Genomic DNA, 109,450 nt, shown 5'->3' on the forward strand with positions numbered 1-109,450 from the left:
TCCTTCTATTCCCAGCCCGCCGACATCGCCTCGCATCGCGACGGCGACATCCTCGCGGTGTGCCCGCGGACCACTCCGCCCGGATTCTTCGACGTGCGGACCTACCAGCTGAAGTTCCGCTCGTCCGACAGCCAGGGCAAGCCGATCGCGGCGGTCACCACCCTACTGGTCCCGATCCACAAGCAGGCCAACGGACCACTGTTGTCGTTTCAGCACATCATCAACGCGGTGGGACTCGAGTGCGCGCCGTCGCAGGCCCTGTGGACCACCGACCCGAACCTCACCATCCGGGAGGCGCCGGGCCTCAACGGTGCGCTTCAACGCGGGTGGACGGTCTCGATCCCCGATCACCTGGGCCCGCGTAGTGCCTACGGGGCGGCCCGACTGGGCGGTCAGATCGCCCTCGACGCCACCCGCGCCGTGCAACGGTTCGGACCCGCCCAGGTCGCCAAGAGCAAGGTGGCGATGGCGGGCTACTCCGGCGGCGGCATGGCAACCGCCTGGGCCGCTGCGCTGGCACCGACCTATGCACCGGAGCTGAACATCGTCGGCGCAGCGTACGGCGGCGTCCCGATGGATCTGATCAAGATGGCCGAGGGCCTGGGGTACAGCAATCCGCATCCCGCCTTCGGCCTGGCCTTCGCCGCGGCGATCGGTCTCTCCCGCGAGTATCCGCAGCAGATCCCGATGATGAAATTCTTGTCACCGCTCGGGAAGCAGATGTATTCCGAGATGCGCAATGCCTGCACCAACGACATCCTGCGCCTCGGCGCGGGTCACTCGGCCAAGCAGGTGTCGGTGGGCGGTGAGCAGATCTTCGAGGACCCGACAGCACGCCGCGTCGTCCAGGACAACAGCCTCGCGTTCTATCCGCGTGTGGCCAAGACCCCGATCTTCGAGTGGCACAGCCCGACCGACGTGTTGATCCCGGTGGCCTCGATCGATCAGACGATGCGGCGCTACTGCCGGGCCGGAACCCGTGTGCAGCAGTTCTCCACGCCGTCACCCGATCACATGTCGGCGGCGGTCATCGGACTGCTGCCCGCTTTCGACTATCTCGGTGACCGGTTCGCCGGATTGCCGGCTCCCAGCACCTGTTGAGGTCGCACAAGGTGGGGACACGCGCCGGTTGATGTGACCGCAATCACAGCCGACGTTTCCGGCGCCCTCACCTCCGGTTTCCAGATGCCGCATCGCAACTACACGACGGTGACGTCGCTCGATCGCCCAATGCCCTTTGGCCCCATGGCAACAGTTGTGTAACGATGGTGCCTGCGCCCCGGGGGAGCGCCCGGATGTCCCACAAGCAAAGGTTTCCACTTCCGTGCTGAACACCACCAACTCACCTCGCCGTCGTCGCGGCACGAGCCGCCTCGTGGCCATCGTCCTCGGCGTGATCGCCATGGCCCTTGCGCTGCCGGGCATGGCGCAGGCCGCCCCCGTCACGGTCATCCCCGGGCTCCCGCCGGTCGAGATCCCGTCGATCCCGGGTCTGCCGACCCCGCCGGCCGCACCGCCGTCGACGACCACCCCGCCTCCGACGACCACCACCCCGGAAACCCCCGGAGTGCCCGCGGAGCCCAAGGTCTCGACCCCGACCGGTTGGGTTGCCCTCGCCGAGGATTCGACGCACACCATCTACTGGTGGAAGGACGGCACCTTCGTCAAGTCGATGCCGATCTCGATGGGCTCCGATGCCCACCCGACTCCGAACGGCGTCTACCACACCAAGGAGAAGTACCGTGACATGTACATGGACTCCTCCACCTACGGCGTGCCCGTCGATTCGCCCGGTGGTTACCGCACCTATGTCGAGTACGCGACCCGCATGTCCTGGGACGGCATCTTCATCCACGCCGCTCCGTGGTCGCTCGAGCAGCAGGGCCACAGCAACGTCAGCCATGGCTGCATCAACGTGAGCACCGAGAACGGCAAGTGGGTCTACGACACCATCGGTCGCGGCACCCCGATCGTGGTCCGTGGCACCGTCGGCGGTCAGTACACCGGCGACTGATCACCCACCCGTCTTGGTACCGATGAAGGGCCGGCCTACCTGGGCCGGCCCTTCATCGTTCGTCGGGCCTCATGACCGAGGTCAGGCCACCGGCGCCGACACATCGAGATCGAGGGAACGGCCCTCCGCGCGCACCCGTGCGATCGCACGCATCTTGTTCGACGCGTCGAGTGCGGCCACCTTGTAGCCCTCGGCGAGCGTCGGATAGTTGAACACCGCGTCGACGAGGTAGTCGACGGTGCCGCCGAGACCCATCACGGTCTGGCCGATGTGGACCAGTTCGGCGGCGTTCGACCCGAAGGCGTGGACGCCGAGCAGCGTGCGGTCCTCGGCGTGCACGAGAAGCTTGAGCAAGCCGTAGGAGTCACCCATGATCGCCCCGCGTGCGAGCTCGCGGTACCGGGCCACTCCCACCTCGAACGGGATGTTGTCGGTGGTCAGTTGATCCTCGGTCCGGCCGACGAAGCTGATCTCGGGGATCGCGTAGATCCCGATGGGTTGCAGGTCGGTCGGGGTGTGCCCGACCGGCTCGCCGAAGGCGTGATACGCCGCGCGGCGTCCCTGCTCCATCGAGGTGGCCGCCAGCGCCGGGAATCCGATGATGTCGCCGACGGCATAGATGTGCCCGACCTCGGTGCGGAAATGCTCGTCGACCTTCAGCCGCCCACGGTTGTCGGCGGTGAGGCCCGCGGCCTCGACGGCGAGCTCATCGGAAACACCTTGACGCCCTGCGGAATACAAGACGGTATCGGCCGGGATCTGCTTTCCCGATTCCAGGATGGTCAGGGTTCCGGAGGGGTGGGTCTCGACGGTGCGGACATGCTCGCCGAAACGGAAGGTGACGCCACGTTCCCGGAGCTGATACTGCAGGGCCTCGACGATCTCCCGGTCACAGAAGTCGAGCATGGCCGGCCGCTGCTCGATCACGGTGACCTTGGTGCCCAGTGCCGCGAACATCGACGCGTATTCGATGCCGATCACCCCGGCGCCGACCACCACCATCGATCCCGGGACGCGGTCGAGTTCGAGGATCTGATCGGAGTCGACGACGGTCTCCCCGTCGAAGTCGACCGACGACGGCCGCGCCGGGCGGGTGCCGACCGCGACGACGAAGTGGTCGGCGGATACGTGTTTGAGGTCTCCGGTGGCATCCTCGATCGCGATCTCGTGCGGGCCGGTGAAGGTCGCGCTGCCGATGAGCGTGGCGACGCCGTTGCGGGCCAGCTGACTCTGGATGACGTCGATCTCCTTGCCGACGACGTGCATCGTCCGCGCGGTGAGGTCGGCCACGGTGATGTCGGACTTGAGTCGATAGGACTGCCCGTAGAGCTCACGCTGATTCAGGCCGGTCAGGTAGAGCACGGCCTCTCGGAGGGTTTTCGACGGGATGGTGCCGGTGTTGATGCACACGCCGCCCATCATGTGTTTGCGTTCGACGATCGCGGCGCGCTTGCCGAGTTTGGCCGCCGCGATGGCTGCTTTCTGACCTGCCGGTCCTGACCCGATGACGACGATGTCGTAATGATCCACCGTGGATCCTTCGCTCGATGTGTCCGTGGCTCGGCGGTGTAGCGATCACCGCAGGTGACCGGTACCGCCCGGACAAGTGTCACCCAGGTCGCCAGATCCCACGACTCGAGCGGCGGACCTCAGGCCGCCAGCTCGGCCGGGCCCAGGGTGAAGGTGGCCTGCACCTGCATCCATTGGGCCAGCGCCTGACAACCGGTGGTCAGCGGATCGGTCACCGAGTCCCGCCGGTAGGGCTCATCGTGGTAGGCGGTGTGTCTGCCGCCGGCCCGATTGCGAATGACCATGCCGCGCCAGGCGATGACACCGGGAAGGTAGCCGCGGACCTCGCGCCATGCCGAACCCAGCCGTTCGACGTCGCGCAGCCATTGCGCCGGACGCACCGAGGTCGCCCGGGCGTTCTGGAAGGAGTTGGAACGCACCACCTTCCATGTCTGCGACAGCCAGCGCCGAGGCGCGGCGAAGGTGAGGGTGTCGGTGAGATCGGCGATGTCGCGGACGAACGAATCCCGCGATGCGTTGCAGATCATGTCCTCGGGGACGCCGACCCACCAGACCGGGATGCGCTGGGGGATCGCCGTGCCCGGTCCGGCCACTCCCCACCCGTCGCAACCCGCGACCACACCGGGCGGCTGATGGGGGTCGGCGACGAATCCGACCGCCACGACACGGTTCAGCGCACGTGTGTCGGCACATGCGTCGAGGTCGGCCAGCAGTCGACGGATCACCACCGCGCCCTGCGAGTATCCGATGATCATCACCGGCCCGGCAACGGCATGGAGCGCCGCGGCCAGTGCGCGCTGCCCGGCGGCAACGCTGTCGGCGTAGCTGATCCCCGAAAGATGCGGTGCCGGACCATAACTCGCGGGATAGCCCACCCATCGCGCGCCGAACCGGTCGTCGAGGGCGTCGGTGACACCCGCCAGCAACCCGGTGACCTCGGTGCGCGTGTCACCGTCGTGGGACTCTCCGGTTCCGCCGACCACCAGGACCGTCACCGCGCGCACCGGATCAGCATGGGCTGTCATCACTCCATCCTCGCGACTGTCGATGAGAGGTGCCGGACAGTCGGCTGAGGGTCGGATGAGAGTCGGAACAATACGGTGTGATGCCTGGTCACCGACGTGCCGAGCGTGCCCAGGATCACCCGGGGTTCGGTTGCGTAACACAGATGTAACGCGAACAATGGACGAGGTCGAACACGGTCGTGAACCGTCGACGATCATCATCCCCGAGAAGTACGAAAGAAGCGGTACCCATGTCGTTCGCACGTCTGCGTGAACGTTTTCTCCCCTCCGGCCACAACCACCGTCGACTCTACGAGCGCATCGTCCTGATGTCGACCGGAGCCCAGCGCGACGAGTTGCTCGTCATGGCCCAGCGCCACGAAACTCGCTGACCTTCACTCACTTTCACCACCCCGACGCAGTAGGCGCGATCGTCAGCGCTGACAGTTGGGACACCAGTACAGGTTTCGTCCCACGAGTTCGGTGGTCGCGATCGGGGTCCGGCAGATCCGGCAGGGTTCACCGGTGCGCCGATAGACGTAGGTGCGTGGCCGATCCGGGGCGTATGACCCCGGTCCGTGGTCGTCCTCCGGCCGAATCACGTGAATTCGCCCGCGCCGCACGCCGATTCGCATGAGGCCGACGAGATCGGCCCACAGGTCGTCGAAGGTCTCCCGATCGACGGCGCGCCCGGCCCGCATTGGGTCGAGTCGTGCACGGAACAGGACCTCGGCGCGATAGACGTTACCGACGCCGGCCATCACCTTCTGATCCATCAGCAGCGCGGCGATCGGGCGTGACGAACGGTGGATCGCCTGCCATGCGCGCTCCGGGTCGGCGTCGGACCGAAGTGGGTCCGGGCCGAGCCGCGCGACGAGGTCCTCGAGGTCGGCCGGCGTATACAACTCGCAGGCGGTCGGCCCGCGCAGGTCGGTGCCCACCTCGTCTCCGACGATCCGCATCCGGACCTGTCCGACGGGCTCCCCCATCGGCACCGCGAGTTCGGTGAAGGAACCGTAGAGCCCGAGGTGGACGTGCAACAGTTGGGTCCGCTTGCCGTCGCGGTAGCGCTGGATCAGGTGTTTGCCCCACGCCTGCGCGCGATGGAACTCCATGCCGTCGACCACCGCGGCACCCTCGGCGAAACGCCCCTGCGGGCTCGACACCCGCACCCGCTGACCACCGAAGAGCTTCTGTTGACGCCGGGCAAGGCGGTGCAGGGTATGCCCCTCAGGCATCGACCATCACCGGCGACGTCACCGATCTCGCCGACGTCGCCGCCATCACCGGGAGCTCAGGACTCGGGGACGGCCGGTGCCACACCGGTCTTCTCGAACTCCGAGAGGATGTCGATCCGACGCTGGTGGCGCGGTTCGTCCGACCACTTGGCCGCCAGGAAGGCGTCGACGATCTCGAGCGCTTCCTCGGTGGTGTGCATCCGTCCGCCGATCCCCATCAGCTGCGCGTTGTTGTGCTGGCGAGCGAGCTGGGCGGTCTCGACGCTCCACGCCAGGGCACACCGCGCACCGGGTACCTTGTTCGCGGCGATCTGTTCGCCGTTTCCGCTGCCGCCGAGCACGATTCCGAGGCTGCCCGGATCGGCCACCACCTTCTCCGCTGCGGCAATGCAGAATGCCGGGTAATCGTCGGCGGCGTCGTAGACGTGTGCTCCGCAGTCGATCACCTCATGACCGTTGGACCGCAGATGTTCGGCGATGGCCGCCTTGAGTTCGAAGCCGGCATGATCTCCACCCACGTATACGCGCATGAGCCTCACTATAGATCCCGCCCACCCGCGATTCCGGTGCCGGGTGACGACCCGACAGTGGTCGTCACATGGGTCACCCCCGAACGACTCCGCCCCGGCGACCGGGGGCGGTCGTCGGGGCGGGGTGCACTCCAGGGCGGTCAGTCGAACTCGGGGTCCTCGTTGCGAGAGCGCTTGAGCTCGAAGAAGTGTGGATAGGACGACAGTGCCACCGCACCGTCCCACACCGTGCCCGCGGTTTCACCGCGCGGGATGCGCGAGAGCACGGGACCGAAGAAGGCCACATCATTGATGTGGATGGTCGGCGTGCCGACGTCGTCGCCGACCTTGTCCATCCCGCGGTGATGGCTCTCGCGGATCGCCTCGTCGAACTCGGTGGAGTCGGCGGCCTCGGCCAGTGTCGGATCGAGATCGAGTTCGGCGAGCGACTCGGCGATCACCACGTCGAAATCCTTGTTCTGTCCGTTGTGGATACGGGTACCCATCGCGGTGTAGAGGGGCGCGAGGATCGACTCATCCTTCGCCGCGGCCGCGGCGGCGATCACACGGACCGGCTTCCATGCCTGTTTGAGGCCCTCGCGATAGCTGTCGGGGATGTCGCGCCCCTCGTTGAGCACCGCCAGGCTCATGATGTGGAAATTCACCTCGATGTCGCGCACCTTCTCGACCTCGAGGATCCACCGCGAGGTGATCCAACACCACGGGCACAGCGGGTCGAACCAGAAATCCACACGATCCTTCGACATACGTCTTCCCTTCTTCTCGACGATTCCCGGGCACCGATCTGCTGTCACCGGGTGCGCGGCGAACTCGGCCCACTCAACCCGTCCGCGGCCGTGACCATTCCATTCGATCCTGCGCTCCCGGCGTCGCGTCGGCACCCCCGATCGCCGCCGAGCACTAAGCTGGCCGCTGTGACTGCCCCGAATCTCACCCGTGATCAGGCCCGCGAGCGCGCCGCCACCGTCGACGTGTCCCACTACGCCATCGAGCTCGATCTCACCGACGGCAACGGCGCTCCGGGCGCCACCACCTTCGCCTCCACGACGACGGTGACCTTCACCGCCACGCAGGGCGCATCGACCGTCATCGACCTCGTTGCGCCGACCCTGCGCTCGGCGACGCTCAACGGCACCGAGCTCGACGTCACCGGCTTCGACGAGTCCGTCGGCATCGAATTGACCGGTCTGGCCGCCGAGAACACCCTGACCGTGGTGGCCGACTGCGCCTACTCGAACACCGGCGAGGGCCTCCACCGTTTCGTCGACCCCACCGACGACTCGGTCTACCTGTACTCGCAGTTCGAAACCGCCGATGCCAAGCGGATGTTCGCGTGTTTCGATCAGCCCGACCTCAAGGCCACCTACACGCTGACGGTCACCGCGCCCACCGATTGGAAGGTGATCTCCAACGCGCCCGTGGCCAACACTGTGGCCGCCGAACCCGGCGTGCACCGCTTCCGCGAGACGCCGACGATGAGCACCTACCTCGTGGCCCTGATCGCCGGTCCCTACGCCGAATGGACCGACTCCTACACCGACGAGCACGGCACCATCCCCCTGGGGATCTACTGCCGGGCCTCGCTGGCTGAGTTCATGGACGCCGACCGGTTGTTCACCGAAACCAAGCAGGGATTCGCGTTTTACCACAAGAACTTCGGCATCCCCTACGCCTTCGGCAAGTACGATCAGCTCTTCGTTCCGGAGTTCAACGCGGGCGCCATGGAGAACGCCGGGGCGGTGACCTTCCTGGAGGACTACGTCTTCCGGTCCCGCGTCACCAACTATCTCTATGAGCGCCGGGCCGAGACCGTCCTGCACGAGATGGCCCACATGTGGTTCGGCGATCTCGTCACCATGAAGTGGTGGGATGACCTGTGGCTCAACGAATCCTTCGCCACCTTCGCCTCGGTGCTGTGCCAGGCGGAGGCAACCGAGTACACCAGCGCCTGGACCACCTTCGCCAACGTCGAGAAGTCGTGGGCCTACCGGCAGGATCAGCTGCCCTCGACACATCCGGTGGCCGCCGACATCCCCGACATCGCCGCGGTCGAGGTGAACTTCGACGGCATCACCTACGCCAAGGGCGCGTCGGTGCTCAAACAACTCGTCGCCTACGTCGGCCTCGAGGACTTCCTCGCCGGTCTCCGCGATTACTTCTCCGCGCACCGCTTCGGTAACGCGACCTTCTCCGATCTTCTTGCCGCACTGGAGAAGTCCTCGGGCCGCGACTTGTCCGACTGGGGTGGGCAGTGGCTCAAAACCACCGGCATCAACGTGTTGCGCCCGGACTTCGAGCTCGACGACTCGGGCGCATTCACCCGGTTCACCATCGTGCAGGACGGTGCGGTCCCGGGTGCCGGTGGCGCCGACAACTCGTCAAAGGTGGGCGGGACGAGGGTGCACCGGCTGCGGGTCGGCATCTATGACGACGGCGACTCGGGCGCGTTGACCCGTACGCACAGCGTCGAACTCGACGTCGAGGGCGAACGCACCGACGTCGCCGATCTGCTCGGCGTCCACCGCGGCAAGCTGATCCTGATCAACGACGACGACCTCACCTACGCCTCGGTGCGGCTCGACCCCGACTCGTTGTCGACTGCGACCACCCGGATCGGCGACATCAGCGATTCCATGCCGCGCACCCTGGTGTGGTCGGCGGCGTGGGAGATGACCCGTCAGGCCGAGATGGCCGCCCGCGACTTCGTCGAGTTGGTCGAGCGCGGGATCGTCGCGGAAACCGAGATCGGGGTGGTCCAGCGAGTTCTGTTGCAGGCCACCACCGCCATCGAGTCCTACGCCGACCCGACGTGGGCCGAGCAGACCGGGCGTCCCGGCTTCTCGGCGCGACTGCTCGAACTCGCCCGCGCCGCCGACCCCGGCTCGGATCACCAGCTGGCCTTCGTCAACACCCTGTTGGCCGGCGCTCTCGACGACGATCAGGTCGGCGTGGCCAAGGGTCTGCTCGACGGTGACGACCCGGCGTCGCACGGGCTGTCCGGGCTCACCGTCGACACCGATCTGCGGTGGCGGCTGGTGATCGCACTGGCCACCGCGGGCGCCATCGACACCGACCCCGGCTCGACCCCGGTCATCGATGCCGAGGCCGAGCGCGACAACACCGCCGCCGGTGCCCGGCAGGCCGCGACGGCCCGTGCCGCCCGCCCGCTCGCGCAGGCGAAGGCCGATGCCTGGGCTCAGGCCGTCGACGACGATTCGGCCTCGAACATCTTCACCCGTTCCGTCGTCGCCGGCTTCGCCCGCCCCGGTCAGGGTGCACTGCTGGGCGGGTACGTCGCGACGTTCTTCGACGCCGTACCCGGTGTGTGGTCGCGGCGCTCGAGCGAGGTCGCCCAGACGGTGGTGGTCGGGCTCTACCCGTCGTGGGAGATCAGTGAGGCCGGTCTCGCCGCCGCCGACGAGTTCCTGGCCGCCGACCATCCCGCCGCGCTCAAGCGTCTCATCGTCGAAGGCCGTGCGGGAGTAGAACGTTCACTGCGCGCCCGGGCGTTCGACGCCACGCGCTGACCGTCGTGGCGGGCGGCCGAATGCTCAGCGCGCCCGCCACACGTAGCGGATCTGCGGTCGGCCGGTGTTGCCGTACTCGGTGACCCGGTCGACCGTACCGTCGTCGGCGAGACGTTCGAGGTAGCGCCAGGCCGTCACCCGGGAGCTACCGATCGCGCCGGCGACCTCCGAGGCGGTCAGACCGTCACCGCTGTCGCGGATGGCACGCCCGACGGCGTCCTCGGTGTCCGGGGAACGACCCTTCGCGGCGGTACGCCGGGTGTCGGCGGTGCGCAGGTTCGCCAGCGCACGATCGATGTCGCGTTGACTCACCGCGTCTCCCCCACCGGTCAGCGCCTCGCGATAGCTCAGGTACTGCCGGATCTTCTCACCGAATGCCGCGAAGGTGAACGGCTTGATGAGATAGAGCAGCACCCCGTGGGCCATCGCGCTTCGAACCGAATCCAGGTCTCGCTGCGCGGTGATCGCAATGATGTCGGGGGACGGAACGATGCCCGACAATGCCGAGGCCAGCGAGATGCCACTCGCGTCGGGCAGGCCGAGATCGAGCAGGACGAGGTCGACGGGGTGAGCGCCGTCGGCGGCCGCGGTGGCCCGGCGCAGGGCCTCCTGCGCGGTGGCTGCATGCGCGACGACGTCGAATCCGCCGATGCGCGACAGGAAGTCGACATGCGCGGCGGCGATCACCTGGTCGTCCTCGACCACGAGCACCCGGATCATCTCGGCCCTGATCGCATCATCTGAACCCCCCGGTGTCCGGTTCGGTCGGTGTCGATGTCTGCGCACCGGCGGTGATCTCGACGCCGACCACCGAACCGTAGGTGTTCTCCGCTCGGATCGTACCGCCGTGCAGGTGCACGACCTGCGCGACCAGCGCGAGACCGAGTCCGCGACCGGCGGTGTCCCCACCGGCCTTCGTCGAGTAACCGCGGCGTCGCGCTCGAGCGAACTCGTCGGGAGTCATGCCGGGTCCGGAATCGGCGACCACCACGTGCACGTGGGCGGCATCGCCGACGACGGTCACCTCCACCCAGGGATCGTCCGGGTCGACGGCGTCAAGCGCATTGTCGATCAGATTGCCCACCACGGTGATCAGCTCACCGGCCGAAAGGACCTGCGTCGCATGGTCATCGACCATTGACTCTTCGGTGAGGGTCAGTGCGACACCGCGTTCGGCGGCCTGTGCGGTCTTGCCGAGCAGCAATGCCGCCAGGGTCGGTTCGACCACCGCATCACCGACCCGATCGACGAGTTTCTGGGAGAGTTCGATGTTCTCGGTGGCCATGCGCACGGCGTCGTCCGACCGTCCCATCTCGATCAGCGCCACGATCGTGTGCAGCCGGTTCGCCGACTCGTGCGCCTGCGACCGCAGCGCCTCGGCGAAGCGTGTCATCGAGTCGAGTTCGCCCATCGCCTCGGCCACCTCGGTCCGGTCACGAATGGTGATGACCGCGGCATCCCGACCGGGCACCGGTGACCGATTCACCATCAGCACTCGCCCGCCCTCGGCCACGAGAATGTCGCGCAACGGTTCGGTGCCCGACGTCATGAACTCCGGGATCCGAAGCGGCTCATCGAGTCCCAGCAGTCGGCGCGCCTCGTCGTTGACGAGTACCGGGCGCGACGAATCGACGACGACGAGTCCCTCGCGGACCGCGTGCAGGACCGCATCGTGATGGTCGTACATCACCCGCAATTCCGTCGGGGTGAGCCCACCGGTATGACGGAGCAGTCGCCGACGGATCGCCCACAGCCCGACCAGCGCGATCACCAGGGCAACGCCGCCGATCGCGCCGATCAGCGGGAGTTGGGACACCCAGTCCTCGGTCAACGTCGACTGGGTGATGCCCGCGGCCACCGCGCCGACGATGGTGCCGTCGCCGGCGCGGACCGGAGCGATGGTGCGGACCGAGGGACCGAGTGTGCCGGTGTAGATCTCGGTGAACGTCTCCCCCCGCAGGGCCGGTGAAATGGTGCCCAGATAGCGACCACCGATGAACCGGGGATCGGTGTGGGTGTAGCGGATGCCGTCGGTGTTCATGATCGTGATGAACGCGATGCCGGTGGCCAGCCGGATGTGCTCGGTGACCGGCTGCAGTTGCGCCGTCGGGTCCGGTGAGGTGATCGCCGCGGCGGTCGACGGGGCGTCGGCGATACTCACCGCCACCGCGGTCACCTGCTCCCGCGCCGCCCGATTCGCGTCGGCCCGGGCATCGACGATCGCGAGGAGACTGCCCACCACGACGATCGCGACGACCACCGCGACCTGCAGTGCGACCGCCTGCCCGGCCAACGACCGCGGCAGCAACCGTGCCCTCACCCGTGCACCTCCTCGTTCTCCGCCCACCGGCCCGACCTCCCACAGCGTGTCCATCCGGCGCACTCACACTGCCCGATCGGGGTGTTCCACGCCACTGAACGAAATGAACTCAATGGTGACCGGGGTCACCCCGAGACCGAAGAATTCTCGATCAGCACCTCCCATCGCCGTACGCGAGGGCGGGACGAGAAAGGACTCACTGATGAACATCAGGTCGAACGCGGCGGGCACCGCCGATTTCCCGGCCACCCCGCGCAAGAAGCGGGACCGCACCCATTGGCTCTACATCTCGGTGATCATCGCGGTGATCGCAGGCGTGGCCGTCGGACTGATCTGGCCGGAGGTGGGCAAGGACATCGGCGTGCTGGGCACCATGTTCGTCGCCCTCATCAAGATGATGATCGCGCCGGTGATCTTCTGCACCATCGTCCTGGGCATCGGATCGGTCCGTAAGGCCGCCACCGTCGGCAAGGTCGGCGGACTGGCCTTCGTCTACTTCCTGGTGATGTCGACCGTCGCCCTGGCGATCGGCCTGGTCGTGGGCAATCTCATCAAGCCCGGCACCGGCCTCAACATCTCGGCGGTGGCCGGTCAGGGCGCAGAGCTGGCGGAGAAGGCCCACGAATCGGGCGGGACCATGGAGTTCATCGAGGGCATCATCCCCACCTCGCTGCTGTCGTCGCTCACCGAGGGCAGCGTGCTGCAGGCACTGTTCGTGGCACTGCTCGTCGGCTTCGCCATCCAGGCCATGGGGCGCACGGGAGAACCCATCCTCAACGCCGTGGCCTACTTCCAGAAGCTGGTGTTCAAGGTCCTCACCATGATCCTGTGGGTCGCCCCGATCGGCGCGTTCGGTGCGATCGCCAACGTCGTCGGCCAGACCGGCTGGGCCGCGGTGGGCCAGCTGCTGGTGCTCATGGTCGCGTTCTATCTGACCTGCCTGGTGTTCGTGTTCGGTGTGCTGGGAGTGCTGCTCAAGACCTCGGCGGGGGTGTCGATCTTCAAGCTGGTCCGGTACCTGGCCCGCGAGTACATCCTGATCTTCGCGACCTCGTCGTCGGAGTCCGCGCTGCCCCGGCTGATCGCCAAGATGGAACACCTCGGTGTCGAGAAGACCACCGTCGGTGTCGTGGTGCCGACCGGCTATTCGTTCAATCTCGACGGCACCGCGATCTACCTGACCATGGCCTCACTGTTCATCGCCGACGCCATGGGCGATCCGCTGTCGATCCCGGAGCAGATCGGGCTCCTAGCGTTCATGATCATCGCCTCCAAGGGTGCCGCCGGTGTCAGCGGCGCCGGCCTGGCCACCCTCGCGGGCGGACTGCAGGCCCACCGCCCGGAGATGCTCGACGGCGTCGGCCTCATCGTCGGGATCGACCGCTTCATGTCGGAGGCGCGTGCGGTCACCAACTTCTCCGGTAATGCCGTGGCCACCCTGCTGGTCGGCTCGTGGACCGGAACCGTCGACAAGGCACGCGTCGAGGAGGTACTCGCCGGCCGAGACCCGTTCAACGAGCAGGACATGGTCGACGAGGAACCGATCGACCGGCCCGGCACACACGACGACACCATCGTCACCGAGAAGGAACTCGCCGCTCGCTGAACGACGGTGGCACCGACTCGGGTGCCACGAGACGCCGGCGCCGGTCACTCCCACCAGGAGTGACCGGCGCCGGTGTCGGCACGCAATGGTTCGTCGTGAAGGCCCTCCGGGTGCGCACCCCCTGCGCGGACACATCATCCACCGAAAACGCCGATGCGGGGCTCCTGGTGGGGAGCCCCGCATCGGCGAGAAGAGACGAGATCCGGCGATCAGGAAGGTGCGGCAGCGGTCGCGACGACGTGCAGCGCGGCAATCAGCCCGTCGATGAGCTGACCGGAGCGGAAGCTGCCGATCGCGGCGGTCACACCGAGCTGGGCGACCCGATCGTTGACCCGGTCGGCCACCCGTGCACCGGACACGACGACGACGTCGTGGGTGTTGGGTGACACGGCGATCAAAGCGCCGTTCGCAGGCTCGGGAGCCTGGGCGAGGGCAGCGCGCGCGTCGGCGACGGCGTCCTCACCGAGCTCGCCGATGTAGACCGAGAACCGCACGAGGGCCTTCTCGCTGGCGGCCTTGAGGGCGTCGTCGAGGTCGATCAGATCCCGCTGCGAGAACGGCGGGGTGCTCGGTGCCTGACCGGGAAACCGGGTCGCCGAGACGCGGCCGCTGTTGGTGATCACCGTTCCCATCGGGAGCGCGGTGGTCGGCGACAGCTTGACGTTGCCGCCCTGCGCGGCGCCGGGCGTGCCGGCCTGAGTCACTTCACCACTTGCCACTGGCCGAGCCTCCATCCACATCGGTCGGTCCCGCGTGGTGCGGCAGTGCCATCGGCTCGATCTCGGTGGCGCTGAACAGCAACGGCTGGCGCGTCCACTCCTGGTCGAGCGTGTACTCCTGCACCTTCGGGTATTTCAGGCCGGACGAGAACATCATCGAGACGACACAGAGCACGACCATCACGACGCAGATGACCGTGACCACGACTCCGATACCGACCATGGCGCTATCCATGACATCCTTTCGATCGGTGTTTCTCGAACGGCACGAAACCGCTCGCACCACCAGGTTGTGTGATCAATCTAGCCCACCGGCGCGCGTGCGTCCCAGTGGGGCCTACAACGTGTCGTAGACGTTTGGCGGACTCCGTCCGGGACGTTTGGCGGACTCCGTCCGGGACGTTTGGCGGACTCCGTCCGGGACGTTTGGCGGACCCCGTCCGGGACGTTTGGCGGACCCCGTCCGGGACGTTTGGCGGACTCCGTCCGGGACGTTTGGCGGACTCCGTCCGGGACGACACGCGGACCTCGACCACCGGAAACGACCGGCTTGTCAGGCAGCCCCGGCGTCGATGTATTGGACCCACGCCGGATCGATCTCCTTGATCGTGGCCAGCAATCGCCAGTGCCGTCCCTTGGGCGCGGTGAGCGGGGTGTGCAGGGTCCAGCCGAGCTCGCTGAGCAGGCGGTCGGCCTTGCGGTGGTTGCAACTCGCACAGCAGGCCACGCAGTTCTCCCAGCAGTGACCACCGCCACGGCTTCGGGGCAGCACATGGTCGATCGTGGTGGCCTTGGCCCCGCAGTAACCGCATCGGGAGCGGTCTCGATGCATCAACGCCGCCCTGGTCATCGGCGTGACCGCCCGATAGGGCACGCGCACGTAGGACCGCAGTCTGATCACCGACGGGATCGGGACCGTTCGTGCCGCGGAGTGCACGGCCATGCCCGGGGCCGCGGCGTGGACAACATCGGCACGTTCACGCAGGACGAGGATGATCGCGCGGCGCAGGGAGATCGCGGTGAGCGGCTCGTAGGTCGCGTTGAGCAGCAGCACCCGGCGTCGTCCCCACAGCCCGGCGCCCGGACGGGACTCGTCGGCGACATCCGGGTTCTCGACGGGTTCCTGGCCGCCCGACTCCGGGCTCTCGTGAGCGGGGCGCAGCGACCGGGGCTCGCCACGCAACATCGTCACATCACGAACCTGCCGTTGGCTTCTGCGTGTCATCCCGCCTCCCGTGCGCGCGCCGGACGCGTCAAGTGGAACACGCCGAGCGCTGTCGTGCACGACAAATCTCGGGTGTCGGCGCAGGTCACTTGTGTGAACAGCGGATGTCGGGCACCGAGCCCGCAGCGGGTACCCACGGCGTCCACCAATGGTGGCCACGCGTGAGGTTTGAGACCTCCGGCGCCGGTGGAGGACACTGGTGGGGTGAGTGCCTCCCAGCCCGTTCCCGCACCCGAGAGCCGATCGTTCTACGACGAGGTCGGCGGCGCAGACACCTTTGCTCGCCTGACCCACACCTTCTATACCGAGGTCGCCAAGGACGAGATACTCCGACCGCTCTATCCCGAAGAAGACCTCGGGCCGGCCGAACGCCGACTCCGCATGTTCCTCGAGCAGTACTGGGGTGGCCCGCGAACCTATTCCGAGGAACGCGGCCACCCGCGTCTGCGGATGCGGCACCACCCCTACAAGATCGGGCCCATCGAACGCGACGCCTGGCTGCGCTGCATGCACACCGCGATCGCGGAGATCGACTCGCAGACCCTCGACGACGAACATCGGCGTGCGCTCGTCGATTACATGGAAATGGCAGCACAATCGATGGTGAACTCGCCGTTCTGACCAATCGCCCCGACCGCGGCGCGCGTGGCGGCGACTCGCCGCGCGGACCTGCATGGGTGACCAGGTTTTCGGGTGAGGCACAATTGCGACGTGAGCGATGAGACATCGAGCGCTGTGCCCATGGGTTCGGAGGACACCGGCTCCGAGGAAGCGCTCACCGACGAGCAGGTCGTGAGCCCGAGCGACCCCGGAGCAGGTCCCGCCGACGTGGGCGAGGAAAAGCACGGGACGGCGGAGGACGAGGCGGCCGCCGGAGCGGACACCACCGGTGGACTCACCGACGAGCGAGTGGCAGGTTCGGTTGTGCCGCAACTCGACCCGTCCGACACCACGTGGTGGCGATCGGCGATCTTCTACCAGATCTACCCGCGATCCTTCTCCGACCTCGATGGAGACGGTGTCGGCGATCTCGCCGGGGTCATCGACAAACTCGGGTATCTCGAGCTCCTCGGGATCGATGCTCTCTGGCTGAGCCCGATCATGTGCTCCCCCATGGCCGATCACGGTTATGACGTGTCCGATCCCCGCGACATCGATCCCCTCTTCGGCGATCTCGAGGACTTCGACGAACTCGTCGCCGAGGCGCACGACCGCGGGATGCGCGTGACGATGGACCTCGTCCCCAATCACACCAGCGATCAGCACGAGTGGTTCCGGGCCGCACTCGCCGCCGAACCCGGCAGCCGCGAGCGCGCCCGCTACATCTTCCGCGACGGCCTCGGTGAGGGCGGCGACGAGCCACCCAACAACTGGCACAGCGTATTCGGCGGACCGGCATGGACGCGGGTCACCGAGTCCGACGGTTCGCCCGGCCAGTGGTATCTGCACATCTTCGCCGCCGAGCAGCCGGATCTGAACTGGGAGAACCCCGAGGTCTTCGAGGATCTCGAACGCTCCCTTCGGTTCTGGCTCGATCGTGGGGTCGACGGGTTCCGTATCGATGTCGCGCACGGCATGGCCAAGCCCGAGGATCTGCCGGACATGGACCTCGAATCGGTCGGGCTGCTGACCAACAGCGACGACGATCCGCGCTTCAACAACTATGCGGTGCACGACATCCACCGAAAGATCCGCAAGGTGCTCGACGAGTATCCGGGCGCGGCCAACGTCGGCGAGATCTGGGTGGAGGACAACGAACGCTTCGCCGAGTACCTGCGGCCGGACGAGCTGCATCTCGGTTTCAATTTCCGACTCGCCAAGGCCGCGTTCGATCCCGACGAGATCCGCGCCGCGATCGAGAACTCCATCGATGCGGTACATCGGGTCGCGGGGACGCCGACGTGGACCCTGTCCAATCATGATGTCGACCGGGAGGTCTCACGCTACGGTCGGCTCGATCAGCACGACCCACACTCCGAGGTCGACCTCGACGTCGGCCGGGCCCGGGCGCGCGCAATGGCGCTGGTCGAATTCGCCCTGCCCGGAACGGTCTTCATCTACAACGGTGCCGAGCTCGGACTCCCCAATGTGGATCTCCCGGACGAGGCGTTGCAGGATCCGGTGTGGGAGCGCTCGGATCACACCGAACGTGGGCGCGACGGCTGCCGGGTGCCCATCCCGTGGGAGGGGTCGCAGCCGCCCTATGGTTTCAGCACCTCGGCGAAGACGTGGTTGCCGATGCCCGACGACTGGGCGTCCCTCACCGTCGAGAAGCAGCTCGAGGACATCTCCTCGACCCTCTCGTTGTATCGGCAGGCCATCGAATTACGGGTCAGCCGAGGCGAATTCACCGGAGATACGGTGGAATGGTACGGCGCGCCCGACGATTGCCTGGCATTCCGCCGAGCCGGTGGCGGTCTGATCTGCGCCCTCAACGCCGGCCAGGAGCCGGTGCCACTCCCCCCGGGAGAGGTCTTGCTGCTCAGCGCACCGCTCGTCGACGGTCATCTCGCACCGAATTCCGCCGCCTGGCTGGTGTGAGTCCGCGTATCACCGGTCCATTGCGGGTTACAGCACCGTGACGCCGAGGTCGCGGTGCCGGCGCAGGTAGACCGCCCCGAATCTCGCGTCGATCCGAATCCAGGCCGCCGACATGCGGATTCGGATCGGCTCATCGGCATCGATGGCCTCGACATCGGAGTCCTCGGTGATCGCGCGCCCCTGCGCGTCGCGGACGAAACCCATTCCGGTGAGCGCGAACAGCGCACGCAGGGACACCGCGGCCCGTAGACCGCCGTCGGTCGAGGTCACCTCCAGTACGTCCTGATCGAGTACGCCGGTCGCCGGGCCGTGCGCGCTGCCCTCCTCGCGTGCGACGCGAGCACCGTCCCGGACGAGGCCCACCACCGTGCGCGCGGGCACGTCGTCGACGTGGCGAAAACCGGTGAGCAGCGGCAGTGCGCCTCGCCACGCCGAGTCGAAGGGCATGCCGGGGTCGATGGGGGTTCCGGGCGTCGCACCGGAAAGCGCTGCGCGCAAGGAGGTCACGTCGGCCACCAGGTCCTTGGGCGCCATCCGACCGAAGACCGCCCGGGTGACCAGGACGTCGAAACCGGTGTGTGACCACAGGCCGATCAGACCGTCGCCGCGCACCGCGAGGCGGACGACGGCGGCGTCGTCGAGCTTGTGGGCGCGGCCGAGGAAGGCCAGCGCGTCGGAGAGATCGTCGGCGCGCTGCAGCGTCAGATGTCGCTCAGCCTCCATGACGCGGCGCGGTCTGCTCGGTGGTGCTCGGCAACCGGAAGCTCTCCAGGTATGCGCGTTCGTCGGCGGTGAGGCGCCGCAGACGCTGCGCATCGACGTCGAATGCGACGAGTTGGGTGGAGGCGATGACGGCCGGTGCGTCGCCGGGCTGCGCACCGTCGGGGCGCACCTCGTAACCGACGAAGAAGTCCACCGCCCGTACCTTTTCCACGAACATGGTGACCACGATCGGACCCTCGTCGTGACGGATCTGCGCCGCGTACTTCACGTGCAGGTCGGCGACCAGACAGCCGCGCCGCAGATCGGCGGTGGGTCGACCGTCGTAGAACAGCCACGGGATTCGGGCCTCCTCCAGGAGGGTCACCATCCGTGCGTGGTTGATGTGTTGGTAGACGTCCATGTCGGACCACCGCACCGGGACGCGCACGACATAGCCGTTCTCGGTGGCGGTTCCCTCATCCTCGTAGAGCATGGCGTCTCCCTCCTCGAGTCTCATGAACGTTCCGACGGCGTTGCCGCTCACCGGGTCCCACTCATCGGATGACACTGCGGAGTTGTCGGGCGGCCACCGACAGGGTGGCGAGGTCGATGTTGCCGGCCGCCTCGATCTCGGCCAGCATCGAGCGCACCCGCGCCAGACGAGACGAGTGCGCGCTCTCCCACTCGCTGATCTTCTCCGCAGACAGCTCATCGGGCTCGCTGCCCTCGAGGATCTTCAGCGTCAGCGCTCGCAACGCGCCATGCATGTCGTCGCGCAAGGCCAAGCGCGCCAACGCATGCCATCGGTCGCCGTACTCGAGATTCGACACCGCGGTGAGTAATTCCTCGAGACCGAAGTGCTCCATCACCCCGAAGTACAGTTCGCCCACCTCGACCGGGTCGCGGTCGGCGATCTCGGCCGCGTCGATGATGTCGAGCAGGCAGAACCGATGAAGACTGATCGCCACGTCGTGCGCGAGGTCCGGTGCCACGCCGAGTGAGTGATACCGGCGCACCCGCTCGTCGATGTCGGCGGCGGAGGCCTCACCGAACCAGCTGTCGAGCAGCGCGGTCAGATCGGCGACCCGCTCCCGATAGCGGGTGATGTCGGAGGCCATCGGCAGCGGTTGCGGCCGGAACGCCAGGAACCATCGCGACGCCCGGAACAGCAGTCGCCGCGCGTAGAGCATCATCTCGTCGACCGCGTCGATCGAAGCCGACGCGGTCTGGATGCGGTCGAGCAGATCGGCCATCCCGAACACCTGCTCGGCCACCACGAATGCGCGTACCAGTTCCTCGGTGGTCGCACCGGTGGCCTCGCCGAGCCGGAACAGATGGGTGATGCCCGCGCGATCGACGACGTCGTTGACGAGCACAGTGGTCACGATCTCGCGCCGCAGGCGATGATCATGGATCTCGGCGGCGAATCGTTCCTGCAGCGGCACCGGGAAGTAGTGGGTGAGCCGATGATCGAACACGTCGTTGTCGGGGAGGTCTCCGGCGAGCAGATCGTCTTTGGCGACCAACTTCACGTGCGCCATCATCGTGGCGAGTTCTGGTGAGGTGAGACCGCGGTGGGTATCGGAGCCGGAGCGTTTGCGTAATGCGACCGGGCTGGGCAGCGCCTCGAGTTCCAGGTTCACCCCACGGGCGGCGAGGGCGGTCAGCAGTCGGACGTGCACGTCCACCCGGTCACGGGAGTAGGCACGACAGAAGCCGAGTTCGGAGTTCTGGGAGATGTTGTCGGCCAACACCAGTCGTGCGACCTCGTCGGTCATCGACTCGAGCAGCGGGTTGCGGTCGGACTGTGCCAAACCTCCCGAGGACACCGCGGCATCGAGCAGGATCTTGATGTTGACCTCGTGGTCGGAGCAGTCCACACCCGCCGAGTTGTCCATGGCGTCGGTGTTGACCCGTCCGCCCGCGAGGTCGAACTCGATGCGGCCGCGCTCGGTCACCCCGAGATTGCCGCCCTCGCCGATGACCTTGCAGCGCAACTCGTCTCCGGTGACGCGGATTGCGTCATTGGCCTTGTCGCCGACGTCGGCGTCGGATTCGGTCGAGGCCCGGATGTAGGTACCGATGCCTCCGTTCCACAACAGATCGACCGGCGCAAGCAGGACCGCCCGGATCAGCTCGGGCGGCGACAGGGTGGTCAGATCGTCGGAAAGTCCGAGGGCCGTGCGCATCTCGGGGCTGATCGGGATCGACTTGCGTTCGCGCGACCAGACGCCTCCGCCGGCGCTGATCAGTTGCTCGTCGTAGTCGGCCCACGAGGAGCGCGGCAGCGCGAACAACCTCGCCCGCTCGGCATACGAGGACGCGGTGTCGGGGGTGGGGTCGATGAAGATGTGGCGATGATCGAAGGCAGCGACGAGTCGGATGTGTTCGCTGAGCAACATGCCGTTGCCGAAGACGTCACCGCTCATGTCGCCGATTCCGACGACCGTGAAATCCTGTGTCTGGGTGTCGATTCCCATTTCCCGGAAGTGTCGCTTCACCGATTCCCAGGCACCGCGCGCGGTGATGCCCATGGCCTTGTGGTCGTAGCCGGCCGAGCCCCCGGACGCGAAGGCGTCACCGAGCCAGAAGCCGTACCGTCCCGCAACGTCGTTGGCGATGTCGGAGAACGCCGCGGTGCCCTTGTCGGCGGCGACGACCAGGTACGGATCATCACCGTCGCGCCGGACCACCGACCTGGCCGGGATCACCTCGCCGGTCGCCCGGTCGATGTTGTCGGTGACGTTGAGCAGACCGGAGATGAACATGCGATAGCAGTCGATTCCCTCCGCCCGCAATGTCTCTCGGTCGGCCGCGGCATCCCCGGTCGGGGCCGGGGGCCGGGTCAGGACGAAGCCACCCTTGGCCCCGACCGGCACGATCACCGCGTTCTTGACCGCCTGCGCCTTGACGAGTCCGAGGATCTCGGTGCGGAAGTCCTCACGTCGATCCGACCACCGCAGCCCGCCTCGGGCGACGGCGCCGAATCGCAGATGCACCCCCTCCACGCGTGGCGAATACACGAAGATCTCGTGCAGCGGCCGGGGTTCCGGGGTCTGCGGAATGTCGCGCGGACGCAGCTTGAACGACATCACCGGCCGGTGCTCGTCGCCGCTGTCGGTCGTGTCGCTGTCGGTCGTTTTGCTGTCGGTCGTTTTGCTGTCGGTCGTTTTGCTGTCGGTCGTGTCGCCGGAGTTTCCCGGCGCGCCGAGCACATAGAAATTGGTCCGATCGGTGGCGGCGATGACCGCGAGGAACGCCGACACGATGCGGTCGGCGTCCAGACTCAGCACGGCCCCCACATCCGCACGTAATTGTTCGAGGACGTCAGCACGACGGTCCGCGTCGGCGACCGCCGGGTCGAACGACGCCTCGAACAAGGCGACCAGCCCACGGGTGACCTCACGATAGCGGCCCAGCGTGGACGCGACATGGCTTGTGCTGTAGGAGAATCCGCATTGCTTGAGATAGCGGCCATAGGCACGGAGCATTGCCGCCGCCCGCCAGTCCAGTCCACACCGGATGATCAGCTCGTTGTAGGCATCGATTTGTGCGTGTTGTCGCCAGATCTGGGCGAATGCCTCGGTGAACCGTTCGGGCAGATCGTCGGCGTGATCGACGTCGACATCCATCCCGGCGGTCAACACCACGGCGAATTCGTAGACGTGGCACTCCTTGTCACCGATGCCGCGCAGCGCATACGGGTGTTCGTCGATGACGTCGAGGCCGAGACTGTGCAGCACGGGCAGTACGTCGGTCAGCGTGGCCGACTCGTCGCACAGGTACAGGGTGAAATCCCAATGATCCCGGTCGGTTCGGCTCTGCGCACCCGAGTGCTTGCCGAAGGTGACGGCCAGGTGACCGGGCTCGAGTGCGGCCACATGGGCGAGGTCGCCGACGGCGTCTGCGGGAGCGCGCTGGTCCTTGTAGTCGGCCGGTAGCGTATTGATCAGGCGCAGCATGGCATCGGCGCCACCGGGCGGCAGTGCCCGCTCCGAGGCGGTGGTGATCAGTTCTCGTACCCGCTCGTCCCAGCTCCGGATCGCCTCGGACAGGGTGGTCTGCATCCGGCGCTGCACATCGGTGCCGATGTCGACCGAACCCCACGAGCGAGCGGCGTCGGGGTCCACCCGCACCATCACCTGCAGCAGTGCCAGGGGGCGCTCACTGACCCGCGCCGAGTATTCGAGGTCGCTGCCACCGAGCATGTCGGTGACGGCCGCGCCCAGAGCTGTCCGTGACGGGGTGTTGTACCGGTCGCGCGGAAGGTAGATGAGTGCGGTGGCGGCTCCGCCTGCGGGGTGCACGCGGAGGAACACCCGCAGGGATCGCGTTGCGACGGCGTCGAGCATCTCGTCGATCCGCCGGTGCAGTTCCGCGGTCGTGTCCTGGAACATCTCGACCAGTGGGTAGTTCTGGAGGAGTTCGACCATTGTGCGCCCGGCAAAGGAATCCTCGTCGACGCCTGCGAGGGCAACCACGTCGTGCACCTTGCCGCGCAGAACCGGGACATCGAGCACCGTCTGATGCAGGCCCGACGAGGTGAAGACGCCGAGGAAGCGATGCTCGCCGACATGTGCGCCCGCCGTGTCGAATGCCGGCACCGCGATGAGGATCGGGAATTTCGAGCGCTGGATTCCGGTGTCGAGGAACACCCGTGACACGCGCGGTGTCAGGGGCGCGGTTTCGATCCTCGGGAAGTCCAGGTCGACGGGCTCTGCGCGGTTGAGACCGAGTCGGTCGGTCACCGCACCGGAGGCGTCGAGTCGGGTGTAGCCGAGTGGCACGAAGTGGTTGCCGGCGAACCATTCGAGCAACCGTGCGTACTCGCGTTGGTCGTCGGTGGACACACCCGACTCGTTGTCGAGGTGCGCACCGGCACACTCCGCGGAACATCCGGTCAAACGCTCCCGCATCGCGGTGGCGTCACCGTCGATCACCGCAACCACGTCGATCCCGCGCTGGATGTCGGCCCGCAGCTGTGTGTCGTCGACCGACTCCCGACTCGACAGCGCCGACACCGAGATCCAGGATTCGGCCAGTCCTGCGTGTGGGCCGCAGATATCGGTGAGGGCGCCCGCCTCGTCACGGGTGACCTCCATGATCGGGTGGTCGATGCGGGTGACCGTCATGCCCCGCCCCTCGAGCGTGGCGAGTACCGACTCCACCAGCAGCGGCATGTCGTCGGTCACCACCACCACATCGGTGCCGCCCGCGCCGTCGGTGGTGACCTCGACCACGGCCTCACCGGATCGCCGGATCGCGGCGGTCTCCATGTGCGCGCGGATGCGGTCGAGGACGGCCGGGTCGAGAGTGGCCGGATCGATGCGCGACCGATCGGTCCCCGCCGCATCTGCGGCGACCCCCACCGAGGTCGCCAGATAGCTGGGAATGACTTGCGGCAGAAGCGAAGTCACATCCGACAACGACAATCACCCTCTCGTGCGCGGCGCAGGGGTGACGGAGGCGCCGCCGTTGGCTCCATGGCGAGCCTAGCGCCTGCGGCGGCCCCCGGCGATCAGTCGCGCGTGAGCTTGCGATGCGTGACCCGGTGCGGGCGCGCCGCGTCGGCGCCGAGGCGATCGACCTTGTTGGCCTCATAGGCCTCGAAGTTGCCCTCGAACCAGAACCAGGTGCCCTCTTCGACGTTGCCCTCCCACGCGAGGATGTGGGTGCAGGTGCGGTCGAGGAACCAGCGGTCGTGGCTGATGACCACCGCGCACCCCGGGAACTGCTCGAGCGCGTTTTCCAGAGACGAGAGGGTCTCGACGTCGAGGTCGTTGGTCGGTTCGTCCAGCAGGATCAGGTTGCCGCCCTCTTTGAGGGTCAACGCCAGGTTGAGGCGGTTGCGCTCGCCACCGGAGAGGACCTCCGACCGCTTCTGCTGATCGGGGCCCTTGAAACCGAACGCCGACACGTAGGCACGCGAGGGCATCTCGTTCTGCCCGACCTCGATGTAGTCCAGACCGTCGGAGACGACCTCCCACACCGACTTCTTGGGGTCGATGTTCGCGCGATTCTGATCGACGTAGCTGAGCTTGACCGTCTCGCCGACCTTGACGGAGCCCGAATCCGGCTTCTCCAACCCGACGATCGTCTTGAACAGGGTCGTCTTACCGACACCGTTCGGACCGATCACGCCGACGATGCCGTTGCGGGGCAATGTGAACGACAGGTCCTTGATCAGCACCCGCCCGTCGAAGCCCTTGTCCAGATGCGAGACCTCCACGACGACGTCACCCAGCCGCGGCGGGGTGGGGATCTGGATCTCCTCGAAATCGAGCTTGCGCGTCTTCTCCGCCTCGGCCGCCATCTCCTCGTAGCGCGCCAGACGTGCCTTGTTCTTGGTCTGGCGGGCCTTGGCACCCGAGCGGACCCAGGCCAGCTCCTCCTTGAGGCGCTTCTGCAGCTTCTGGTCCTTCTTGCCCTGGACCTCCAGACGCTCGGCCTTCTTCTCCAGATAGGTGGAGTAGTTGCCCTGGTACGGGATCAGCTTGCCGCGATCGACCTCACAGATCCACTCCGCCACGTGATCGAGGAAGTAGCGGTCGTGGGTGACGGCCAGCACCGCACCCGGGTAGCTCGCCAGGAACTGCTCGAGCCACAGCACGCTCTCGGCGTCGAGGTGGTTGGTCGGCTCGTCGAGCAGCAGCAGATCGGGCTTGCTCAGCAGCAGTTTGCACAGTGCGACGCGACGCCGCTCACCGCCGGAGAGGTGGGTGACCGGCGAGTCCCCGGGCGGGCAGCGCAGGGCGTCCATCGCCTGCTCGAGCTGGGAATCGAGATCCCAGGCGTCGCCGTTATCGAGGTCCTCCTGAAGCTTGCCCATCTCCTCCATGAGCTCGTCGGAGTAGTCGGTCGCGAGCAGCTCGGCGATCTCGTTGTAGCGGTCGAGCTTGACCTTGATCTCGCCCATCCCCTCCTCGACGTTCTGCTTGACCGTCTTCTCCTCGTTGAGGGGAGGCTCCTGCTGCAGGATGCCGACGGTCGCATCGGGGTCGAGGAAGGCCTCGCCGTTCGACGGCTGGTCGATGCCGGCCATGATCTTGAGGATCGACGACTTACCCGCGCCGTTCGGACCGACGACGCCGATCTTGGCGCCCGGGAAGAACGACATCGTGACGTCATCGAGGATGACCTTGTCGCCGTGCGCCTTGCGCACCTTCTTCATGGTGTAAATGAACTCTGCCACGCGTGAGCCTCTCTACCAGTGGTTTTCGGGTCGTGGGGCCGACGAACTACTCGCGGTCTCATCTGCGGCGGGCGATCCCCGGGCGCGGAGAGAGCCGGGCCCTGACACAACGGTGCACCAGTCTAATCGCACTGGCCGGTCTGCCGTGTCGGCGCGTGCGAGGCAGGCGCGCCCGAGCCACCGGTGGCACCATCGATGAGTGCACGGCGACACCTCAGATACCGGCCGGCGCGCCCTTCGCGCCGGGTTGGCATCCGGACTGACCGACCTCGTCGCCATCCCCACGGCCGACTTCGAGATGGGCTCGGACCGCTTCTACGCCGAGGAGCGACCCGCCCACCCCCGCCACGTGGAGTCTTTTTCCATCGAGGTTCACCCGGTGACCAACGCACAGTTCTCGGCGTTCATCGCCGACACCGGCTACCGGACCGTCGCCGAGCGGCCACTCGACCCGGCCGACTTTCCCGGCGCCGACCCCGCAGAGCTCGTTCCGGGCGCAGTGGTGTTCACCCCGACCGACGGCCCCGTGGACCTCACCGACTGGCGCACATGGTGGCGCTACGTGCCCGGTGCGTCGTGGCGCCATCCCCTCGGCCCCGACTCCGGGGTCGACGACCGGCTCGATCACCCGGTCACCCAAATCGCCTATGCCGACGCCGACGCGTACGCCCGGTGGGCCGGGCGCCGCCTGCCCACCGAGGCCGAATGGGAATGCGCGGCCCGGGGCGGGCTCAACGGCCACGACTACGCGTGGGGCGACGAGCTCCACCCGGACGGCGCGGTCGTGGCCAACACGTGGATCGGGCGATTCCCCCACCGCAACGAGGGCTGGGGCGGGACCAGTCCGGTCGGGTATTACCCGCCCAACCCGTTCGGCCTGTTCGACATGATCGGCAACGTGTGGGAACGCACCTCCGAGGTGTTCACACCCCGCCACGTCCCGCCCGACATGTCGACGGTCGCCGCCGGCGGACGGCAGAACCTGTTGGCGCCCAGCACTTCTCCCACTCTCCTGCGTGTCACCAAGGGTGGCTCACACCTGTGTTCACCCCAGTACTGTCGTCGATACCGACCTGCCGCGCGCTCACCGCAATCCGACGACTCCGCCACCTCACACCTCGGCTTCCGCTGCGTCGCCTGACCCGGTCGCCGACCGGCGGGGCGGAGTTGTCCACAGTGACGCTCTGGCGTCCGCCACAGAGCCTGATGGTCGGGCATGCTGATCGGGCAAGGACGGCGACCGCCGAGGGGACGGTCGCCGTCCTCACGTCCGACCAGGATATACTTCCCAGGCCTTTCAGCCGCCCACGGCCGAGGCACGCCTCCGTAGCTCAGGGGATAGAGCAGCTGCCTTCTAATCAGCTGGTCGCAGGTTCGAATCCTGCCGGGGGCACTGTGACATCCTTGCCGGCCTCCGGCCGGTGTGCGCCTGCTGTGTTTGAAAGAGATCCACGGAGGCGCACTGTGACATCGTTGCCGGCCTCCGGCCGGTGTGCGCCCGCGGGAGCGGAACAGCGTCGGTCCCGTCCGCGTTGCCCTGAGATGACCGATGCCCCCTCCAACATCGTTGCCGCCCTTGCCCGTGTCCACGTCGACGATCTTGACGTAGCGCTGCCGTTGTACCGCGAACTCACCGGCGACAACCCACACACTTTCGGATTTCGAGATATCCGCCTCGCCACGGTCGGCGCGTTCCTGCTGATCGAGGGCGGCGATGAGCAGGTGCGCTCACGGACCGCGACCGTCATCGTCCGCGACATCGCGGTGGTGGAGCGCACCGTCGCCGACCTCGGAGGCACTGTCCTCGAAGGGCCCGCACCCGCACCCAACGGTCCACGGTTGATCGCCAGACATCCCGATGGAGCTGTTGTCGAGTACATCCAGTACGACTGACGCACACTGCGCACCAGGTCCATCCGACGCAAGGACCTTCGACGGCCACCGGCGCACCGCCCCGTCACCGTGTGCACAACCACCGTGAAGCATGGAACCGATCGGCCCCCTCGCCGCGTCCAATGCATCAGGTCGACCGACTCGACCGAACCACGACGCCGGAGGGGACCCATGACACCGTTCTCACATCTGCTGACGATGCTGCCCGACACCATCGAGCGCGTCTTAGCTGACGACGACGACTCACTGTTCGGCATAGACCCGGACGAGCTCGCCGGAATCTGCGCCAGTTGGCGAGAACGCGCCCGATTCATCGCCGACATTCCGTTCGACGGGTTGCATGTCGACGGACCACCGACCCGGGTCACCACAGCCCTGCGCTCACTGGCCGAACCCAGCCGCGCGGCCGCCGACTCGATCGCCGATCGCCTGCTGGCGATGAGCGTTGCGCTGCAGCAATTCAGCGCCGATGCGCAGGCGAGTGACGCCGCGGCCGGACGCGCCTTCGACCTGTTGCCGCAACGCTGATGCGCCTATCCATCTCCGCTGCCCGCGCCTGGCCGGTGGCCGACATCTCTGCGGCCGCAGACGCAGCCACCACTGCCGCGGGTGTTCTCGAGCAGGGACTCGACGTCGCGCTCGGCAGCGCACTTCGGCCAAGCGAGTGGCACGGCAAGACACATGACGCGGCCCTCGCCCGCCTGCACCAGGAACACGATCACGCCTACGAGGTGCGAAATGTGTTGCAGCAGATCGCCGATGAAGCCGCCGATGCCCGCACAGACCTCGAGCAGGCACGCCGTGACCTACTCGCCGCCGTCGACGAGGCGCGGCGGCTCGGCTTCACCGTCACCGACGAGGGCACGGTCACGCATTCGCTGGCGACGAGATCAGCGGACGCCGCGGCGTTCCAGGCCTGGATCCAGCAGGGCCTTCAGGTTCTCGACGAGGTCGACGAACTCTACGGCACCAGACTCGACGATCTGCGCGCCGACCTCGCCTCGATGATCCTGGGCCAGCCGGACGTGACAGTGCCAGGTCTGGGCACCATGGACCCGGATGCGATGGTTCGGACCCTGAACTCGCTCGACGTCGACCAGCGGCGCACTCTGCTCGCCCAGACCGACGCCGACGATCTGCGGCGGCTCATCCAGGCCGACCCCGAGACCATGGGAAACCTGAACGGCATTCCCTTCGAGATGCGCGGTGTCGCCAACGAGATCAGCATCCGCAACGCGCTGGCCGGCGAGATCCGCACGCACGGCGTCGACACCGACCGCGCACGAATGCTGCAGTCCTTTCTCGAGCAGCGCAAGGCGCCGTACTCGTCGAGCCAGGGCGACGCACCCAACGCCCCACTGACGGCACACACCGAGCGCGTGTTCGTCTCCTTCACCGACGGTGACAACCCGCGGCTGGTCGAGATGGTCGGCGCGCTCACACCCACCACCCGCAACGCCACCGTCTACGTACCCGGTACCGGCACCAACGCGCGCGGCTACGGCGGTGGCAACTGGACAGCGGCCTACAACCTGGCGGAGCAGACGTGTGGTCCGGTGTTCATCTACCTCGACGGCGACTTTCCGCAAAACGTGGTCAACCCACCGCGGTTGCCGATCTCGACCAATCCCCTCGACCAGGTCAAGGCCTTGGCATCGGTCATCGACGACTCCGCCGTCGATCCGCAGTTCGCACTCGAGATGGCGCCGCGGCTGGTCGATTTCGGCCACGCCCTCGACGCCGAGATCGCCACGATCGCGCCGTCGGCAACGACGACCTACCTCGGGCACTCCTACGGCGGGACCATCGTGGGAACCGCCGATCAGCTCGGATTGCGCGCCGACAACATCATTCACGCATCGTCGGCCGGAACCGGCGTACTGGGGCCGGCTGCGACCAGTCCAGGTGTGCACCGGTACACCATCACCGCACCCTTCGACCCCATCATGATGTCGCGCCTCATACCCGACAACACCCTCGGCGACAGCCCCGACCTGGCGGGCTACCAACCATTGCCCACCGGACGAGATGGCAACGGGGAGTGGCTGTTCGGACTGTCGGCGCACGGGTCGTACTTCAACGACCCCGAGTCGGACGCCTTCGCGGCGATGGTCGGGGTGATCACCGGGACACACCACACCAGCACTGAGACGCTCGCGGAGATCCTCGACAGGATCCGTGACGCGTCACAACCCACGATCGGCCCGGTGCCGCCGCTGCCCGGCAATGGCGGGCACGCGGGGCCGCCGGGCACACCTCCCTCGCTCCCCACTCCTCTGATCCCCGATGTACCGCTGCGCATGTGGTGACTCGGGCCGGTCTGCGACGTACCCTCTTCCTCGGCGAAACACACAGCTGCTGTACAGGTTTCACTGACAGCGGGCTCTCAGCGACGAGGCAGCGCGGACGCAGCAACGGCTCCTAGTTTCATTTCTGTCGGCATCGACGCCGGCCATGACCGAAGGAGAACAACTCATGCCAGGACAGCCCCGTCAGTCCGGTCCGCAGCGCCGTTTCGAGCCCCAGCCGCGCCGCCGCCGCGTTCGCATCTGGGACTGGCGGACCTTCCGGTGGATCTGGGTGTGGCAGTGACCCGCACCGCCTGACCACTCCCGATCGGAAACCCGGCGCGAACCGCTTACTCGCGCCGGGTTCCGACGCGTCGACGCGCATGAATCGTCGACGCGCGCCCGAACGCACTTCTTCCACGACACACTCGACGACCAGGTTGCGGAGTCCCGATGAACACCCTCACTGCCATTCGACGATTCCTGCCCGCCATGCGCGGCCAGGGCACGCGATTCGCGTTCGCCGGCAGTCTCCTCGGGGTCGCCGCACTCTGCGAGATCGTCTCGGTCTTCGTCCTCGCCGACGTCATCGACGGCGCCCTCGATTCGCACAGCGTGTGGGACTTCGCCCGTCTTGCCGGTCTGTGGCTGGGTTTGACCGCGGTGTCCACGGCCGGCGACTACTTCGGCCAGGTCGTCGCGGTGAGCGTCTCCGAGCAGGTGGTCCTGCGGCTGCGGGACCGACTCTTCGCCCACGTCCAGCGGCTCCACCCGGTGCTGCATCGTCGACTCGGTCTCGGCAACCTCGTCAGTCGCCACTCCGGCGACCTCGAGGCCGTCGAATATCTCGTCGGGTCCGGGGTGATGCAGATCATCATCGCGATCTTCAACACCGTCGGCCTGGTGATCGCCGCGTTCCTCATGAGCTGGCAGGTTGCACTGGTCGCACTGGCCGCCGTCCCGATGCTGTGGGGTGTGTCCTCGATCTTCGCCCGCCGCCAGATGGCGGTCACCCGCGACGAGCGGGGCGCCAACAGCGACATCTCCGACGCCGTCGAAACCGCGCTGGCCGGCCACGAGACCGCCGTCGCCTACAACCAGCAGGCGCGCGAACACCAAGCCCTGCACGCCCACGGACTGGCTTGGCGCGCAGCACGTCTCGCCCAGACTCGGGTCGAGGCCGGGTTCGGCGCGGTGATGGGCTTCGGCCAGGTGGTGGTCACCCTGGCCATCGCCGTCGCCGGCGTGTGGCAGGTTCGCCAAGGCCATCTCAGCGTCGGCCAGTTGCTCGCCCTCACCGGCTACCTCGGTCTGCTCTATCCGAAGATGCAACAGATCGCCGATGCCCGGCTCGCGATCGCCTCGGCCGTGGTCAGTGCCGAACGCGTCGCGGAGATCCTCGACCTCGAACCCGCCGAGCACGACGCACCCGACGCGCGGGACAGTTCCCCCACACCGGGCGCCGCACTGCCCGTGTCGTTGCGCTCGGTCTCGCTGCAGCGCGGTGAGACCACCGTCCTCGACGAGGTGTCGCTCGATCTGCGGCCGGGCCGGATCGTGGCACTCATCGGCCCGAGCGGGGTGGGCAAAACCAGTCTCGCTTCACTGCTGTGCCGCTTCGAGCACCCCGACTCCGGAACGATCCGCCTCGGCGGCGACGACTACGACACGCTGACCGGCGCTCACATCCGTGGCCTGGTGACCTTGCTCCCCCAAACCCCGATCATCAAGGGCGCCAGCGTCGCCGACAACATCGCCTACGGCGCACCGAACGCCGACCGGACACAGATCGTGCGAGCGGCCGTCGCCGCCGACGCCGACGCCTTCATCCGCGATCTCCCCGACGGCTACGACACCCGGCTCGACGACGGCGGACTCACGCTGTCCGGAGGTCAACGCCAGCGCATCGCGATGGCACGAGCGATGGTCCGCGACACCCCGGTGCTCATCCTCGACGAGCCGACGTCGGGGCTCGACGACGCCAGCGTGTCGCGAATCCTGAAGCCGCTACGGCGTATTGCGCAGGGCCGCACCACGTTGCTGATCACCCACGACCGCCGGGTCACCGCGATCGCCGACCGAGTCGTCGAACTCCGCGACGGTCACCTGCGCGATCGTTCCCCCTGGATCGCCCCCGAGGACACGATCGACGACTCGGCCGCGAGCGCGGAACGGACGGAGAACCTGGCGATCGCGCCGATCCTCGATTCACTCGCCGAGGGCACCCGTCTCTACGTGCCCACACTCGGCGGGCGCCGACACTGACCTGCCCGCGTCACGGCTCGTCGACGGCGGTCTCCCAACGCTGCCGGCGCTGCGCATCGGTCTGCTCCCACCACGGCGTACCGCGTTCGCCCAGAGCGACGTCGGCGGCCGCCCGCGGGGCGTGGCCGGTGTTCTCGCCCATGCCACCAGGGTGCCACCACGCCTCTTGCGACAGTCGCCGATATGCACTCCCGCACATACTCACCTTGTTGCATAGCGCGTTGGTGCACTGCTACCGTGCGCATGTGGCTCTGGAACACGCGATCATGGTGTCGTTGTCCGAACGGCCCGGCACCGGCTACGAGATCAGCCGCCAATTCGACCGGTCGATCGGTCACTTCTGGTCGGCCACCCACCAGCAGATCTATCGCACGCTGCGCAAACTGCACGCGGACGGGTTGGTGAGTTACGAGCCGATCGTGCAGGACGGCAGGCCCGACAAGAAGGTCTATTCGTTGTCCGACGCCGGTCGATCGGCGTTGCGCGAGTGGGTCGCCACCCCGACCCCGATCCAGAAACTGCGCGACGATCTCGGCCTGAAGATCCGCGCCGCCGACGTGCCCGGACTGCCCGGTCTCATCACCGAACTCGAACGCCACCGGGAACTCCACGTGGCGCGACTGCACCTGTTCCAGTCCTTCGAGAAGGACGACTACCCCGCCCCCGACCGCCTCACCGGCCGAAAGTTGCACCAATACCTCGTGCTCCGGGGCGGCGTGCGGATAGAAGAAGGGTTCATCGACTGGTGCGACGAGGTGCTCACCGCACTGAAACGAGAACTCGACGCCTCGTCCTGACCGGACATCCCCAGATCACGAAGACCACCAGAACCGTGCCCCACTGCCGGCCAGCCGGCACCGACCGAAAGGTGACGCGATGTCAGCCCCATCCGCACAGCCCAATCCTCACTACCCGCGCCTGTTCGAACCGCTGCAACTCGGCGGCCTCACCCTGAACAACCGTCTGATCATGGGCTCGATGCACACCGGGCTCGAGGACCGTCTGTGGGACACCGACAAACTGGCCGCCTATTACGCCGAGCGCGCCAAAGGCTGTGTGGGACTGATCATCACCGGCGGCTTCGGTACCTCTCGCACCGGCCTGCTCCTTCCCTTCGCCGGCAAGATGACCAACTACGCCGACGTCGCCCGGCATCGCCGCATCACCGGTGCGGTTCATCGCGAGGGCGGCAAGATCGCAATGCAGCTCATCCATGCCGGGCGCTACGGATACACGCCGTTGAAGGTGGCCGCGGGCTCCGAGCCCTCACCGATCCACCCCTTCAAACACCTCAAGATGACCGAACCGATCATCAAACACGTCATCCGCACGTTCGGTGCGTCGGCCAAGCTGGCGCGCCGCGCGGGATATGACGCCGTCGAGATCATGGGCGGCGAGGGTTATCTGATCAATCAATTCCTGTGCCCGCACACCAACGACCGCACCGACCGTTGGGGCGGCACCACCGAGAACCGACAGCGGTTCCTCGTCGAGATCATCACCGAGATGCGTCGCCAGGTCCCCCGTGACTTCCCGATCATCCTGCGCCAGTCCATCGCCGACTTCGTCAAGGGCGGGCAGACCTGGGACGAGATCGCGCTGATGGCGCGCAAGGCCGAACAACTCGGAGTCGACGCGATCAACACCGACATCGGCTGGCACGAGGCCGGTGTCCCGACGATCGTGACCTCGGTACCGCGCGGCGCGTTCGTCAAGTTCACCGAGCGCCTGCGCGACGAGGTGAGCATCCCGCTCATCGCCAGTAACCGCATCAACACCCCCGAACTGGCCGAGGAGATCCTCGAACGCGGTCGGGTGGACGCGATCTCGATGGCGCGACCGATGCTGTCGGACCCGGACTTCGCCGACAAGGCGCGCACCGGCCGGGCCGACGAGATCAACACGTGCATCGGCTGCAATCAGGCATGTCTGGATCACGCCTTCGTCGGCAAGAAGGTGTCGTGCCTGCTCAATCCCCGCGCCGGCCGCGAGACGACGCTGACCCTCGGGGCCACCCGACTCGCCCTGCACATCGCGGTGATCGGCGCGGGCCCGGCCGGCCTGTCGGCCGCGGTGTCGGCGGCCAAGCGTGGCCATCGGGTCGAACTGTTCGAGGCCGGCGAATCGGTCGGAGGTCAGTTCTCGATCGCGGCGCGCATTCCCGGCAAGGAGGAGTTCAACGAGACGTTGCGCTACTTCACCCGTGAACTCGAGATCAACAATGTGACAGTGCATCTCAATACTCGGGTGTCCGCGCAGGACATCATCGCCAAGGGCTTCGACGAGGTGATCATCGCCACCGGTGTCACCCCACGCATGCCCGCCATCCCCGGCGTCGACCACCCGATGGTCGTCTCCTACGCCGATGCCGTGCTCGGACACCGAGAGATCGGCAAGCGCGTGGCCGTGATCGGTGCCGGCGGAATCGGATTCGACGTCACCGAGTTCCTCACGGTCGATGAGTCACCCACCCTGAATCTCAAGGAATGGGAGCAGGAGTGGGGTGTCAGCGAGGATCTGAGCAAGCCGGGCTTCGTCACCAAGCCGCGTCCGCTGCCCGCGGTGCGCGAGGTCTACCTGGTGCAGCGCAAACCCGGCCGACAGGGCAAGTCACTGGGGAAGACCACCGGTTGGGTACACCGCGCGACGGTGAAAATGAAAGGGGTCGAACAGATCTCGGGCGCCACCTATGACCGTATCGATGATGCGGGTCTGCACCTGAGCTTCCGTGACGAAGACGGCACCGTCCGCGAGACACGCCTGCTCGAAGTCGACAACGTCGTCATCTGCGCCGGACAGGAATCGGTCCGCGACCTCGTCGATCCGTTGACTGTCGCCGGCGTGCGGACCCACGTCATCGGCGGCGCCGACGTCGCCGCGGAACTCGACGCGAAGCGAGCCATCCGGCAGGGCACCGAGGTGGCCGCAGGCATCGGCTGACCGCGCCGGCCGAGCGACTCCGGCCACAGGAAGGCCGTACCCGTACCGACGGCGCCCGACGCCGTCGGTACGGGGCATCTGGATACGATCGACGGCATGGGAGTACCTGTACCGTCCGAATCCGCCCGCGCCGTCGTGACGGGCGCCTCGTCCGGTATCGGGATGGCCCTCGCCCGTGCTCTGGCACGCCGCGGTCACGCGCCGATCCTGGTGGCACGGCGCGGCGAGGTCCTCGAGGAACTCGCCGAGGAGCTCCGCGCCGATCACGGGGTGATCGCCGAGGTGCGCCCCACCGATCTCTCCGATCCGACCGCGGTGGCGATCCTCGCCGCCGAGCTCGCCGACCGGGAGATCTCGATCCTGGCCAACAACGCGGGCATTGCGACCTTCGGGCCGGTCGCCGAACTCGATGCCGCCTACGAACGCGCCCAGGTTCGCTTGAACGTCAACGCCGTCCACGACCTGACCCTGGCCGTCCTGCCCGGCATGGTGGCGCGCCGCGCCGGCGGCATCCTGATGGTCGGTTCCGCCGCCGGCAACATGCCGATCCCGAACAACGCCACCTATGCGGCGACCAAGGCATTCGTGAACACCTTCAGCGAATCACTGCGCGGTGAGGTCTCCATCCACGGCGTGCACGTCACGCTCCTCGCTCCCGGCCCGGTGCGGACCGAGATCCCCTCACCCGAGGACGCGTCCGTGGTCGACCGTTTGGTTCCCGACTTCCTCTGGCACTCCAGCGACAAGGTCGCCGAGATGAGCCTGAATGCGCTGGAACACAACAAGATGCGTGTCGTCCCGGGCACTTTGTCGAAGGCCATGTCGGTGGCCGGGGGCTATACCCCGCGCGCTGTGGTCGCACCGATCGTGGGCACGTTCTACCGCAAGCTCGGCGAGGGCTGATCCCGTCGCCGAGTTGACCGCGCAGGTCCGCTATCGACGACGCCGCCCGGTGCCGAAGATCGCACGACTGAACTCGCGTCCGGCCGCGGTGGCCGCGGATCGCAAGAAACTCTGCATCGGCTTGCTGGTCAGCACCTCGGTGAGGATGCCCGGCTCCTCGGGCTGCGGAGCCGGCACCGGCGCCGGAGCGGGCGAGGGTGCCGGGGCAGGCACCGGCGCCGGGGCATCCGGCGATTCACCCGGCGCGAGCGTCTTGGCAGTCAGTTTCTCGTAGGCGGATTCACGATCGATCGATTGACCGTACTTGGCGTACAGCGGGCTCGCCTTGGCCGCGGCCGTGATGCCTTCGGCACCAACGGCATCCATCGACGAGCGCGGCGCGCGGATGACGGTCCAGGCGACCGGTGTGGGAGCACCCTTCTCGGACAGGACGGTGACGATCGCCTCACCGGTACCGAGCGACGTCAGGGCCTGGTCGAGCTTGTACACCTCCGAGACCGGATAGGTCTTGACCGTCTTGGTCAGTGCCTTCTGATCGTCGGGGGTGAACGCGCGCAACGCATGCTGTATGCGCGCACCGAGCTGTGAGAGCACCTCGTTGGGGATGTCGGTGGGCAGCTGCGAGCAGAAGAAGACGCCGACGCCCTTGGAACGGATGAGTTTCACCGTCTGCACCACCTGGTCCTTGAACGCCTTGGAGGCATCGTCGAACAGCAGATGGGATTCGTCGAAGATGAAGACGAGTTTCGGTTTGTCCAGATCGCCGACCTCGGGCAGGAATTCGAAGAGATCGGCGAGGATCCACATCAGGAAGGTCGAGAACAAGGCCGGTCGGGCGGCCTGGGCGCCGAGTTCGAACAGGGTCACGATCCCGCGGCCGTCCGGTGCGGTGCGCAGCAGATCGGCCGGCTCGATCTCGGGTTCACCGAAAAAGGTGTCCCCGCCATCGGCTTCGAGGTTGCTCAGAGCGCGCAGGATGACGCCCGCGGTCTGCGTGGACACCCCGCCGATGGCTTTCAGCTCCGGCTTGCCCTCGTCGCTGGTCAGATAGGCGATCACCGCGCGCAGATCCTTCAGATCGAGCAGCGGCAGTCCCTTGCCGTCGGCCCAGTGGAAGATCAAGCCCAGCACCGACTCCTGGGTGTCGTTGAGGCCGAGCACCTTGCTCAGCAGAATCGGACCGAAGGAGGTGATGGTGGCACGCACCGGGACCCCGATCCCGGTCGAGCCGAGCGAGGTGAATTCGACCGGACAACCCGACGGCTGCCAGTCGTCGCCGGTTTGCGCCGCGCGGGCGACGATCTTCTCGTTGGAGCTACCCGGATTGCTCAGTCCGGAGAGGTCGCCCTTGATGTCGGCCATCACCACCGGCACCCCGTTGGCCGACAGTTGCTCGGCGATCAGCTGCAACGTCTTGGTCTTACCGGTACCAGTGGCGCCGGCGACCAATCCGTGGCGGTTCATCATTGACAGCGGGATACGCACGTGCGCGTCACTGACGACGGTGCCGTCGACGCTGACCGTTCCGAGTTCGAGCGCTGCGCCGGAAAACGCATAACCTGCGGCGATGGATGCTGCGGACTGGGCGGGATCGGTCACTGTCGGGTCCTCTCGGGTACACAACGGGGGTTCTCCGACGCTCCGGTGAGAGCCGGGGCCGCAGACCATCACAAATGCACCGATCACGATAGTCGCCTCGGTTCCGGGTGGTCGGCATCTGCGGTTGGCTAAGGTTGACGGGTGCAGGACAAATTGGTGTGGATCGATTGCGAAATGACCGGACTCGAACTCGGATCGGACAAGTTGATCGAGATCGCGGCGCTGGTCACCGACGGTGACCTCAACATCCTCGGCGACGGCGTCGACGTCGTGATTCATGCCGACGACGACGCTCTCGCCGCGATGCCCGAGGTGGTGCGGAAGATGCACGCCGTGTCGGGCCTCACCGAGGAGGTCCGGCGCTCCACCGTCACGCTGGCCGAAGCCGAGAAGCTGGTGCTCGATTACCTGCGGACCCAGATCTCCGCATCCGGTGCGGTCCCCCTCGCCGGCAACTCGATCGCCACCGACCGCGGGTTCATTGCCCGTGACATGCCCGACCTGGACAGCTTTCTGCACTACCGGATGGTCGACGTCAGCTCGATCAAGGAACTGTGCCGTCGCTGGTACCCGAAGATCTACTTCGGCCAACCGGAGAAGGGCCTCGCCCACCGCGCCCTGGCAGACATCCGTGAGTCGATCCGCGAACTCGCGTATTACCGAGCCGCAGCCTTCGTCGCGGCCCCCGGCCCCGACACCGATCGACTCCACCAGATCGTCGCCGATCTCGGCCCCGCCTGACTGCGACCCACCCGAATGCCCAGGTGAGAAAGCGATTGGTCTCGGCGCCGTCGATTCGCTAGAGTATGACCCTGGCTCTGGAACCCGGCGAGCGATCTCTGGTTCCCGATGCCGATGGTGGATGTAGTTCAGTTGGTAGAGCACCAGGTTGTGATCCTGGCTGTCGCGGGTTCGAGTCCCGTCATCCACCCCGATACGAGAGCCGGAGTTGCGCGCCAACTCCGGCTCTCGTCGTTTTCGCACCGTGAAGGCAGGGCACAATGGACGTCGTGATTGAGACGGCGTCTGCACCCGCACCCAGCGCCACCAACACGTCCGCACACTCCTCCTCGCCGGCTACCCCGCGTCCTCCGTCTCCGACGCGCTGGGGCGATCGTGACCAACGCCGCGCCGACATTCTCACCGCCGGTCGTCGCCTGTTGGACGGCGGCGGATACTCCGCATTACGCATGCGTGAGGTGGCCAAGGGTGCCGGGATATCCCTCGGTGCCGTCTACCGGTACTACCCCAACAAAGAGAGCCTCTTCGTCGCGCTGCATACCCGCCACCTTGCGGCGATGATGGACGACCTCGACGAACAGCTGCGGCAGTCAACGGGATTCGTCGAGGCGTTCACCCACTTCGCCGCCGCCTACCGCACCGGATTCCTCGCCTTCGGCCGCGAGTTCGACGCGCAGAACGTGATGAACGACGACGCCCAGGTTCCCGCAGCACTCGTCGACGACCTCCGTGCGGCCATCGCCCGCATCCTGCGGGCCCTGCACGATACGCTCACCCGGTTCGGCTATACCGGCGATTACGATCGAGCGATGACCCTGCTGTGGGCGTCGGTCAGTGGGCTGGCCAATCACTATGCCACCGCCAGAGCAGAATTCGTCGCGGTCGACTGGGACACTGCCGTCTCGTTCGCCATCTCCACGCTGGCGCGCGGGCTCGGACTCGACCCGGCCCGCAGCTGATCGGCAGGTTCAGAACGTGTGCTCGGCCCCGCAGCCGATGGTCCGCACGATGGTGTCGGTGACCATCTTGACCGAGGGCACCTGTGGGCTCTCCTGCACATAGTGCAGACAGACCGCGATCAGCGCGGCCATCACCAGCGCGCCGGCGGCTTCCGGATCGACCCGGCCGTCCAGTAATCCGGCATTGCGGCAACGAAAGAGGTAGTCGGCGAGAGTCTGCGCGAGACGGGCGAACGCCCCGGTGATGAACTGCAGTGCAGCCGAATCGATCCCGGAGGTGTCGAGGATGACGCTCGCGAGTCGTGCGCCCCGCTCCTCGGCGTACATCGCCACCCGCGCGACCAGTCCGGTGAGGTCGGCGACCATACCCGCGTGGGACGAGGGAATCGGCGTCACCATGGCGACCAGTCCCCCGATGATCAACAGTTCGCGATCAAGTACCTGCTGCAGGCATTCCCGGCGATTATCGAAGTAGTTGTAGAAGGTGCCGTAGCCCAGTCCCGCGGTGGCGGCGACATGGGCAGGGCGGACCCGTCGGTAACCCTGCACGGCGTACAGTTCGAGTGCCGCGTCGAGCAGGCGTGACCGTCGGTCGTGCGGGTGGTACACGGCCAGGTCCACGCGGCGTTGTTCGCTCGTGAGCTCCGCCAAAGCCTTGTCGAGCGACTCGATTTCGGGTTCACCGAAATCGGGGATCAAGCCTCGACGCAGCACGGCGTCGCAGGTCGCGGCAAACGCATCCCGGGTGGTGCGGTTCGGGGTCGGCGCCGAGAGTGGCGAGGCGGTCACCATGGCCACCAACACGACCAGCAGGGTTCGGGCGACGAGGTCGACGGAATTCGGGTCGGCGACGATCCACCCGTGTTCGACGGCTCGGCGGATGCCGTCGCCGATCCTGTCGACCGCCATCGCCTCGAGTCCGAGGATGCGGTGCCGGATCTCGACATCGTTCGAACTACATTGGGAAACAATGAACTTCAGGACACGCGACTGCGTGTCGACGAGTTCGAACCCACGCTGGACGATGATCTGCACCAGATCCACCGTCTGTGCGCGATCCTCGGGGAGCTGTGCGAGCGAGTCCGGGTCGATCGCCGACATGAGGGTGACCACCGCCTCGTCGAAAGCGGTATCGAAGATCTCCTGTTTGTCGGCGAAGTGCTGGTACACGGCACCGGTACTGATGCCGGCACGGCGCGCTATCGCCGAGACGCTCGCCGCGTCGTACCCGTCCTCGCACAGGATGTCGAATGCGGCCGCAGAAATGCGCTCTCGCGCGGGCCGTGAATCCCGACGAGTCTTGTCCGCCTTCGTCTGTGCCGTCATCAACCCTGACGCCACCGCTGGATCTCGGCCCCCATCTCGGTTGCGGGCGGACGCCCTTCGATCCACTCCCGGATGATCGCACCCCAGCGATTGGTCGCGTTGAGCTGTCCGAGAAGTCCGCAGACGGCCAGGTCGGTGCGGCGCGAGAAGATGTGGTCGGTGGGCAACGCGGTATGGCGAGTGGTGCTCAGATGCGCGGAACCCGGGACGAACAACGACGTGACGGCGCGGCGCGCAACGTCTTTCGTGATCGTCACCTGATCCTCCGTCAGAAACCAAAATCCGATGTCGCTCATCATCGAGACGATGTCCGCCTCACCGACCGATCCGGCAGTGGCCATACCCAGGTCCCGACAGTCGCGGTACGCATCATGGTATCGCCCCTCGATGAGCGCGCGTAGTACTCGTGTCTGGTCGGCGAGCGACTCCGCCGACATCCGAACGTAGAGCCCGAAGTCGATGAAACCCAGCCGGCCGTCGGGCAGACCGAGCACGTTTCCCGGGTGCGGGTCGGCGCAGAACTCCCCTCTCTCGTAGACCCCACCTCCGTAGAAGCGGTAGATCGCTTCTGCCGCGTGCTCCGCACGGTCGCGATCCCCGGAGACGATGTCGGCGAATTGCACACCATCGAAGAACTCACTCACCATCACCCGCGCCGTACTCATCTCGGGGAACACGCGCGGCACCTTCCAGCACGGATGATCGACACACAGAGACCACGCCCTCGCCTGGTTACCGGCCTCGGCGATGTAGTCGCACTCACGCGCGACCTCGACGGCGATCGCGTCGATGATCGCGTCGAGATTCAGACCCGGCATCACCGGGCCGCCCACCTTTGCGAAGAGCTTGAGGTTCTTGAGGTCGGCGCGCACCGCAGAATCGATCCCGGGGTACTGCACCTTCACCACGACCGGCATCGTGCCGTCGAGCATCGCGAAATGGACCTGGCCGAGTGAGGCGGCCGCGAGCGGTTCGGGGTCGATATCCAGTCGGCGCAGACCGCGGCCGAGCTCGCGGGCGAGCACCTTCTTGATGGCCGACCACTCCATCGGCACCACCCCGTCGAACAGCGGCGCCAGACGGGCCGCGAACTCGTCGCGCGTCGTCCGGTTGGACAGGCCGAAATCGAACATCGCGATGATCTGTCCGATCTTGAGCGCGGCACCCTTCATCGGGCCGAGTACTCGCACCAGATCGTCGGCGAGCGACAGAATGGCGTCGTCACGCCTGCGCACATTCGCGTCGGCGCTCCGCAGCGGCGCCGTGGCACGTGTCGTCGTGGTTCGCACGGTGTGGCCGACCATCATTCGCCCGAGACTGTTGGCCCGCCGCAGTCGCCCGGCAGAGTCGCTCACCGGGACGCCCCGACGCACGGCAGCGGTGTCAGGAGTCTCACGCAGCACTTCATGTGAATACATCTATCATTTTCCGACATTGATGTGGACGGATGCGGACCAACGCGCAGACCCCTTAGGTGACACTCAGTTCATTGCTAAGCACGAAACAACTACCTTTGCCGCCAGTGCGTGACGTGCCTGAACGGCATTTCCACTCTTCGCACTACACGGCTTTGATGAACCAGTTTGCGATATCACTATGGTGCGGTACTGTGCCTGACAGTCAGTTCAGCACCGAGGCTCTGCACTGACGACCGTTGTTCGCGAAGAACAACGACGCCGTCGTCACCTGGAGGGGAGGTGACGACGGCGTCTCACGAACCGCCCTCACGGCACCGACCGCTCTGGGCACTCCGAGCCGACCAACGCCGATTCGTTGTTGTTCACTTTCATGCCCTAATCTGCGGCGCATGCTCGAGGACTTGAACAAGGCGGCCAAGAAGGTCGGCCTCAGTGTCGCCCCCGGTAAGAAGAAGGACCTCTACTCGGTGCGAAAGGTCAAGAACGGCAAACTCGTCGCGAAGAACATCAGCCCCGACGAGGTCAAGGAGCTGATCAAGGACCGCAAGTAAGGTCCTGATCCACAGCACTTCCCCGACACTCCGTAATCACGTAATATCGTACTTACGTAATGTCGTCGAGGGAGTGTCATGAAGAGCGCGATCATCATCACCGTCGTCACGATCGTCACGGTTCTACTCACCGAACTGACGGCCGCCACCGATCGACCGCTCGCGCACGCCGACGCTCCGCTCACCCAATGCACGAGCACCGCCGCGTCGGATACCTCCACCATTCCCGGCTGGCTCGGCTACATCGCCGAGCACCGCACCGATGTCGCCCTGGACCTGCGGACCCTCACCGGCGAGCGGATCGCGCTCAACTCCGGCACCCGGTTCCCGACCGCCTCGGCGATCAAGATCGTCCATCTCGCCGCCTACGCCGCCGCGGTCGAGGCAGATCGCGTGAACCCGCAGGACACCGTCGACGTCGGGCAGTGGCAGCGGTGGTACTTTCCCCTCGACGGTGGCGCACACCGAGAGGCGTTGCGCCATCTGGGAATCCCGCAGACCGACAACGGAATCGCCCTCGATCCCGGCCGACGGGTGAGCTATGCCCAACTCGCCGACGTGATGATCCGCTTCTCCGACTCCGCGGCACCGGACCTGTTACGCACACACCTCGGCGACGACGCACTGCGGTCGGTGATGGATCGCTACGGGATCTCCGGGCCCGTTCCCAGCCTGCTCGGCCTGTACCTCGGCGTCGTCGACCCCGCACTGCGGACCCCGGCCGACCAGGACCGGGCCGCACAGCGGTTCCACGACGACCCGGCAGTCGCCGCGTCGTATTGGGCACGGCTGGCATCTGTCGACCAGTCCGACACCACACGGACTGCGTCGTCGATCACCGCAACGGCGTCGTCCCTGACCTCTCTGATGTCGGCGATCGCCGACGGCAGCTTCGGACCGGGGTCGGCGCTCGCCCGCGGTGTGCTCGAATTCCAGGGCCGCCAACCGGACGGGTCGATCCTGGGCTTCAAGGGCGGCAGCCTGCCGGGAGTGCTCACCGAGGTCTTCGAGTATCACGCCCCCGACGGCCGGATCGCGGTCGGAACGATGATGGTACGCAACATGTCTCGCGACGCACAGGACCGTGACCAGTTCACCCACCAGCGCCTGCTCCTCGGCGCCCTGACCGATCCTGCGATCTCCGCCGCGCTACGGTGCGTGGTGTGAGCGACGACCTCCAATCCGTGGTGCAGGCGCTGACCGACCGCGTCGAACGCCTCGAAGCCCTCGTCGGGAACGACGAACGTCGCGGCCCGGAGGTCGGCGGCACCGACCCGACGACGGGGACCAGCGCAACGATCGCGCCGGACGGAAGCCCGCCGACCTCCGAGCAGACCCCGCACGAGAACACGGTCACCTACCAGGGCAGCGTCGACCTCGCGGGTCCGGTCCGGTGGCGGATCGGCTACGACGCGGCCGCGATCCTGGATCTTCCCGCCGCCACCATCGCGGATGTCTTTGCGGCGATGGGGCACCCCAGCCGCCTGGAGATCCTCCGAATCCTGTTGCGCCGCAATGCATCGGTGGCCGAACTCCAGGCAGCCGGGGACTTCGGGACCTCAGGGCAGCTTTATCATCACCTGAAGATCCTCACCGCGGCGTCACTGGTGGTGAAAGCCGGACGGAACGAATACGGCGTCGCTGCCACCCACGTCGTCCCGATCCTGGTCGCCATGCTGAGCGCCGGGGACATCGGCGGCGTGCTGTGAACCCCGCCACCACACCTCTCGCCGGCCACAGGTCGCGCGTCAGAGCGTCCGCGCGATGATCTCCTTCATGATCTCGTTGGTTCCGGCGTAGATCTTCTGGACGCGCTGATCGGCCCACATCCGGGCGATGGGGTACTCGTTCATGTAGCCGTAGCCGCCGAACAACTGCAGACATTCGTCGGCGACGACCATGGCACGGTCGCTGGTCCACCATTTGGCCATCGCCACGGTCGGGATGTCGAGCTTGCCGTCGATGTGTTTGGTGATGCAGTCGTCGACGAAGACGCGTGCGATCCGCGACTCGGTCGCCACCTCGGCGAGCTTGAACTTCGTGTTCTGGAAACCGAAGATGGGGCGCCCGAACGCCGTTCGTTCCTTCGTGTAGGCCAGCGTGTGCCGCAGTGCGGTCTCCATCCCGGCGACCGACGCGACGGCGATGATGAGACGTTCCTGCGGCAGCTGCTGCATGAGCTGGATGAAACCCTGCCCCTCCTCGCTACCGAGAAGGTTGCTCGTGGGCACCCGCACACCGTCGAAGAACAGTTCCGAGGTGTCCTGGCCGCGCTGCCCCACCTTGTCGAGCACGCGTCCGCGGCGGAATCCCTCACGGTCGGCCTCGACGAGGATCAGGGAGATGCCTTTGGCGCCCTCGCTCGCGTCGGTCTTGGCCACGACGATGATCAGATCGGCCTGGGCGCCGTTGGTGATGAAGGTCTTCGACCCGTCGATGACGTACTCGTCGCCCTGCGCGATCGCCTTGGTCTTGACGTTCTGCAGGTCGGACCCGGTGCCGGGTTCGGTCATGGCGATGGCCCCGACGACTTCACCGCTGGCCATCTTGGGCAGCCACGTCTGCTTCTGCTCCTCCGACCCGTACTGGAGCAGGTAGTGGGCGACGATGCCGTTGTGCAGGCTGACGCCCCACGAGGAGTCGGCGATGCGCGCCTGCTCCTCGATGAGTACCGCTTCATGGGCGAAGGTACCCCCGCCGCCTCCGTACTCCTCCGGAATCGACATGCACAGCAGACCGAGTTCGCCGGCCTTGTTCCAGAGGTCACGGTCGACGTGATGCTGGTCGATGAACTTGTCGATATTGGGCTTGACCTCCTTCTCGCAGAAGCTGCGGGCAAGGTCACGCAAGGCGCTCAGGTCGTCGTTTTCCCAGGAAGAGCGTTCGCCCATGGTGGTGGAATCCCATCGTCGTCGAAATCGTGTCAGAGATGAGCGTAACAATCACCAATGGCAATGTCGTTTCGGGGCGCCGCCTCAGGCATTGCCCTTCGACCACACCGCCCACGGGATGTTCCAGTCCCCGAGTCCGTCGGTGCCCGACAGCGTGCCGCCGACGGTGTTCTTCACAATGACCGGATCACCGCGCAGCGTGTTGTTCATGACCCACAGGGCGTTGTCCGGGCTCAGGTTCAGGCAGCCATGGCTGGTGTTGGTGTTGCCCTGGGCCCACACCGACCAGGGAGCGGAGTGGAAGAAGATGCCACTGTAGGACATTCGGGTCGCGTAGTCCACCGGCGTCCGATAGCCGTCGGCCGAGCCGACGGGCACACCGTAGGTCGACGAGTCCATGATGATGTTGTCGTGCTTGTCCGAGACGAGGTACACGCCGTTGTCGGTGGGGGTGGATTCCTTACCCATCGACGTCGGCATGCTGCGGACGACCTTGCCGTCCTGCGCGAAGGTGACCTGCTTGGTGTTGTCGTCGGCCGTGATGATCATCGACCGGCCGATCTTGAAGGAGGACTTGAGATTCTCCTGACCGAACAGTCCGCCGCCGAGGTCGATGCCGTAGGTGTTCACCGCGACGTCCACGGTGGTGCCGGGCTTCCAGTACTCGGCCGGACGCCAGCGCACCTCGGTGTCGCTGATCCAGTAGAAGGCGCCCTGCACCGGCGGATTCGTGGTGATCCGGATCGCGTTCTGCGCTGCGCGGCGGTTGGTGATCGCCTCGTCGAACTTCACGGCCACGGGTTGGCCGACACCCACGGTCTCCCCGTTGTTGGGCGTCAGATAGGCCTGCGTGAGGTTGCTGGGCGCCCGCGTGGTGAACGAGACCTCTTTGGTCGTGGAGCCGCCGACGCCGGCTGCATCGGCGGTCAGCGTGTAGGTCCGGTTGTAGCCCAGCGGTTCTCCGCTGACCCATTCCGTGCCGTCCTCCGACAGCGTCCCCCGCACGGTGGAGCCGTCCGCCTTGCCGATGCGGACACCGGTCAGCGCACCCTCGCTCGCCCGCACCCGAATCGGTGCGCCCGGCTGGATTCCGACGGCGTTGTCGGCGAGCGTCTGCTCGTTCCACTCGGTGATCTCGACCCCCGGCTTGAGGAGATCGTCGTAGAGCACCGAACTGCCGACCGCGTTGGAGTATTGCGGCTTCTGAGAGCACGAGGTCACCAGCGCGATGACCGCCACCAGAAGCCCACCGATCATCAACGATGACCGCAGCCGAGTCCGACCGTTCCCCATCTCACTCCCACCTGACGCCGATGCCGACCCACCCATCAGGGCGTCGGCGAATTCTGCACCAAGTGTACGAGATCTCGGATATGACCGAGTTGTCGCGCCTTACGAGCCCGCCCCACCGAATGACACGCGCTGACCCCGCCTGGAGGCCACGCACCGCCGGTGGTGGATCAGGCGGGCGGCTGGGTCGAGGTTACAGCGGTGGTGGAGGCCGCGCGGCGCCGGCGACGGAGCCGAATCCACAGGAACAGGCCGACGGCGAAGATCACCGCGGCGATGATCACGCCGACCAGGGTGCCCCCGCGGAATCCCGGGGCCTCGACGTCGAGGATGCGCTCACCGGCGTGCGCCCCGCTGCCGCCGCCGGCGACGACGGTCAGGGTGAGCAGATTCGGTATCGACGCGACGACGGCGAGCACGACGAAGGCCAGCGCCCAGTACCGGGTCTGACCCCAGCGCCGGGCGCGCCAGGCGAGCGCCAGCAACAGGAGTGAGACGAGCGTGCACACCACCCCGAACGCGATGCCGTAGAAGCTGCCGGTGGTGATGCTCTGACCCACCGCGGAACCGATCTTCTGCGACCACCAGCGTGGCAGGAACGCCGCCAGGATGAAGTACGCGATGACCGCCAGCACGAGGACCACGGCGATGGCGATGGTTTTGACCGCCCACGACGGGAGTCCACCCTGGCGCTTGTCGTCGGGCACCACGGTCGAGGGGTTGTCGCTCATGCAGACATCGTTGCGCTCGGTGTCGCGATTGCCAAGTTCAACCCGCGAGACCGTGACCGCTTCGATACGCGTCGCCCCGGCTCGAACACCTGACCCGAGCCACGAAAAGGCCCCCGTGACTGGTCAATACCAGTCACGGGAACCATGCCGTGCCATCAGGACTCGAACTCTTAACCCGCTGGTTAAGAGTGTCGCAAAGCCGGCCGTGGCCGATACACAAGCTCCAACGGACTCTGCAGTGATTCACTGCAGAGATGAGCAATCGACCGGACGGCGGCGACCTTCCGCCCCAGATCGACTTCTCCCGGTTCTCGGGCTGGGTGCGGTTCGCGGACTTGCCAACCACGGATGTGCCCCGCGGCCCGGGCGTCTACGTCGTGGTGAGGGGTACCGAAAAACCGCCGGAGTTCCTCGACGTCTCACCGGCAGGTCACTGGAAGGGCCGCGATCCCACCGAACTCGTCGACGCCCTACAGGACCGCTGGGTGCCCGAGAGCCGTGTGCTCTATATCGGCAAAGCCAATGTCGGCAAGAGCGGACGCCGGGGCCTGCGTCGCCGTTTGGACGAGTACCGCCGCTACGGAGCCGGGGAACCCGTCGCCCACTCCGGTGGCCGTCGCATATGGCAGCTCGCAGACCACGCGGACCTACTCGTGGCGTGGAGGGAGACCCCGGACGCCGACGCCGCGGTCACCGAGAGCTCCATGATCCTGGCGTTCGCCGAACATTTCGGGCGCCTGCCGTACGCCAACGCGCGTCGGTGAGGGATGTCAGATGGTCGCCCGCTGAAACCCATTGGCCCACTGGCACTGTGCGGCCGTCCGAGCCCCACGATGAGAAAACCCCCTCCGGTGTACCCGGAGGGGGCTTTCTCGACTGTGCGCCATCAGGGACTCGAACCCCGAACCCGCTGAACTGATACGGGCACATTCCTGAGTCCTGACAGTCTCTCTGGTTCCCATCTGTGCTGGTGAGAGACTCCGCGCCTACGTCCGTTCTCTACTGAGGCGCATCATTCCGAGTATTTGTCGTGGATAAATCGTGGGTGATTGGGCGTCAGTCCAGGTGCTCCAGTTCCTCGGCCGCAAACACTCCCCGATCCCCGTCGTCGAGGTCGACGGCGATGAGTGGCGCGAGCTCGCCGGCAACCTTGCCCCAGCGGTCCGTGCCAAGCACGTGGACGCGATCACCGCACTCGAACGACACACTGCGGAGGATAGCTCCGACACGCCGACGCACCAACTCATCCACAGCCCATGTGGGAGGCACTGCGGTGTCACGTCTCGTCGTTGCCCGCATGTAAGATTCCGGGTCCGTCCTTCAGCTGGAAGTACTACATCTACCCCAAACAAGTGCAGACCAAACCTTGAGATGTACTGCGACACAACAAAAAAACGACCCGAACCGACAACTGCGGTTCGGGTCGCTTCCGAGTGCTAGAACCAAGTTGCGAAGCCCGTTCCCACACCTCAAATGCTGTAGTAATCGTGCCCCCCTTGACAGGGAAAGTCAATCTAGGGGCGGATCGGACAACATTTTGGAGGCGTTTCGTCCACAGGTTGTACACACCTCTATCCACAGGCGCACTGGCATCTACCTGCATCTTCGTCTACAGTCTCACGCTCCCGAGCCGCCGTTCAGGCGCGAAACACGACACGCCCGGCGGTACCGCAACACGCGGCGTTTCGCGATTCTCGAAGCGTCGTGACCTGCGAGTTTCATGTATGTGATTCACAAATTTTGCCGGTATGCGCTTTTCCGCAGTCGGCAGGGTAATCTAATCCTCGCGAAGCCCGTATACCCGAGACTCGAGAGAATTAGGAGCCCCCCAAATGCGATTCCCATCACGTCATGCCCTCCCCATCGGGATCGGCTGACCGCGAGGCGGGATCAGACGACTGCGAGAGCGCCACAATCGACACAACGTGGCGTGCCGCATCGGCCTGTTACTCGCCCATCTACCGACAGAGTCACGGCACCGTTTGGACCGGCCAGGCCCGCGGACCTCCCGTCGAGTTCAAACCACTCACCGCCGCACTCTGCGCAAGTGAGTGGACCAGATCCCGTCTCTGCGTCGCGACGACGTCGTGACGCCAAATCAATGACTCGTAAGGAGTTATCCATGGCTACACGCCACGGCCCGAAGGGCCCGAATGATCAGTGGAAAACCGGCCAGCGCGTCCCGTCCGATGGGGACTATGTCGATCAACACGGCGTCGTCTCCTTCCACGAAGCTGGGCGCACGTTCCCGCCCTGCATCGGTCGGAACGGGGAAGGCGCCTTCCGGAGCCCGGTGAACCCTCACGCATCGACTGCGTAAGAGTCCAACCGGTCTGATCTCCGCTGTATTGGCCCCAGGTCGGCCTCGATTGGTGTTGGCGCACCGTCGACTGGCCTGGGGCCTCCCATAATGCCACCGCGTCAGATCTTCGTGGACCATTTCGACAAGTGCAAATCGTAGCGTCCGATTCGCCCATTACGATCCATCCATGCCCGACACGACTCCCGGCTGGTATCCGGACCCGAACAACCACAGCATCATCCGGTACCACGACGGCCGCCAGTGGACCGATCAGACAGAGCAGGTGCCGATGCCTCCGCCGAAGAAGCGCGGCTACGGCTGGCTCATCGCCGGCGGCGTAGTGCTGGCGATCATCGTCGTCATCGGGGCCGCCGCACTCGCTGCGTCCACCAGCAAGTCGTCGTCATCGAGCCCGGCCACCACACCCACCCCGACGGCTGTGGAATCGTTTCAGGCTCGGCAACAGGCTGACGCATCCGAGTCCCGCGCAGCGCAGGCGAGTCAGGCGCGGCAGACGAGGCTCGCAGATCGCACGAACTACATGACGGTGTCGTCTCGCGAATGGCAGATCATCGCGAAGAACCCGGACAGCCATGTCGGTGAACTGTATGTCGTGTACGGCCGTGTGGTGCAGGCGGATTCGGGCACAGGCCAGTCGACCATCCGCATCAACACCAACGGCGAGCAGGTGGAGCAGTACGACTACGACATCAACACGGTTGTGACCGAGGGTGACCCGGGCCGGTTCAACGAGATCGTCGAGGATGACCTCGTGCAGATGTGGGTGGAGGTGGACGGGTCGACGACCTACGACACCACGATGGGCGGGAGCATCACCGCGCCGTCGGTCACGGCCCACATGATCGAGCGCTACGGGACAGGTGACTGACCGCGCCCTCCTCTCCGCCGCCGCCCACGCCATCCGCACGCTGATGAAGCGTCGCCAGGCCACCGAGCAGGCCGGGATGCTCGAGACCGATCCGTCAGCGTGGGCGCTGCCGGACCCCGAGTTCGAGGCGCTTGCGGTGGGGGTACGCGGCCCTGCTCGGTTCCCCCGAATGAGCGAGTTACAAGTCTCGGCGGTTGTCCAGCGACCACACTATGGGGTGCCCTACTATTTCGCTCATGGCTCCGAACCCGGGTAAGAAGCGACGCAACCTGGCTGACATGACGAGCCAGCCTCTGCGCTTAGATTATCGGCGACGCGCCGATGCTGTGCTGGTTGTCGACGGCCCAATATATCTGTCCGTTGCGGGGGACCGACTCCATCAGCGGGAGTGGCATCATCGCGGCAGGGTTGTCGACTTTGCGCTGAACCAGTACATAACCTGCGATCATCCAGATAACCCGGGCGGCGAGTCTGCAGACATCGCCCGGGTAGACACTTGTCACAGTGAGGTTCACAAGCATCAGTTCTATCGTTCAGGCAGGCCACAACAGAGGGACGTGATCTGCGCGTTACATGATGCGGATAGCCTGGAGCAGGCTGAGGACATGATCTGTGGCTGTTACGACGCCTGCTACTTCGACATGGCCGACGAGTGGGAGGACCGACTCGTCAGGTGGAAGGACGGAGAATGAGCGATCAGATCGACAAGCTAAAGAAGCAGTTGCGAATCGTAACTGCGCGGCTGTTTACTCTGCGCCTACGTGACGAAGACTTCAGAGAAGCTTTTGCCGCCGCAACAGGATGGACCGCTCAGTCTCCGATCGTTCCATGTGAACATGACACACTCTTCGGTGAGGTCCACACGCTCGCCGTCCCAGCGCTTGCGGAGAGTAGTTCGGGGGTAGTCGCCATCCCTGTGCTGTTTTTCGGCGACGGGAAGGACATTAGCTTGTCAGTGCTCACCATGTCCGCCGATGGCCACGGGGGTGGTGAGGGTTCGATTAGCATCGGATTGATCAGTCACAATGTGGCCATGGCGCAGGTTTGCGAGACACTGTCTCCCGACAAGAAGTGGGACGTGCGCGACCTGGATACGAAGACAACTACACGGCTGTCTGACCTCAGTTAAGGCGGTGTTGGGGGACAAGGACTTCCACAACAGGTAGACACCTACCCAACGCCGACAGCCGCCCCCGATCCGTGTGGACCGGGGGCGGCTGTAGTGCGGGGGTGGGCTGCGCGGAGCGTATCACCGGAGTCTGTGGGTGCTCCCTCCGCTGCCCCGGGGTTGGGTGTTTCAGGAAGCGGAGGGAGCGCGGCGGCTCGTCCACGCGCCGCCAGGTTGAAACCGTACCGGGGGCAACAGTCTTATGCGGCGCGGGTGCCCCCTCGACACAGCTCCGGGGAGGTGGAGGGTCGAGGGGGCGGGTCGGCGTTCACTCCGCCCAGCGGATGTCCCGGCGTTGTTACCGGGGGAGGTCGCGCGGGAAGCATCCGCCGATCCGCACATTACCGGCATACCGAAATCCGCTCGCGGTGAGGTGGTCCCTGGAAACAGTGACATCGTCGGATGATGTCGTGAAGACTGCGGTGGGGCGTCCACGAGGGGTGGGCGCATGGTGGCCCCGGGATAGTTCTCGGGGTCACTGTCGGGTCGTCCGGTTGAATGAGGGCGTGTCTATAGGTTGCATACCGTTGAGTTGGTGCGGCCCGCCGAGTATGAGTCCGATGATCCGTGTCCAGAATGCGGGCATACCCCGACAATCGTGGTCGAGTCTTCATACAGCCAGAGGCGACGATGGAGTCACGTCCGGCTATGTCGTATCTGTGGGCACCAGGTGTGGTTCCCGAGCTGAAGCGCGCACCGCCCCCGATCCGTGTGGACCGGGGACGGCTGCTTTCATTCGCGTCATGGACTTCCGTAAGTGACAATCAGCGGATGGAGCAGGAGTGGGTGTCCTTTTTCTCAGTGGTCGCGGGGGCAACTGCTGCCATCTTCGCGTTGACGTTTGTGGCGATGCAGACCAGGCACAGGGTCTGGACGCAGAATCGACTCAGCGTATACGCGGTAGCGTTCACACTCGCGGAGCTGGCAGCACCGATGTTCGTCAGTCTCATCGCAATCATCCCAGGGCACCCTTGGCGAATAGGTGTGGCGATCGTCGCCACGATCGGCCTGGCGCTAGTAATCGGTCAGGTGGTCTTGACGGCGATTGCCAACTTGGTTGAATGGCTCCCCGATCGCCGAAGGTGGAACACAGCGCAGGCCGTTTTGAGCCTCGTAATCTCAGGATCAGTTTTCGGTGTACTGACCGCCTCGTGGGTGCTTGGTCAGATAGCACTTGCTGGCTGGCTATGTGTCTGGCTCGTCACGTCGGGTATAACTGAATCGTTCCTCATCCTGCTCATCGGTTCCGCAGACTCCGACAAATCCTAAACAACGAGTTTTCCACGGAGGGCGCAATGGCGTCATAATCGACGCCATGACTGAGGCGACGTATCAATTCGGGCGTTTCCCACGGACCGTACCGCCCAGTTGGAGAGCCCGAAGGAACGCTTACAGGGCAGTGCGACATAAGCAACTCATGGACAACTGATGGAGAGGATCGCCGCGGTGTTGGGCGATGGCCGGGAGCCGGACTAACACAATTCTTCCTCCTGCGAGGCGCTGGGCCGAGTTTTGTGGAGTGTGTCCTTTATCGTTCTTAGGCGGGGAGACGTTCTCCCTGAACACGATTGGGAGCAATCATGCCATACGACAAATCCAGCGACTCGGTTATTGTTCCGAGGCACTTCACGGAGACTGAGCGGATCGATGCGGCGAGGAAGATCCTCGCAGATCGTGGAATCCTCTCCACTCGAATCGACCTTGCCCCAGCGCTGCCGGTGGATCCACACAGGGACCAGCAGGTCTTCTACTACGACGAAGGGGGCAATCTCGATGAGGAGATCGAGTAGGGAGAACCAAAAAGAGCGCCCCACCTCGATTGAGGTGGGGCGCTCTGACCTTCGCTGCATTTAAGGCGTGGATCGGGTCGTTACCCTCATGTCATCCTGAGCCGGGTCACTTCCTGCAGGTCGTCCCGCTACCCCTCATGTACGCTCGTTCCGCTGAGTCCATCGGTCTCTCTGAAGTTGTGACGACAGTCTAGCATCCAATTCTGTTGCCGCGCAATATGTTCCATGGAACTAGACCGCGCAGTCTGTCTTCGGGAGCATCGCGGCAATCCGATGCAGCGGATCGAGCCGATCAGGGACGACATTGGCGACATGTAGTGCGACGGCGAGGATTCCGGCCCGCGCGAGTACGGGGTGTGCCCTCGTCCATCGGTCGGCCTCCTCGGAGAGCGTCTGCCCGCGATGGCATGCGAGGTCGTAGGCGACCACGAACGCCGCGATCAGCGCCCACGCCCGTTCGGGAGGCAGATACTTCACAGCGACTTCACCCAGTCGGCCAGCTCCCGTTGGCGTGCACCACGATAAGCCGCCACATGCTCGGTGCCGTTGAGGTACCCGGTGGCACCGGCGATCGCCGCACTCCACCGCTTCCACTGATCGACAGGGCTGATGAACAGGTACTTCCCCATCACTTGCCACCGGCCGAATCGGAGGTCATCGAGCATGTTCCACGTCCAGCCGGGGAAGTTCTGCGCGGAGAACGACACCGAGACGTCGGCGATGTCGCGGATGGGGCTGTCGGTCGGACACTGGCAGATGATGTCGAGCGGGTTCCACACCCAATGCTTGGGCACGGTGATGGGCTCCGGGTCCGCGCCGGTCACGCCGTAGTTGGGGCCGACCCCCTTCGGCATGGCGGGGTCGGCGATGAATCCCACGCCCTGCAGGTTGGGGTGGCCGTGCGCTGCGGTCATGTGGGCGAGCTGGGCGCCACCGGAGTATCCGAAGAGGACGGCCGGTCCTCGATCGAGTTCGGCGAGCGCCAGGGCCACGCCTTGCTGGAGGGCGTGGAGGTAGTCGTCGCCGGTGAGGCCCGCACGTCCCACTGGGCCGTACTGGGCCGACCATGGCAGCTCGACTGTCTCGATCCCGGGGATGAGATCGGTGACCCCCTCGAGCATTGTGTCGTGGCCGGTGGGGTCTTCGCCGATCCCACGGCAGCGGATTACCTTGGTGATCTGCATTGTCATTCTCCGATCTCGTCGACCTGGCTGCGAAGTTCGTCGTCCATCGACGGGAGCGTGATTCCCGCAGCGCGTGCCGCATCCCGACAGTCGTCGAGGTGGTCGTCCATCCGCCGAATCACCCTCTTCAAGAAGACGATTCGTTGTAGACGACGCTCTGACTCTTGTTGGACCGGCTCGATGAGGTTGCGGGTGGTGGCGGCCACGATCGACTCGTCATGGACTCGTCGATGCCCGCGGTCCATCCATTGCTTGATCAACGTCGCGATCCACGACAGCAGGCCCGCGCCGGAGAGTGCTGTGAAGATCGCGATTACCTGCGTGATCACCCGTCACCGTCTCTCACCTGCCGTAGTTTTTTCAGATCAGACCGGATCTGCCGGATACGAATTGCACAGGCGGCGGCCAGGAGTGCCCCAACCACACCGCCGTGGATACCGCCGTGTCCGGCATCGAATGCCGCAGCAGAGTAGGCCAGTTGAGCCATCGCGCACACGAACAGCGCCCACGCCTCGGAAGTCGCACGCCGACGAGAGATCGTGGGACAGTCCGAGGTACGCCACGTCGCCACCACGCCGATGAGGCCGCCGATCCCGTAGATGGCATAGAAGACGTCGTTGCCCATGCGGAAGTACTGCGGCCACGACGCGGCGAGCGCGTTGGACACATCCACCTCGGTGCACAGGCTGATCAGGCCCAGCAGCACTCCCGCCCAGAAGACGGCCTTCTCGAACGGGGCAGCGCCCCGGACGCCGACCCGCACAAGGGGTGCGGGCTCGTCAGCGCCCATCGTCTACCCCGGCTGCGACCCACACGACCCAGCAGGCCAGCCAGAGATACACCACGATCCCGGTGAGGCCGGCAATCGGCGAGGCAATGGCCGCGCCGATCCCGGCGAGGGCGAAGAGGAGGAAACTCACCGCGGCGAGGCGTAGCGCCCATTTCAGCGCTTTCGGCCACTTCAGGCTGGCAACTGCTACCGCGAACGCCCCGACGAAGAACAGCAGTCCCCACACGTCGGAGCCGCCGAGGTCGTGGACGAACTTGTATGACGGGCCCGAGACTCGCTGCTGACCGCCCAGGATCAGCACAGCCGCCAATCCGAGGAGGAGCACGGAAAGCCACCGGGCCGACTCGTGTGCGAGTCGCTTCGCCTGAGCCGTCACAACCCGAGCGCCTTGCGGAGGTCGGCCACCGGTAGTGCGGACATCACCTTCTCGGCGTCGGCGACGGCCACGTTGGCGATCGGGGTGACCTTGGCTGCGACAGCGCTGGCCTCCGATGCGGCTGCCAACGCCTCGTTGGCGATGGGGGTGTCCGTGAGCTTCGCGATACCCGCGAGACCCGCCTGCGCCGCGTGCACGGCCTGCTCGACCTTCGGGATCTCGGCGGTCACCTCGGTGACGGCAGGGACGGTTTTCCCGAGCGCTGGCGCATAGCGCTCGACTTCGCTGATCAGGCCACTCGCGCCGGAGAGGATCGCGGTCGGGCCTTCGCTACCGACCTTCTGCCGGTACACCGTGCCGGCGGTGAGTGCGGGCTCCAGGTCCTCACGCACGAACAGGGCGCCGTCGTGCACCACTGCGGTGACGTTGCCGGTCTTGGCGTCTTTCAGCACCTTCTCCGCGTCGGCCTTGATGCGGTCGAAGTTCGGCACCAGGTAGGTGACGACGGGGATCGCAACCAGCAGGACGAGGCCGATCGGCACACCAACCTTCGTCGGAAGGTACGGCTGTGCGACGGTCAAGATGAACACGAGGCCGGACGCGACGGACAGCGCTCCGGACCAGATTGCCTTGTTGTACTTCACGATGCGCTCCCGTAGGCGAGGCCGAGGTGCTTGCAGCACGCGATCGCGCGCGCGTTTCCCGCGGCGGCGGCGGTGGTGAGGCGAGAGATGGAATCGGGGTCGCCGAATGCGGCCCCGGCCTCGACGTACATGGCATCCGAGCGGGCGTCGGTCGCCCGGATCAGAGCTTCGACGTCGAACTTGGTGGTGTTGCCGTTGGCGTAGGGGCTCCACGACAACTGCGTGTTGCCCGCGAGGAGCGCGGCGCGCTCGATCGAGACGCGGCCCCAGTCGGACTGGTCGGGGTTGTACTGGGCGGCGAGCTGGCGCGGGGTCTTGCCCCACGTGCTCTGTGCGTCTCCCAATTGGGAGGCGTTGGCGACGGGATCGGACATCGGGATTCCTTTCAGGAGTCTCAGTTGGGCGTTGTTGGCGAGCAGCCGTTCGACGTGCTCGGTGGCGTCGGTGCGGCGCCGTTGCTGCGCGAGCCATTCGGCCGCAGCACTCTCGGTGGTCACGACAGGCCGAGTTGCCCCATGTAGGTGGCGAATTGGGCGTACTCGGCATCGGTCATGCCGCCAGGGTTGGCAGGTCCGATGCCGCAGACTGCGGCAAACTGATCGGGAGTGAGGTTGTCCGCAGAATTCATGTCGCAGTTCCCGAATGGCGCCGCGCCTTCGGGAAGTCCACCGCCGTAACCGCTTCCGTCGGTGTACTGGTGGGCGATCTGGTACGGCAGGCCAGGATTGGCGCCGTACCCGGCCGCGATCAGGCCGCCGATCTGCGGGAGCCGGGTCGAGTACTCGGCCCACATCTCGTGGAAGTCACCGGAGTTGGCATAGACGATGACCCGCTTGAGATTTCCGGCGTAGGCGGCCATGGCGTCGATCGTCGCGTCAACAGCGCCGGTCTCGTCGCCGGCCGGGTTGCCGCCGCGCTCGAGGTCGATCATCAGGATGACCTTGGGATGCAGGCCGCCGCAGGAGTCGATCATCGACTGCATCGTGTTGACGGTGTCCTGCCAGTTCGTGCGCCAGTAGGCGTAGACGATTCCGCACGCGAGACGACCACTGTTGAGCGCGTTGCACATCCAGCGATAGTTGGCGGCGAAGTGTCCGTCGCGGTATGTGCCATCGTTCGAGCGAATCGAGAGGATCTGGTACGGGTACGAGTCGTTCACGACGTTCTGGAACTCCGAAATGTCGGCGAAGAGAGACATGGTCGCCCCTTTCAGTTGACGATGATGGGGTCGGCGAAGATAGCGCCGCTGAAGATCAGTTGGATGGGGAACTGACCGATCGGGATCGGCTCGCCGACGGGCTCGTGGTCGCCGGGGCCACGGAAGTAGGCGAAGTGGGTCCACTCCCCTGCGGGGACGTTGATCCGGGCGCGCCCGGTGACGAGTGCACCTGTGGTCCAGGTGATCTGGGATCGCTGGTAGTCGGGGTGGTGGGTGGGTTCGCCGAGGGTGCCGTCGATGCAGCGGCCGATGACGCCGATGAAGGTGGGCCACACGGTGATCGCGAGACGGCCGTCGCCGTGGACGGGGGCGGTCATGACTGTGTGTAGGTCGGCGTCAGAACGATTTGCCCGGGCGCGGACAGGACTGTCGAGTTGATGGCGACGTTGTCGATCATGTTGTTGCCCGACGATCCCGAGCACATGATGGCGTAGGTGTAGGTGTTGGCCTGGGCGTTGACGGTGACGGCCGTCCCGTTCATCACACCGCCCGATCCGGCCGACCAGGTCGTGGCGACGCGGGCGTATGAACCGCCGGACGCCTCGTTGGCGGGCGTGGCCGTGGCTCCCGGACTACCCGTTGCGAGGCCGAAATACGTTCCGAGAGTGGCATAGTACGCGGCTAGCGTCTGCTTGGTGTTGGTGACTGCGACCATGAGGTCTCCTTGCTACTGGTGTGCTCGCATGTACGCGGCGCCGTTTCCGCCGGTGCCGCCGGCGTGTCCGGACCCGAAGGTGCCGTTGCCGCCGGACGCGCCGCCGCCGGGTGATCCGCCGTTGACGCCGTTGCCGGATCCGGCCGTACCGCCGGTGTAGGTCACGCCGTCGTAGGTGGTGTTTCCGGCGGCGGCACCGTTCTGTTGGCCGTTCTGTCCGCCGGTGCCTCCGGCGGCGCTGAGTGATCCGGCGGTGGTTTGAGCGCCGTTTCCGCCGGTGCCTGGCGAGGAACCCCCGCTGCCTGGGGTGCCGCCCGCGCCGACGACAACGGTGATCGTGGTGGTGGTCCAGGGGATGTCGGTACCGCGCTGCAGGGTGGTGGTGGCCCATGTTCCGGCGGTGCCGCCGTATCCGGCGAGGAAGTATCCGCCGCCGGTGCCGCCGCCTCCACCTCCGATGAGCACGATGTCGATCGCCGTGCACCACCAGGGGATGGTGTAGGTGTAGGTCCCTGGTGTGGTGTAGCTGGTGGCCGCAGCGGCGTGCGCGGGGAACGCTGCGCCGACCGCGAGGGCGCCAGCACCGGCGAGAGCGACTGCGGCGGGCACTCTGGCGTAGGCGCCCACCGACAGTGCGCCGGCCCCGGCGAGGGCGGCGGTGACGTACTGGTACCAGCGTTGGGCGTCGACGGTGAGCGCGCCCACGCCGATGAGTTGTGCGGCGGCCGGCACGCGGGCGTAGGCGGTGGCGTTGAGCGCTCCGACCCCGACGAACTGTGCGGCAGCCGGAGTGATGGCGTACGCCGCGACCGAGAGCTGGCCTGCTCCGGAGAGATTGACGGCCGCCGGAACGCGGACGTAGGCGCCGACCGAAAGCTGGCCCGATCCGGAGAGCGGGGCCGCAACGACGGGCTCGTACCACCAGCCGACGCGCGGGGCGGTCTGCGCTGGCGGTCCGGGCGGTGACCAGCCGTTGAGCGGTTGGGACTGGTCAGACGGTCCCGACGGTGACCAGCCGGTCACCAGGCCTCCTCAGTAGAGGCCCGCATAGATCACCAGGCTCTTCTCCCAGGTAATCGTGCTCGTGGTGAACGACGTTGGGAGCGTGGTAGATCCGCTGTTGGAGACCGCGTGCAAGGACTGCGGGTAGAAACCGGACGGCACGGCCAGTGGGTAGAGGTTGAGCAGCGCGCACAGCGAATTGGTGCTCTGCAGTATCGACGTGACCTGCAGAATGCCGATCGCGTAGATGCTCCCCTTGGTGGCGGCGATGGGCGTGTTCAACGGAAACATGTACTGTCCGTTGGCGGCGAGGGTAGTTCCGTTGGAGTCTGCCGTGTTGTGAATGTCGCCAGTCTGCGAGACGAGAGTGTGAGCCCCTGTCGAGGTATTCACCGAGTAGATCCCGATGTACAACGCGGTAATACCGAGCAGCGTCCACGCATTGCCCGTGGCGAAGGTTACCCCAGTGTATGTGCGGTCCTTCGAGGTCTCGATGTAGCTGAGTTCGGTGTAGTCGCTTCCGTTTCCCGCTGGCTGATAGTCCGGGGTGCGACCAAGACTCACGGGGTGGGTATGCGGGTTCGAGGCACTGAACGCGTGGCTGTGAGTGGACGGAGTGGACGACACCGTCGCCGACCCGGTCGTGCCCGAGATCGACACAGTCGTGCTTCCGGTCGTCGAGTTCGGCAGATACAGCAACATGATCCGAGGGAACGTCGTATCGGCGTCATTGGTGAAAGTCGCCCACAACGGTGACCCGTCGGGGATGATGTTCAGACTCGGCTTCGCGGCAATCGAGGTCGTCGTCGTCGACTGCCAACTCGACAGCGACGAAATGAAGTCCACGAAGTTGCTGACCGCTGCGCTGGCGTCGCTGACCGCCTCCCCGATTGCAGCCTGACCGATCTGCTCGATCTGCGTGGCCGCCGAGGTGACGTTCGTCGTCAGCGTGCCGAGCGCGTTCTCGAGGTCGGTGATCAGCGATTGGTCGATCGTCTGTGTCTTCGTCAGCGACAGATCGTCCCACCACACCTGCCCCGCAGTGACATTCGCGGTCACCACGAGCTGGACGCGGACCTGATCAGCACCCGAGGGCACCGTGTAGGTGCCGGTGATCTCCTGCCACGACCCGGACGCCGACGGCGACACGACACCGCCGATCGTCTGATACGACACCTGATCGCCGTCGAGATAGGCGATCACGTTCAGCGCGAACGCCACACTCGAGGCGGTGACCCCGGACCACTTCAGCCACCCGGCGACCGAAAGAGACTGGCCCGCGCTGACCGCCACGACATTCGACGCGAGGGTCTGCTGAACGCCAGTGCCGGTGGTCGTCACCGACCCGTCGGTGTGCCCCGAGGGCGCGGTGTTGCTGTGAGTGGTGGTGCCATCCCACGCCCACCCCGAGCCCTCCGGCGCCATCGACACCGAATCGACGAAGCTGCCATTGGTCAGCAGGTTCGGTGTCCCGACCGCGCCGATCGCCGACGCCGACACCTGCGCGATTCGCGACGGGTCGATGATGCCGTCGAGGTCAGTGATGAACGCCGCGAGATCGGCCGCCGTCGACTGCCCACCGAGGACATCACCGATCAGCGTGCCGAGCTGCCCGAGAGCATTCTCCGCGTTCTGCAGCGCGTTCTGCGCGGCACTCAGCGCGTTGGTCGCGTTCGTGTTCGCGGTGTTCGCCGTCGTGCTGGCATTGTTGGCCGTGCTCTGCGCCGACGTCGCCGTGGACTGTGCCGAGTTCGCGGCCGTCAGCGCGTTCGATGCAGCCTGCTCCTGCTCCTGGCCCCACTGCCGCAGGAGTGCGAGCGGATCCAGGCCGTCAATGTCCGCGGCGTTCGCGATGTTGATCGCGATGTTGCCCACGATCCCGAGGAAGAACGCCTTCCAGATCGCCGGGAGCATGTCGATGACGTTGGAGGTCTCCGACGGCAGCATGTCCGATGGCCACGACGTCTTGACGACCCCGTTGAGGATCGAGCTGGGCTCGGTCATGCGAGCGGCACCACTTCGATCTCAAACGAGGCGTGCGCCGCCGACACTGACCACTGATCGGTGGTCGATGCTGTCTGCAGCGCAACGAAATACAGGGTTGCGGTCGCTCCCGCCGCCACCTCCGCGTAGGTCGACGAGCCGGAGATCGACGACCCGAACGCGGGAAGGCAGGAGACCGTCTGCGTGAGCGCTCCGGTGACACCCTGCCCGTATCCGACCTGCGTGCCCGAGGTCCCATTGAGGTACACCGCGAGATCCAGGTGGGTGTTCACCGTGCCGGTCAACTGTGCCTGCGCGGTCACACGGGGACGCCACGCAAACGGCTGCGCGGGGATGCCCAGAGAGGCGATGGTTACCGTCGACGAGCCCGTCCCCGTCCCAGCGGTAAAGCTCTGGCATGAGTACAGGGCCGGCACCCAGATGGCCTGGATCTTCCACTTCTCGTCGGCGCCCGAGTAGATCAGCGCGGCGCCGTCCGACGGGGTGCCCTCCACATCCGAGGCTGTGCTCACCGTCGCCGTGGGCCCAGTGGCTCCGGTCTGCCCCGTGGGCACTCCAACCGTCACCGTGTACGCCGACGGCTGCCCTGCGCCACCCGGAGAAGTCTGCGTCTGCGAGATCGTCGGAGCGTTACCCGGATTCACCGGAACGGCTTCGAAGTTCAGCTCCGGAGGCTGCCCGGGCTGCCCATCCACCAAGGCCGGGAGATTCGCCACGCCACCGGCCGGAGTGAAGACGCCCGTCGCCACACCCGTCGACTGATAGTCGGTGGTGTTGCTCATCATGATGTTGCCCGACCACGACAAGGCATCCGTGGACTGCACCACAATGGACGTATTCTGCGGCATCCCAGAGTCATTGACCGTCAGCGCGTAGCCCGCGGGGACGGTGACCACCCACGGACCACTGCCCGTCACCGTGGTGCCGGGGACGATCGCCGCCAAAGCCGACTGGAAGTTCGCAGCCGACACGTCGTAGGCCAACGACGCCGTCGACATCGTAGTGCCGGTGAAGCCAGCAGTGAACGTGCCCGAAGACGGATTACCGAACGGGAGAACGTAAAACGTTGCGGTCAAGGAAGTCTCCTAATTCTGCGAGAGCATCGCGATCTGGAGATCGGTCTGCAGACCGGCCAACTTGCGCTGCATGATCTCGGCTGGGTCCTGACGGGAAGAGTTGTCACCGATCTGCGCCGTCACCTGCACCCGGTTGTCCCGGTCATCGGTGAGGGTGATCTGCATGACGTAGTCGGTGTAGAGCGCGTTCATGAACTTCCACGTGGCCAGCGCACCGAGGAACAGATCGACGCCGAGGACGTACGGAAATCCGTTGTCGAAGATGAGTTCTGCGCTCTTGTAACCGCGCGTCTCCCACATCGCACCTTCGAGCGCGAACTCCTCATTGAGGGTGTAGGCCGTGCTGCCGGTAGAGCAGAAGTACTCCGGCTTGCCGTACGGCCCCATCTCTTGCCGGCGTTGCTCGTTCTCGATGAGCTGATACGCCAACAGCACGTCGTCGAGGATGCCGTCGAGCAGGGTGTTGGGGATGCCCTCGAGACCAACGACCGTCAGCGCCGATCCGAGTAGGAACTCGACGGTGGCGTTGATGATGTTGTTGACCCAGTCAGGCGACTTACCGCCGCCGACGATCTGCCATGCCAGCGGGGCATGCGCGGGAGCGTGGAACTCCTTGACACCACTGCGAAGTGGGTTGTCGCAGTCGAAGAACACCCACGGCTTGACGAAGTTCACGCCCAAAGCGGGGGCGATGTTCACTCCCTCCGGCGCGTATTCGCCTTCGGCGTTGAGGAACGGGGTGAGGATGTCGCCGAGCATCGAGTGCTCGAGGTCCACGGCGTCCTCGATGAGGCCGTCGACCATCGTGCCGGTAGGTCCCGTGATGCCCGATCGGTCCTTGACGTCGAACACCACAGTCGGCTGAGTGAGGGTGAACCAGTCGGTGGGCTGTGCATCTCCCGGCATCCACACATCCGCCGTGGAGACGAGCCCATTGTCCTTGCACACCTGCTGGATCAAGGTGGCAGCCGTGTCCATCTTGGCCGAGAACGCCACCCACTTCGACGTGTCGAACAGCGGGTCGGTGGGGACCACCGCGCACGGGGTCAGCAGGCCCTCCTTCTCCATCATCGACCCGAACCATGCGGCGGGATCGGTGATGTTGTTGGCCATCTCCCACAGACCGGTTTGCAGGCGGATGCACTGTTCCCCGACCATCGCCTTCAGGCATGAGATCGCGGGCCCGATGTAGATGGCTTCCTTGGGCTCCTGCAGCCAGATCGGGGCGGCGAAGTTGGGCCACACCAGGATTCGGTTGTACCAGTCCCAGTCGCCCTTGACCTGGATTGTCCACTTCAGTTCACCCTCGGAGAAGTCCGGGGAGCAGGTGTCGACCTGTCCGGTGAACCGCATCGACCCCGAGGTGATGAAGATCGGGACCACGGTCTTGTCGCAGTTGTACGCGAACGGCCCCAACGGATCTGACCCCTTCAGGGTGACCGTGGCGGTGTCGACGTCGTTGACCACCCACGTGGCGGTGGTGGAAATGTAGTCCGACGCCTCCCCGGCGTACTCGTACATGTTGGTGAGCATCTGGACGAGGACCTGACCCTGACCGGGATTAGTCAAAGGCGACGTGTCCCACACCTGCTGGGCCGCATTCATGGCAGCATCGGGCCGCCCGTACAGAGCTGCGGTGAGCTGTGTCGGGTCCGGTTTGACGGCGTACACCGCTACTCAGGCCACTTCCGATGTGGGGTGAGCGCACCGATCACCTGAGTCTGCGCGGTGCCGCCGGTGATGGAGATCGGCATCGACCACGTCGTGGGCTTGGTAGGGGTAGCAGGCACCGGTGTCGAAAATCGGCCGTTGAGAAGCGAATACAAGTTCCCCTGCGGCGGGACGATTCCGAACCACGACTCGAACGTCTGCAGCAGCGGCGGCACGTTGTTGTTGGTGGCCAGGTCGATGATGTTCTCCAGCCAGGTCTGCCAATACGACATCTGCGCAGTGGTCGGCTGATTCGGCGTCAGGTCCAGCACCCCGCGGACACCGGGCTTCGTCGTGACCAGCACGATCTGTCCGGACTCGATCGGCCCAAACGTCACCGCACCGCCCGGATCGTGGAAGGTGACAGTTCCCGGCCCGTAGACCAGATACCGCGCCCACTCGTCCTGATCACCGAGGTTGGTCATGTTGGAGAACCCGCCCGACTGGCCCACAGGTGCCGACACCGAGTCGAAGGACTGGAAGAACGCCTGGTCGATGTGTAGCGGCACCGCCATTGTCGAATGACCCACCAGCGCAGGCGATGTCTTCCACGTGGCGTCGATCTGCTTCCCCAATCGCGCGGGCAGCCACCAGTCCCCCATCTCCGGGCTGAACCAGTTGAGCTTCCCCGGATACTTCGGATCCAGACCGGAGATGAGACGCCGGGTGATGTCTCGGTACGACGACGGCGAGTTCGCGAACACCTCCAGATCGACGGTGATCTCGGCAGGGTCGTAGACCGCACCCATCCACGTGTCACCGTCCTGCAGTGCCCCCTGCTGGGTCAGCATTTTGATCGACGCCATCAGCCCCTCGATGGAGGACATGTTGACGCCCTCCAGCGGAGGGATCGGCGCCAATCCGCCAGAGAGCGGCCAGATGTCACCGTTGCGGTCGATCCATGTGATGATCGGATCAGCACCACCGAGGAGAGAGTTGATCCCGAACTGCGTGAGCTGAGGGATCATCGTGTACCGCTCCCCACCTTGGAGTTGATCTTGCGGTAGATGTCGTTGGCGACCTTGTCGCCCGAGCCGCCGTGGACGTGCTGCTCACCGATGTTGACGCTCACCCCTCCGCGAGAATCGGTGGAACGCTTCGACACTGCGGGAGACGCTGCTTGACCGGCGGTGTTCGCCGTGGCGAAGTGCGCCTGCCCCAGGGCAGTGGCGATCTTCCCCGGCCACGAGTCCGTGGGATCGGTGAGGCCGAATGTCTCGAGCAGACCGTCGGCGAGGTCACCCCCGATGTTGCCGGCGTACTGGATGGCGCCGTTGGTGATCGTGGTGGCGGCATTCGCCCCCACCAGGCCCGCGAGAGCACCGGTAGGTCCGCCCGCTGCACCGGCGGCCGAGGTGACCGCACCCATCGCGGCGCCGGCCAACCCGCCGCCGACACCGAGGCCGCTGGACTGGTAGTTGGCAGCACCCGAGGTGTCTGACGACGCCGAGTAGTCCGGAGTTGTCGAGTCACTGCCCGCGGTGTTGGTGGTGTCCGAGTTTGCCGACGAGTCGCCGGACGCACTCGGGGTAGCCCCGGTGGGGGCTGTGGGCGTCATGGGTCCGGTAGCTGCTGCGGCCGACTGCTTCTGTGCGAGCCGAGCCTTGTCCTTCGCCTCGGTGGCCTGAGCGTTGCGCAGGGTGTTCGCCGCCGAGATGGCCTGCTTCGAGTTCTGGCCGTACTTCGCGATCGCCTCGTTGAGCTTCTGCTGGTCGATCGCGACGCGCTTGACCTGGTTGTCGTAGGACTGCTGTGCAGCCGTCGCAGCTTGCGCCGACGTCGCCGCATGGTTGGTGATCGCCTCCTGCGCGCTGGTGACCGCGAGTTGCGCGGTCTGCGCCTGAGTCGAGTTCTTCCCGTACTTCGCGACGTCGTCGTTGTAGGTCTTCTGCGCCTTCGACAGTCGCTCGGTGGCCTTGGCGGTGGCATCCACTCCAGCGGTGGCGGCCGTCGTCGCCGCGGTGGTCGCCGCCGCAGACGACGTGGTGGAGTCGGTCGCCGCAGTGGTCGCAGATGTGGCGTTCTGCTGCTGAGCCTGCTGCTGAGCAGCGATCAGCCCCTTGCCGACTGGATTACCCAGGGCCCAGTTCATCATCGTCGAGCCGAGGAACGATCCGAGGCCGTGGACGGTCCAGTTCGAGGGGTCCGTCATGTCGGTGAGCGCGCCGAAACCGCCCTGCGTCTGACCGAAGTCGTCAGAAGATCCACCCGACGACCCGCCCGACGAGCCCCCAGAACTACCCCCCGAGGTGCCGCCCGACGTACCTCCGGCGCCGGTCGTCCCGATGCCCATCGGCGTGTTCGGGTCCTGCTGACTCTTCGCACCACGCAGCATTGACGCCGGGAAGTGCATCGCGTTCGTCCACTGCGGGTCGTTGGGCGATGTGCCAGTGCCGATGTGGAAGTTCTGCTCGGTACCGCCAGCCTCGGCGACCTGACCGCCGGGGAGAACAACCTCGGAGTGCCCGTTGTCGTAGCCGCCGGTACCGCCGTCCCACCACAGGACGGTGAGATCGTCGGCACCGCCCCGGCCGGGAAGGGCGCCGCGTGCGGAGAGCCACTGACCCTCGGAAGGTGTGGACATGCGGGAGCCGAACTCCGGCGCACCGAGGTAGTCGTTGACGATCATGCTCGTGGCGCCTGTGCAGTCCAGCGAACTCGCGCTGAATCCACCCATCGCATAGGGGGTTCCGGCGTGCGACTGAATTTCCTGCATAGGATCGACAACCCCGCCGCCGGCATATCCGTGGCCGTGGCCCCACGTGCCGAGCATGTCCCCGCCATGCTGAGACTTCAACTCGCGCATACCCAGCCGGAGATTCGTCAACGGGTCGAGGAGGTTTCCGCCCAACGACGCGAGCCCGAGGGCGTTCGCGGTCTGGGGAGTGACCTGCACCAAGCCCTGCGCGCGGTTGTTGGGCCAGTTGACGTCATGGACCTGCTGGATGATGTTCGCGTTGCCACCCGACTCGGTCATGATCTGCGCTTCGGTGGCCTTGATGTGCGCATCGTCGACCGGGAAACCCTCCAGCGACAGGGCCTGCTTGATGACACCCAGCCACATCTCAGCACCATGTCCGTTGGCCGGCAGTTGTCCCGCACCCGGGTTGCGATTAACCCACCCGGCAACCCAATTCGCGATGTCGTCGACAGCCTTACCGGGAACCTTCGCGACGAGGGACCCGAACGAGGACGATCCCGAACCCTGCACGGGCACAAGGGCACTCTTGAGGTAGTCCTTGATCACGCCGATCGGGTTGGTCACGACTTTCGCCAGGAATTCCGCGGTATCGACCGTCGCGTGGATGGCCCTCTTACCGAGATTCACGGCACCGCTGCCGACGCTCGACAACGCGTGGCCGATGGAGCTGAGGATGCCACCCGGAGCGAAGTGGTTCGGCGAGATGCCGTTGGCATTCTTCCGACCGCCGGAGAATAGGTGATTGATCGCCAGCAGGTTTCCGACGCCGCCGAACTGCGCGGGATCGACCGGTGCCTCACCCTTCGACACGACCGCCATGCCACCACCACGGATCGGAACGGGAACCGAGTCGATTCCGGGCTCGTAACCGGGCCACGGAGATCGGATGCCGAAGGCGCGCGCAGCCTCGGGGACCAGGATGCCCTGACCGGGAGACAGAACACCTCCGCCAGCGAACCCGGCGGCGGACTGCAGGCTGAAATTGATCTTATCCAGCTTCGGGGCACCGAACGCGCCAGCAATGTCATTCCACAGAGGAGCCAGGGCGTCGTTATATGCCGTGTTCACAATGAAATTCACCGGTGTGGCGACGATCGAAATGATCTTGTTCCACTCCAGCTTGAAGGCCTCGACCATGACCTTCACGCCGGTCTGCATATCGGTCCAGACCTGCCCGATCTTGTCGCCGACCGGCTTGATCACGTCGTCATAGAGCCAGTTCCACGCCTTGCCGATGCCGTCCCGGATCCCCGACTCCATGTCGGAGAAGACCTGCGAGATGACCTTCCACCCATCCGACAGGGCATCGGTGATGTCGTGCCAGTGCTTCACCATCTGCTCGATCCCGACGATCACCAGACCGATCGGTCCGAGAGCGATGAGCAGCACGTCGTGCCACTTCTTGACGAAGTTCCAGGCCTTCTCAATCCAGCCCACGACGTCACGGAACGCCTTGGTGAGAGCGTTACCGATCGCGTCGGCCGCCTTCTTCACCCAGTTCCATACATCCTTGACGATGTCCCGGAAGGTCTGAGAGTGCTTGTAGGCCAGCACCACTCCGGCGACGAGGGCGGCAATTGCGATCACGATGAGCGCCAGCGGATTGGCGTCCATGATGATGTTGAAGGCCGCCTGGATGCCAGACCACACCTTCGTGGCGGCCGAAGCCAGTTTCGATCCAACCTCGAGGTCTTTGACGCCCTTTGCGGCCTTGGACGCGCCGCCGGCGAGCTTCTCGAATCCGCTCGCGATGTTGCTACCGGCGAGCTTCCCGAGGTCAGAGACCGCAGTTCTCGCCTTGCCCCCAAGCTCGGCGACCGCGGTCCCCGCCTTCTTCGCCCCGGACACACTGGCGTTGCCGAGATCCGACGCGACGTCGAGCGTCTTCGACCCGGCGGACTTCGCACCCTCCAGCACCTTGGAGCCGCCAGACTTCGCCGCGTCCAGTCCGGCCCGAGCCTTGCCCTTCACTGTGTCGAGGGCGTGACCGGCCTTCGCCTTCCCGGTCCAGTTCCAGTAGTCCCCCACAGCGCCCGGGACGTTCGCGACAGTGCGCGCGGCCCCAGCTACGCCGCGTCCTGCTGCCGAGACTCCTCTGCCGATACCGCGCGCCGCACCCTTCACCATCGAGCCGCCGAGATGGTCGGCGCCGAAGAGATTCCCGGCCATGTTCAGGCCCTTGACGCCAGCTGCCGCCACCCCGAGAGCGCCGAGGGAGAGGATCGTCGACTGCAGGACCGTGGAGTGCTTCGACAGCCACGACGTCGCGTCTTTGAGGGCACCGAGGAACGAGTTGAGCGGTCCCTGAGTCGTCTCGCCGATCGAGATTAGGCTCGAGTTGATGCCCGACTTGATGTCCTTCACCTCTTGCGAGGTGGTGGCGTGCATTTGGGCGGTGTCCTTGACGTCGCCGTTCGCATCAGGTCGAGCGCCCGCGATGCGCCCCTGGATGGAACGGACGTCTCCGTAGTTCGTGCCGCCGAGCATGAGGGCCGTCTGGAGTGTCGGAGAGTCGCCCACGGCCTGCTTTACCAGGCCTGCGGCCGACGTGTCGTTCGTCCCCGTCTTGTTGATCAGATCAGAGAATCCCTGAGACTTCTGGTAGGACGAAAACCACTGCTGCAGTTGCTTGTCCTTGCCGAATGCGGACGCCTTCTTGCCTGACGCGAGATCGGCCTGGAGCGCGTCGGCTTGCTGCTGATCGGCAGAGCTGAGCCCGGAGTACATCGTTTGGGCACGTTGAGCGTCCACCTTCGAGGTGTTGTACGTCGACATGAGCACTTGGCCGCCGGGAAGCTGTGGCATGGCAGCGACCTTCTGCATGACCATGTCGAGGGTTCCGGCGAGTCCGTTGGTACCCAAAGACTTCTGCAGCGAGTCGGCCTGCAGCCCGAGCATGCCCAGAGCAGTGGCCTGACCGCCGGAGACTGGGCGCCCGAGAACCTGGATCGCGTGCTGGAGGTCCTGCGCGGCCTGCTGTGCCGAGATGCCATGCTTGGTGAACTCGTCCATGTCGGCCCACAGCTCGGTCTGCGAGATATGGTATTGTTCTGCAACGCCTTCCACGGTTCCCAGCGACCGAGAGAACTCATCGAAGGTCGTCTTGCCGTTGGACACAGCGGTGACCATCTGCGACATGATCGTCGACGACTTCGACATCGGCTCGTTGAAGTTGATCATCGTCGTGGTCAGCGCATCGGTGACCTCGGACAGATCGGCGTTCTCGTTGGACGCACCCTGCGCTGCCGCCTTCAAAGCAGAGAGCTGGGCCTGTGGCGCGGAGAATGCCGGACCCATCGACGCGGTCGCCTGCGTGATCTTGCGCATGCCCGTGGCGAGCTGGTCAGACGAATACCCGACATCGCCAGCCATACCGAGGATGCCCTGCCGAACCGTTTCTAGGTTCTTCGGATCCAAACCTCCACCGGTGACAAGCAATTCGGTGGTGCGATTGAACTCGGCCGCCTGCTTGGTGCCATCTGCGAGCGCGGCTACCACCCCGACCATGCCGACGGTCGCGACAGTCTTCAGCGCGCCATTCAGCGCAGTCATCCGGGCCGCGTGAGTATCGGTGGCGGCGGCCGACTCCTCGGTGGTCGTTGCGAGTTTCGCTTGCGCAGCTTCGTAATCGGTCGTTGCCTTCGTGGCGAGTTCAGTCTGCGCCGAGGCGTCCCGCGTGGCCTGAGTGAGCTTGAGCTGGGCAGCCATCGCCTTACTCGACGTGTCGCCATACTTGGCCAGCACCTCGTTGAGGCGCGCCTGCGCGATCTGTTGCTTCGAGATCGCATCCTCAGCCAGTTGCGACTGCCGGGACTGGCTCGTCATGGCGTCGGCAACGACCTTCTGCGCGGCAGCGACCTGCCTGGCCTGCTGCTCGGCCGCACGGGCGGCAGCGGGAGATCCCTTCATCCCCATGGCATCCGAGAGAGTCTGGCCAAACTTCTCGTAGCGCGCCTTCATCGCATCCATGGACGCCTGCACGCCGGCCATATCCCACCGGGGTAGGACGTCGACGAAGATCGAGTCGAGAGCCACTGATCACCTCCCTTCGAGAGCGAGTTGGGCGTTGCGCATCTGAGCCGTGACGTGGGCATTCCACGAGGACGCCTGTTGACGGCTTGCCTCGTCGGCAATGCGTTGCTGCGGGGACTTCACGAGCGGCGGAGACCACTGCTGGCCGCCGAACATGCCTCGAAGATCGGCGCGAACGAGGAGTAGCTGGTTCACGGTGAAGGCCGACATGTATTCGGCCTCAGACCAATCGCCTTCGCGCATAGCCTTTTTGGTGGCGGAATCATCGGGGAGGTGGGTGACGATCACCACGAGTTCCCTCGATGAGAGCCGCCCCCTGTACCAGTCCTCGATGGTGTACGGGGTCCGAAACAGGAGGTCGGCTTCAATCTCGTTGGGAAACTGCCTCAGGAGTCCGAGGGCGCGGGCGATTTTGGGTCCGCCCCACCCTTCTCGGCGTCCTCCTTGGCCTTCGCGATGTCGTTGAGCTCGTTGAAAACCCAGGCGACCATGTACGACTCGCCGCCGTCGGCCTTGTACTGCTCGTACTTCTCCACGCCGAAGATCGAGCGAGCGAGTCGAGCTGACGGATTCGGGGCGGTCTTTCCGTCGATCGTGGGGTTCTCGGTGTTGGGCCTACCTGCGCGCGGGACTTCGATGACCTCACCCGTCATCTTCCCGTCCTTGTCGGTGACGGCCACTTTGCGCGGCGGGGTGTCATCAGGCCACAGGTCGAGGTCCTTGTCCTGCCACATGGCGTTGAGGCGCTCCAGGGCGTCATCGGGCATGACCTGCATTCCGTGGACTCGGTAGTCGCGACCGCCGACATTGATGTCGACGTAGGGGGTGATGCCGAGCTTGTCGGCGATCTGCAACTGCAGCTCTTCGAGCGTCATCCGCGTCGGAAGGCTCTTCAGCCGGATCGGCGACTTCTCCTCCACCACTTCGGCGTTGACGATCTCCGGGGCCGCGTGTGCTGGCTGTGTCATCGGTTGTTCCTTTCAGATCATCGGTTGGTAGGTCATCGGTTGTTGGGTGGCCCCGAAGGGCCGGGTGACGAGCGGTAACCGATGAAGAAACCCGCTCGCCACCCGGTCTGTGATCAGCTCGTCGCGGTGATGCTGTTCGACGGCGCCGAGGTCGCGGCCGACCCGTTGGTGGTCGAGGTGGCCGTGACGGTGAAGGTGTAGGCCGAGCCGGTGGTCAGACCCGACACGGTGAGCACCACGCTGTTGCTCGAGCTCGAGGTGACCGTGACATTGCCGCTCGACACCGCGGTGGTGTTGCCACCGGTGGTCTCCTGCACCGTGTAGGTGTAGGCGCCCGATCCGGTCTGCGGCGGGGTGAACGTCAGGGTGGCCTTGTCGCCCGACTGCGCGGCGGCGACCGGCGTGCCCACGGCGCCGGTGGTGCCGCCGGAGTTGACCCAGCCCGGACCGCCACGCGAGAAGATGCGAGCCAGGCCGGAGAACGGGTCGATGTAGGAGACCGGATCGTACGCCGACATCACCGGGTTCTTCGGATCCCACGACTGACCGGTGGCCTTGTCTCGCTTCGCCATCGCGTAGGTGACGGCCGAGTACTCCTCGACTCCCGCCTGCTGGTCGACGCCGATCACGATGATCTGGCGCGGGAACAGCGGCGTCACACCGGCCTTGACGATGTTGTAGCCGATCGAGCCGTCCGCCGGCCGACCAGTCAGCGGGGTGTCGTTGTAGATGGCATCCACCGCGGCGGTGGCTTCCATGAACTCGACGGTCAGCGAATCCTGGTCGGTCTCGACGTCCGACCGGACCGGCATGCGCGTCTGCCACACATCGACCTCGGAGGTGGTGAACTTCGGGTTGAACTTGATGCCGTTGGACGAGCACGACCCCAGGTTGATGAACCCGAGGGTGGCCAGTCGGGCGAAGTCGATCGCGAGGCCGTCGGAGGTGAACGGCGTGAACGTCGGCAGCAGCGCGGTGGCCGCGTTGCCGTAGTCGCGTGCGAACACAGATCCGAACTGCGCCTTGAAGATGCGGTTGTAGTTGGTGGTGTTGCCAGCGGCCCACAACACATCAGTCATGATGATTCCTTTCAGAGCACGCAGATGCGCGTGTCGAGTTGGTAGCGGCCGACGAACCGCTTGAGGTTCTCGTCGTCGTAGGGCATCCAGATGGGCCTCTGGATGACCTGGAATCGGTCGATGGACACGAGCCGCCCGTTGACCGATATGGGTGCCGACTTGATGTCGACCATGAGTGAATGTCCATGCTGAGCAAGGTCATTGGCACTCGATCGGTTGTTGTGGAAAAAATCGACTTGCACGCTGGCATAGTCGGTGACCCCGTCGTTACCGGCCGCGATGCAGCGGATCAGCACGAAGGGGAGCCCTGCGGAGTTGTCCATCTCGGGACGGACATTGTTGGGACACAGAGGATTCAGGTAGGAACACACCAGATCCTCGGCGTCCGGGAAGGTCCAGACGAAGTTAGCCATTGGTGAAGTGGCTTCGGGTCTTCTCAGCGAACGCGTAGGTGGGCATCTTCGAGGACCCGTACTCGATCCAGTGCGCCTTGTAGTCCGTGGACTCCACGCGCCCCTTGATCGATCCATCCTTGCGACGGATGGTCTTCGCCCGGATGGAGCGCTCGTAATCCCCCGGCTCCTCGACGTACCCCGACTTCAGGGTGTGCTCCTTCTGGTGCTCGAACACTCCCCGGGTGAGGGATCGCCAGTACTCGGCGACCTCTTCGGTGCGCTTGAGCACCTCGGCGGTCACCATCGGACCGGCGAGAGCCTTCTCGAGTTCGGAGACGTTAAGCGCCACTGGTCGCCCTCGCTTTCCGGAGATACACCGTGGTGTGGTGCGGGATGCCGAGTCGGTTGGTCCACGGGCGAGGCTCGCCGACGATCTGATAGATGTCGGTCGACCCAGTTGGGGTGTAAGTGCATTCGGTGGTGATTCCTGACGGCATCTGCGCGGCGGGGATCAGCAGCTTGGAGTCGTCGATGGTGAGATCCGTATTGGAGATGACCTCACTGGTGGACACCGGCTGCATCGACAACCCCTGCACGGCAACAGTGGCGGGGTTGTTGATCGGCTGGAAGTGCTTGTCCAGCTGCGTCACAGGAGACGGCACCGAGAATGTTCCCGAGTCGTTGCCATAGATCACGCCACACCCACATCGGCGTACCGGTCGAGGATTCTCGTCACCCACGGCTCGAGATCACCGGCGCGCTGCGGTGCGTAGCGGTCGGCGATCTCCCCCACCTTCTGCTCGATCGATCCGAAGGGATTGTCGAGGTACTGGGTTGCCAGATGTGTGCACACCGCGGCGATGTCTGTGGGGACGGTGGTGTAGCCGTGGGAGTACACCACCTGCACCTGCCATCCGTAGTCGGGCAACAGTGGAGCGGGAGTTGTGGACCCCAGCTCCACCATGTAGTTCATCGCCGACATCGGCATCGTCACCCACCCGGTCTCGTCGGACGAGTAGGTGGATGGATCGCAGACCACCCATCCGGTATCGGTGAGGATGGACACGGATGTGATTGCAGTGACCGGGTATTGGGGCAGCTGAAAGCCGTCGGCCGAGGCCGTGAGGGTCACAGTGTCGGAGGCGTTGGCCACGAACGATCGCCCTGTGTATCCGGTGATCATCGCTGAGGCCACACCGACTGCCGTCGACATCTGCGCAGGGGTGAACGCCGGAGCGGTGATCGTCGAAGGGTTGACGAGCATCGCATCCGACGCCGCGAACTGCGGGGTGGTCACTTACCCTGTGCCCCAGTGGTCTTGCTGGTGGCCTTCGGGGCCGGGGGTGCAACGACCTTCTGCTCGACCGGCTCGGCGACCTTCTCGGCGACGTCGCCGACGGTCTCCTCCTCGGCATCATCCGGCCGCAGCTCGTGCTTACCGGTGGGGATGGTCTTGCCGAACGGCCGCCGCAGCGCCATGTGCCACGGATCAACGTCGGAGATCATGGGAGTCCTTTCCTCGCAGGGGAACTGAGCGGGGGCGTCACAAGAACGCCCCCGCGGTCAGATCACTCGCCGGACGGAGCGGCGACGGTGGAGGTGCCGGTGGCCAACTGGATCAGCTGGAAGGCCGCGGGCTTGAACACCATCAGGCCCAGGCGCTCCTCGGCGCGCACGGTGACCATGCCGTCGACGAAGTTGGTGCCGTTCTGGTTGCTCATCTGCACCGAGATGGCTTCCTTGCGGGCTGCGGTGATCGTCTCGGGGTAGAAGCCACCGAGCACGATCGACCCCTGCGGGATCGACGGGGTCTGCACGACGCGGGTATCCCACAGGGTGGTACCGCCGCCCTGTGCGTAGCCGTAGTTGGTGCCGAAGAACGAGCCGCCGAAGAACTGGCCGTTGTTGTCGGTCGCCTTGCGCATCAGCTCCCAGTCGAGGGGGTTGATGAGCACCGCGTTGGGCGCGATCCACGAGTTGTACTTCACCTGCGTGATCGCCGACAGCAGACCGAGGCCGATCTGCACGCCGGTCGGGTAGGCGCCCGCCGAGTTGGCGTACGAGCCGGCGATGACGCGGCCGTACCGCAGACCAGTGAGGGCCTGCGACGTCACACCCGCGGCGGGGGTGCCGACGGCCGGGAAGTTCACGGCGGCACCCGCGGTCACCGCCGTGGCGTCCTGGGTGAAGCCCGAAGCGCGGTTCAGCAGGCCATTGACGCCCGGGTAGCCGTTGCCAGCGAGGAGCTGCACCTCTTCCTGGCGCTCGATGCCGGTGATGAGTTCGTTCTGCAGGAACGAGAACAGCTGCGGGGCATCCCGCACACCCTCGTCTGAGACCTCGGCGGCGTTGGTGATCTTGCCGACCTGCTCATCGACCCGGGTGAACTGGACCGAGCTGAACGGGTAGGCCGCACCCTCGGCGGTTTCCGCGGCGTTCCATGCGGTCGCCCCCTGCATCAGGTAACTCATGATCGGCGTCGACACCGAGATCGCGGGCAGGATGTCGGCGATCGACAGGTCGTAGAGCGGCTGCTGCACGATGCCCGGGAGGAACGTCGGGAGGATGCCTTCACCCCAGGCGCCCGGGGCGAAGAGGTTCTGGCCGGCGGCCACGCCGGGGCCGGCGCCGAAGAATCCCTCGCCCATGCCGTTGCCGGCGGCGGTGGAGTCCTTGAGCTCGACCGAGAACTTCTTCTCGAATGCCTCGCCCTTGAAGCCCTGCGACTTGCCCTCGACGGCGATGCCGCCGAGTTCCTCGACGGCGGAACGCATCTGCGGGTGATTGGCCAGCGCATAGGCGAGGGCACGCTTGGTCTGGCGCAGGGTGCGCGCCTCCATGCGACCGGTGCCCATCCGGATCGGCGCACCGTCCTCGGTTTCGGCACCGGAGTCGGGAGCCTTGAGCTTGGAACGCATCTCAGTGACGCGCTCGGACAGCTCGAACTCCTTCTGCAGCGCTTCGTAGTCGGGGGCGATGGCATCGAGCTGCGTCGACTTCTCGGCAGTGGTGAGCTCGGTGCTCTGGTAGATGTCGGCGATCTTCTTGTCGAGTTCGCGCTGGCGGGTCTCGATCTGCTTGGCCGTGGCCATGATCGGTGTCCTTTCATGCAAAAACCCCCACACGGCGAGTGCGGGGGTTTGTATGGGATGGGTTGAGTCCGAATGCCTTTCGGACAGGTGAGGAACTACTCCAGGCGGGACTTGGCCGCATTGACCATGTCCAGCAGGTGTGTGGGTAGTTCCTCGGCCACGTCGGACTCGGCACCATCAGCGGCCTTCGCAGCGGCATCACCAGCGGCACCCTCGGGCGCGGGAGGATCTGCGGGAGCGTCGACGGGAGACTTGGCCTCGTGTTGTGGCGGACCGGCCATCTGACCGGTGGCTTTTGCGAGCAGGTGCTCGAACTGCTCGAGGGTGATGATGGGCTCGGCCTTTCGCTCGGGACCTGCGGCCTTCTCGGCGATCGTGGTGGTGGTGACGAGCTCAACGACCTCGACTTCGGCTGACAGCGTGACGGTGCCGTCCTCGGCGAGCGCAAAGTCGCGCGAGAACGTCTGCGAAGAACCTCCGTCGCCGGGGTACAGCCGGTAGACGATCGTCCCTCCATCCCCAGCCACAAAGGTGGCGACGAGGTAGGCCCACGCGTCGCCCGAGTTGGCATAGGTGTTGTCGAGGGCGTTGTTGATCGACGACTGGAGGTCTTCGAGGGAGCCCTTGACGGCCTTCGCGCCGATGACGAACGCAGGCTCGTTGTCTCGGGCGGCGGACTTGTTGGCGCCGTCGGCCTCACCGCCGTCGTCGGAGATCTCCTCGACACAGTCGGCGCCGGCCATAATCGTGGCGTCGTGCGCGGCCTGAATCCACTGTTGATCGGACTTGGAGTTTCGGGCACCGGCCTTGACGGTGGTGATCAGCGCCTCCCGGTTGGAGGGCACGGCCACGAACGCGCCATTGAGCAGCTCGCGGCACGGCTCGCCGGCCTTCTTGAGCTGCTTGTCGGTCATGCACGCCACCGACATGGTCGTGATGTGGCCCTCCTGGATGAGGGTGCGCACCTCCTGCGCCCGGGCGGTGGAGGCGAACGTCCCCCGGACACAGAGGTTTCCGTCGTCGTCGAAGTAGGGCTCCGCTGAACCCACGGTGCCCGCGACGGACATCTCATGGTCGACGTCGATCGTGATGCGCTCCGGAAGTGGGGTCTTCCACTCTCCGGTGGCGAACACATCGCCATCACGGTCGAGGGTGGGGGCGCTGAGAACCGCCTCGAATCCACCGTGAGCGCCGAACTCGTCGCCGCTGTCGGTGATGGTGGCGAGCGCCTTCTCCTGGATGAGCATGATGGTCTCCTACTTCTTTCGCTGCTCGGCCATCGCCATGAGGACGGCGGCGGCGATGTCATTGAGGTCGTCGGGGCTCTTCTGCGCGAGCGCACGGGCGGCTTCGGCGATGGACTTCCCCCGGCCGACTTCCGCTTTGAGATCTCGGACAGCCTTGGCCGACGGGGCGGTGAGTTGCGGAATCTGATGTGTGCCACCGGCGATCGCGGGAACGTCGGTCGTGGGCCCCGGAGGCGCCACGGCGATGCCGTCCGGGTCGTTGAGCACCTCTCCGGTGAGGCGGATCTGCTCGGTGGGCTCACCGAGGGGCTGCTGCGCCGAGTTGGCGTACAACTTGTCAGCCTTGGCGTCCTTGAACCGGCCGAAGCCCATGAGTTCGCGTGCCTCGTTGGGCGTGAGCGCGCCGATCACGACGAGCGCCTGCGCCGAGGTGGCGCGCTGCTCGAAATCGCCTCTGGTGACATCGGCGTCGTCGAAGCGGACCGCCAACTTGGGATCGAAGAACTGGCCCACGTAGAAGTCGAAGGCCGACTCGAACCGCTCGATCACCGGAGCCATGGTGTCCCGGTAGAACGCCCGCATCTGAGAGGCGATGTTGGAGAACGTCGCCCGGGTCAGGTCGTGCACCATCGGCGGCGCAACGTCGTACACCGCGCAAATCTCCTCGCGGTTGAGGTGGCGCGCCTCGATCATCTGCAGCTCCACCGACGTCAACTGCACCGGGGACGCGGTCACCCCATCCTCGAGCACGAGGGCCTTACCGGCGTTCGACGATCCGGCATGCGCCTGATTCCAGCTGTCGCGTAGCCGCTTCTTGCCGTCTGGACCCAGCACCTTGTCGGTGGACAGCACGACGTTCGGACGACCACCGTTGGTCTTCATCGCAGCATCGGCGGTCCGGGATGAGTCCTCGGCGAAGATCGTCGACCGCAGCGGCTCCATCTTCGACAGCCCCCGCTCGGTGCCGGCGGGGTTGTATGAACGGATCGGCACCACTTCCCCGTCACCGAACTTCACCAGCCCTGTCCCCAAGGCGTTGCCGGCCATGAAGAGGTACTCGTGCTTGCCGGTATCGGGATCTCGCCGGACCGCGACCCGCGAAGGGTGCATGGGCATGAGCGTCACCGGAATGCCGTTGTCGTCGAACACGATCGCCAGATAGGTCTCGCCGTAGATGTCGTAGGTGGTGGCCACCCAGGACCAGAACGTGTACGAGTCAAGGTAGTAGCAGGGCTGCGCAATGAGCTTGGCGTATCCCGACTCTGCAGGGGTGACCTGCAGCCGGGTCGGGCCGTCATCGGACCACACATGCATCGGCAACCTCGCGATGGCGTCGGCGCGCTTGTTCACCACGGCCGCCACCCAGGGCTCGGAGCGGTAGATCTCGCCGTAGAGCGCGTACGTGTGCTCGAGTTGGAGCGCGCCGCCGTCCTGATACCAGTAGGACTCGGCGAGCTGCGGAGTGACCTCAGCGAGGGCCTGCGGGGCGATCTGCAGGCCGTTAGCCAGCAGCATGAGGCACCTGGTAGGTCACGATCTGCGACTTCGCCTTGATCACGTCACCTGCGATCACCTGCTTGCCCTCGACGAGCTGGCAGTCGGAGAACACCACATGCCCATCCCGGCCCTGGCCGACCTCTCGGAGGACTCCGGTGAAGACAGGATCGTCTGAGGTGATGACGAGGCGCTGCAGGATGCGCCGACACAGCGGGTCACGCTGAATGGCGCGAATCCGCAGCGCGAGAGCGATGTTCACCGACACCGACGCCGCTACGGCGACAGCGAATACGATGAGCGCGATCAGCATCGGCACCTCCTCACAGGGTCATGACGTCGTTGTCGGCGTAGTACGAGGTCGACGCGGTACCGCGGCCCTGCCAGGCGTTGACCGCCATGATGGCGGCCGGCACGGCGTCGATTCGCTTCGATTCGGTGTCGCGGTTGGGCTTATCAGGACGGATCAGATTCGGGTCGTATGCAGCGATACGGGCCTGCACGGCGTCGAAACACCACCGGGCCAACGGATTCCCATGCCACCGGAACTTCTTCTCGGTCGTGAGTTCCAAGATGCGGTGCATCGAGTCGCTCATGTGCTTGAAGTCGTTGGCGTAGGCGAAAATCTCGGTGTAGAGCCGTTCTTCGAGAGCCTGCAGCACGGGCGCCGACGACCACACATCCATGTCGGCGCCGAGGATGCGGAATCGGCGCGAGTCCTCTTCGATCTGGGCGTAGACCTTCTCGAAGTCGAGGACATCACCCTCGGTGACGGTCAGCCATCCCTCGGTGACGAACTCGCGAGAGAACCGACCCGAGTTGCGCTCGTCGAGCCGCGTCAACGCACCCTCTGGACAGAAGTGGCGCCACACCACGTCGCACGATTCACCGTCCGGGAACAGGTAGCAGATGCTCGTAAGGTCCTGGCGGCCGGCGAGGTCGATCCCCATCCAGCACTCTCGACCGGCGAACTGCTCCATCGTGTCGGGCGCCGATCGGTAGACAGTCCCGCGAGAGCCGTCGAACAGGTGCATCGGCATCCACCGCACAGCCTGGTTGGTCCACTGGTTCTGCTGGAACTGCAGGAATCCGTTGAGCTTCAGCGGGTTGTTCTTCGCCTCGAGAGCCATCTCCCGCATCGACTGCATCGAGAGGAACCCGTCGGGGTTGTCCGGAGTCTTCAGCGCAGGGTTGGCGATTGACCAGTTGTCCTCGTCGAAGGCGTCGGCGTCCCGCGGCAGCGCCCGGATGTAGGCGAAGCAGTGAGGCATGTAGTCGGGATCTTCGGCGACCCGGAGCATCTCGGTGTGCTCCTTGTGCCCGAAGCTCTCGGTGTCATATCCGGCAGTGGTCGCGGCCACGAATAGCGGTTGCACGCGGGCCAGCGACCCCATACCGGTGCGCAGCGCCTCCCACATGCCTCCGTCGTGCCATGCCAGAATCTCGTCGGCGGCGACCGCGCTCGGATTCGATCCGAGCGCGCCGGCCGCGTCGTTCGCGAGGACCTGGTAGATCGAGTTCGAGTTCGTCTTGACGATGCGTCGCTGGCTGGGGATGATCTTGCACAGTTTCGCCAGCGCCGGATTGAACCTGATCATCTGGACGGCTACGTCGAAGATCAGCGCCGCCTGTTTGCGGTCCCGGGCGATCGAGAAGAGCTCCGCGCCGTACTCGCCGTCGCAGAAGAAGACCGTCAGCATGATCGCCGCCAGCAGCTCGGACTTGCCGTTCTTCCTCGCGATTTCAATGAACGCAATGCGGTAGCGACGGCGGTAGCACTCGTGCTCGTCGTCCCACACGACCGTGCCGAACAGCGGCCGGACGATCTCCTCGCGCTGGAAATGCAGGAGCGTGAACGCGGTGCGCGCGAAACGGCCCTTGGTGTGCTTCAGCGCGGTCTCGATGAACCGCTGCGCGTGATCGGCACGCGGGACGCAGAAGTGCTCCCCCACCTCGGTGCAGGTGTGACCACCGAGTGACCGGCCACAGGGTGGCAGGTCCATCTCAGGAGATCAGTTCATCCAGGCCGGAAGAGTCAGGCTCATCGGCGGACGCCAGACGGGTCCGATCGGCCGGTGTGAGACCCATTCGGGCGCCGATCTGCACCATCTGCTGCTGGCACTTCACCATGGCCTGGAAGTACGGCGACACAATGTCGCCGCCGGCGGCGCCCTTGCCGATGTAACGGTCACCGAGGAGGTCGCGGCACTCCTTGTACATCGCCACGGCCTCGCAGTAGACCGAGAACAGGTGCACATCGGCCGGTGTCAGGATCTTCTTGCGCACCAGATCGGGTGCAAGGTCCATCCAGACCCTCTCGGCGCCCTCGGTGAGGCTCCACGGCGGCTTCACGTCGCCGATGGCGGCCGCCGACGGCTCGCGGGGCTCGGACTTCTGCGCGCGGCGGATGTCAATGATCGAATCGACGTCATCGGGCGTCTCTTCACCGTGGCCGCGCACCCGGGCGCGCTCCCACTGGGCCTGCCGACGGCAATCCACCGAGCAGTAAGCGTTCGGACGACCGCGACCGCGACCCTTCACGGGCTTGATCTCGCTCCCGCAGTGCGCGCACGCCCCCGACTTCGGTCCGCGGCCCTCCCGGCACGACTCGCAGCGGGATGGTGGCCTTCCCCGCCCTCCCGGAGGGTCGAAGGTCCGGCCACAATCAACGCAAACATGCTGGTCAGCCATTTTTTCGATCACCTCCCGGTAATTGGGGGAATTTCTGACATTTTTTGAAAAATTGAAAGTGGCACACGGGGAGCTACCAAGCGGTCTTCGAGGGTCGCGCGCAGAGGTTTCGGGTGCCCCCTCCCCGTGGGGGGTGGTGACCTCGGGGTCCTGTGTGGTCCCTCCGGGTGGTGGGGATGGTGGATGGTGGGTCCATCCCGGCGCTCTGTCGGGCTCTCCCGGGGGTCTTCCCGGGCAGTGCGGGAGGGCGCTCCGGTCGGAGATCCCTGCGCTACCCACGGTGGAGGTTCCCTCGACCTTCCTTGCGTCCGGTCTCGGAGGAGTGGTGGGAGTGGCAGAGGGTCCTGCCGTACCGGGGGTCGTCGGGGTTGCGTCCCTGTGCGAGGAGGTCCCGGCGGCTGTGGGGGTGGTGGTCGGCGTGGAGTGTCCGACCGGTGGGGTCTCGGTGGTCGCAGCCGGGGAAGGTACACCGGTAGCCATCCCGGGCGAGGACTGAGCGGCGGAAGGACTGGTGACCATCGGAGGTGTACCCGCGGTCGGCGGCACTGCCTCGTCGTTGTTCTCGTTGTCGTGTGTGGGTGTCACAGAGGTTGCTCTGTGGCGCTGCTCTACGACCGCACTTACTGCATGGTCGAGATGGCTTACTTGGCATCTGGTGGCGTCGTGTCGAGTTGCTCGCTGATCTGGGTGAGCATGTCGTGGGTCTGCGCGTGGAGTTCACGGACCTTGCGTTGTCCTTCGATGGCCTTGTGGCCGGCGCCCGCTGCGATGCCCGCGCCGAGCATGGACAGCACGTTGGTGTAGTTGCCGAGGATCAACTGGGCGTTGTCCGGTACCCACGTTGGGTGACCGGTGAGTGTGGCGATGGCACCGAGCACGACGAGGTAGCAGAACATCACGATGGCGATGATGATGCTGGTCTTGGACGAGAGGAATCGCGGTATCCAGGACAGTGCACGGTTCATGGTCATCCGATCGTGTGGCGTGGTGGTGATCCTCAATGCCAACGTTGGTCCGAGTTCGATCCAGTCAGGGCGTGTCCACTCACCGGTAGTGGGTGGATTGTGCTGTGCCGAACCCACATCAACGACCGGTGGACGGGGAATGCCGTGGACGCTGACGACTCCAGATGCCGGAATGTGGCCAGTGGCGTACGCGCACTTCGGCGTGCCGTCCACCGTGCAACCACAGGAGTAGGTCGTCACAGCCGCTCGGTGGTCAGCTTGGCCATGTCGTGCCGCGTCTGACGCTGAATGCGTGACGCGGCGAGCGCGATTTCCATGAAGTCGGCGTCGTTCATCATCGGACTCACTGAGTAGTCGTTGACGTGCTTGATCTGGCCACCCGATGCCGAGACGTCGCACCAGACCTGCGGGTGAACGGTCGGCAGTGGTGGGACGTCGCCGACGAACGGTGCGGTCCATGAGCGCTGGCGGTGTGCGGCCAGTTCGCCACGCAGGGTGGCGTTCTCAATCTCCAGCTCGCGAATGCGGGCTTTGAGTTCCTTCTTCGTCATCGGTTCCTCCATAACGGAAAGGTGCCGAACCACCCGCGCGCTGGCTACGGACGTGCGGGTGGTTCGGCTGTCGGTGGTCAGGCCGACGTGGGTTCCGCACCGGTGGCGCTGGTGCCGGAAGTCGAGTCGCTGGCCGTGGTCGCCGGTGCGCTCGCGTTGGAGCCATCGGATACGCCTGCGGTCGCAGTCGAGTCAGTTGCCGGAGCGGTTGTGTCGCCGGTCGATGCGGAAGTTGCGGGCTGCGGCAGGGTCGCCACAGCGCTGGTCAAACCCGAGGTTGCGGCCTCGAGTGCGGTGGTGTCGACGGCGGGATTCGCGGCCTTGAGGTTCGCGACCTCGGTGGCGACGAAACTGACGGCCGATGCGATCGCGGTCGCGGCAGCGGTCTCCTCGGCGACTGCGGCGTTGATGTCGTCCTGTGCGGTCATGATGAGCTCCAATCCCTCAACGATGGCGTTGAGGACGTTGCTGATGTGGATGATGTGCGGCTCGCAGCGTTGGGCTTCGAGCCAACTGATGTCGACGCGCTCGATGCGCATCAGTCATCCCCGGAGGGGTCGGTGGCTTCAACTTCTCCGTCGGTGGTGGCCGGAACGCCGGAAGTGTCGCCGCCCAGATGCTCCACGATGCCGTGGACGACATCCGCGGCTGCGCCCTGCGGAAGGTGCTTATCACCGGTCAGGTGCTCCACGATGCTGTTCAGAACGTCCGCGAGATGCAGGATGTGCGGATGGGCGTCGTTGGCTGCCAACCAGTCTCGATCAACCTTCTGCATCAGGACTCCTTCGGTTATGCGTCCATGACGGCCTGGCGTACGCAGCAGTCCTTGGCCTCGAGCAGCTTGCGCAGACCGGCCGACAGCTCGGGGCCGTCGTTGAGGACCTCAGCGAGATCGTGTGCGAGGTCGTGGAACTGCTGCGACACACGACGAAGATGGTCTGTGCGCAAGTGGTCGAAATGGAACTGGTCAAGCAAGTGTCGTGTTGCGGGGTGCATCGGCTGCCTTTCAGTCTGGCCAGACGCCGAGACGGAACTTGGGATCGAGACCGCGGTCCCACCACTCGATCTCGTGGACTTGGTATGTCCAGGAGCCCTGGTTGGTCTCGACGGTGTAGAAGGGCTCCGTGCCGACGATGTTCGTACCGAAGAGCATCAGCGGCGGTGGCGGAACATCTTCGGGCCGAAGGTCTGGCAGCCAGCCAGCCATGTCAAGTGGCACTGGCGCGCTCGAGAAGACGGGCGGCGCAGATGAGATCGTGCCGTACTTGCACACGAACTCATCACCTTCGAGCTCGATCAGGACGGCGGTCATTCGTCGTCATCCACGACTGCTGGTGCGGGCTCTTCTTCTTCGGGAGCGACGTTATTCGCACCCTGCTCCTCGTCCTCGTCGTCGGAGATCACGTTGTTGGGGTTCGCCGTCGGTTGCCCATTGGAGACAGTCGATCCGAGGTTCGGAATCGATCCGGTGACGAACACCCAGGCGTAGGCGTCATCGTCGCCCTTGCAGAGGTTCTGACCGACTCGCGTGTGGTCAGACTTCTTCTCACACAAGGTCGCCGAGTGCGAGTCGTCACAGGCCGACAGAACGGCAACGGCGAGGATGATTCCGCCGATGATCGCGACTGCGCGGCGAATCATCACTGGCCCTTCTTCCAACTGATGGTCATGACGACGGTGCGAGTTCCCGACTTCTGGACGTCGACAGTGGCGCCGGCACGCTGCAGGGTGAGAGTGAACATCTTCAGCAGCGCCTCGACGCTTCCCTGCTTTGGTGCGCGGGGTGCGATGGTCCGAGGCTTCTTGCGGCCGATCATCCGCGTCCCCTGCGTCGCTTCAGCTCGAATCCGGAGACGTACAGGTGGTGGATGATCGCCTCGGCGAGATCCTTCTTGATCTTCATGGTTCCCTGGCCGGCGCCGTCGAGCTGGACGAGACGCATGATCTTCGCGGGCTCTCCACCGCGACCCGGATGCTCCAGGTGGCTCAGGTGGTCTGCGAGGGTTTTCACCGCTCGCTGGTCGAGGTGCGCGACGGGATTCGGGTTCTGGCGGCTCATCGCGGCCTCTTCGGCGTTGCCGCCCAGACGCAGACGTTCAGGCTGTACACCGCGACCATGTACCAGAGCGCGATCGTCACCCATGTGCCGCCGAGCGTGAGCGCGAGAATGGCGACGATGAGCGCTGCGAACGCCAGAAGTCGGCCTGCGATGGTCCCCAGAATCGCGGCGGTCATGCCAAATGCCTTGCGAACGCGAGGTATTCGACGAGAAGGTGGAGGAGAACTGTCATCGGTTTCTCGGTTTCATCGGTTGGTGATCCGCCACGCCGCGCTGCAACTCGGGTCCTGCCCGAACCCGATTCACACCTCGCGCGGAGTTACCGGAAGGACGGTCATGGGCGTGGCATTGCCGCATGAGTAGACGGCGTTGACGCGGCGCGGCGGAAGATCGGGTAAACGCCGCTGATCAGGCGTTTTGGGGACAGCTGTAGTGCTGCAGATCGATTCTCACACACGCAGGGTGAAAACGTCCAAGTCCGAAATGTCAGGTAACGCGGCCCTTGACGATCGCCGCGATCAGTTCGCTCGAGCACCCCACCGCAGACGCCAACGCTCGATAGGTCCATCGCTTCGGATCTTCCTCGCGCAGAACACGAACGAGGCGGTTGCGGGACAGTCGATGCTGTTCCGCAACCGCCTCGGACTCCTTGCTCCGCAGATGGTGCTCTCGCGCCTGCTGAGCGCGAATGTCAGACGTCACCGCGCGCGAACCCCGACAGCAGTTGCGGTGTTGCCGAATCAAATCCGACGACGTCGAGCATGCCGGCGTCACTCGGATCGGCGATCGAGAAGCCGGTCGACGTCATGCCGACGACGACCAGCTTCGCGTCCGGATTCACCTGGCGCCGGTACTGCACGAGCGCCTGGTGGGGATGAATCGGACCGGCCCACGTCTCGCTGTCGGTGTAGATCGAGAACACGTCGACCTTGGTCTTGGTCTCGAGCGCCCAGCGGATCGGCAACGAGCAGTCGGTGCCGCCGAACGGCAGACCATCGGTCATCTTCAGCACGTCGTCGAGACGCTGGCGCGGAGAGATCGGCAGATGCGCCAGCGCGCTGTTGCCCCACCCACTACGTCCTGTGGCCGAGGTGAAGCCCACCATCATGTGCTCCGGCTCGGTCGCCGCGGTCACGAGCGCCAGCGCGGCCGACGCCTCACGGCATGTGATCGGCATTCCAGCGATCGACGCACCCATCGAGCCCGACACGTCGAGACCCAGCAGATGCGCCTTACCCGAGGGCTCGACAGCACCGAAGGCGGCGTAGAACGCAGCATCGAGAGCATCGACGATCTTCCGCGTCGGCGACCAGGAGCTGTCACCGCGCGCCGAGTAGCCAGACCCGTAGGTGCGCTGAGCCACCAGGACGTTGAGCGGATGCACGCGGCCCTTGCGCAGACGATCCGGATCGGCGAGAAGATCGGCCACCATCGAGGTGCGGCCACCCATCGCCGGCAACAGTCCGATCCGAGTCAGACGCGGAAGCTGACGCATCAGTGCAGTCGCCGGAATGCCGTTGTCGAGCAACGCCTCCCAGACCTTCGGATCGGCGAGCGACTCATCGGGCAGCATCTCCCACGAGAGCCCGTACTTTGCCACGAGCTTCGCGGCCTTGTGCGGCTTCGCCTGGACCTTCTCGTAGCCCTCGACGATGCGGGGCACGTTGTCGGTGCGGCCGTGCGTGATGTAGTCGAACAACCCGATCCGAGCAGCTTCGTCGGTGACCGGGTGGGCGAGGCGCAGTAGATCGCGGTGCGACCAGCCCTCGCGCTGGCGGTACTTCACCGCCTGATAGGCCAGCGAGTCGACGGACTTGCCCAGGTACCACTGACCGACGGCGCGGCGCAGTCCGCGACCCCAGCCTCGAAACTGCTCGACGTAGGTGGCGAACTGGAACAGGTGGGTGCCGGTGCGCGCGACATCGGACAACGCGGCGAGCGCGATCCGGCGGCCGTCGTCATCGCCCAGCGATGCGGCAGCGGCCAGCGCGAACAGCGCCTGGTTGTTCTTCGGCGCACGGCCGGCCTGCGAGATCGCGACGATCTCGCGGACGAGGGCCGCGGTATCGGTGCGTGCGAAGTCGAGGACGACCTCGGCGTTCTCGCGGGTCAGCTCGAGGGCCAAGGTGTAGTAGGTGCCGCCGTCGGTGCCCAGGATCAGGAATCGGCGGAGACGCTGAACGGGTGTCACCTGGAAGGTGTAGCCGCCAGCGTTGTTCTGAACCTGGCGCGGGTCAGCCTGATCGAGCTGGCTGGTGCGCTTGGTGTTGATCGTGGTGAGAATGTCCATTCCGACTCCTGAGTATTAATGGCGCAGAACAGAGGTCGCGGGCATGTGTGTATCCTGCCGGATTTACACCGCGCCCCAAGAGGCGTAGTGACGGGACTCGAACCCGCAGTGCCAATTCGATAACCGACTGGAATCCGGCCCGCGACCATCAGAGCATAGGAGGGCGGACGTGTGAGCTCTGATCGGGATTAACATCCCAAGTGATAACCGACCGGAATCCGGCCCGCCCTCTGCTGCTGTGAAGTTCTGCGAGAACGGGCATGTTGCGCCGACCGGGTTTAGCTGCTCTGCCAATTGAGCTACATCCCAAGGGATGACGGGACTCGAACCCGCAACCCGCCCATTAGAAGTGGTAACCGATCGACTCCGGCCCGTTCTCGTCTTCGACTGTAACGCCCGACAGGTGAAAACGTCCAAGTCTTATTTGCCCGGCTCCGAGAAAGTGTGTTGCACTATCGTGGGTAATTGCAGTACACTTACCTCATGCGGATCGCCATCACCCCAAGCGCCCGTCAGCACGGGATCACCGGCGACGAGATCCGCACTGTCCTCGCGTACTTCGCCCTCCGGATCTCCCTCCCGGCGAAGCGTGAGGGCGCGGTGCTGTTCCTGCACATCGGACCAGCGGCCGCCAATGCGCCCTACATCGAGGTCCTGGCCGACATGGCCGACGAAGACGAGGCTGTGGTGTTCCACGCGATGATGCTGCGCCGCAGCCTCGTGAACAACCTCGGGATCGCCGAACTCCTCGGCGATATCACCTATGCGCCACAACGGAAGTGAGAGAGAAGATGGCACGACGATTCACCGATGACGAGTATGCGGAGATGGCCGCAGACTTCGAGGCCAACCCGCCCACTGCCGACGAGATCGTTGGCGAGATCGAAGTAAACCACGCGATCCTGCGCACCGGTCGGCCGCCGAAGACCGCCCCCGCACGAGGGAAGACGCCCACCACATCAGTGCGGCTACCGCAGGAACTCCGGGCACAACTGGAGGTAGTGGCGGCGGCCGAGGGCGTCGCGCCGGCCGAAGTCATCCGCCGCGCTGTTGGCGAGTATGTTGACCTCCGCCTAGCACGGGCGGCATTGGGAACGCGGGCGATGCCTCAGAAGAAGGCCACGGCACAGAAGAAGGCACCACGGAAGAAGAGCGCGCGCAATTAGTCGATGTGCTCCAGGTCCAGCGCGTGGGCTAGCTGCGGAAGTGGGCCGGGGCCAACCAAGTCGGCAAGATGCGGGCTTGGGTCACTGTGGGTTATCGCCACCTCATACCAGCCTTTGCTGAGTGAAATGGAAGGCTCCACAATGCGTCCAGCTACATATCGACCGTCTTCGAGTTGATCAACTAACCTCACCCGGTCACCGACCTTGAACTCGGCCATCACACCCACCCCGCTGCGCGACGTGCCCGTCGCGACTTCCACCATCCAGCGCGATCCCACCGGCGGTAGTGAGCGCGAGCACCATTCCCCGAGGTGTGGCGCCAGTGCATCTTCACCACCCACACGGTGAGGCAGTCATCGCACATCCACACATCACCCACAGCGCCGTCGGGCTGATCCCCAACCCTGACCGGGGCGCGCGAGACGCCAGCTGCACACATCGAGGCCGGCGGCGGATTGATGAGCACCGGCCTCTCGGGTAGCGAGCACGTGTGCTCCGGAGCGAAGTCCGGTGCCTGGGGCGTCTTCTGAATCCAGGTCATCGATCACTCACAGGTACGTCGCGCGAGTGATCGAGATGCACACGGCAGCAAGCAAAGCCACGCACCCCCCGTTTGGAAAGCCCGCGAGCAGCAACAGTGCACCAGACGCGAGAATTGCCCACGGTGACCATTTTGAGTACAACCAAGTCATCCGACCACTCCTTTCACACTCATCACCCAACATTGGTTAACGTCATCCCATCCGAAGAGCGCATAGTCACAGTGCGACAGAGGAACTACTTCGTTCATGGCGTCGAATCCCGATGGCCCTGATAGGCAGACCACGAGTCTTGTGCGCCGGATATGCTCCGGTACCGCCAAGCGCTCGCCGTCCTTTGGTCCACCGTGGAGTATCACCTCATCGGTGGTGGGCCACCACTGCGCCGTCACCCTCACCGTGGTTCGGACGAAATCTTCCGTCTCGGCGAAGGACACATCCCGAGCGTGCGCATCGAACCCGTAGACCTGGATCTCCTCCAGCAGGCTCCGGGTGATCCAATTGCGCACCAAAGTCATCGCTTCGACCTCGGCGCTGTCCAGATGCTGACGATCCACTGCTGCACTCACATAAAGGTGAGATGCTCGCAGTACGCGATCCATGTCGACGATCACGACACCGTCTCCTTACGTCTCTGCTCATCCCGTGCCATCAGTCCACGTACCTCAGCGAGCGAGAACACCGCCGGGTCACCACGTCTCAGGCGCGTGGGGGTAATCCGTCCGTCCCGCTGATATCCGCGCGGTCTCACGCGGCCCTCCTTGATCCACCGGTACAACGTGGACTGCGGCACCGGCTCCCCAAGGTTGTCGAGTACGCTCAACAGCTCCTCCACCGTCATCGAGAAGTGATCGGCGTGGGCGTAGATGTGCTTCTTCAGCTCGTCGACGTTGTGTCGCTTGCGGCACTTCCAGCACTCCACATGGGTTGCTGCATGGTCGTTGTCATCGTCCCAGTCGGCCCACAGGCCTTGCGCACACTCGACGGGGCGGTTGCGGGCATCCTTGCCCACCACCGTGGGGCACGGGCCGCAGTAGACCCGCTTCGGCGGATTGAGCACCCGGAACGCCTTGCGGCACAAACGGTCGATCTCGTGGGCCGCGAACGCCGCATCCTCGGAGTTGGCGAGATCCAAGCGGTGGACGTTGAGCCACCGGGACAGATCCGCGATGTCAGGGATGTAGTGGCGAGAGATGCGGAACTGGCCGGGCATCTCCGGGATCCGCTCGGTGTTGTTGGCCGGGATCATGGGCCGCAGTGGACCGATGAAGTCCAGTGGCACGGCATCCACGGGCAGCCACTCCACACCGATCTGGTCGGCGAGGTCTCGACACCAGCGCATCAGCACGGTACGTAGCTCGTCGTAGGTGTCGCCGGCCGAGGCGTCGAAGGGGATCGGGGACTGCTCGTCGTCCTCGGCTTCCACGATGCGCCGCGGTCCAGGAGGTGTGGAGAGCGCGTTCTGCTTCGCGTACGCCTCGGTGAGTCGGTCAGCGATCCAAGGGATTTGCTCGAGGTTGGAGTCCAGTTCCCGGATGCACTCACGGCACAGGTACACCGTTGCTCGTCCACCGCACTTCGTGCACTGCACTATGCGCTCTCCTTCTCGTCATGAGCTGCCACCATGCGGTCCAGCGTGGAGGTGTCGATCACAGCCTCCAGGTGCTCCTGCGCCTCGGGGGTGGCGTTGAGGTACAGGTCCACCAGCACGCCTTCGGGGATTGAGATGCATCGGTGCACAAGGCGCCGCAGATGATTCTTCTTGCGGTTGTACTCGTTCTTCGCCGCTCGACAAGCCTCGCAGGGCTTCTCGCCCATCCGGTAGTGCATCTGAGCGCCCGATGGGGTGCCGTGCTTCCATCCGGTCATCCGTCGACCCCGATCTCCACCTCGATCTCCAGCCACAGCTTCCCCACTCCGGTGCCGGTCTTCGGGTGAATCCGAGGCATCAGATCGGTGACGTACATGGGAGTGTCATCAGCCACGAGGCCATAGCCGGGATGGGCCGTCGTACCAGCCGCCAAGCCGTCTACACACGCCTTCTGCGTCAGCGTCAAATTGATAGGGTCCCTGCGTCTTTCGTCTCTCGGTGCGTAGTGCAATTGTACCGTGATGTGCTCGCAATCGCGGGGTAGATGAGCAGCAATCGCCAACAGGTGCACAGTGTTTCGCACCTGCTTCACCTTCCGCGCCTTGGCCATGTGGTGGCCGCGATCGTTCAGATTCAACGGCGGTCGAGAATACGGAAGGTCGAGCCGGTAGGTGGTCACCAGCACTCCCCTGCGTGGATCAGGTGACAGTCGGGGCAGGCATCGGATGCCTCGCCGATCATCTCTGCGAGGTCTGGGCATGTGGAGTGAGCCCAACCGTTGTCTCGCTGTTCGATCTCGTCGCCCTCGTGAATCCATCGACCACAGTCGTTGGCGCAAGGGCCGTTGTGCTTGGCCTTCATGACTTCCCGCGCAGTGTTTGTGCGATCCGTTGAGCGTCCCGCTGTTGCTGGGCGCCGCGATCCTCTGCGGCCTTGATGACCAATCCGTACTGCTTCATGGTCGTGGTGAATCCGACGTGAGCCGTGCGATGCAAGGTCGGCACGTCCAACACGGGCCGGGGTGAGCGGCGTCGGATACCGCGAGGGTTTTCTCGGCATATCCGGCTGCGGCGCACGGCTTCGCGAACGTTGTCCCTGTGGCTCATCACGCCACCCGGGTCGATGCAACTTTGTCCGCCTGCCAGAGCCCCTGTGGCACCGGCTTTTCGGCACGCTTATGCCATCGGATCACGGTGCGTGGATGCACACCCAGCCGTCGGCAGGCCAACAGCATGTCGGTGGTGTGTTGCATGAGCATCTCGAACTCTTCAACACCCTCGTCGGGAGGTATGGAGTCTGACCGGCGTTGAATTCTCACGAATGTGCCGTCGCGCATAGCCTTCCGGTACCAGCGCATGTAGTGCACTTCGCACATGCCTCGTTTGATGCCTTCTCGATCGCAGTCGTCCACGGAGCAGGGTGGGTGGTTCATTCCGCACCGTCCACAACTCGGATCTCGGAACCCTCCGGAGCATCGATCGTGACCGCGGGATCGCCCTCGTAGCCAGGGCGCTCATGGAATCTGATCGGCCACGTCGGGTAGCAGTCGACGGCCGCCACCGAGATGGTCCAGTCGAGCCGACCCGCAATGGTCGGATTCCCAAAGTCGAGGGCGATGTCGAGGGACTGTCCGTCGGGAGCAGTCAGCCGAAGTCTGGTTCCGTGGCGTCCGAGGTCGTACTCCTCGGAGATTGCGCCTTCGACCTCGACCAGGTCGTCGGATGCGCCGTAGATCGTAATGGGTCGGGTCATCGTTTGGAGCCTTTCTGCGATGCGACCAGCCTGGTTCTCCCACCACGCGGTATCGGCAGGTGATCGCTGGGGTTTGACGGGTTTCGGAGTGGGTGGAATCGGGGCCTGAGAGCCGCTGACAGCTTCACTGGCGTCGTGGGGTTCGTCAGTACCCGTGAGAGTGGCCACGAAGCCCACGGCGTTGCGTAGCGCCGCCTGGATCGGGATCACAGCGGGCTCACCTCCAGCACGTAGTCGGCAATCGAGTGGAAGTGCACCCCGCAACCACGGCACGCGAACATCTCCCCGTGGAGTGCCGCGGCGTGGATCTGCTGGGCCATCCTGCGGACGAGGTTCCGTTCGCAGGGCTCACACGCGAGCATCGCTCGGCGGCTCGGGGTGTTGCCGCAGTCGTGGATCACCACCACCGTGGTGGCCGGCCGCGAACCGTGGCACTCGGCGCATACGCACTCGCACATCACGGGGACCGAGAGACGCATCCAGGCGCGCGAGATCGGCTGGGATGTTGGTCATGGCATCACCTTCCGATCGCGCTGTGAAGGCCGGGTGAATTGGCGGACGTTTCCACCGGAGCTCGCCTGATCTGAACTGAACTGAACTGAACTACACTGCGAGGTAGTGGCTCTACACTCACTCACTGAGTCACTCACTGAGTCACTCACGTAGCCCATTTCTGCTGGCAGGGAGGGCTTTTCAGAGTTTTCACGGTCACTGCCTGAGCGACTCACGTAGGACTCAGGTAGTGACTCACTGAATGGCCCTGCTTCGCCCCCATTCCGGGTCTGCTTTGCGCGCTTTTCTAGCTGCCTCCACCGATCCGTTGCGGTGTCATCAGCACGCCACCACTTCGCCCATTCCTGCCCCTGATGTCTCTCGCACGGCGGCAGCTTCGACGGCGTCGGATGGTTGATTTTCTGGTGCTCATCCCACGAGATCACGTGGAGGAAGTCGGCACCGCCGACGCGGTAGTGGCACAGTTGACCGTTCGTCACGAGAGCCTCCAGGTGGTCGGCGACATCGTCGATCGAGATGTTGTCGATGCGACGGCGCTTGATCCACACATCAGCCCACAACTGATCCGGGTCGTACTTCATCCGTCCGCGGTCGTCGGCAAACACCCAGAACCCTTCGAACGTCCGGCACGCCGGCAGAGTCAGGGTGGCGAGCTGCTCCGAGTCGAAGTATCCGGGCCACAACATTCGCTTCCGGGGCATCTACCCCTCCTTCTTCGTCTTCCCCCATAAGCACCCCGCGCATACCCGCTTTCGCCAGTCGGAGGCGGCGAGCCGGGCACGGCATCTGGTGCAGAGGGGGTGGTGGTTGCGGGGCATCAGGACGCCGCCTTGAGTCGATAGGCGAGCGCCACGAGCACCTGGTGTGGGATCGGCTCTGGATCGCGATTGATCCGGGCACGCACCGAGACATGCACACGCCCTGCCTCGCCGACCTCCCATAGGCCGCAGCCATCCGGAATCTCGTATCGCTGCAGAAGTCCAGCCGGAGTCGCGTACACGAAGCGGTGGGTGATCTTGCGCCACGGGCGGCGCTTCTCCTCGGACTCGCGGGCGAAGTCGCTGCGGCTGATCTTCACCTCGATCGCGGTGCGCCTACCGCCGCCGTCGAGGAGCAGGCCGTCAATGCGGCGCATAGTGGGCGTCGCGGGTCTCGGCGAGCTCAGCCACTCATCCTGTCGCCACGCATCAAGCCGTTCGATGGCCTCGGCATCTGTCACGCACACCTCGCGGATCAGCGCGCACCGAGAGTACTTACGGGCGACGGCATCTAGGACGTCGGTTGCAGTGGGCATCACGCCTCACCGCCGTTCGGCACGGGGTAGATTCCCGGACCATGAACAGCCGGCCGCAACCAGAATTCGCCGAAGCGCGTCGACGGCTTCAGCGAGCTACGAAACATCGCGAGGAGATGATCGCGATCCACGTCGCTTCGGAAAAGGACTACGGGCTCCGACTCAGACTCCGGCAGCGTCTGGACGGAAATGCGGTCGAGGTTGTCGTGACCTTCACCGCTGATCCTATGCTGTCGACAGTTTTCGGTGAGTGGCTCGCAGCGGTCCGAGGGATACTGGACCACATCTTTTACCAGCTCGCGATTCACGAAACTGGCAAGAATCCGCCAAGTCGGCCTGGCCAGCGCCAGTTTCCTGTGTGTCGCGACAACGAGAGTTTCGAAAGCTTGCTCACGGGGCATGCGAAACCACTCCACGGATTCAGCCCTGCGATGATCGACGCGGTAAGGGCGATGCAGCCTTTCAAGGGGAAGTACGGGCCGGACGGTGACGCTATTCTGTGGTTTCACGATCTCGCCCGGCAGGACCGCCATCGAGTGCCATGGGAAATGGGGTGTCTGGTCCATTCGGTCGTACCAGAATTTAGACCTGAAGACGTTAGTCGCATCGTCCGTCACTATTACGCGGACACCGCAATTATCCCGCCTGTTGCCTCTGCCGCAAGGGAGTTCGTTCCTCTGGTATTCGAGACCCATTCTGCAGCCGACGCTGAGTATTTCGCCTCTGGGCAGATCGGAGTGACGGCGGAAAGCAAACTTGAGGTTGTTGATTGGTACGTCAGAGCGCACACTGAGGGGATCTCGGCCAATATCAGAAATGACTCCCTCGGCGACCGAATGATGTTCATCGAGTACTTTCTCGGGCGTGTTATCGATGAGTTTGAAGGGATGGTCGCCCGATAGGTCCATCACGCCACCCCCAGGCTCTCGGCGACCACACCGATGAGATCACGCGCTGCCGGTGGAGTGACAGCGTTGCCCGCCATCCGGACCTGCTCGCGCCGGTTGCCGAGGACGACGTACGACGACGGGAAGTCCATCGCGGCGATGATCTCTCGCGGTTCGAGCATCCGGAACCGGACATCGTTGATGTCGACGGTCGGCCGGTCGGAGTCGAGGAGTGACTGATGGCCGCCGGTCGTGACCGTGCGCGCGGGCTCGGTCACCGGTGTCGACATCTCCGCACCGCCGGTGTTGTTGCGCATCAGCAGTGCGTGGTGGATGCCGCCGGCCGAGACGGTTGACAGCGGCATGTCGGTCGGATGGTTCTTCGACTGGCCACGCATCACCGACACGAGCCCGTGGTGATTCCCCGACGCTGTGACGGTGCACAGCGGATCACTGACCGGCCGGTGCTTCGACCCGCCACCGCGGAGCTCGGCGATGAACGCGAGTCCGGTCTCGTTGCGAGTCGTCATGGTCCGGAGCGGCTGGTCGACCGACGCGGCCTGCTTTCCGTCGCGCCCCTCGACGGGCACCGCGATCGCCTTCGACATAGTGGTGTGGACAGTGCGTAGCGGGTCGTCGACCGGCCACGCACGCATGTACCCGTCGGGGCGACCGTGAGCGGGGTGGCGGGGGTCGGCCGAGTCGTAGGTGTTGCCAGCGGCTTCGAGGATCGTCGGACCCCAGTACCGGTCGATCCCGGCCTGGATGCGCGCCATTGTCTTCTCGGCGAGCGGCTTCGGCCGGTCACCGATTCGGGTGCCCTCGAGAGACCAGTCGATGATGTCGGCGGCAGGCCGGTACAGAGGATCGACGATCTGGTTGCGGCACTTCACGTTCGGGCAGCGATACAAGTACTGCGCTCGGTAGCGGCCCCACGAGCTATCGGGCTTCTTGAAGCTCTGCATCGCCGCGACCGGCCCGCACTCCTGGCAGATTGCGTTGGGTCGGTTCACGCGGCCGAGGTCTGGCCGCTGGTTGCCCTTGCGCCAGAACACCACGTACATGCGATCTCGCGACTGCGGGGCGCCGACACCGAAGCTGTGGGCGTGCATCGAATTGAGCATCACGATGTGGTGGTCGTAGCCGAGGGAGTCCATCGCCATCAGCCACGCCCGGAACGGTATCCAATGCCAGGCGTCGACGACGTTCTCGACGATCACCGCCTGATACTGGTGGACCTCGGCGAACCGAGGTACGTCCCACATGGTCGCCCGGGAACGGTCGGCTGCCGCGTCGGGAAGCACCTCGCCGAACAGATCGGGTTGTGCGGCTGCGCGTTTGCGGCCCTTCGCCACCGAGTGATTCGTGCACTCTGGTGACGCCCACAGGATGTCGGTGGTCGGGAAGTAGCGCGGGTCGATCTGCGACAGGTCGGCGCACAGGTGCTCGGCGCCGGGGTGGTTGGTGTTGTGCGTCTCGACGGCCAAGTCCCAGTGATTCGAGGCGATCCGCACCTCGACACCCGGTACCTGGATCGCTCCGGTGCTCGATCCGCCTGCGCCGCAGAAGAGATCGGTAAGCGTCAGGCTCATGACAACCTCCCCGCTGCGCGCAGCACCTCGGCGGCAGCCTCAACGCGGTCCCACTGGACCCGGTCGCCGCCCCGGTCGGGGTGGGTGACGAATCGTGCTCGCTGGTACACCGCCGACAAAGCGGTTGCGGGGGCGACGTCAGCGACCTCCCGCAGCACCCGCTCCGCTTCGTCCGCCGACACCGTCGACGAGGGGGCCGCGGGGAGCTGCTGCCATCCGGTGTACTGCTCGTCGTTCGGCGTAATGCCGTACCGGTCGACCCGGCGCAGCGCCTCGAGAGCGAGCGCGATGGCACGGAGGTTGTCCTGCCACGTGACGAACTTGTCGCACGGGAATGACAGCGGCCCTTTTGTGGATTCGACTGCGAGGATCACGCCGGGGTGATCGGGACGCGAGTTCGCGCGCGGCAGCCCGTCGCGGCGGAAGTCCCGTTCGCGCATCGCGATCTCCAGAACGGCCGGCGCGTTGCGCCCAGCTGGCCCGAGGTGCCACAGCTCTCGGTCGAGGAGGTCCAACGTCGATCGCCACGGCGCCGAGAACTGCGACGACACGCGGTTCGACGTGAGCTTTCCGGGCCAGTGCTCGATCGGTCGCAACGTCAAGCCGTCGGGGTAGTCACTCACTTCTCACCGCCGTCCCGCAGGAGGTTGGCGGCGAGGAGGGCACTGGCCTGATCGAGGTAGCGGTCACGTGATTCGGGTACGAGGCACTCCTTCCACATCTCGGATTCAGTGACACCGCAACTGTTCCGCTCGACAGCGAAGGCCAATGTCATCGCCGCCTTCTCGATCAGCTCCTCATCCGCGTCGGCCTGCTGCTGGGCGGCTTCGAGACGGTCGGCCTCGCGACGCAGGTGAGCCGCCACCAATGTGTCGTCCGACCGGAAGCGCGAAAACCCATCCGCCGACGCGATCACGTCGGCCGAGAACCGCCAATGCGCCGGGTTGGTGTGGTCAGGCTCCGGAAGGCGGTCCGCCTTCTCCACCTGCTCGGTCAATGCGTGGACGACATCAACGAGCTCGTTGATGTCTGCATCATCGGGCGCATCCAAGGCATCCCGGATCGCTGCGACGTCGAGACGATAAGACTCCGCGCGCTCGGCCTCCTGGGCCAGTTGCTGGCGGCACTTCGCGAGGTCGGCGGCCGTTGACCGTTCGAGGTCTACGACACCCTGACGCGCATTCTCGGTCTCTGCGAGATCGGTCAGAAGATCATCGACTACGGTCCTGATCTGTGATGTGCACTCCCGGATGAGTGCAGCTGGATCGTCTTTCACGCCCCAGCTCCTTCCATGTCAACGGCGTATCCGCCGTCAACGGTCAATCGCATTCGTGTGCGAGATCTGTAGCGGACCGCCCGATCTGCGGGCCGATGTGATTGGCGCACAAGCCATCCGTTCTCCAACGCCTCGGCGCGATTCGCCTCGGCGTAGGCATGGCACGCTGCACAGACGTCGATGCCATTGGATGCGGAAGACGCCTCTGGTGCACGCGTCCCGCCCATGCCTCTCGGGCGACGGTGGTGGATCTGCTCGGCGCGGCCGGTGCACACCATCGGGATCAGCAGCTCACACACACCACCGGATCGGGCATGGATGAGGTCCTTCACCGCGGCAGGGAATCCCGTGTACCTCATGACGCCTGCCTCAGGTGGTTGCGCTGGCCGGCCGTGAAACCACCGAGGATCCCGTACTGGTCATTGACCGAGTACGCCCACTCCAGGCACTCCTGTCGGACCCTGCAGGATCGGCAGATCTCCCGCGCCTGATCGGCTTTGCCCTTCTCCCCGGGGTTGGGATAGAAGAGTTCCCTGTCGGCTCCCCGGCATTCCGCGTGGTCGCGCCAGCTCATCGCTCCCCCACTCCCGCCGCCGAGTAGGTCGAGGTGATGGACTTGCTGACCGACTGCAGGGCACGCAACTCATCCTCGAGAGCCGCAGCCTGTTTCGCTGCATACCGGTACGCGGCGTCAGCGACATCGCGCGCCTTACGCAACTCGGTGGTGGCGATCTCGGCGGCGTACTTCTTGGCATTCGCGGGCCCGTCGTAGCCCAGAAACGCCTGCGCGAACGCGTAGTCGTAGTCCCGGTCCGCGGTGAGGTAGGCCTTGTAGCGGTCGTTCACCACGCCGACACCCTTGGCGATCCTGTTGGCGCAGTGATTGATCGCGGCCTCGATCGAGACGGGGGTGTAGGGCTCGGCGTCAGCCATGGTTCGGCACCGCCTCGGGGTCGGACTGCGTCGCGGCAGCTTCGATAGCAGACGCTCGCGACATCAGAGCCTCGTCGATGGTGGGTCCACCCTCCATGCCCAGGCCCAGCACGTCGGCGTCTTTCGCCTCCCGCCACAACGCAGTCAGCTCATCCCGGTTCTCGGCTTGGGCGATGGCCTCGAGGATGTCGGCGACTCGGTCCTGGACCGAAGCGAAATCACGGACCTTGGCCGTCTTCGGATCGCACTTGAGGATGTCGAACACCAAGCGCTCCAACGTCAACCCGGGGATGGTGCGCGCCTTGTCCTCCCCTGGACGGATTCCGGCGTGCACCGATCTCGCTCCGATTACCTGCGGCTGAGACCCTCGTTGGAGGCGCACCCATGCGGAGGCGTCGAACGCGAGGGTCTTCTGGCCGTCAACCTTCCACACCCTCTGACTGGTGGGCTGGCCGTTCTCCATCGCAACCTGGTCCGCACCGCGGGCGGTCATCACGACGATGCCCGGGAATCTCATCAGGATCCGCATCAGGTCTCGGTGTCGAGCGGTGGCGAGGTTCCAAAGGTCAGTGGTGATCTGAATCTCTGCCTCGGGATCGCGTTCCAGCTTGGCGCGGTTGGACTTCCGGTTGCGGGCTTTCCCGTCCACCCACTCTTTGAGCATGTCCCACTCGGCGGTCATGGAGTCGATGACCAGAACTACCGGCTTCTCGCCGGCGTCCAGTGCTCGCTTGGCCTCGTCGCGTGCCGCCTTCACCTGGCCGAGGATGTCGAGCCATGTCCCGTCGTGGTCGATGACCTCATACCGCGCTCCTGGGATCGCTCCGTACTCATCCGCCGCGCCTTCGGCGACGTCGATCCACAGGGTGCGGCCGACTTTGTCGGATGCGGATAGCTCTGCGGCGCACCAACTCTTGCCCGATTTCTCTGGGCCTTCAACGAGGATGAGTGGCCACGGCACAGCGCCGGTCGGCGGTCTGGTATTGAGGGCTGTCACGACGCCACCGCCATACCGATTGCGACACAGGCCCCGACGGCACACACCAGGGCTACGAGCGAGAACACCGTGATGCGTCCACCAGCGCGCTGGGGAGCATTGGTCGCGGCAACGAGGAACGACAGCGACGCCAGTGGCAGCACAATCGACAGCAGTATCCAGAGGGTGAGCGAGTGGATCATTGCGCCACCCCCTGCACTGGCAACGGCTCGACCTCTTCGTGACGCACTGCGATGTGCGCGACCTGTTGGCCGTTCTTCTCGTCGATCATCGGAGGGCGGGTGGGATCGACAAGGCCGTAATGCATCTCGGTGGCCTTGAGGATCACGTAGGTGCGGCCATCCTTTCCGCGGACGCGGTCCCCAGGGTTCACTGCAGGGCCTCCAACTCGTCCTTCATCGATCGGATGGAATGTGCCAGTGCGGCAGGCTTCAAGCGCCGGTGCCGCTCAGCCAGCAGCTCGACGAGCGCGGCCGCGGCCTCGAGCCCCGTTCGTGCTCCCTGCCGCTGACCTGCGGCAGCCACCGCCGCGACGCAGGAGATCGCGTGGTCACTGAGCGGACCAGCCTCCTCTACGAGGCTGGCGAACGCGTGCTCCATGGCGATGTCGATGCCGGTCACTGTGCCTCCAACTCCCCTGCGAGACCGTTGGTGACGACGTTCTGCGCCCACTCCTTGACCGCCTTGGATGGCGTGAGCCGCAGAGACGAGTTGCCCTTGCGCACTGCGATACCGGGTATGTTCTCGCCGGCCTTGGCTCTCCCCTTCGCTGCGGTGTGCTCGTACTCGGGAATGCCGGTGTCGTCGGCCAGCAGGTGTGGCGCGTGCTCTCGCAGCACCTTGATCGCCTCAGCCTCATCGGTGACACGGGTGCGGGTGACGACCCTGCCTTCGAGGGTGAGGAAGTGGTCGAGCTCGTCCTGGTCCACCACGACCACGACATCGGCAGGGTTGGTCATGGCGGCGTAACCGACATCAGGGTCGCCGATGCGCTCCCCGACGGCGATGGCTTCGGCGAGGGCCTTGCGGTCTTCCTTCACCACGGCGTCAGCGGCGTCGATCAGTGCTCTTCTTCGCAGTGCCAGGAAGGCAAGGTCTTTCGTCCTCATCACCGCACCGCCTTCACGATGCGCTCGGCAAGCTCGGCCGAGACTGTATCGCGAACCACAGATTTCACGTCCGAGACCGCCTCATCGACGGTCGCGCGGAGTTCCTTGGCGATGGCATCCTTCGCGGCTTTGCAGGCGAAGTACTCGACGTAGGGGGTGGTGTTGTCACCGTATGTGACGTTCTCTCCACGGCTGTTGACCTTGCGGGCGAGTTCGGCCTTCACCTGATCGACGATCATCGCGCGCAGTGTGGTCTTCTCGCCGGTCGGCTCGCCGTAGCGGTTGGTCTTCTGGATATCGCCCGCGATCACGTCGTCGATGACGGTGTGTACCTTGGCCCTCGCCAGGTCCTCAATCGACTGGCGCACAAGGGCCTTTATCTCTGATTCGATGCGTTGCGCGAGGATGAAAGCGACCTGCGAGGCGAGGTCCTTCTTCAGGTCGAGGCTGCCGCCGTCCTCGGCGTAGTCGCCGTCACTGAGCTGATACGCCTCGCGCCAACCGATCTGCTGCAGCAGCTTCTCGGTGTCGACGACGATCTCGACGGGTGCGGATAGGTTTGTTCGGTGGTTCACTCGGAACTCCTGTGTCTTTGTCTGTGCATCAACTTGCGGAGCTCGTAGTCGAGTTGATCCGCGTAGCTGTAGTGAGGGCATCTGTGGTTGAGGTGGCCGTACTCGCCGCAGTAGTCGCACCGCGGGATGCCGTCGGCGTCCCACTGGTCTTGCTCGGACATGCCACCGAGGGCGCGTTGCGCGTAGCTCATTCGCGATCGCGCGTGTACCGATCGTGGTCACCGGCAACCCAGTCGAGGATGTCGTCGTCGGTGTATTCAGCGCGAGGGCGACGCCCATCGAGCCCTTCCTCATAGGCTCGATGGGCGTGCGCCTCAGAAGCGCGTTGCGAGAACGGGTTTGCCATCGAGGTGGCTCTCGATCTGCGACACGACATCGGACCACGCGCCGCGCAGGACGTTGCGGGTCGGCTTGAGCTTGATCGCCAGGAGTAGCTGTCCGTTCTGCACACGCAGACGGAACCACGCCTTCACCTCGTAGCGGTCGAGCCCCTCCCACGGGCGCAATGCCAACGTGACGATCTGCGGCACCTCAAGCCGACCAGATCGGCCGGCGGTGGTGGTGACGTCCTCCTTGAACGCGACGGACTGGCCGCCGTCGGCGCGGGAGATGCTGGATTCGAACGATCCCTTCGTACTTGCGCGGATGGAGTCGATGACCTCCAGCAGCTCAGCCTGAGCTGGGTCGGTGACCGTGTGCAGCAGCTCCTCGACCGTGTCGCCGAATTCCTCCTGCGGCATGTACTTTCCGGACAGCCGATGCCACGCCACCCAGTCCTCATCCGGACGGAGTTCGAGGCGGAGTCGGCTGTCGCGGAGCCCTGCCTCGTCCTCGACGTGGTCGTTGTAGATGGCCTCGACGCGGCCCTTGGTCTCGTCGCCCCACAACGATCCGGAGCCCACGTTGCCAGTCGCGGAGAGTGGATTACGATCCAGCTCGGCGAGGAACGACGGGACGTCGGTCACCAGGCGAGTGCCGGAATCTGCCGACGCGGTGACGCCGGGGATGAACTCCCTGAGGTCGACGGTCTCCACCTGGAGGCCATGCTCGCGAGTGGTTGCGGCGAGCACGAACACTCCGGGGTCGATGCCTGGAATGTCTTCGGTCGCGATGATTCCGAGCTTCTGCGCACCGTCTACGTCACCATCGTTCGATGCGATCAGAGACGGGGACATCTTGAGTTCGCTCATCGGTTGTCAGTTCCCTTCGGGGGTTTGGACCTTCTTCGCGGGCTCGTCGAAGAGGGAATCTTGGGTGGGATCGTTGCGGTGCAGTCGGTTGTTGTCGTCCGGGAACCACAGCGAGCGTCGGGTTTCCTTCGGGATGTTGGCCTTGATCGAGTCGTCGATCTTGACCACGCGGCTCATCTCCTTGTCGCGGGAGACGGTGAGCGTCACCGAAACCGATCCCTTCTTGCCCGTCTCGCGGACCGCGGCGATCAGTTCGGCGAGCTTCTTCGACACCTCGGTGTGGGCTCTGCCTCCGGAGTGCTGCATCAGCACGGCGGCGAAGTCTTGTTCGGCTTCGTCTTTCGGGTCCTGCACTTCTACTCCTTCTCGACGTCCGTATCGGAGTCGTTGTGTTTGCGACAGTCTCGGCACAGACGTCTGTGATCCGGATCGGTAGACCGGACATCTGGCGACCGCAGTCGACGCACTCGAGGCCGTCGAGCTCGGTCATGACGCGACCTGCCCCAATGCCTGCCCCGACATCGGGCAGTCGTTCCCATCGACATCGCGATGCTGGGCGTATACCGCTGTGGACTGGACCTTTTGGCGGCACACAGGACACTCGGCGGACTGGTCACCGATGAGCAGCAGACCCATACGCCGGCGGTCCTTGTGCACGGTGTCGATGGAGCACCCCAGGGCTGAGGCGATCTCGGCTGCCGTCCACCCCTCGGCGGTGAGCCGCCGGATCTCCCCTCTGCGCGCCTCGCGATGCTGTCGCGTCCCTCGGGTCACCTTCGGCGCCCGGAGCGCCCACTGCTTCGGAGTGTCCTCGGAGTACCCGAGACGAGTGGCGATTCTTTCGTCATCCCAACCGAATCCGCGGAAGTGTGCCCACTCGTGGCGGACCGACTCGTCGGGGATCTGTGCGAGGTCGATGCTCATGACGAAGCCACCTTCCGTGCGGTCCGCTTCTTCGTGGATGTATGGGCGGCACGCTCGTTCTGCAACTCGATCTTGAGCGACTCGACGACGCCTTCGAGCTTGGCGATCTTGTCCCGCCGCTCGTCCGCGCGCTGATTGGCCTGAACGAGTTGCCTACGCACTTCGGCGCATTCGTTCTTCGACACCGCGAGACTCTGCTCGAAGGACTCCTTCACCCTCTCTAGGGTTTCGATGTCGCGATCGCGCAAGCCGATCTCTTCGCGGTGAACCTCGAGCAGGCTCCGCATGGTTCTGTCGCTCACTGGTCCCACTCCTCGCGGTTCAGGCGATCACGAGCGAGGTCCAGGGCCTCAACGAGGGTGGACTCGTGGACGGTGATCATCGGCTCCGTCTTCATCCACTTCTTCACGACCACCCAGAACGGCTCGCGGGTCTCGTAAGAGAAGGTGCCGGCGAATCGACTCACAGTGAAGTCGAGACCGGCCTTGTCGCAGGCATCTTCGAGATTCCGCAGCGCCCTACCTCGCGCCTCGTCAGCGTTGCGCTGCTCGGTGAGATTGGTTGGCTCGGGGAAACTCGTGACGACACGGAGCGCCCCGTGGTTGTGAACGCAATCACCCTGATCGGCCCTATCGGTCCTCATCGCCGGACCTCCTGCGCCCGAAGGGATTCTGCGACTGCACGCTGCGACGAGAGGATTGCCCGTTGATGCGACCTCGGTCGACCTCGATCGGCTCCCATCGTCTGGACATGGACGCGCGGATGAGGTCGGCGATGATGGCGATGGCGGATGCAATCCCGCCGATCGCCAGCATCGTGGCCTCGAAAGTGGTAACCATGGGATCTCCTATGCGGCAATGCTGTTGATGGACTGGACTTTGAGGATCTGCACGATGGCGTCGAGGGTGGACAGGATGCGGTCGAGGCGGTCGGTGATATCCGCTGGCGGCGTGACCTCCCCCAGGACCTCGCGGCGAAGGTCAGCGGTGGGGATGGTGTATCGGCCCCCGATGGGGATGACCCGGACGGGGAAGTTCCCATCGTTGATGGCCTTGTATGCGGCGCTGGCTGAGATGCCGAGAGCCTTTGCGGCCGTGGCCACGTCGGTGGTGACCCCGAGGGCGTCGAGATCGGCCCGGGTCAGCATTGCCCCTCCGGAGGTTTGGTGCCCTCGACGCCATCACCGGCGTCGAGGGCCGCGCGATCACCAGTGGCGTCTGGTCCGCGCTCCCCACACCGGCACGAAGTCGGGGTGGAGTGGTCGGTGAATGCCCCCCGCAGTAGCTCAGCCAAGCTGGCCGCGTTCAAGTCCGCAGCCTCAGCGCCGTTTTCGCGCATCCAGTTGGAGGACAGTAGATATCGAGCGCGCTGATCGTTACTGGAGAAGTTGCTTATCAGGTCGAGCAAGTAGCGCAATCCGTCGACATGCTCCTGCTTTGGGAAGCTCTCGCGATCTGCGGTGGCTCCGAGGAGAGCGGGGACGATGCCGGGGCGGATGGGGTCGATGCTCATGCCGCCGCCTCCTTCGCAACCAGCCGTGAGATGGCCTCCGCGCCAGCGGGCGTGATCTTGAGGGTGTGCATCACCTCGGACCCACGGAACCGATGAGCCTCATGCACCTCGACGCGACGGAAGTACCGCTTCTTGGAGGCCTTCTCGGAGTATCGGTTCCGCTCGATCTTCTTGCCGTGGGTGTTGGACCACCGCGAGTCCGACTGAACGTAGATCCAGTCCTTCTCGGTCAGCAGTTCCCGCAATGCCTTCTCGGTGACGTTGTTCGTCGACGCGACAGTGGAGAACGACAGCAGATCCTCGTCGGCCACATAGGTGTCGATATAGCCGACCTTCGGTGCGTCGGTGTTGATCTTCTGCTCCAGCTGGAAGATGCGCGCCTCGCGCTGCTCGATGACCTTCTGGGATTCGAGGACCGCGGCGGCAAGGAGTTCGGGGCCCTGGAGGGCGGGCTGCGCGTTGAACGATCCGGTCCGGCGGATCTCGGGTAGGACTGTGCCGGTGATCCATCGACGGAAGGCCACGGCCTCCGGCTTGTCGGATCGGATGACGACCTCGTACATGCCCGGCTCGGACACGACGGTCATTTGCTGCGCGCCACCGGCGGTCTGAAGGGTGTGACTCTGACTCACACCCTCATCCAGGCGTTCCCGGACGCGCGCGGGCGTTCCGAGTCCGAGCACCTTGCAGAGGTCACCAAGGACAAACCAGGGTTCGCCGTCGATGACGACCGTCCGAACCGCGATGTCGTTGTAGTTGAAGGGCACGACCTGTGTCGTATTGTTGTCTTGCACGAGAACTCTTCTCTCGTTCAGGGTCACCCGGTGTTGACGCACCGAGGTGGCCGTTTTTCGTTTCAGGCCGCTGCGTTCGGCTTGCTGTTGTGCTGCTCAGTAGTTGACACCCGCGCCTCAAAAAGCACCTCCGTCGGGACGCCGAGCGCTCCGGCAATGCGGTCCGCAACTTTCGGCGTGCAACTCGCCGATCGACCTGACGTCAGGTGGTTGATGAAGCTGGGATGAACTTCGACCGAGCGAGCCAGCTGGCGTGCACTCATCTTCTTGTCCGGCTCTGGGCCGATGAATGCCTGAAGCAACTGGGGGCTGCGGAGTTTCATCCACGTTCCCTTCGGTCGTCGCTTGAATCGGGTAGCCATTTCGGCTGTCCTCCATCCTGCTTGTTAGGCGCCTATTTGTCAACTGATACTTGGCAAGTATCTGCCTAGCACTAGGCGCGTGTCAAGCGACTTACAGCGATGTGTTTTGGCCGCCTGGGGCTTTGCGGCAGAATGGCGGCTGTCAATTGGTAGGCAGGCAAGTGGTTCGGCGACTTGCGTTCGAACTAGGCGCTATGGATATGCGAGGCATTGCGAATGACCCAGGCCAGCGATGACGCTCGTGAGGTGCCCACCCTCAGCAGCCTGATCAGCGAACGCAAGCGTCTTCGAGGCTTCTCCTACGCAGACCTGGAGAACCGCGTCGACGCTGCTATCTCGCGCCAACGCTGGCAGCAGTTGGGGACTGGGGTACGTATCAAGGAGTTCCCCGAGCCAGCCACGATCAGCGCCATGGCCGCAGCCCTGGACGTCGATGTCGCCGAAGTTGTGTTGGCGGCCGCTCGCTCGATCGGACTCGACGTCAAGCGGGGCGCGCAATCCGATCTCGCTGCACGTCTGCCATCGACGGCAGATCGCCTCAACGAGGTGCAGCGCGACGCGATCGTGACGCTGGTCCGCTCTATCACGGAGGTCACCGATGACATCTCGCAAGAGCCCACGCCTACGCCAAGCTCGACGGAAGCGAAAGGTGAGAAGAACGACGCGGGTAACCCCCGCGGCAAGGCTGACGACCTGATCCCAGCTGATCAAGCCTCAGGCATTGACCCCGATACCATCCCGGATGACTACGACCTCGCCGGCGGTTGGCGCCGCGGCGGCGGGGAATCGGAGACGCGGCGGATCAGGCGTGAGCAGGATGAGTCGGCGGAGAGGGGTGACTCGTAGGTGGGCGACGACTGGCCCTCACATAAGGCCGTATACATCCGAAATCTACTGTGCGACAGGCTTGGATACCAAAAGCGGCGATCGGCGAAGGGTGTATTCGAACTGTCTGCCGATGGGATGCCTGATCTCGTTTGGAGCTACCCGAACAAGATGAGAATTGCACCGAGGACCCTCCGCCAGATACTCCTCGAAGAGGTTGGCTTATCCGAAGACGAGGCTAGATGGCTGCTCGCACGTCCTGATCGCACACCGTCGGGGAAGCAGATCGGCGGCCAGTACATCGCAAGGAGTAGTCCAGATTTTCTTGACTCCCTTGAGGTGCTGCCCAACCGGGTCCCCAAGCAGTGGCGGGCGTCCGACGGTCGTCTCTTCACTTACGACCAGCTACATGGGAACATAGAGGGTTACAATCGTCGGGGCAAGCACATTGGTGTGTTCGATGTCGATACTGGCGAGCGTATTGGGCCTGCAGAGCCAGGGAGGAGCATCAATGTTTAGGTCATTCATTGCGGCCTGCCTGGCGGGTGACGCCGACGAGAACGACATCGATGACTGGGTCGATCGCTGGCATGATCGCGACAAGCGTGAACCGCCAATCAGCCTGGATGAATTCCTTGGGTTCACCGCCGCAGAAGGTCGAATCTGGGCGTCGCACCCAGACAGACTCACTGCCATCCTCAACGCACACCGCGAACTGCACTTGATCTACACGGAGTATCCAGGATTTGGTTGGTCGTTGCGAAGCCCACAACTTCCTGGCCTGGCAGCTGGACAGACCGAGCTGCCGGAGCTACTTGCCGACACGAACTCAATTCTCAAGGCAGTTCGTGCGCCGATCACGGACATGTTCGATTCCAGGGTTCACCTGCACGAGGAACATGCCATTGAAGCCCCCGACGGGGCCGAGTACCTAGTTCGATGGATGACGAGCGGTCCCGCTGAGCTTTCGGACGCAAGAGCTGACGCAGCTTCGCGTCTTCAGGGCGCAGTAATCAACGGACTGTTTGATGATTCAGAGAAGGCTCGCCAGCCGGTACTAATTACAGGAGAGCGCCTCCTCATAGGAGTGGCTGGTAGCGACGTAATTGCGCTGTTCGAAGACCAACTCGGCCAAAGCAGTGCGGTGCTCTCGCAGCACCGTGGCGACGACGTGCTGATCACGGTTCCATTCGGCGGAGGGCCTCTGAATGTTGACGGTCACCGATGGAGCATCGAGGATCTAGGGCTGTCTCGGTACAGCAAGTTCGAGGAACTTGCCGACAAGGTGATAGAAGCCGAGGGC

Annotated in this window: 129 protein-coding genes and 2 tRNA genes (2 of these 131 only partly in view); 35 read left to right on the forward strand and 96 right to left on the reverse strand. The window is 65.2% G+C overall.

Annotated features, from left to right (window positions below):
• Positions 1 to 1,101: the 3' portion of a lipase family protein gene (locus QNM97_RS13390; RefSeq protein WP_502875056.1), read on the forward strand. It extends 114 nt beyond the left edge of the window; only the last 1,101 of its 1,215 coding nucleotides appear in the window; the start codon falls outside the window, past its left edge; its stop codon occupies positions 1,099 to 1,101.
• Positions 1,102 to 1,324: 223 nt separating this feature from the next.
• A complete protein-coding gene (locus QNM97_RS13395) occupies positions 1,325 to 2,014 on the forward strand; it encodes a L,D-transpeptidase (RefSeq protein ID WP_208790849.1) in 690 nt (229 codons plus the stop codon).
• An 81-nt stretch (positions 2,015 to 2,095) separates the two neighbouring features.
• Here QNM97_RS13395 and sthA read toward each other — a convergent pair whose 3' ends face one another.
• Complete coding sequence (sthA, locus tag QNM97_RS13400; RefSeq protein WP_283818954.1) at positions 2,096 to 3,544, reverse strand: Si-specific NAD(P)(+) transhydrogenase; 1,449 nt, start codon at positions 3,542 to 3,544, stop codon at positions 2,096 to 2,098.
• A 119-nt stretch (positions 3,545 to 3,663) separates the two neighbouring features.
• Positions 3,664 to 4,569 (reverse strand): PE-PPE domain-containing protein, encoded by a 906-nt coding sequence (locus tag QNM97_RS13405; RefSeq protein ID WP_283818955.1) that lies wholly within the window; start codon positions 4,567 to 4,569, stop codon positions 3,664 to 3,666.
• A gap of 230 nt (positions 4,570 to 4,799) precedes the next feature.
• On the opposite strand from QNM97_RS13405, the gene QNM97_RS13410 reads away from it, so the two are divergent.
• A complete protein-coding gene (locus QNM97_RS13410; protein ID WP_283818956.1) occupies positions 4,800 to 4,940 on the forward strand; it encodes a hypothetical protein in 141 nt (46 codons plus the stop codon).
• A 42-nt stretch (positions 4,941 to 4,982) separates the two neighbouring features.
• On the opposite strand, the gene QNM97_RS13415 is transcribed toward QNM97_RS13410, so the two are convergent.
• From QNM97_RS13415 to QNM97_RS13425, 3 genes are all read right to left on the reverse strand, one after another.
• Positions 4,983 to 5,786, reverse strand: coding sequence for an Fpg/Nei family DNA glycosylase (locus QNM97_RS13415; protein WP_283818957.1), 804 nt, complete (start codon positions 5,784 to 5,786; stop codon positions 4,983 to 4,985).
• Between the two features lie 56 nt (positions 5,787 to 5,842).
• Complete coding sequence (locus QNM97_RS13420) at positions 5,843 to 6,316, reverse strand: ribose-5-phosphate isomerase (protein ID WP_208790844.1); 474 nt, start codon at positions 6,314 to 6,316, stop codon at positions 5,843 to 5,845.
• A gap of 140 nt (positions 6,317 to 6,456) precedes the next feature.
• Positions 6,457 to 7,062: a mycothiol-dependent nitroreductase Rv2466c family protein gene (locus tag QNM97_RS13425; RefSeq protein ID WP_208790843.1), complete on the reverse strand. Its 606-nt coding sequence runs from the start codon at positions 7,060 to 7,062 to the stop codon at positions 6,457 to 6,459.
• A 168-nt stretch (positions 7,063 to 7,230) separates the two neighbouring features.
• Here QNM97_RS13425 and pepN point away from each other — a divergent pair, with 168 nt between their 5' ends.
• A complete protein-coding gene (gene pepN, locus QNM97_RS13430) occupies positions 7,231 to 9,843 on the forward strand; it encodes an aminopeptidase N (RefSeq protein WP_283818958.1) in 2,613 nt (870 codons plus the stop codon).
• A 24-nt stretch (positions 9,844 to 9,867) separates the two neighbouring features.
• On the opposite strand, the gene QNM97_RS13435 is transcribed toward pepN, so the two are convergent.
• Together QNM97_RS13435 and QNM97_RS13440 are read right to left on the reverse strand one after the other, a co-directional pair.
• Positions 9,868 to 10,563 (reverse strand): response regulator, encoded by a 696-nt coding sequence (locus QNM97_RS13435; protein ID WP_283818959.1) that lies wholly within the window; start codon positions 10,561 to 10,563, stop codon positions 9,868 to 9,870.
• A gap of 16 nt (positions 10,564 to 10,579) precedes the next feature.
• Positions 10,580 to 12,163 carry a sensor histidine kinase gene (locus QNM97_RS13440; RefSeq protein ID WP_283818960.1) on the reverse strand — a complete coding sequence of 528 codons (1,584 nt, stop codon included), beginning with the start codon at positions 12,161 to 12,163 and terminating at the stop codon, positions 10,580 to 10,582.
• 202 nt (positions 12,164 to 12,365) lie between these two features.
• Between QNM97_RS13440 and QNM97_RS13445 the strand changes: the two genes are divergently transcribed.
• Positions 12,366 to 13,769 (forward strand): cation:dicarboxylate symporter family transporter, encoded by a 1,404-nt coding sequence (locus tag QNM97_RS13445; RefSeq protein ID WP_283818961.1) that lies wholly within the window; start codon positions 12,366 to 12,368, stop codon positions 13,767 to 13,769.
• 209 nt (positions 13,770 to 13,978) lie between these two features.
• Here the strand turns inward: QNM97_RS13445 and QNM97_RS13450 are convergent, their stop codons facing one another.
• From QNM97_RS13450 to QNM97_RS13460, 3 genes are all read right to left on the reverse strand, one after another.
• Positions 13,979 to 14,488, reverse strand: coding sequence for a DUF5130 domain-containing protein (locus QNM97_RS13450; protein WP_283818962.1), 510 nt, complete (start codon positions 14,486 to 14,488; stop codon positions 13,979 to 13,981).
• Positions 14,475 to 14,723: an aa3-type cytochrome oxidase subunit CtaJ gene (gene ctaJ / locus QNM97_RS13455; protein WP_006371243.1), complete on the reverse strand. Its 249-nt coding sequence runs from the start codon at positions 14,721 to 14,723 to the stop codon at positions 14,475 to 14,477. Before ctaJ ends, QNM97_RS13450 begins: the two co-directional genes overlap by 14 nt.
• Positions 14,724 to 15,041: 318 nt before the next feature.
• Positions 15,042 to 15,674, reverse strand: coding sequence for an HNH endonuclease (locus QNM97_RS13460; RefSeq protein WP_502875057.1), 633 nt, complete (start codon positions 15,672 to 15,674; stop codon positions 15,042 to 15,044).
• A 243-nt stretch (positions 15,675 to 15,917) separates the two neighbouring features.
• On the opposite strand from QNM97_RS13460, the gene QNM97_RS13465 reads away from it, so the two are divergent.
• Positions 15,918 to 16,334, forward strand: coding sequence for a globin (locus tag QNM97_RS13465; RefSeq protein WP_208790838.1), 417 nt, complete (start codon positions 15,918 to 15,920; stop codon positions 16,332 to 16,334).
• 120 nt (positions 16,335 to 16,454) lie between these two features.
• Positions 16,455 to 18,254, forward strand: a complete 1,800-nt coding sequence (locus QNM97_RS13470) for a glycoside hydrolase family 13 protein (RefSeq protein WP_283823197.1) — start codon at positions 16,455 to 16,457, stop codon at positions 18,252 to 18,254.
• 27 nt (positions 18,255 to 18,281) lie between these two features.
• Here the strand turns inward: QNM97_RS13470 and QNM97_RS13475 are convergent, their stop codons facing one another.
• The 4 genes from QNM97_RS13475 to ettA all read right to left on the reverse strand — a co-directional run bounded on the left by QNM97_RS13475 (position 18,282) and on the right by ettA (position 26,148).
• Positions 18,282 to 18,977, reverse strand: a complete 696-nt coding sequence (locus tag QNM97_RS13475) for a DUF8010 domain-containing protein (RefSeq protein ID WP_283818963.1) — start codon at positions 18,975 to 18,977, stop codon at positions 18,282 to 18,284.
• The gene (locus QNM97_RS13480; RefSeq protein WP_208790836.1) at positions 18,967 to 19,449 is read right to left on the reverse strand and encodes an acyl-CoA thioesterase; all 483 of its coding nucleotides are present in this window, start codon (positions 19,447 to 19,449) and stop codon (positions 18,967 to 18,969) included. The genes QNM97_RS13475 and QNM97_RS13480 overlap by 11 nt, the downstream gene beginning before the upstream one ends.
• Before the next feature lie 61 nt (positions 19,450 to 19,510).
• Entirely contained in the window at positions 19,511 to 24,388 is a 4,878-nt protein-coding gene (locus tag QNM97_RS13485; protein WP_283818964.1) for an NAD-glutamate dehydrogenase, read from the reverse strand.
• A gap of 86 nt (positions 24,389 to 24,474) precedes the next feature.
• Complete coding sequence (gene ettA, locus QNM97_RS13490) at positions 24,475 to 26,148, reverse strand: energy-dependent translational throttle protein EttA (protein ID WP_283818965.1); 1,674 nt, start codon at positions 26,146 to 26,148, stop codon at positions 24,475 to 24,477.
• A 199-nt stretch (positions 26,149 to 26,347) separates the two neighbouring features.
• Here ettA and QNM97_RS13495 point away from each other — a divergent pair, with 199 nt between their 5' ends.
• From QNM97_RS13495 to QNM97_RS13520, 6 genes are all read left to right on the forward strand, one after another.
• On the forward strand, positions 26,348 to 27,289 hold the full coding sequence (locus QNM97_RS13495; RefSeq protein WP_283818966.1) for a formylglycine-generating enzyme family protein: 942 nt from the start codon (positions 26,348 to 26,350) through the stop codon (positions 27,287 to 27,289).
• 179 nt (positions 27,290 to 27,468) lie between these two features.
• Positions 27,469 to 27,541 (forward strand) — tRNA-Arg (locus QNM97_RS13500).
• Between the two features lie 149 nt (positions 27,542 to 27,690).
• The gene (locus QNM97_RS13505; RefSeq protein ID WP_283818967.1) at positions 27,691 to 28,041 is read left to right on the forward strand and encodes a VOC family protein; all 351 of its coding nucleotides are present in this window, start codon (positions 27,691 to 27,693) and stop codon (positions 28,039 to 28,041) included.
• Between the two features lie 171 nt (positions 28,042 to 28,212).
• Positions 28,213 to 28,569 carry a hypothetical protein gene (locus QNM97_RS13510; protein ID WP_283818968.1) on the forward strand — a complete coding sequence of 119 codons (357 nt, stop codon included), beginning with the start codon at positions 28,213 to 28,215 and terminating at the stop codon, positions 28,567 to 28,569.
• The gene (locus tag QNM97_RS13515; RefSeq protein ID WP_283818969.1) at positions 28,569 to 30,350 is read left to right on the forward strand and encodes an alpha/beta hydrolase; all 1,782 of its coding nucleotides are present in this window, start codon (positions 28,569 to 28,571) and stop codon (positions 30,348 to 30,350) included. Before QNM97_RS13510 ends, QNM97_RS13515 begins: the two co-directional genes overlap by 1 nt.
• A gap of 432 nt (positions 30,351 to 30,782) precedes the next feature.
• On the forward strand, positions 30,783 to 32,594 hold the full coding sequence (locus tag QNM97_RS13520; RefSeq protein ID WP_283818970.1) for an ABC transporter ATP-binding protein: 1,812 nt from the start codon (positions 30,783 to 30,785) through the stop codon (positions 32,592 to 32,594).
• A 10-nt stretch (positions 32,595 to 32,604) separates the two neighbouring features.
• On the opposite strand, the gene QNM97_RS13525 is transcribed toward QNM97_RS13520, so the two are convergent.
• The gene (locus tag QNM97_RS13525; protein ID WP_283823341.1) at positions 32,605 to 32,736 is read right to left on the reverse strand and encodes a hypothetical protein; all 132 of its coding nucleotides are present in this window, start codon (positions 32,734 to 32,736) and stop codon (positions 32,605 to 32,607) included.
• Positions 32,737 to 32,839: 103 nt separating this feature from the next.
• Between QNM97_RS13525 and QNM97_RS13530 the strand changes: the two genes are divergently transcribed.
• The 3 genes from QNM97_RS13530 to cmrA all read left to right on the forward strand — a co-directional run bounded on the left by QNM97_RS13530 (position 32,840) and on the right by cmrA (position 36,437).
• Positions 32,840 to 33,391 (forward strand): PadR family transcriptional regulator, encoded by a 552-nt coding sequence (locus QNM97_RS13530; protein WP_283818971.1) that lies wholly within the window; start codon positions 32,840 to 32,842, stop codon positions 33,389 to 33,391.
• 79 nt (positions 33,392 to 33,470) lie between these two features.
• Entirely contained in the window at positions 33,471 to 35,534 is a 2,064-nt protein-coding gene (locus QNM97_RS13535; protein WP_283818972.1) for an NADPH-dependent 2,4-dienoyl-CoA reductase, read from the forward strand.
• A gap of 96 nt (positions 35,535 to 35,630) precedes the next feature.
• Complete coding sequence (gene cmrA / locus QNM97_RS13540; RefSeq protein WP_283818973.1) at positions 35,631 to 36,437, forward strand: mycolate reductase; 807 nt, start codon at positions 35,631 to 35,633, stop codon at positions 36,435 to 36,437.
• A 30-nt stretch (positions 36,438 to 36,467) separates the two neighbouring features.
• Here the strand turns inward: cmrA and QNM97_RS13545 are convergent, their stop codons facing one another.
• Positions 36,468 to 38,036, reverse strand: a complete 1,569-nt coding sequence (locus tag QNM97_RS13545) for a helicase HerA-like domain-containing protein (RefSeq protein WP_283818974.1) — start codon at positions 38,034 to 38,036, stop codon at positions 36,468 to 36,470.
• 141 nt (positions 38,037 to 38,177) lie between these two features.
• On the opposite strand from QNM97_RS13545, the gene orn reads away from it, so the two are divergent.
• The 3 genes from orn (at position 38,178) to QNM97_RS13560 (ending at position 39,736) form a co-directional block, all read left to right on the forward strand.
• Positions 38,178 to 38,777 (forward strand): oligoribonuclease, encoded by a 600-nt coding sequence (orn, locus tag QNM97_RS13550; protein WP_283818975.1) that lies wholly within the window; start codon positions 38,178 to 38,180, stop codon positions 38,775 to 38,777.
• 117 nt (positions 38,778 to 38,894) lie between these two features.
• Positions 38,895 to 38,967: transfer RNA gene (locus QNM97_RS13555), tRNA-His, on the forward strand.
• 70 nt (positions 38,968 to 39,037) lie between these two features.
• Positions 39,038 to 39,736 (forward strand): TetR/AcrR family transcriptional regulator, encoded by a 699-nt coding sequence (locus QNM97_RS13560; RefSeq protein ID WP_283818976.1) that lies wholly within the window; start codon positions 39,038 to 39,040, stop codon positions 39,734 to 39,736.
• Between the two features lie 9 nt (positions 39,737 to 39,745).
• Here the strand turns inward: QNM97_RS13560 and QNM97_RS13565 are convergent, their stop codons facing one another.
• Both QNM97_RS13565 and QNM97_RS13570 read right to left on the reverse strand, forming a co-directional pair.
• Positions 39,746 to 41,062, reverse strand: coding sequence for a TetR/AcrR family transcriptional regulator (locus QNM97_RS13565; protein ID WP_283818977.1), 1,317 nt, complete (start codon positions 41,060 to 41,062; stop codon positions 39,746 to 39,748).
• A complete protein-coding gene (locus QNM97_RS13570) occupies positions 41,062 to 42,480 on the reverse strand; it encodes an ABC1 kinase family protein (protein WP_283818978.1) in 1,419 nt (472 codons plus the stop codon). The genes QNM97_RS13565 and QNM97_RS13570 overlap by 1 nt, the downstream gene beginning before the upstream one ends.
• 389 nt (positions 42,481 to 42,869) lie before the next feature.
• Here QNM97_RS13570 and QNM97_RS13575 point away from each other — a divergent pair, with 389 nt between their 5' ends.
• The 3 genes from QNM97_RS13575 to QNM97_RS13585 all read left to right on the forward strand — a co-directional run bounded on the left by QNM97_RS13575 (position 42,870) and on the right by QNM97_RS13585 (position 44,740).
• Positions 42,870 to 43,031, forward strand: a complete 162-nt coding sequence (locus QNM97_RS13575; protein ID WP_208795873.1) for a hypothetical protein — start codon at positions 42,870 to 42,872, stop codon at positions 43,029 to 43,031.
• Between the two features lie 78 nt (positions 43,032 to 43,109).
• Positions 43,110 to 44,198, forward strand: coding sequence for a serine hydrolase (locus QNM97_RS13580; RefSeq protein WP_283818979.1), 1,089 nt, complete (start codon positions 43,110 to 43,112; stop codon positions 44,196 to 44,198).
• Positions 44,195 to 44,740 carry an ArsR/SmtB family transcription factor gene (locus QNM97_RS13585; protein WP_283818980.1) on the forward strand — a complete coding sequence of 182 codons (546 nt, stop codon included), beginning with the start codon at positions 44,195 to 44,197 and terminating at the stop codon, positions 44,738 to 44,740. The genes QNM97_RS13580 and QNM97_RS13585 overlap by 4 nt, the downstream gene beginning before the upstream one ends.
• 39 nt (positions 44,741 to 44,779) lie before the next feature.
• Here QNM97_RS13585 and QNM97_RS13590 read toward each other — a convergent pair whose 3' ends face one another.
• From QNM97_RS13590 to QNM97_RS13600, 3 genes are all read right to left on the reverse strand, one after another.
• Positions 44,780 to 45,922 carry an acyl-CoA dehydrogenase family protein gene (locus QNM97_RS13590; RefSeq protein ID WP_208795870.1) on the reverse strand — a complete coding sequence of 381 codons (1,143 nt, stop codon included), beginning with the start codon at positions 45,920 to 45,922 and terminating at the stop codon, positions 44,780 to 44,782.
• Between the two features lie 84 nt (positions 45,923 to 46,006).
• On the reverse strand, positions 46,007 to 47,215 hold the full coding sequence (locus QNM97_RS13595) for a L,D-transpeptidase (protein WP_283818981.1): 1,209 nt from the start codon (positions 47,213 to 47,215) through the stop codon (positions 46,007 to 46,009).
• A gap of 167 nt (positions 47,216 to 47,382) precedes the next feature.
• Complete coding sequence (locus tag QNM97_RS13600) at positions 47,383 to 47,943, reverse strand: permease (protein WP_283818982.1); 561 nt, start codon at positions 47,941 to 47,943, stop codon at positions 47,383 to 47,385.
• Between the two features lie 254 nt (positions 47,944 to 48,197).
• On the opposite strand from QNM97_RS13600, the gene QNM97_RS13605 reads away from it, so the two are divergent.
• Positions 48,198 to 48,707, forward strand: coding sequence for a hypothetical protein (locus QNM97_RS13605; protein WP_208795867.1), 510 nt, complete (start codon positions 48,198 to 48,200; stop codon positions 48,705 to 48,707).
• Between the two features lie 292 nt (positions 48,708 to 48,999).
• Here the strand turns inward: QNM97_RS13605 and QNM97_RS13610 are convergent, their stop codons facing one another.
• A complete protein-coding gene (locus QNM97_RS13610) occupies positions 49,000 to 49,149 on the reverse strand; it encodes a hypothetical protein (protein WP_283818983.1) in 150 nt (49 codons plus the stop codon).
• A 1,283-nt stretch (positions 49,150 to 50,432) separates the two neighbouring features.
• On the opposite strand from QNM97_RS13610, the gene QNM97_RS13615 reads away from it, so the two are divergent.
• The 6 genes from QNM97_RS13615 (at position 50,433) to QNM97_RS13640 (ending at position 54,092) form a co-directional block, all read left to right on the forward strand.
• Positions 50,433 to 51,134 (forward strand): DUF2510 domain-containing protein, encoded by a 702-nt coding sequence (locus QNM97_RS13615; RefSeq protein ID WP_283818984.1) that lies wholly within the window; start codon positions 50,433 to 50,435, stop codon positions 51,132 to 51,134.
• The gene (locus tag QNM97_RS13620; RefSeq protein WP_283818985.1) at positions 51,127 to 51,390 is read left to right on the forward strand and encodes a hypothetical protein; all 264 of its coding nucleotides are present in this window, start codon (positions 51,127 to 51,129) and stop codon (positions 51,388 to 51,390) included. Before QNM97_RS13615 ends, QNM97_RS13620 begins: the two co-directional genes overlap by 8 nt.
• Positions 51,371 to 51,826, forward strand: coding sequence for a hypothetical protein (locus tag QNM97_RS13625; RefSeq protein WP_283818986.1), 456 nt, complete (start codon positions 51,371 to 51,373; stop codon positions 51,824 to 51,826). Before QNM97_RS13620 ends, QNM97_RS13625 begins: the two co-directional genes overlap by 20 nt.
• The gene (locus QNM97_RS13630; RefSeq protein WP_283818987.1) at positions 51,823 to 52,263 is read left to right on the forward strand and encodes a hypothetical protein; all 441 of its coding nucleotides are present in this window, start codon (positions 51,823 to 51,825) and stop codon (positions 52,261 to 52,263) included. Before QNM97_RS13625 ends, QNM97_RS13630 begins: the two co-directional genes overlap by 4 nt.
• Before the next feature lie 810 nt (positions 52,264 to 53,073).
• Entirely contained in the window at positions 53,074 to 53,571 is a 498-nt protein-coding gene (locus QNM97_RS13635; protein ID WP_283818988.1) for a hypothetical protein, read from the forward strand.
• Positions 53,572 to 53,882: 311 nt separating this feature from the next.
• Positions 53,883 to 54,092, forward strand: a complete 210-nt coding sequence (locus tag QNM97_RS13640) for a hypothetical protein (RefSeq protein WP_283818990.1) — start codon at positions 53,883 to 53,885, stop codon at positions 54,090 to 54,092.
• A gap of 231 nt (positions 54,093 to 54,323) precedes the next feature.
• Here QNM97_RS13640 and QNM97_RS13645 read toward each other — a convergent pair whose 3' ends face one another.
• The 42 genes from QNM97_RS13645 to QNM97_RS13850 form a co-directional block, all read right to left on the reverse strand.
• Positions 54,324 to 54,569, reverse strand: coding sequence for a DUF7427 family protein (locus QNM97_RS13645; RefSeq protein WP_283818991.1), 246 nt, complete (start codon positions 54,567 to 54,569; stop codon positions 54,324 to 54,326).
• Complete coding sequence (locus tag QNM97_RS13650) at positions 54,566 to 55,282, reverse strand: hypothetical protein (RefSeq protein WP_283818992.1); 717 nt, start codon at positions 55,280 to 55,282, stop codon at positions 54,566 to 54,568. The genes QNM97_RS13645 and QNM97_RS13650 overlap by 4 nt, the downstream gene beginning before the upstream one ends.
• Positions 55,279 to 55,605 (reverse strand): hypothetical protein, encoded by a 327-nt coding sequence (locus tag QNM97_RS13655; protein ID WP_283818993.1) that lies wholly within the window; start codon positions 55,603 to 55,605, stop codon positions 55,279 to 55,281. Before QNM97_RS13655 ends, QNM97_RS13650 begins: the two co-directional genes overlap by 4 nt.
• Entirely contained in the window at positions 55,602 to 56,066 is a 465-nt protein-coding gene (locus tag QNM97_RS13660; RefSeq protein ID WP_283818994.1) for a hypothetical protein, read from the reverse strand. The genes QNM97_RS13655 and QNM97_RS13660 overlap by 4 nt, the downstream gene beginning before the upstream one ends.
• Complete coding sequence (locus tag QNM97_RS13665) at positions 56,056 to 56,442, reverse strand: hypothetical protein (RefSeq protein WP_283818995.1); 387 nt, start codon at positions 56,440 to 56,442, stop codon at positions 56,056 to 56,058. Before QNM97_RS13665 ends, QNM97_RS13660 begins: the two co-directional genes overlap by 11 nt.
• A complete protein-coding gene (locus QNM97_RS13670; RefSeq protein WP_283818996.1) occupies positions 56,439 to 57,086 on the reverse strand; it encodes a hypothetical protein in 648 nt (215 codons plus the stop codon). Before QNM97_RS13670 ends, QNM97_RS13665 begins: the two co-directional genes overlap by 4 nt.
• On the reverse strand, positions 57,083 to 57,583 hold the full coding sequence (locus tag QNM97_RS13675) for a hypothetical protein (protein WP_283818997.1): 501 nt from the start codon (positions 57,581 to 57,583) through the stop codon (positions 57,083 to 57,085). The genes QNM97_RS13670 and QNM97_RS13675 overlap by 4 nt, the downstream gene beginning before the upstream one ends.
• Complete coding sequence (locus QNM97_RS13680; RefSeq protein WP_283818998.1) at positions 57,580 to 58,284, reverse strand: glycoside hydrolase family 25 domain-containing protein; 705 nt, start codon at positions 58,282 to 58,284, stop codon at positions 57,580 to 57,582. Before QNM97_RS13680 ends, QNM97_RS13675 begins: the two co-directional genes overlap by 4 nt.
• An 11-nt stretch (positions 58,285 to 58,295) precedes the next feature.
• Positions 58,296 to 58,622, reverse strand: coding sequence for a hypothetical protein (locus tag QNM97_RS13685; protein WP_283818999.1), 327 nt, complete (start codon positions 58,620 to 58,622; stop codon positions 58,296 to 58,298).
• Positions 58,619 to 58,960 (reverse strand): phage tail fiber protein, encoded by a 342-nt coding sequence (locus tag QNM97_RS13690; RefSeq protein ID WP_283819000.1) that lies wholly within the window; start codon positions 58,958 to 58,960, stop codon positions 58,619 to 58,621. The genes QNM97_RS13685 and QNM97_RS13690 overlap by 4 nt, the downstream gene beginning before the upstream one ends.
• 12 nt (positions 58,961 to 58,972) lie before the next feature.
• Entirely contained in the window at positions 58,973 to 59,983 is a 1,011-nt protein-coding gene (locus tag QNM97_RS13695) for a glycine-rich domain-containing protein (protein WP_283819001.1), read from the reverse strand.
• 9 nt (positions 59,984 to 59,992) lie between these two features.
• Positions 59,993 to 61,966, reverse strand: coding sequence for an alanine-zipper protein (locus QNM97_RS13700; protein WP_283819002.1), 1,974 nt, complete (start codon positions 61,964 to 61,966; stop codon positions 59,993 to 59,995).
• Positions 61,963 to 63,042 (reverse strand): hypothetical protein, encoded by a 1,080-nt coding sequence (locus QNM97_RS13705; RefSeq protein ID WP_283819003.1) that lies wholly within the window; start codon positions 63,040 to 63,042, stop codon positions 61,963 to 61,965. The genes QNM97_RS13700 and QNM97_RS13705 overlap by 4 nt, the downstream gene beginning before the upstream one ends.
• Before the next feature lie 9 nt (positions 63,043 to 63,051).
• On the reverse strand, positions 63,052 to 64,713 hold the full coding sequence (locus tag QNM97_RS13710; RefSeq protein WP_283819004.1) for a Gp37-like protein: 1,662 nt from the start codon (positions 64,711 to 64,713) through the stop codon (positions 63,052 to 63,054).
• Between the two features lie 2 nt (positions 64,714 to 64,715).
• Positions 64,716 to 65,720, reverse strand: coding sequence for a phage tail domain-containing protein (locus QNM97_RS13715; RefSeq protein WP_283819005.1), 1,005 nt, complete (start codon positions 65,718 to 65,720; stop codon positions 64,716 to 64,718).
• On the reverse strand, positions 65,717 to 71,488 hold the full coding sequence (locus tag QNM97_RS13720) for a phage tail tape measure protein (protein ID WP_283819006.1): 5,772 nt from the start codon (positions 71,486 to 71,488) through the stop codon (positions 65,717 to 65,719). Before QNM97_RS13720 ends, QNM97_RS13715 begins: the two co-directional genes overlap by 4 nt.
• A gap of 3 nt (positions 71,489 to 71,491) precedes the next feature.
• Positions 71,492 to 71,773 carry a hypothetical protein gene (locus tag QNM97_RS13725; RefSeq protein WP_283819007.1) on the reverse strand — a complete coding sequence of 94 codons (282 nt, stop codon included), beginning with the start codon at positions 71,771 to 71,773 and terminating at the stop codon, positions 71,492 to 71,494.
• 98 nt (positions 71,774 to 71,871) lie between these two features.
• Positions 71,872 to 72,453, reverse strand: a complete 582-nt coding sequence (locus QNM97_RS13730) for a hypothetical protein (protein ID WP_283819008.1) — start codon at positions 72,451 to 72,453, stop codon at positions 71,872 to 71,874.
• A gap of 113 nt (positions 72,454 to 72,566) precedes the next feature.
• A complete protein-coding gene (locus QNM97_RS13735) occupies positions 72,567 to 73,532 on the reverse strand; it encodes a fibronectin type III domain-containing protein (RefSeq protein WP_283819009.1) in 966 nt (321 codons plus the stop codon).
• An 11-nt stretch (positions 73,533 to 73,543) separates the two neighbouring features.
• The gene (locus QNM97_RS13740; protein ID WP_283819010.1) at positions 73,544 to 73,945 is read right to left on the reverse strand and encodes a hypothetical protein; all 402 of its coding nucleotides are present in this window, start codon (positions 73,943 to 73,945) and stop codon (positions 73,544 to 73,546) included.
• On the reverse strand, positions 73,938 to 74,276 hold the full coding sequence (locus QNM97_RS13745; protein ID WP_283819011.1) for a hypothetical protein: 339 nt from the start codon (positions 74,274 to 74,276) through the stop codon (positions 73,938 to 73,940). Before QNM97_RS13745 ends, QNM97_RS13740 begins: the two co-directional genes overlap by 8 nt.
• Positions 74,266 to 74,622: a hypothetical protein gene (locus QNM97_RS13750; RefSeq protein WP_283819012.1), complete on the reverse strand. Its 357-nt coding sequence runs from the start codon at positions 74,620 to 74,622 to the stop codon at positions 74,266 to 74,268. Before QNM97_RS13750 ends, QNM97_RS13745 begins: the two co-directional genes overlap by 11 nt.
• Complete coding sequence (locus tag QNM97_RS13755; RefSeq protein WP_283819013.1) at positions 74,619 to 75,224, reverse strand: hypothetical protein; 606 nt, start codon at positions 75,222 to 75,224, stop codon at positions 74,619 to 74,621. Before QNM97_RS13755 ends, QNM97_RS13750 begins: the two co-directional genes overlap by 4 nt.
• Positions 75,221 to 75,433 (reverse strand): hypothetical protein, encoded by a 213-nt coding sequence (locus QNM97_RS13760; RefSeq protein ID WP_283819014.1) that lies wholly within the window; start codon positions 75,431 to 75,433, stop codon positions 75,221 to 75,223. The genes QNM97_RS13755 and QNM97_RS13760 overlap by 4 nt, the downstream gene beginning before the upstream one ends.
• Before the next feature lie 62 nt (positions 75,434 to 75,495).
• Positions 75,496 to 77,019: a phage major capsid protein gene (locus QNM97_RS13765; protein WP_283819015.1), complete on the reverse strand. Its 1,524-nt coding sequence runs from the start codon at positions 77,017 to 77,019 to the stop codon at positions 75,496 to 75,498.
• A gap of 95 nt (positions 77,020 to 77,114) precedes the next feature.
• Positions 77,115 to 78,266: a hypothetical protein gene (locus QNM97_RS13770; protein ID WP_283819016.1), complete on the reverse strand. Its 1,152-nt coding sequence runs from the start codon at positions 78,264 to 78,266 to the stop codon at positions 77,115 to 77,117.
• Between the two features lie 9 nt (positions 78,267 to 78,275).
• A complete protein-coding gene (locus QNM97_RS13775) occupies positions 78,276 to 79,781 on the reverse strand; it encodes a phage portal protein (RefSeq protein ID WP_283819017.1) in 1,506 nt (501 codons plus the stop codon).
• Complete coding sequence (locus tag QNM97_RS13780) at positions 79,768 to 80,073, reverse strand: hypothetical protein (RefSeq protein ID WP_283819018.1); 306 nt, start codon at positions 80,071 to 80,073, stop codon at positions 79,768 to 79,770. Before QNM97_RS13780 ends, QNM97_RS13775 begins: the two co-directional genes overlap by 14 nt.
• A gap of 10 nt (positions 80,074 to 80,083) precedes the next feature.
• Positions 80,084 to 81,763, reverse strand: a complete 1,680-nt coding sequence (locus QNM97_RS13785) for a terminase large subunit (protein ID WP_283819019.1) — start codon at positions 81,761 to 81,763, stop codon at positions 80,084 to 80,086.
• 1 nt (position 81,764) lies between these two features.
• Positions 81,765 to 82,220: a phage terminase small subunit P27 family gene (locus QNM97_RS13790; RefSeq protein ID WP_283819020.1), complete on the reverse strand. Its 456-nt coding sequence runs from the start codon at positions 82,218 to 82,220 to the stop codon at positions 81,765 to 81,767.
• Between the two features lie 872 nt (positions 82,221 to 83,092).
• Positions 83,093 to 83,422, reverse strand: a complete 330-nt coding sequence (locus QNM97_RS13795; RefSeq protein WP_283819021.1) for a hypothetical protein — start codon at positions 83,420 to 83,422, stop codon at positions 83,093 to 83,095.
• Positions 83,423 to 83,652: 230 nt separating this feature from the next.
• Positions 83,653 to 83,967 carry a hypothetical protein gene (locus QNM97_RS13800; protein ID WP_283819022.1) on the reverse strand — a complete coding sequence of 105 codons (315 nt, stop codon included), beginning with the start codon at positions 83,965 to 83,967 and terminating at the stop codon, positions 83,653 to 83,655.
• Between the two features lie 77 nt (positions 83,968 to 84,044).
• Complete coding sequence (locus tag QNM97_RS13805; RefSeq protein ID WP_283819023.1) at positions 84,045 to 84,506, reverse strand: hypothetical protein; 462 nt, start codon at positions 84,504 to 84,506, stop codon at positions 84,045 to 84,047.
• Positions 84,506 to 84,742 (reverse strand): hypothetical protein, encoded by a 237-nt coding sequence (locus tag QNM97_RS13810; RefSeq protein ID WP_283819024.1) that lies wholly within the window; start codon positions 84,740 to 84,742, stop codon positions 84,506 to 84,508. Before QNM97_RS13810 ends, QNM97_RS13805 begins: the two co-directional genes overlap by 1 nt.
• Positions 84,743 to 84,756: 14 nt before the next feature.
• Positions 84,757 to 84,891, reverse strand: coding sequence for a hypothetical protein (locus tag QNM97_RS13815; RefSeq protein ID WP_283819025.1), 135 nt, complete (start codon positions 84,889 to 84,891; stop codon positions 84,757 to 84,759).
• An 82-nt stretch (positions 84,892 to 84,973) separates the two neighbouring features.
• Positions 84,974 to 85,279, reverse strand: a complete 306-nt coding sequence (locus QNM97_RS13820) for a hypothetical protein (RefSeq protein WP_283819026.1) — start codon at positions 85,277 to 85,279, stop codon at positions 84,974 to 84,976.
• The gene (locus QNM97_RS13825; RefSeq protein WP_283819027.1) at positions 85,276 to 85,608 is read right to left on the reverse strand and encodes a hypothetical protein; all 333 of its coding nucleotides are present in this window, start codon (positions 85,606 to 85,608) and stop codon (positions 85,276 to 85,278) included. The genes QNM97_RS13820 and QNM97_RS13825 overlap by 4 nt, the downstream gene beginning before the upstream one ends.
• Positions 85,608 to 85,784, reverse strand: a complete 177-nt coding sequence (locus QNM97_RS13830) for a hypothetical protein (RefSeq protein ID WP_283819028.1) — start codon at positions 85,782 to 85,784, stop codon at positions 85,608 to 85,610. Before QNM97_RS13830 ends, QNM97_RS13825 begins: the two co-directional genes overlap by 1 nt.
• A complete protein-coding gene (locus QNM97_RS13835) occupies positions 85,781 to 86,026 on the reverse strand; it encodes a hypothetical protein (RefSeq protein WP_283819029.1) in 246 nt (81 codons plus the stop codon). Before QNM97_RS13835 ends, QNM97_RS13830 begins: the two co-directional genes overlap by 4 nt.
• A complete protein-coding gene (locus QNM97_RS13840) occupies positions 86,023 to 86,202 on the reverse strand; it encodes a hypothetical protein (RefSeq protein ID WP_283819030.1) in 180 nt (59 codons plus the stop codon). Before QNM97_RS13840 ends, QNM97_RS13835 begins: the two co-directional genes overlap by 4 nt.
• Before the next feature lie 310 nt (positions 86,203 to 86,512).
• Positions 86,513 to 86,728, reverse strand: coding sequence for a hypothetical protein (locus QNM97_RS13845; RefSeq protein WP_283819031.1), 216 nt, complete (start codon positions 86,726 to 86,728; stop codon positions 86,513 to 86,515).
• Positions 86,718 to 88,316, reverse strand: coding sequence for a TROVE domain-containing protein (locus tag QNM97_RS13850; protein WP_283819032.1), 1,599 nt, complete (start codon positions 88,314 to 88,316; stop codon positions 86,718 to 86,720). Before QNM97_RS13850 ends, QNM97_RS13845 begins: the two co-directional genes overlap by 11 nt.
• 483 nt (positions 88,317 to 88,799) lie before the next feature.
• Between QNM97_RS13850 and QNM97_RS13855 the strand changes: the two genes are divergently transcribed.
• Together QNM97_RS13855 and QNM97_RS13860 are read left to right on the forward strand one after the other, a co-directional pair.
• A complete protein-coding gene (locus QNM97_RS13855) occupies positions 88,800 to 89,099 on the forward strand; it encodes a hypothetical protein (protein ID WP_283819033.1) in 300 nt (99 codons plus the stop codon).
• A gap of 8 nt (positions 89,100 to 89,107) precedes the next feature.
• Positions 89,108 to 89,482 carry a ribbon-helix-helix domain-containing protein gene (locus QNM97_RS13860; RefSeq protein WP_283819034.1) on the forward strand — a complete coding sequence of 125 codons (375 nt, stop codon included), beginning with the start codon at positions 89,108 to 89,110 and terminating at the stop codon, positions 89,480 to 89,482.
• On the opposite strand, the gene QNM97_RS13865 is transcribed toward QNM97_RS13860, so the two are convergent.
• From QNM97_RS13865 to QNM97_RS13915, 11 genes are all read right to left on the reverse strand, one after another.
• The gene (locus QNM97_RS13865) at positions 89,479 to 89,700 is read right to left on the reverse strand and encodes a hypothetical protein (RefSeq protein ID WP_283819035.1); all 222 of its coding nucleotides are present in this window, start codon (positions 89,698 to 89,700) and stop codon (positions 89,479 to 89,481) included. The two genes, QNM97_RS13860 and QNM97_RS13865, sit on opposite strands and share 4 nt — an antisense overlap.
• 470 nt (positions 89,701 to 90,170) lie before the next feature.
• Positions 90,171 to 90,635 carry a hypothetical protein gene (locus QNM97_RS13870; RefSeq protein WP_283819036.1) on the reverse strand — a complete coding sequence of 155 codons (465 nt, stop codon included), beginning with the start codon at positions 90,633 to 90,635 and terminating at the stop codon, positions 90,171 to 90,173.
• On the reverse strand, positions 90,632 to 91,612 hold the full coding sequence (locus tag QNM97_RS13875) for a hypothetical protein (protein ID WP_283819037.1): 981 nt from the start codon (positions 91,610 to 91,612) through the stop codon (positions 90,632 to 90,634). Before QNM97_RS13875 ends, QNM97_RS13870 begins: the two co-directional genes overlap by 4 nt.
• Positions 91,612 to 91,890: a hypothetical protein gene (locus tag QNM97_RS13880; protein WP_283819038.1), complete on the reverse strand. Its 279-nt coding sequence runs from the start codon at positions 91,888 to 91,890 to the stop codon at positions 91,612 to 91,614. Before QNM97_RS13880 ends, QNM97_RS13875 begins: the two co-directional genes overlap by 1 nt.
• Positions 91,887 to 92,291, reverse strand: a complete 405-nt coding sequence (locus QNM97_RS13885; RefSeq protein WP_283819039.1) for a RusA family crossover junction endodeoxyribonuclease — start codon at positions 92,289 to 92,291, stop codon at positions 91,887 to 91,889. The genes QNM97_RS13880 and QNM97_RS13885 overlap by 4 nt, the downstream gene beginning before the upstream one ends.
• A gap of 178 nt (positions 92,292 to 92,469) precedes the next feature.
• Complete coding sequence (locus tag QNM97_RS13890) at positions 92,470 to 92,616, reverse strand: hypothetical protein (protein ID WP_283819040.1); 147 nt, start codon at positions 92,614 to 92,616, stop codon at positions 92,470 to 92,472.
• Between the two features lie 101 nt (positions 92,617 to 92,717).
• On the reverse strand, positions 92,718 to 93,023 hold the full coding sequence (locus QNM97_RS13895) for a hypothetical protein (protein ID WP_283819041.1): 306 nt from the start codon (positions 93,021 to 93,023) through the stop codon (positions 92,718 to 92,720).
• Between the two features lie 17 nt (positions 93,024 to 93,040).
• Positions 93,041 to 93,364, reverse strand: a complete 324-nt coding sequence (locus QNM97_RS13900; RefSeq protein ID WP_283819042.1) for a hypothetical protein — start codon at positions 93,362 to 93,364, stop codon at positions 93,041 to 93,043.
• 348 nt (positions 93,365 to 93,712) lie between these two features.
• Positions 93,713 to 93,877 (reverse strand): hypothetical protein, encoded by a 165-nt coding sequence (locus QNM97_RS13905; RefSeq protein ID WP_283819043.1) that lies wholly within the window; start codon positions 93,875 to 93,877, stop codon positions 93,713 to 93,715.
• Positions 93,874 to 94,578: a hypothetical protein gene (locus QNM97_RS13910; protein WP_283819044.1), complete on the reverse strand. Its 705-nt coding sequence runs from the start codon at positions 94,576 to 94,578 to the stop codon at positions 93,874 to 93,876. The genes QNM97_RS13905 and QNM97_RS13910 overlap by 4 nt, the downstream gene beginning before the upstream one ends.
• 116 nt (positions 94,579 to 94,694) lie before the next feature.
• Entirely contained in the window at positions 94,695 to 95,171 is a 477-nt protein-coding gene (locus QNM97_RS13915) for a hypothetical protein (RefSeq protein ID WP_283819045.1), read from the reverse strand.
• Between the two features lie 41 nt (positions 95,172 to 95,212).
• Here QNM97_RS13915 and QNM97_RS13920 point away from each other — a divergent pair, with 41 nt between their 5' ends.
• Complete coding sequence (locus QNM97_RS13920) at positions 95,213 to 96,073, forward strand: hypothetical protein (protein ID WP_283819046.1); 861 nt, start codon at positions 95,213 to 95,215, stop codon at positions 96,071 to 96,073.
• A 5-nt stretch (positions 96,074 to 96,078) separates the two neighbouring features.
• On the opposite strand, the gene QNM97_RS13925 is transcribed toward QNM97_RS13920, so the two are convergent.
• The 21 genes from QNM97_RS13925 to QNM97_RS14020 all read right to left on the reverse strand — a co-directional run bounded on the left by QNM97_RS13925 (position 96,079) and on the right by QNM97_RS14020 (position 107,283).
• Positions 96,079 to 97,650 (reverse strand): DNA cytosine methyltransferase, encoded by a 1,572-nt coding sequence (locus tag QNM97_RS13925; RefSeq protein WP_283819047.1) that lies wholly within the window; start codon positions 97,648 to 97,650, stop codon positions 96,079 to 96,081.
• Positions 97,647 to 98,273 carry a molecular chaperone DnaJ gene (locus QNM97_RS13930; protein ID WP_283819048.1) on the reverse strand — a complete coding sequence of 209 codons (627 nt, stop codon included), beginning with the start codon at positions 98,271 to 98,273 and terminating at the stop codon, positions 97,647 to 97,649. The genes QNM97_RS13925 and QNM97_RS13930 overlap by 4 nt, the downstream gene beginning before the upstream one ends.
• Positions 98,270 to 98,926: a hypothetical protein gene (locus QNM97_RS13935; protein WP_283819049.1), complete on the reverse strand. Its 657-nt coding sequence runs from the start codon at positions 98,924 to 98,926 to the stop codon at positions 98,270 to 98,272. Before QNM97_RS13935 ends, QNM97_RS13930 begins: the two co-directional genes overlap by 4 nt.
• 355 nt (positions 98,927 to 99,281) lie before the next feature.
• On the reverse strand, positions 99,282 to 99,500 hold the full coding sequence (locus QNM97_RS26650) for a WhiB family transcriptional regulator (RefSeq protein ID WP_502874895.1): 219 nt from the start codon (positions 99,498 to 99,500) through the stop codon (positions 99,282 to 99,284).
• A complete protein-coding gene (locus QNM97_RS13940) occupies positions 99,497 to 99,859 on the reverse strand; it encodes a hypothetical protein (protein ID WP_283819050.1) in 363 nt (120 codons plus the stop codon). The genes QNM97_RS26650 and QNM97_RS13940 overlap by 4 nt, the downstream gene beginning before the upstream one ends.
• Entirely contained in the window at positions 99,852 to 100,856 is a 1,005-nt protein-coding gene (locus tag QNM97_RS13945) for an AAA family ATPase (RefSeq protein ID WP_283819051.1), read from the reverse strand. The genes QNM97_RS13940 and QNM97_RS13945 overlap by 8 nt, the downstream gene beginning before the upstream one ends.
• Positions 100,853 to 101,038 (reverse strand): hypothetical protein, encoded by a 186-nt coding sequence (locus tag QNM97_RS13950; RefSeq protein ID WP_283819052.1) that lies wholly within the window; start codon positions 101,036 to 101,038, stop codon positions 100,853 to 100,855. Before QNM97_RS13950 ends, QNM97_RS13945 begins: the two co-directional genes overlap by 4 nt.
• Positions 101,035 to 101,229 carry a hypothetical protein gene (locus QNM97_RS13955; protein WP_283819053.1) on the reverse strand — a complete coding sequence of 65 codons (195 nt, stop codon included), beginning with the start codon at positions 101,227 to 101,229 and terminating at the stop codon, positions 101,035 to 101,037. Before QNM97_RS13955 ends, QNM97_RS13950 begins: the two co-directional genes overlap by 4 nt.
• Positions 101,226 to 101,477, reverse strand: a complete 252-nt coding sequence (locus QNM97_RS13960; RefSeq protein ID WP_283819054.1) for a hypothetical protein — start codon at positions 101,475 to 101,477, stop codon at positions 101,226 to 101,228. Before QNM97_RS13960 ends, QNM97_RS13955 begins: the two co-directional genes overlap by 4 nt.
• Positions 101,474 to 101,965 (reverse strand): hypothetical protein, encoded by a 492-nt coding sequence (locus QNM97_RS13965; protein WP_283819055.1) that lies wholly within the window; start codon positions 101,963 to 101,965, stop codon positions 101,474 to 101,476. The genes QNM97_RS13960 and QNM97_RS13965 overlap by 4 nt, the downstream gene beginning before the upstream one ends.
• Positions 101,965 to 102,540, reverse strand: coding sequence for a hypothetical protein (locus tag QNM97_RS13970; protein WP_283819056.1), 576 nt, complete (start codon positions 102,538 to 102,540; stop codon positions 101,965 to 101,967). Before QNM97_RS13970 ends, QNM97_RS13965 begins: the two co-directional genes overlap by 1 nt.
• A gap of 314 nt (positions 102,541 to 102,854) precedes the next feature.
• Positions 102,855 to 103,730 carry a DUF2303 family protein gene (locus QNM97_RS13975; RefSeq protein WP_283819057.1) on the reverse strand — a complete coding sequence of 292 codons (876 nt, stop codon included), beginning with the start codon at positions 103,728 to 103,730 and terminating at the stop codon, positions 102,855 to 102,857.
• Positions 103,731 to 103,736: 6 nt separating this feature from the next.
• Positions 103,737 to 104,084, reverse strand: a complete 348-nt coding sequence (locus QNM97_RS13980; RefSeq protein ID WP_123925536.1) for a YfdP family phage-associated protein — start codon at positions 104,082 to 104,084, stop codon at positions 103,737 to 103,739.
• A gap of 132 nt (positions 104,085 to 104,216) precedes the next feature.
• Positions 104,217 to 104,654, reverse strand: coding sequence for a helix-turn-helix domain-containing protein (locus tag QNM97_RS13985; protein WP_283819058.1), 438 nt, complete (start codon positions 104,652 to 104,654; stop codon positions 104,217 to 104,219).
• Positions 104,651 to 104,956 carry a hypothetical protein gene (locus QNM97_RS13990; protein WP_283819059.1) on the reverse strand — a complete coding sequence of 102 codons (306 nt, stop codon included), beginning with the start codon at positions 104,954 to 104,956 and terminating at the stop codon, positions 104,651 to 104,653. The genes QNM97_RS13985 and QNM97_RS13990 overlap by 4 nt, the downstream gene beginning before the upstream one ends.
• Entirely contained in the window at positions 104,953 to 105,297 is a 345-nt protein-coding gene (locus QNM97_RS13995; RefSeq protein WP_283819060.1) for a hypothetical protein, read from the reverse strand. Before QNM97_RS13995 ends, QNM97_RS13990 begins: the two co-directional genes overlap by 4 nt.
• Positions 105,284 to 105,493 (reverse strand): hypothetical protein, encoded by a 210-nt coding sequence (locus QNM97_RS14000; RefSeq protein WP_283819062.1) that lies wholly within the window; start codon positions 105,491 to 105,493, stop codon positions 105,284 to 105,286. Before QNM97_RS14000 ends, QNM97_RS13995 begins: the two co-directional genes overlap by 14 nt.
• An 8-nt stretch (positions 105,494 to 105,501) precedes the next feature.
• The gene (locus tag QNM97_RS14005) at positions 105,502 to 105,801 is read right to left on the reverse strand and encodes a helix-turn-helix domain-containing protein (RefSeq protein ID WP_283819063.1); all 300 of its coding nucleotides are present in this window, start codon (positions 105,799 to 105,801) and stop codon (positions 105,502 to 105,504) included.
• Positions 105,795 to 106,166 (reverse strand): DUF7324 family protein, encoded by a 372-nt coding sequence (locus tag QNM97_RS14010; protein WP_283819064.1) that lies wholly within the window; start codon positions 106,164 to 106,166, stop codon positions 105,795 to 105,797. The genes QNM97_RS14005 and QNM97_RS14010 overlap by 7 nt, the downstream gene beginning before the upstream one ends.
• Positions 106,163 to 106,960, reverse strand: a complete 798-nt coding sequence (locus tag QNM97_RS14015) for a BRO family protein (protein WP_283819065.1) — start codon at positions 106,958 to 106,960, stop codon at positions 106,163 to 106,165. The genes QNM97_RS14010 and QNM97_RS14015 overlap by 4 nt, the downstream gene beginning before the upstream one ends.
• 62 nt (positions 106,961 to 107,022) lie before the next feature.
• Positions 107,023 to 107,283, reverse strand: a complete 261-nt coding sequence (locus tag QNM97_RS14020; RefSeq protein ID WP_283819066.1) for a helix-turn-helix transcriptional regulator — start codon at positions 107,281 to 107,283, stop codon at positions 107,023 to 107,025.
• Between the two features lie 255 nt (positions 107,284 to 107,538).
• On the opposite strand from QNM97_RS14020, the gene QNM97_RS14025 reads away from it, so the two are divergent.
• The 3 genes in view from QNM97_RS14025 to QNM97_RS14035 are tightly spaced (each overlapping or abutting the next) and all read left to right on the forward strand, a layout consistent with a single transcriptional unit that may run on beyond the window.
• Entirely contained in the window at positions 107,539 to 108,168 is a 630-nt protein-coding gene (locus QNM97_RS14025) for a hypothetical protein (RefSeq protein ID WP_283819067.1), read from the forward strand.
• Complete coding sequence (locus QNM97_RS14030; protein WP_283819068.1) at positions 108,169 to 108,666, forward strand: colicin E3/pyocin S6 family cytotoxin; 498 nt, start codon at positions 108,169 to 108,171, stop codon at positions 108,664 to 108,666.
• A protein-coding gene (locus QNM97_RS14035) for a hypothetical protein (protein ID WP_283819069.1) crosses the window boundary here: on the forward strand, positions 108,659 to 109,450 show its 5' portion. It continues 60 nt past the right edge of the window; the window shows 792 of its 852 coding nt (coding positions 1-792); it begins with the start codon at positions 108,659 to 108,661; its stop codon lies beyond the right edge, outside the window. The genes QNM97_RS14030 and QNM97_RS14035 overlap by 8 nt, the downstream gene beginning before the upstream one ends.

Origin of the sequence: Gordonia sp. L191, from assembly GCF_030077625.1 — a bacterium.
Classification (GTDB): domain Bacteria; phylum Actinomycetota; class Actinomycetes; order Mycobacteriales; family Mycobacteriaceae; genus Gordonia; species Gordonia polyisoprenivorans_A.

What these genes read in the sequence shown, in the direction of transcription:
- QNM97_RS13570 (WP_283818978.1), bottom strand. Translation starts at nt 42,480, where the DNA reads ATGTATTCACATGAAGTGCTGCGTGAGACTCCTGACACCGCTGCCGTG.
- QNM97_RS13575 (WP_208795873.1), top strand. Translation starts at nt 42,870, where the DNA reads ATGCTCGAGGACTTGAACAAGGCGGCCAAGAAGGTCGGCCTCAGTGTC.
- QNM97_RS13805 (WP_283819023.1), bottom strand. Translation starts at nt 84,506, where the DNA reads ATGCGCATCGAGCGCGTCGACATCAGTTGGCTCGAAGCCCAACGCTGC.
- QNM97_RS13660 (WP_283818994.1), bottom strand. Translation starts at nt 56,066, where the DNA reads ATGGGCGCTGACGAGCCCGCACCCCTTGTGCGGGTCGGCGTCCGGGGC.
- QNM97_RS13470 (WP_283823197.1), top strand. Translation starts at nt 16,455, where the DNA reads ATGGGTTCGGAGGACACCGGCTCCGAGGAAGCGCTCACCGACGAGCAG.
- QNM97_RS13975 (WP_283819057.1), bottom strand. Translation starts at nt 103,730, where the DNA reads ATGAGCGAACTCAAGATGTCCCCGTCTCTGATCGCATCGAACGATGGT.
- QNM97_RS13510 (WP_283818968.1), top strand. Translation starts at nt 28,213, where the DNA reads ATGACACCGTTCTCACATCTGCTGACGATGCTGCCCGACACCATCGAG.
- QNM97_RS13770 (WP_283819016.1), bottom strand. Translation starts at nt 78,266, where the DNA reads ATGCTCATCCAGGAGAAGGCGCTCGCCACCATCACCGACAGCGGCGAC.
- QNM97_RS13715 (WP_283819005.1), bottom strand. Translation starts at nt 65,720, where the DNA reads ATGATCCCTCAGCTCACGCAGTTCGGGATCAACTCTCTCCTCGGTGGT.
- QNM97_RS13850 (WP_283819032.1), bottom strand. Translation starts at nt 88,316, where the DNA reads ATGGACATTCTCACCACGATCAACACCAAGCGCACCAGCCAGCTCGAT.
- QNM97_RS13765 (WP_283819015.1), bottom strand. Translation starts at nt 77,019, where the DNA reads ATGGCCACGGCCAAGCAGATCGAGACCCGCCAGCGCGAACTCGACAAG.
- QNM97_RS13925 (WP_283819047.1), bottom strand. Translation starts at nt 97,650, where the DNA reads ATGAGCCTGACGCTTACCGATCTCTTCTGCGGCGCAGGCGGATCGAGC.
- QNM97_RS13865 (WP_283819035.1), bottom strand. Translation starts at nt 89,700, where the DNA reads ATGGCCGAGTTCAAGGTCGGTGACCGGGTGAGGTTAGTTGATCAACTC.
- QNM97_RS13860 (WP_283819034.1), top strand. Translation starts at nt 89,108, where the DNA reads ATGGCACGACGATTCACCGATGACGAGTATGCGGAGATGGCCGCAGAC.
- QNM97_RS14010 (WP_283819064.1), bottom strand. Translation starts at nt 106,166, where the DNA reads ATGAGCATCGACCCCATCCGCCCCGGCATCGTCCCCGCTCTCCTCGGA.
- QNM97_RS13520 (WP_283818970.1), top strand. Translation starts at nt 30,783, where the DNA reads ATGAACACCCTCACTGCCATTCGACGATTCCTGCCCGCCATGCGCGGC.
- QNM97_RS13735 (WP_283819009.1), bottom strand. Translation starts at nt 73,532, where the DNA reads ATGACTGATGTGTTGTGGGCCGCTGGCAACACCACCAACTACAACCGC.
- QNM97_RS13780 (WP_283819018.1), bottom strand. Translation starts at nt 80,073, where the DNA reads ATGCTGATCGCGCTCATCGTATTCGCTGTCGCCGTAGCGGCGTCGGTG.
- QNM97_RS13630 (WP_283818987.1), top strand. Translation starts at nt 51,823, where the DNA reads ATGAGCGATCAGATCGACAAGCTAAAGAAGCAGTTGCGAATCGTAACT.
- QNM97_RS13410 (WP_283818956.1), top strand. Translation starts at nt 4,800, where the DNA reads ATGTCGTTCGCACGTCTGCGTGAACGTTTTCTCCCCTCCGGCCACAAC.
- QNM97_RS13615 (WP_283818984.1), top strand. Translation starts at nt 50,433, where the DNA reads ATGCCCGACACGACTCCCGGCTGGTATCCGGACCCGAACAACCACAGC.
- QNM97_RS13600 (WP_283818982.1), bottom strand. Translation starts at nt 47,943, where the DNA reads ATGAGCGACAACCCCTCGACCGTGGTGCCCGACGACAAGCGCCAGGGT.
- QNM97_RS14025 (WP_283819067.1), top strand. Translation starts at nt 107,539, where the DNA reads ATGACCCAGGCCAGCGATGACGCTCGTGAGGTGCCCACCCTCAGCAGC.
- QNM97_RS13605 (WP_208795867.1), top strand. Translation starts at nt 48,198, where the DNA reads ATGAGCAATCGACCGGACGGCGGCGACCTTCCGCCCCAGATCGACTTC.
- QNM97_RS13840 (WP_283819030.1), bottom strand. Translation starts at nt 86,202, where the DNA reads ATGACCGCCGCGATTCTGGGGACCATCGCAGGCCGACTTCTGGCGTTC.
- QNM97_RS13830 (WP_283819028.1), bottom strand. Translation starts at nt 85,784, where the DNA reads ATGATCGGCCGCAAGAAGCCTCGGACCATCGCACCCCGCGCACCAAAG.
- QNM97_RS13480 (WP_208790836.1), bottom strand. Translation starts at nt 19,449, where the DNA reads ATGCTCTACGAGGATGAGGGAACCGCCACCGAGAACGGCTATGTCGTG.
- QNM97_RS13685 (WP_283818999.1), bottom strand. Translation starts at nt 58,622, where the DNA reads ATGACCGCCCCCGTCCACGGCGACGGCCGTCTCGCGATCACCGTGTGG.
- QNM97_RS13910 (WP_283819044.1), bottom strand. Translation starts at nt 94,578, where the DNA reads ATGCCCCGGAAGCGAATGTTGTGGCCCGGATACTTCGACTCGGAGCAG.
- QNM97_RS13920 (WP_283819046.1), top strand. Translation starts at nt 95,213, where the DNA reads ATGAACAGCCGGCCGCAACCAGAATTCGCCGAAGCGCGTCGACGGCTT.
- QNM97_RS26650 (WP_502874895.1), bottom strand. Translation starts at nt 99,500, where the DNA reads ATGAGCTGGCGCGACCACGCGGAATGCCGGGGAGCCGACAGGGAACTC.
- QNM97_RS13535 (WP_283818972.1), top strand. Translation starts at nt 33,471, where the DNA reads ATGTCAGCCCCATCCGCACAGCCCAATCCTCACTACCCGCGCCTGTTC.
- QNM97_RS13525 (WP_283823341.1), bottom strand. Translation starts at nt 32,736, where the DNA reads ATGGGCGAGAACACCGGCCACGCCCCGCGGGCGGCCGCCGACGTCGCT.
- QNM97_RS14020 (WP_283819066.1), bottom strand. Translation starts at nt 107,283, where the DNA reads ATGAAACTCCGCAGCCCCCAGTTGCTTCAGGCATTCATCGGCCCAGAG.
- cmrA (WP_283818973.1), top strand. Translation starts at nt 35,631, where the DNA reads ATGGGAGTACCTGTACCGTCCGAATCCGCCCGCGCCGTCGTGACGGGC.
- QNM97_RS13405 (WP_283818955.1), bottom strand. Translation starts at nt 4,569, where the DNA reads ATGACAGCCCATGCTGATCCGGTGCGCGCGGTGACGGTCCTGGTGGTC.
- QNM97_RS13565 (WP_283818977.1), bottom strand. Translation starts at nt 41,062, where the DNA reads ATGACGGCACAGACGAAGGCGGACAAGACTCGTCGGGATTCACGGCCC.
- QNM97_RS13810 (WP_283819024.1), bottom strand. Translation starts at nt 84,742, where the DNA reads ATGCAGAAGGTTGATCGAGACTGGTTGGCAGCCAACGACGCCCATCCG.
- QNM97_RS13775 (WP_283819017.1), bottom strand. Translation starts at nt 79,781, where the DNA reads ATGCTGCTGGCTAACGGCCTGCAGATCGCCCCGCAGGCCCTCGCTGAG.
- QNM97_RS13640 (WP_283818990.1), top strand. Translation starts at nt 53,883, where the DNA reads ATGCCATACGACAAATCCAGCGACTCGGTTATTGTTCCGAGGCACTTC.
- QNM97_RS13740 (WP_283819010.1), bottom strand. Translation starts at nt 73,945, where the DNA reads ATGGCTAACTTCGTCTGGACCTTCCCGGACGCCGAGGATCTGGTGTGT.
- QNM97_RS13820 (WP_283819026.1), bottom strand. Translation starts at nt 85,279, where the DNA reads ATGACCGCCGTCCTGATCGAGCTCGAAGGTGATGAGTTCGTGTGCAAG.
- QNM97_RS13880 (WP_283819038.1), bottom strand. Translation starts at nt 91,890, where the DNA reads ATGACCGGATGGAAGCACGGCACCCCATCGGGCGCTCAGATGCACTAC.
- QNM97_RS13475 (WP_283818963.1), bottom strand. Translation starts at nt 18,977, where the DNA reads ATGGAGGCTGAGCGACATCTGACGCTGCAGCGCGCCGACGATCTCTCC.
- QNM97_RS13650 (WP_283818992.1), bottom strand. Translation starts at nt 55,282, where the DNA reads ATGACAATGCAGATCACCAAGGTAATCCGCTGCCGTGGGATCGGCGAA.
- QNM97_RS13445 (WP_283818961.1), top strand. Translation starts at nt 12,366, where the DNA reads ATGAACATCAGGTCGAACGCGGCGGGCACCGCCGATTTCCCGGCCACC.
- QNM97_RS13415 (WP_283818957.1), bottom strand. Translation starts at nt 5,786, where the DNA reads ATGCCTGAGGGGCATACCCTGCACCGCCTTGCCCGGCGTCAACAGAAG.
- QNM97_RS13855 (WP_283819033.1), top strand. Translation starts at nt 88,800, where the DNA reads ATGCGGATCGCCATCACCCCAAGCGCCCGTCAGCACGGGATCACCGGC.
- QNM97_RS13635 (WP_283818988.1), top strand. Translation starts at nt 53,074, where the DNA reads ATGGAGCAGGAGTGGGTGTCCTTTTTCTCAGTGGTCGCGGGGGCAACT.
- QNM97_RS13730 (WP_283819008.1), bottom strand. Translation starts at nt 72,453, where the DNA reads ATGACACAGCCAGCACACGCGGCCCCGGAGATCGTCAACGCCGAAGTG.
- QNM97_RS14005 (WP_283819063.1), bottom strand. Translation starts at nt 105,801, where the DNA reads ATGCTGACCCGGGCCGATCTCGACGCCCTCGGGGTCACCACCGACGTG.
- QNM97_RS14000 (WP_283819062.1), bottom strand. Translation starts at nt 105,493, where the DNA reads ATGGTTACCACTTTCGAGGCCACGATGCTGGCGATCGGCGGGATTGCA.
- QNM97_RS13795 (WP_283819021.1), bottom strand. Translation starts at nt 83,422, where the DNA reads ATGACCATGAACCGTGCACTGTCCTGGATACCGCGATTCCTCTCGTCC.
- QNM97_RS13425 (WP_208790843.1), bottom strand. Translation starts at nt 7,062, where the DNA reads ATGTCGAAGGATCGTGTGGATTTCTGGTTCGACCCGCTGTGCCCGTGG.
- QNM97_RS13985 (WP_283819058.1), bottom strand. Translation starts at nt 104,654, where the DNA reads ATGAGCATCGACCTCGCACAGATCCCCGACGAGTCGGTCCGCCACGAG.
- QNM97_RS13760 (WP_283819014.1), bottom strand. Translation starts at nt 75,433, where the DNA reads ATGATCTCCGACGTTGATCCGTGGCACATGGCGCTGCGGCGGCCGTTC.
- QNM97_RS13900 (WP_283819042.1), bottom strand. Translation starts at nt 93,364, where the DNA reads ATGACCCGACCCATTACGATCTACGGCGCATCCGACGACCTGGTCGAG.
- QNM97_RS13560 (WP_283818976.1), top strand. Translation starts at nt 39,038, where the DNA reads ATGGACGTCGTGATTGAGACGGCGTCTGCACCCGCACCCAGCGCCACC.
- QNM97_RS13460 (WP_502875057.1), bottom strand. Translation starts at nt 15,674, where the DNA reads ATGTTGCGTGGCGAGCCCCGGTCGCTGCGCCCCGCTCACGAGAGCCCG.
- QNM97_RS13690 (WP_283819000.1), bottom strand. Translation starts at nt 58,960, where the DNA reads ATGGTCGCAGTCACCAACACCAAGCAGACGCTAGCCGCGTACTATGCC.
- QNM97_RS13965 (WP_283819055.1), bottom strand. Translation starts at nt 101,965, where the DNA reads ATGAGGACGAAAGACCTTGCCTTCCTGGCACTGCGAAGAAGAGCACTG.
- QNM97_RS13940 (WP_283819050.1), bottom strand. Translation starts at nt 99,859, where the DNA reads ATGGCTGACGCCGAGCCCTACACCCCCGTCTCGATCGAGGCCGCGATC.
- QNM97_RS13420 (WP_208790844.1), bottom strand. Translation starts at nt 6,316, where the DNA reads ATGCGCGTATACGTGGGTGGAGATCATGCCGGCTTCGAACTCAAGGCG.
- ctaJ (WP_006371243.1), bottom strand. Translation starts at nt 14,723, where the DNA reads ATGGATAGCGCCATGGTCGGTATCGGAGTCGTGGTCACGGTCATCTGC.
- QNM97_RS13700 (WP_283819002.1), bottom strand. Translation starts at nt 61,966, where the DNA reads ATGACCGAGCCCAGCTCGATCCTCAACGGGGTCGTCAAGACGTCGTGG.
- QNM97_RS13595 (WP_283818981.1), bottom strand. Translation starts at nt 47,215, where the DNA reads ATGGGGAACGGTCGGACTCGGCTGCGGTCATCGTTGATGATCGGTGGG.
- QNM97_RS13625 (WP_283818986.1), top strand. Translation starts at nt 51,371, where the DNA reads ATGGCTCCGAACCCGGGTAAGAAGCGACGCAACCTGGCTGACATGACG.
- QNM97_RS13680 (WP_283818998.1), bottom strand. Translation starts at nt 58,284, where the DNA reads ATGTCTCTCTTCGCCGACATTTCGGAGTTCCAGAACGTCGTGAACGAC.
- QNM97_RS13580 (WP_283818979.1), top strand. Translation starts at nt 43,110, where the DNA reads ATGAAGAGCGCGATCATCATCACCGTCGTCACGATCGTCACGGTTCTA.
- QNM97_RS13800 (WP_283819022.1), bottom strand. Translation starts at nt 83,967, where the DNA reads ATGACGAAGAAGGAACTCAAAGCCCGCATTCGCGAGCTGGAGATTGAG.
- QNM97_RS13950 (WP_283819052.1), bottom strand. Translation starts at nt 101,038, where the DNA reads ATGATCCACTCGCTCACCCTCTGGATACTGCTGTCGATTGTGCTGCCA.
- QNM97_RS13915 (WP_283819045.1), bottom strand. Translation starts at nt 95,171, where the DNA reads ATGCCCACTGCAACCGACGTCCTAGATGCCGTCGCCCGTAAGTACTCT.
- QNM97_RS13435 (WP_283818959.1), bottom strand. Translation starts at nt 10,563, where the DNA reads ATGATCCGGGTGCTCGTGGTCGAGGACGACCAGGTGATCGCCGCCGCG.
- QNM97_RS13995 (WP_283819060.1), bottom strand. Translation starts at nt 105,297, where the DNA reads ATGAGGACCGATAGGGCCGATCAGGGTGATTGCGTTCACAACCACGGG.
- QNM97_RS13905 (WP_283819043.1), bottom strand. Translation starts at nt 93,877, where the DNA reads ATGACCAACATCCCAGCCGATCTCGCGCGCCTGGATGCGTCTCTCGGT.
- QNM97_RS13825 (WP_283819027.1), bottom strand. Translation starts at nt 85,608, where the DNA reads ATGATTCGCCGCGCAGTCGCGATCATCGGCGGAATCATCCTCGCCGTT.
- QNM97_RS13835 (WP_283819029.1), bottom strand. Translation starts at nt 86,026, where the DNA reads ATGAGCCGCCAGAACCCGAATCCCGTCGCGCACCTCGACCAGCGAGCG.
- QNM97_RS13515 (WP_283818969.1), top strand. Translation starts at nt 28,569, where the DNA reads ATGCGCCTATCCATCTCCGCTGCCCGCGCCTGGCCGGTGGCCGACATC.
- QNM97_RS13505 (WP_283818967.1), top strand. Translation starts at nt 27,691, where the DNA reads ATGACCGATGCCCCCTCCAACATCGTTGCCGCCCTTGCCCGTGTCCAC.
- QNM97_RS13785 (WP_283819019.1), bottom strand. Translation starts at nt 81,763, where the DNA reads ATGGACCTGCCACCCTGTGGCCGGTCACTCGGTGGTCACACCTGCACC.
- QNM97_RS13590 (WP_208795870.1), bottom strand. Translation starts at nt 45,922, where the DNA reads ATGGGCGAACGCTCTTCCTGGGAAAACGACGACCTGAGCGCCTTGCGT.